Annotated in this window: 107 protein-coding genes, 5 tRNA genes and 2 riboswitches (1 of these 114 running past the window's edge); of the genes, 19 read left to right on the top strand and 93 right to left on the bottom strand. The window is 48.6% G+C overall.

Annotated elements, in window-relative coordinates:
* The 4 genes from ACN08W_RS05200 to groES all read right to left on the bottom strand — a co-directional run.
* Window positions 1-551, bottom strand: the 5' end (the start) of a protein-coding gene (locus tag ACN08W_RS05200) for an acyltransferase family protein (protein WP_419108950.1). The gene continues 1,513 nt to the left of window position 1, outside the view; only the first 551 of its 2,064 coding nucleotides appear in the window; it begins with the start codon at window positions 549-551; the stop codon falls past the left edge of the window.
* A gap of 92 nt (window positions 552-643) precedes the next feature.
* On the bottom strand, window positions 644-2,755 hold the full coding sequence (locus tag ACN08W_RS05195; protein WP_419107046.1) for an acyltransferase family protein: 2,112 nt from the start codon (window positions 2,753-2,755) through the stop codon (window positions 644-646).
* A 221-nt stretch (window positions 2,756-2,976) separates the two neighbouring features.
* On the bottom strand, window positions 2,977-4,569 hold the full coding sequence (gene groL, locus ACN08W_RS05190; RefSeq protein WP_419102895.1) for a chaperonin GroEL: 1,593 nt from the start codon (window positions 4,567-4,569) through the stop codon (window positions 2,977-2,979).
* A gap of 36 nt (window positions 4,570-4,605) precedes the next feature.
* Complete coding sequence (groES, locus tag ACN08W_RS05185; RefSeq protein ID WP_419100822.1) at window positions 4,606-4,899, bottom strand: co-chaperone GroES; 294 nt, start codon at window positions 4,897-4,899, stop codon at window positions 4,606-4,608.
* Window positions 4,900-5,132: 233 nt separating this feature from the next.
* Between groES and ACN08W_RS05180 the strand changes: the two genes are divergently transcribed.
* Together ACN08W_RS05180 and ACN08W_RS05175 are read left to right on the top strand one after the other, a co-directional pair.
* Window positions 5,133-6,425, top strand: coding sequence for a THUMP-like domain-containing protein (locus ACN08W_RS05180; protein WP_419108949.1), 1,293 nt, complete (start codon window positions 5,133-5,135; stop codon window positions 6,423-6,425).
* Window positions 6,426-6,492: 67 nt separating this feature from the next.
* Window positions 6,493-7,626 (top strand): glutamate--cysteine ligase, encoded by a 1,134-nt coding sequence (locus ACN08W_RS05175; protein WP_419102897.1) that lies wholly within the window; start codon window positions 6,493-6,495, stop codon window positions 7,624-7,626.
* A 34-nt stretch (window positions 7,627-7,660) separates the two neighbouring features.
* On the opposite strand, the gene tsaD is transcribed toward ACN08W_RS05175, so the two are convergent.
* From tsaD to alr, 5 genes are read right to left on the bottom strand one after another with little or no spacing between them, the layout of a single operon-like run.
* A complete protein-coding gene (gene tsaD, locus ACN08W_RS05170; protein WP_419107049.1) occupies window positions 7,661-8,752 on the bottom strand; it encodes a tRNA (adenosine(37)-N6)-threonylcarbamoyltransferase complex transferase subunit TsaD in 1,092 nt (363 codons plus the stop codon).
* Window positions 8,742-9,254 carry a ribosomal protein S18-alanine N-acetyltransferase gene (gene rimI / locus ACN08W_RS05165; protein WP_419107050.1) on the bottom strand — a complete coding sequence of 171 codons (513 nt, stop codon included), beginning with the start codon at window positions 9,252-9,254 and terminating at the stop codon, window positions 8,742-8,744. The genes tsaD and rimI overlap by 11 nt, the downstream gene beginning before the upstream one ends.
* Window positions 9,254-9,934: a tRNA (adenosine(37)-N6)-threonylcarbamoyltransferase complex dimerization subunit type 1 TsaB gene (tsaB, locus tag ACN08W_RS05160; RefSeq protein ID WP_419102900.1), complete on the bottom strand. Its 681-nt coding sequence runs from the start codon at window positions 9,932-9,934 to the stop codon at window positions 9,254-9,256. Before tsaB ends, rimI begins: the two co-directional genes overlap by 1 nt.
* Window positions 9,935-9,967: 33 nt before the next feature.
* Complete coding sequence (gene tsaE, locus ACN08W_RS05155; protein ID WP_419102901.1) at window positions 9,968-10,549, bottom strand: tRNA (adenosine(37)-N6)-threonylcarbamoyltransferase complex ATPase subunit type 1 TsaE; 582 nt, start codon at window positions 10,547-10,549, stop codon at window positions 9,968-9,970.
* A gap of 25 nt (window positions 10,550-10,574) precedes the next feature.
* Complete coding sequence (gene alr, locus ACN08W_RS05150) at window positions 10,575-11,771, bottom strand: alanine racemase (RefSeq protein WP_419102902.1); 1,197 nt, start codon at window positions 11,769-11,771, stop codon at window positions 10,575-10,577.
* Between the two features lie 207 nt (window positions 11,772-11,978).
* Here alr and ACN08W_RS05145 point away from each other — a divergent pair, with 207 nt between their 5' ends.
* The 3 genes from ACN08W_RS05145 to ACN08W_RS05135 all read left to right on the top strand — a co-directional run bounded on the left by ACN08W_RS05145 (window position 11,979) and on the right by ACN08W_RS05135 (window position 15,727).
* Window positions 11,979-13,175, top strand: a complete 1,197-nt coding sequence (locus tag ACN08W_RS05145; RefSeq protein WP_419108948.1) for a glycosyltransferase — start codon at window positions 11,979-11,981, stop codon at window positions 13,173-13,175.
* A gap of 31 nt (window positions 13,176-13,206) precedes the next feature.
* Window positions 13,207-14,004 (top strand): phosphatase, encoded by a 798-nt coding sequence (locus ACN08W_RS05140; protein WP_419102904.1) that lies wholly within the window; start codon window positions 13,207-13,209, stop codon window positions 14,002-14,004.
* Between the two features lie 247 nt (window positions 14,005-14,251).
* Window positions 14,252-15,727 carry a sugar transferase gene (locus ACN08W_RS05135; protein WP_419102905.1) on the top strand — a complete coding sequence of 492 codons (1,476 nt, stop codon included), beginning with the start codon at window positions 14,252-14,254 and terminating at the stop codon, window positions 15,725-15,727.
* Window positions 15,728-15,802: 75 nt separating this feature from the next.
* Here ACN08W_RS05135 and ACN08W_RS05130 read toward each other — a convergent pair whose 3' ends face one another.
* From ACN08W_RS05130 to glmS, 3 genes are all read right to left on the bottom strand, one after another.
* Window positions 15,803-16,750, bottom strand: a complete 948-nt coding sequence (locus tag ACN08W_RS05130) for an ADP-dependent NAD(P)H-hydrate dehydratase (RefSeq protein WP_419108947.1) — start codon at window positions 16,748-16,750, stop codon at window positions 15,803-15,805.
* Between the two features lie 42 nt (window positions 16,751-16,792).
* Window positions 16,793-17,200, bottom strand: a complete 408-nt coding sequence (locus ACN08W_RS05125) for a holo-ACP synthase (RefSeq protein WP_419107054.1) — start codon at window positions 17,198-17,200, stop codon at window positions 16,793-16,795.
* A gap of 130 nt (window positions 17,201-17,330) precedes the next feature.
* On the bottom strand, window positions 17,331-19,214 hold the full coding sequence (gene glmS / locus ACN08W_RS05120) for a glutamine--fructose-6-phosphate transaminase (isomerizing) (protein ID WP_419102908.1): 1,884 nt from the start codon (window positions 19,212-19,214) through the stop codon (window positions 17,331-17,333).
* Window positions 19,215-19,362: 148 nt separating this feature from the next.
* Between glmS and coaA the strand changes: the two genes are divergently transcribed.
* From coaA to mscL, 3 genes are all read left to right on the top strand, one after another.
* Window positions 19,363-20,319 (top strand): type I pantothenate kinase, encoded by a 957-nt coding sequence (coaA, locus tag ACN08W_RS05115; RefSeq protein WP_419102909.1) that lies wholly within the window; start codon window positions 19,363-19,365, stop codon window positions 20,317-20,319.
* Window positions 20,320-20,324: 5 nt separating this feature from the next.
* Window positions 20,325-21,098, top strand: a complete 774-nt coding sequence (locus ACN08W_RS05110) for a M15 family metallopeptidase (protein ID WP_419108946.1) — start codon at window positions 20,325-20,327, stop codon at window positions 21,096-21,098.
* Window positions 21,099-21,240: 142 nt separating this feature from the next.
* Window positions 21,241-21,618 (top strand): large conductance mechanosensitive channel protein MscL, encoded by a 378-nt coding sequence (gene mscL / locus ACN08W_RS05105; protein ID WP_419102911.1) that lies wholly within the window; start codon window positions 21,241-21,243, stop codon window positions 21,616-21,618.
* A gap of 173 nt (window positions 21,619-21,791) precedes the next feature.
* On the opposite strand, the gene glmM is transcribed toward mscL, so the two are convergent.
* The 64 genes from glmM to ACN08W_RS04785 form a co-directional block, all read right to left on the bottom strand.
* Window positions 21,792-23,150 (bottom strand): phosphoglucosamine mutase, encoded by a 1,359-nt coding sequence (glmM, locus tag ACN08W_RS05100; RefSeq protein WP_419102912.1) that lies wholly within the window; start codon window positions 23,148-23,150, stop codon window positions 21,792-21,794.
* Between the two features lie 25 nt (window positions 23,151-23,175).
* The gene (gene ppk2 / locus ACN08W_RS05095; RefSeq protein WP_419108945.1) at window positions 23,176-24,213 is read right to left on the bottom strand and encodes a polyphosphate kinase 2; all 1,038 of its coding nucleotides are present in this window, start codon (window positions 24,211-24,213) and stop codon (window positions 23,176-23,178) included.
* A gap of 304 nt (window positions 24,214-24,517) precedes the next feature.
* Window positions 24,518-25,015, bottom strand: coding sequence for a 30S ribosomal protein S9 (gene rpsI, locus ACN08W_RS05090; RefSeq protein WP_419102914.1), 498 nt, complete (start codon window positions 25,013-25,015; stop codon window positions 24,518-24,520).
* A gap of 32 nt (window positions 25,016-25,047) precedes the next feature.
* Window positions 25,048-25,491, bottom strand: a complete 444-nt coding sequence (gene rplM, locus ACN08W_RS05085) for a 50S ribosomal protein L13 (RefSeq protein WP_419102915.1) — start codon at window positions 25,489-25,491, stop codon at window positions 25,048-25,050.
* Window positions 25,492-25,755: 264 nt separating this feature from the next.
* Entirely contained in the window at window positions 25,756-26,673 is a 918-nt protein-coding gene (gene truA, locus ACN08W_RS05080) for a tRNA pseudouridine(38-40) synthase TruA (protein WP_419107056.1), read from the bottom strand.
* A gap of 92 nt (window positions 26,674-26,765) precedes the next feature.
* Entirely contained in the window at window positions 26,766-27,458 is a 693-nt protein-coding gene (gene rplQ, locus ACN08W_RS05075) for a 50S ribosomal protein L17 (RefSeq protein WP_419102917.1), read from the bottom strand.
* A gap of 108 nt (window positions 27,459-27,566) precedes the next feature.
* Complete coding sequence (locus tag ACN08W_RS05070) at window positions 27,567-28,559, bottom strand: DNA-directed RNA polymerase subunit alpha (protein WP_419100845.1); 993 nt, start codon at window positions 28,557-28,559, stop codon at window positions 27,567-27,569.
* Between the two features lie 171 nt (window positions 28,560-28,730).
* Complete coding sequence (rpsK, locus tag ACN08W_RS05065) at window positions 28,731-29,135, bottom strand: 30S ribosomal protein S11 (RefSeq protein WP_419100846.1); 405 nt, start codon at window positions 29,133-29,135, stop codon at window positions 28,731-28,733.
* A 72-nt stretch (window positions 29,136-29,207) separates the two neighbouring features.
* Window positions 29,208-29,576, bottom strand: coding sequence for a 30S ribosomal protein S13 (gene rpsM / locus ACN08W_RS05060; RefSeq protein ID WP_419100847.1), 369 nt, complete (start codon window positions 29,574-29,576; stop codon window positions 29,208-29,210).
* 181 nt (window positions 29,577-29,757) lie between these two features.
* Window positions 29,758-29,871: a 50S ribosomal protein L36 gene (rpmJ, locus tag ACN08W_RS05055; RefSeq protein ID WP_419100848.1), complete on the bottom strand. Its 114-nt coding sequence runs from the start codon at window positions 29,869-29,871 to the stop codon at window positions 29,758-29,760.
* A gap of 136 nt (window positions 29,872-30,007) precedes the next feature.
* Entirely contained in the window at window positions 30,008-30,229 is a 222-nt protein-coding gene (gene infA, locus ACN08W_RS05050; protein WP_419100849.1) for a translation initiation factor IF-1, read from the bottom strand.
* 194 nt (window positions 30,230-30,423) lie between these two features.
* Window positions 30,424-31,605, bottom strand: coding sequence for a 23S rRNA (adenine(2503)-C(2))-methyltransferase RlmN (gene rlmN / locus ACN08W_RS05045; protein ID WP_419102918.1), 1,182 nt, complete (start codon window positions 31,603-31,605; stop codon window positions 30,424-30,426).
* A gap of 73 nt (window positions 31,606-31,678) precedes the next feature.
* Window positions 31,679-32,512, bottom strand: coding sequence for a type I methionyl aminopeptidase (gene map / locus ACN08W_RS05040; protein WP_419102919.1), 834 nt, complete (start codon window positions 32,510-32,512; stop codon window positions 31,679-31,681).
* A 110-nt stretch (window positions 32,513-32,622) separates the two neighbouring features.
* On the bottom strand, window positions 32,623-33,189 hold the full coding sequence (locus tag ACN08W_RS05035) for an adenylate kinase (protein ID WP_419108944.1): 567 nt from the start codon (window positions 33,187-33,189) through the stop codon (window positions 32,623-32,625).
* Window positions 33,186-34,496: a preprotein translocase subunit SecY gene (secY, locus tag ACN08W_RS05030; RefSeq protein WP_419102921.1), complete on the bottom strand. Its 1,311-nt coding sequence runs from the start codon at window positions 34,494-34,496 to the stop codon at window positions 33,186-33,188. Before secY ends, ACN08W_RS05035 begins: the two co-directional genes overlap by 4 nt.
* 260 nt (window positions 34,497-34,756) lie before the next feature.
* Window positions 34,757-35,206, bottom strand: a complete 450-nt coding sequence (rplO, locus tag ACN08W_RS05025; protein WP_419100854.1) for a 50S ribosomal protein L15 — start codon at window positions 35,204-35,206, stop codon at window positions 34,757-34,759.
* 2 nt (window positions 35,207-35,208) lie between these two features.
* On the bottom strand, window positions 35,209-35,418 hold the full coding sequence (gene rpmD / locus ACN08W_RS05020) for a 50S ribosomal protein L30 (protein ID WP_419100855.1): 210 nt from the start codon (window positions 35,416-35,418) through the stop codon (window positions 35,209-35,211).
* Entirely contained in the window at window positions 35,418-36,107 is a 690-nt protein-coding gene (gene rpsE / locus ACN08W_RS05015; protein WP_419102922.1) for a 30S ribosomal protein S5, read from the bottom strand. The genes rpmD and rpsE overlap by 1 nt, the downstream gene beginning before the upstream one ends.
* On the bottom strand, window positions 36,107-36,466 hold the full coding sequence (gene rplR / locus ACN08W_RS05010) for a 50S ribosomal protein L18 (RefSeq protein WP_419100857.1): 360 nt from the start codon (window positions 36,464-36,466) through the stop codon (window positions 36,107-36,109). Before rplR ends, rpsE begins: the two co-directional genes overlap by 1 nt.
* Before the next feature lie 2 nt (window positions 36,467-36,468).
* Entirely contained in the window at window positions 36,469-37,005 is a 537-nt protein-coding gene (rplF, locus tag ACN08W_RS05005; protein ID WP_419102923.1) for a 50S ribosomal protein L6, read from the bottom strand.
* Between the two features lie 25 nt (window positions 37,006-37,030).
* The gene (gene rpsH / locus ACN08W_RS05000; RefSeq protein WP_419102924.1) at window positions 37,031-37,429 is read right to left on the bottom strand and encodes a 30S ribosomal protein S8; all 399 of its coding nucleotides are present in this window, start codon (window positions 37,427-37,429) and stop codon (window positions 37,031-37,033) included.
* Window positions 37,430-37,509: 80 nt separating this feature from the next.
* A complete protein-coding gene (rplE, locus tag ACN08W_RS04995) occupies window positions 37,510-38,070 on the bottom strand; it encodes a 50S ribosomal protein L5 (protein ID WP_419102925.1) in 561 nt (186 codons plus the stop codon).
* The gene (gene rplX / locus ACN08W_RS04990) at window positions 38,070-38,405 is read right to left on the bottom strand and encodes a 50S ribosomal protein L24 (protein ID WP_419100861.1); all 336 of its coding nucleotides are present in this window, start codon (window positions 38,403-38,405) and stop codon (window positions 38,070-38,072) included. Before rplX ends, rplE begins: the two co-directional genes overlap by 1 nt.
* A gap of 3 nt (window positions 38,406-38,408) precedes the next feature.
* Entirely contained in the window at window positions 38,409-38,780 is a 372-nt protein-coding gene (gene rplN / locus ACN08W_RS04985; RefSeq protein ID WP_419100862.1) for a 50S ribosomal protein L14, read from the bottom strand.
* A 439-nt stretch (window positions 38,781-39,219) separates the two neighbouring features.
* Window positions 39,220-41,547: an S-layer homology domain-containing protein gene (locus ACN08W_RS04980; protein ID WP_419102926.1), complete on the bottom strand. Its 2,328-nt coding sequence runs from the start codon at window positions 41,545-41,547 to the stop codon at window positions 39,220-39,222.
* Window positions 41,548-41,898: 351 nt separating this feature from the next.
* The gene (locus ACN08W_RS04975) at window positions 41,899-45,993 is read right to left on the bottom strand and encodes an amino acid adenylation domain-containing protein (RefSeq protein WP_419108943.1); all 4,095 of its coding nucleotides are present in this window, start codon (window positions 45,991-45,993) and stop codon (window positions 41,899-41,901) included.
* 84 nt (window positions 45,994-46,077) lie between these two features.
* Window positions 46,078-46,299, bottom strand: coding sequence for a phosphopantetheine-binding protein (locus tag ACN08W_RS04970; protein WP_419100865.1), 222 nt, complete (start codon window positions 46,297-46,299; stop codon window positions 46,078-46,080).
* Between the two features lie 23 nt (window positions 46,300-46,322).
* The gene (locus ACN08W_RS04965; protein WP_419108942.1) at window positions 46,323-48,023 is read right to left on the bottom strand and encodes a (2,3-dihydroxybenzoyl)adenylate synthase; all 1,701 of its coding nucleotides are present in this window, start codon (window positions 48,021-48,023) and stop codon (window positions 46,323-46,325) included.
* Window positions 48,013-49,341 (bottom strand): alpha/beta hydrolase-fold protein, encoded by a 1,329-nt coding sequence (locus ACN08W_RS04960; protein ID WP_419108941.1) that lies wholly within the window; start codon window positions 49,339-49,341, stop codon window positions 48,013-48,015. Before ACN08W_RS04960 ends, ACN08W_RS04965 begins: the two co-directional genes overlap by 11 nt.
* A gap of 14 nt (window positions 49,342-49,355) precedes the next feature.
* Window positions 49,356-50,162: an ABC transporter ATP-binding protein gene (locus ACN08W_RS04955; protein ID WP_419108940.1), complete on the bottom strand. Its 807-nt coding sequence runs from the start codon at window positions 50,160-50,162 to the stop codon at window positions 49,356-49,358.
* 6 nt (window positions 50,163-50,168) lie between these two features.
* Window positions 50,169-51,230, bottom strand: coding sequence for a FecCD family ABC transporter permease (locus ACN08W_RS04950; RefSeq protein WP_419108939.1), 1,062 nt, complete (start codon window positions 51,228-51,230; stop codon window positions 50,169-50,171).
* Window positions 51,227-52,240 (bottom strand): FecCD family ABC transporter permease, encoded by a 1,014-nt coding sequence (locus ACN08W_RS04945; RefSeq protein WP_419108938.1) that lies wholly within the window; start codon window positions 52,238-52,240, stop codon window positions 51,227-51,229. Before ACN08W_RS04945 ends, ACN08W_RS04950 begins: the two co-directional genes overlap by 4 nt.
* A gap of 26 nt (window positions 52,241-52,266) precedes the next feature.
* Complete coding sequence (locus ACN08W_RS04940) at window positions 52,267-53,304, bottom strand: plasmid partitioning protein (protein WP_419108937.1); 1,038 nt, start codon at window positions 53,302-53,304, stop codon at window positions 52,267-52,269.
* A 37-nt stretch (window positions 53,305-53,341) separates the two neighbouring features.
* The gene (locus ACN08W_RS04935) at window positions 53,342-55,672 is read right to left on the bottom strand and encodes a hypothetical protein (RefSeq protein ID WP_419108936.1); all 2,331 of its coding nucleotides are present in this window, start codon (window positions 55,670-55,672) and stop codon (window positions 53,342-53,344) included.
* A 63-nt stretch (window positions 55,673-55,735) separates the two neighbouring features.
* Complete coding sequence (locus ACN08W_RS04930) at window positions 55,736-56,743, bottom strand: ABC transporter substrate-binding protein (protein ID WP_419108935.1); 1,008 nt, start codon at window positions 56,741-56,743, stop codon at window positions 55,736-55,738.
* Between the two features lie 292 nt (window positions 56,744-57,035).
* Entirely contained in the window at window positions 57,036-57,296 is a 261-nt protein-coding gene (gene rpsQ, locus ACN08W_RS04925) for a 30S ribosomal protein S17 (RefSeq protein ID WP_419108986.1), read from the bottom strand.
* An 8-nt stretch (window positions 57,297-57,304) separates the two neighbouring features.
* The gene (gene rpmC, locus ACN08W_RS04920; RefSeq protein ID WP_419100875.1) at window positions 57,305-57,547 is read right to left on the bottom strand and encodes a 50S ribosomal protein L29; all 243 of its coding nucleotides are present in this window, start codon (window positions 57,545-57,547) and stop codon (window positions 57,305-57,307) included.
* 5 nt (window positions 57,548-57,552) lie between these two features.
* Window positions 57,553-57,969 carry a 50S ribosomal protein L16 gene (rplP, locus tag ACN08W_RS04915; protein WP_204877182.1) on the bottom strand — a complete coding sequence of 139 codons (417 nt, stop codon included), beginning with the start codon at window positions 57,967-57,969 and terminating at the stop codon, window positions 57,553-57,555.
* A complete protein-coding gene (gene rpsC / locus ACN08W_RS04910) occupies window positions 57,970-58,770 on the bottom strand; it encodes a 30S ribosomal protein S3 (RefSeq protein WP_419102936.1) in 801 nt (266 codons plus the stop codon).
* Window positions 58,771-59,136: a 50S ribosomal protein L22 gene (gene rplV / locus ACN08W_RS04905; RefSeq protein ID WP_419100877.1), complete on the bottom strand. Its 366-nt coding sequence runs from the start codon at window positions 59,134-59,136 to the stop codon at window positions 58,771-58,773.
* Between the two features lie 61 nt (window positions 59,137-59,197).
* Window positions 59,198-59,479 carry a 30S ribosomal protein S19 gene (gene rpsS, locus ACN08W_RS04900; protein WP_419100878.1) on the bottom strand — a complete coding sequence of 94 codons (282 nt, stop codon included), beginning with the start codon at window positions 59,477-59,479 and terminating at the stop codon, window positions 59,198-59,200.
* Between the two features lie 12 nt (window positions 59,480-59,491).
* Window positions 59,492-60,328 (bottom strand): 50S ribosomal protein L2, encoded by an 837-nt coding sequence (gene rplB, locus ACN08W_RS04895; RefSeq protein ID WP_419100879.1) that lies wholly within the window; start codon window positions 60,326-60,328, stop codon window positions 59,492-59,494.
* A 39-nt stretch (window positions 60,329-60,367) separates the two neighbouring features.
* Complete coding sequence (rplW, locus tag ACN08W_RS04890; protein WP_419108934.1) at window positions 60,368-60,673, bottom strand: 50S ribosomal protein L23; 306 nt, start codon at window positions 60,671-60,673, stop codon at window positions 60,368-60,370.
* The gene (gene rplD, locus ACN08W_RS04885; RefSeq protein WP_419100881.1) at window positions 60,673-61,296 is read right to left on the bottom strand and encodes a 50S ribosomal protein L4; all 624 of its coding nucleotides are present in this window, start codon (window positions 61,294-61,296) and stop codon (window positions 60,673-60,675) included. The genes rplW and rplD overlap by 1 nt, the downstream gene beginning before the upstream one ends.
* A gap of 5 nt (window positions 61,297-61,301) precedes the next feature.
* Window positions 61,302-61,958, bottom strand: a complete 657-nt coding sequence (gene rplC, locus ACN08W_RS04880; protein WP_419100882.1) for a 50S ribosomal protein L3 — start codon at window positions 61,956-61,958, stop codon at window positions 61,302-61,304.
* A 16-nt stretch (window positions 61,959-61,974) separates the two neighbouring features.
* Window positions 61,975-62,283, bottom strand: a complete 309-nt coding sequence (rpsJ, locus tag ACN08W_RS04875) for a 30S ribosomal protein S10 (RefSeq protein ID WP_068169589.1) — start codon at window positions 62,281-62,283, stop codon at window positions 61,975-61,977.
* Between the two features lie 511 nt (window positions 62,284-62,794).
* Complete coding sequence (gene tuf / locus ACN08W_RS04870; RefSeq protein ID WP_419100883.1) at window positions 62,795-63,985, bottom strand: elongation factor Tu; 1,191 nt, start codon at window positions 63,983-63,985, stop codon at window positions 62,795-62,797.
* A gap of 189 nt (window positions 63,986-64,174) precedes the next feature.
* Window positions 64,175-66,289 (bottom strand): elongation factor G, encoded by a 2,115-nt coding sequence (fusA, locus tag ACN08W_RS04865; RefSeq protein WP_419100884.1) that lies wholly within the window; start codon window positions 66,287-66,289, stop codon window positions 64,175-64,177.
* A 75-nt stretch (window positions 66,290-66,364) separates the two neighbouring features.
* On the bottom strand, window positions 66,365-66,835 hold the full coding sequence (gene rpsG / locus ACN08W_RS04860; protein ID WP_419100885.1) for a 30S ribosomal protein S7: 471 nt from the start codon (window positions 66,833-66,835) through the stop codon (window positions 66,365-66,367).
* Complete coding sequence (rpsL, locus tag ACN08W_RS04855; protein ID WP_004005292.1) at window positions 66,835-67,209, bottom strand: 30S ribosomal protein S12; 375 nt, start codon at window positions 67,207-67,209, stop codon at window positions 66,835-66,837. The genes rpsG and rpsL overlap by 1 nt, the downstream gene beginning before the upstream one ends.
* A 525-nt stretch (window positions 67,210-67,734) precedes the next feature.
* Complete coding sequence (locus ACN08W_RS04850) at window positions 67,735-69,816, bottom strand: neutral/alkaline non-lysosomal ceramidase N-terminal domain-containing protein (protein WP_419102937.1); 2,082 nt, start codon at window positions 69,814-69,816, stop codon at window positions 67,735-67,737.
* Between the two features lie 290 nt (window positions 69,817-70,106).
* Window positions 70,107-73,988: a DNA-directed RNA polymerase subunit beta' gene (locus tag ACN08W_RS04845; protein WP_419102938.1), complete on the bottom strand. Its 3,882-nt coding sequence runs from the start codon at window positions 73,986-73,988 to the stop codon at window positions 70,107-70,109.
* An 81-nt stretch (window positions 73,989-74,069) separates the two neighbouring features.
* Window positions 74,070-77,591 carry a DNA-directed RNA polymerase subunit beta gene (gene rpoB, locus ACN08W_RS04840; protein WP_419108985.1) on the bottom strand — a complete coding sequence of 1,174 codons (3,522 nt, stop codon included), beginning with the start codon at window positions 77,589-77,591 and terminating at the stop codon, window positions 74,070-74,072.
* Window positions 77,592-77,869: 278 nt separating this feature from the next.
* A complete protein-coding gene (locus ACN08W_RS04835) occupies window positions 77,870-79,351 on the bottom strand; it encodes an L-serine ammonia-lyase (RefSeq protein ID WP_419102939.1) in 1,482 nt (493 codons plus the stop codon).
* A 214-nt stretch (window positions 79,352-79,565) separates the two neighbouring features.
* A complete protein-coding gene (gene gcvT, locus ACN08W_RS04830; RefSeq protein WP_419108933.1) occupies window positions 79,566-80,672 on the bottom strand; it encodes a glycine cleavage system aminomethyltransferase GcvT in 1,107 nt (368 codons plus the stop codon).
* Window positions 80,673-80,767: 95 nt separating this feature from the next.
* Complete coding sequence (gene gcvP, locus ACN08W_RS04825; RefSeq protein WP_419108932.1) at window positions 80,768-83,617, bottom strand: aminomethyl-transferring glycine dehydrogenase; 2,850 nt, start codon at window positions 83,615-83,617, stop codon at window positions 80,768-80,770.
* 50 nt (window positions 83,618-83,667) lie between these two features.
* Window positions 83,668-83,781, bottom strand: a riboswitch (glycine riboswitch).
* A riboswitch (glycine riboswitch) is annotated at window positions 83,782-83,883 on the bottom strand.
* A 128-nt stretch (window positions 83,884-84,011) separates the two neighbouring features.
* Window positions 84,012-84,659 carry an N-acetyltransferase family protein gene (locus ACN08W_RS04820; RefSeq protein ID WP_419108931.1) on the bottom strand — a complete coding sequence of 216 codons (648 nt, stop codon included), beginning with the start codon at window positions 84,657-84,659 and terminating at the stop codon, window positions 84,012-84,014.
* Between the two features lie 172 nt (window positions 84,660-84,831).
* Window positions 84,832-85,206 (bottom strand): 50S ribosomal protein L7/L12, encoded by a 375-nt coding sequence (rplL, locus tag ACN08W_RS04815; RefSeq protein WP_419100893.1) that lies wholly within the window; start codon window positions 85,204-85,206, stop codon window positions 84,832-84,834.
* A 120-nt stretch (window positions 85,207-85,326) separates the two neighbouring features.
* Window positions 85,327-85,827: a 50S ribosomal protein L10 gene (rplJ, locus tag ACN08W_RS04810; protein WP_419100894.1), complete on the bottom strand. Its 501-nt coding sequence runs from the start codon at window positions 85,825-85,827 to the stop codon at window positions 85,327-85,329.
* 398 nt (window positions 85,828-86,225) lie between these two features.
* Window positions 86,226-86,921: a 50S ribosomal protein L1 gene (gene rplA / locus ACN08W_RS04805; protein WP_419100895.1), complete on the bottom strand. Its 696-nt coding sequence runs from the start codon at window positions 86,919-86,921 to the stop codon at window positions 86,226-86,228.
* A gap of 121 nt (window positions 86,922-87,042) precedes the next feature.
* A complete protein-coding gene (gene rplK, locus ACN08W_RS04800; RefSeq protein WP_419100896.1) occupies window positions 87,043-87,471 on the bottom strand; it encodes a 50S ribosomal protein L11 in 429 nt (142 codons plus the stop codon).
* 298 nt (window positions 87,472-87,769) lie between these two features.
* Window positions 87,770-88,552, bottom strand: coding sequence for a transcription termination/antitermination protein NusG (gene nusG, locus ACN08W_RS04795; protein ID WP_419108930.1), 783 nt, complete (start codon window positions 88,550-88,552; stop codon window positions 87,770-87,772).
* A gap of 58 nt (window positions 88,553-88,610) precedes the next feature.
* Window positions 88,611-88,877, bottom strand: coding sequence for a preprotein translocase subunit SecE (gene secE, locus ACN08W_RS04790; RefSeq protein WP_419100898.1), 267 nt, complete (start codon window positions 88,875-88,877; stop codon window positions 88,611-88,613).
* A gap of 85 nt (window positions 88,878-88,962) precedes the next feature.
* A tRNA-Trp gene (locus ACN08W_RS04785) sits at window positions 88,963-89,035 on the bottom strand.
* Between the two features lie 326 nt (window positions 89,036-89,361).
* Between ACN08W_RS04785 and ACN08W_RS04780 the strand changes: the two genes are divergently transcribed.
* Both ACN08W_RS04780 and ACN08W_RS04775 read left to right on the top strand, forming a co-directional pair.
* Window positions 89,362-90,567, top strand: a complete 1,206-nt coding sequence (locus ACN08W_RS04780) for a pyridoxal phosphate-dependent aminotransferase (protein WP_419102944.1) — start codon at window positions 89,362-89,364, stop codon at window positions 90,565-90,567.
* Window positions 90,568-90,795: 228 nt separating this feature from the next.
* Complete coding sequence (locus tag ACN08W_RS04775) at window positions 90,796-91,827, top strand: 6-phosphofructokinase (protein WP_419102945.1); 1,032 nt, start codon at window positions 90,796-90,798, stop codon at window positions 91,825-91,827.
* An 87-nt stretch (window positions 91,828-91,914) separates the two neighbouring features.
* Here the strand turns inward: ACN08W_RS04775 and ACN08W_RS04770 are convergent, their stop codons facing one another.
* The 3 genes from ACN08W_RS04770 to ACN08W_RS04760 all read right to left on the bottom strand — a co-directional run bounded on the left by ACN08W_RS04770 (window position 91,915) and on the right by ACN08W_RS04760 (window position 94,762).
* Window positions 91,915-93,051: a YgfZ/GcvT domain-containing protein gene (locus ACN08W_RS04770; protein ID WP_419108929.1), complete on the bottom strand. Its 1,137-nt coding sequence runs from the start codon at window positions 93,049-93,051 to the stop codon at window positions 91,915-91,917.
* Between the two features lie 3 nt (window positions 93,052-93,054).
* Window positions 93,055-93,738 carry an FABP family protein gene (locus tag ACN08W_RS04765; protein WP_419102947.1) on the bottom strand — a complete coding sequence of 228 codons (684 nt, stop codon included), beginning with the start codon at window positions 93,736-93,738 and terminating at the stop codon, window positions 93,055-93,057.
* A 274-nt stretch (window positions 93,739-94,012) separates the two neighbouring features.
* Complete coding sequence (locus ACN08W_RS04760; protein WP_419102948.1) at window positions 94,013-94,762, bottom strand: hypothetical protein; 750 nt, start codon at window positions 94,760-94,762, stop codon at window positions 94,013-94,015.
* A gap of 217 nt (window positions 94,763-94,979) precedes the next feature.
* On the opposite strand from ACN08W_RS04760, the gene ACN08W_RS04755 reads away from it, so the two are divergent.
* The 7 genes from ACN08W_RS04755 (at window position 94,980) to asd (ending at window position 103,171) form a co-directional block, all read left to right on the top strand.
* Complete coding sequence (locus ACN08W_RS04755) at window positions 94,980-95,654, top strand: winged helix-turn-helix transcriptional regulator (RefSeq protein WP_419100904.1); 675 nt, start codon at window positions 94,980-94,982, stop codon at window positions 95,652-95,654.
* A 132-nt stretch (window positions 95,655-95,786) separates the two neighbouring features.
* A complete protein-coding gene (gene mshD, locus ACN08W_RS04750) occupies window positions 95,787-96,869 on the top strand; it encodes a mycothiol synthase (RefSeq protein ID WP_419102949.1) in 1,083 nt (360 codons plus the stop codon).
* Window positions 96,870-96,932: 63 nt separating this feature from the next.
* Window positions 96,933-99,173, top strand: a complete 2,241-nt coding sequence (locus ACN08W_RS04745; protein WP_419108928.1) for an RNA degradosome polyphosphate kinase — start codon at window positions 96,933-96,935, stop codon at window positions 99,171-99,173.
* A 125-nt stretch (window positions 99,174-99,298) separates the two neighbouring features.
* Complete coding sequence (locus tag ACN08W_RS04740; RefSeq protein ID WP_419102951.1) at window positions 99,299-100,294, top strand: NUDIX hydrolase; 996 nt, start codon at window positions 99,299-99,301, stop codon at window positions 100,292-100,294.
* 175 nt (window positions 100,295-100,469) lie between these two features.
* Window positions 100,470-101,294: a thymidylate synthase gene (locus tag ACN08W_RS04735; RefSeq protein ID WP_419102952.1), complete on the top strand. Its 825-nt coding sequence runs from the start codon at window positions 100,470-100,472 to the stop codon at window positions 101,292-101,294.
* A gap of 33 nt (window positions 101,295-101,327) precedes the next feature.
* Window positions 101,328-101,960: a dihydrofolate reductase gene (locus ACN08W_RS04730; protein WP_419102953.1), complete on the top strand. Its 633-nt coding sequence runs from the start codon at window positions 101,328-101,330 to the stop codon at window positions 101,958-101,960.
* A 71-nt stretch (window positions 101,961-102,031) separates the two neighbouring features.
* Entirely contained in the window at window positions 102,032-103,171 is a 1,140-nt protein-coding gene (asd, locus tag ACN08W_RS04725; RefSeq protein ID WP_419102954.1) for an aspartate-semialdehyde dehydrogenase, read from the top strand.
* 123 nt (window positions 103,172-103,294) lie between these two features.
* Here asd and ACN08W_RS04720 read toward each other — a convergent pair whose 3' ends face one another.
* The 5 genes from ACN08W_RS04720 to ACN08W_RS04700 all read right to left on the bottom strand — a co-directional run bounded on the left by ACN08W_RS04720 (window position 103,295) and on the right by ACN08W_RS04700 (window position 107,084).
* On the bottom strand, window positions 103,295-103,630 hold the full coding sequence (locus ACN08W_RS04720; RefSeq protein ID WP_419102955.1) for a TIGR02611 family protein: 336 nt from the start codon (window positions 103,628-103,630) through the stop codon (window positions 103,295-103,297).
* A gap of 101 nt (window positions 103,631-103,731) precedes the next feature.
* Window positions 103,732-104,829, bottom strand: coding sequence for a UDP-N-acetylmuramate dehydrogenase (locus ACN08W_RS04715; RefSeq protein ID WP_419102956.1), 1,098 nt, complete (start codon window positions 104,827-104,829; stop codon window positions 103,732-103,734).
* A 5-nt stretch (window positions 104,830-104,834) separates the two neighbouring features.
* Window positions 104,835-106,127 carry an MFS transporter gene (locus ACN08W_RS04710; protein WP_419102957.1) on the bottom strand — a complete coding sequence of 431 codons (1,293 nt, stop codon included), beginning with the start codon at window positions 106,125-106,127 and terminating at the stop codon, window positions 104,835-104,837.
* A gap of 40 nt (window positions 106,128-106,167) precedes the next feature.
* Window positions 106,168-106,626, bottom strand: coding sequence for a MaoC family dehydratase (locus ACN08W_RS04705; RefSeq protein WP_419102958.1), 459 nt, complete (start codon window positions 106,624-106,626; stop codon window positions 106,168-106,170).
* A 2-nt stretch (window positions 106,627-106,628) separates the two neighbouring features.
* Window positions 106,629-107,084 (bottom strand): FAS1-like dehydratase domain-containing protein, encoded by a 456-nt coding sequence (locus tag ACN08W_RS04700; protein WP_419100915.1) that lies wholly within the window; start codon window positions 107,082-107,084, stop codon window positions 106,629-106,631.
* Between the two features lie 164 nt (window positions 107,085-107,248).
* On the opposite strand from ACN08W_RS04700, the gene ACN08W_RS04695 reads away from it, so the two are divergent.
* On the top strand, window positions 107,249-107,368 hold the full coding sequence (locus tag ACN08W_RS04695; RefSeq protein ID WP_419108927.1) for an FtsX-like permease family protein: 120 nt from the start codon (window positions 107,249-107,251) through the stop codon (window positions 107,366-107,368).
* A gap of 115 nt (window positions 107,369-107,483) precedes the next feature.
* Here the strand turns inward: ACN08W_RS04695 and brnQ are convergent, their stop codons facing one another.
* From brnQ to ACN08W_RS04650, 9 genes are all read right to left on the bottom strand, one after another.
* On the bottom strand, window positions 107,484-108,830 hold the full coding sequence (gene brnQ, locus ACN08W_RS04690) for a branched-chain amino acid transport system II carrier protein (protein ID WP_419108926.1): 1,347 nt from the start codon (window positions 108,828-108,830) through the stop codon (window positions 107,484-107,486).
* Window positions 108,831-108,963: 133 nt separating this feature from the next.
* Window positions 108,964-109,035 (bottom strand) — tRNA-Thr (locus tag ACN08W_RS04685).
* A 4-nt stretch (window positions 109,036-109,039) separates the two neighbouring features.
* Window positions 109,040-109,113, bottom strand: a tRNA-Met gene (locus ACN08W_RS04680).
* 31 nt (window positions 109,114-109,144) lie between these two features.
* A tRNA-Thr gene (locus ACN08W_RS04675) sits at window positions 109,145-109,216 on the bottom strand.
* Between the two features lie 80 nt (window positions 109,217-109,296).
* Window positions 109,297-111,228: a DEAD/DEAH box helicase gene (locus ACN08W_RS04670; RefSeq protein ID WP_419104053.1), complete on the bottom strand. Its 1,932-nt coding sequence runs from the start codon at window positions 111,226-111,228 to the stop codon at window positions 109,297-109,299.
* Window positions 111,229-111,665: 437 nt separating this feature from the next.
* Window positions 111,666-113,303, bottom strand: a complete 1,638-nt coding sequence (locus ACN08W_RS04665; RefSeq protein ID WP_419108925.1) for a DUF2079 domain-containing protein — start codon at window positions 113,301-113,303, stop codon at window positions 111,666-111,668.
* A gap of 222 nt (window positions 113,304-113,525) precedes the next feature.
* On the bottom strand, window positions 113,526-113,903 hold the full coding sequence (gene trxA / locus ACN08W_RS04660; RefSeq protein WP_419100922.1) for a thioredoxin: 378 nt from the start codon (window positions 113,901-113,903) through the stop codon (window positions 113,526-113,528).
* A gap of 176 nt (window positions 113,904-114,079) precedes the next feature.
* Window positions 114,080-114,161 (bottom strand) — tRNA-Tyr (locus ACN08W_RS04655).
* 133 nt (window positions 114,162-114,294) lie between these two features.
* Complete coding sequence (locus ACN08W_RS04650; protein WP_419107079.1) at window positions 114,295-114,636, bottom strand: hypothetical protein; 342 nt, start codon at window positions 114,634-114,636, stop codon at window positions 114,295-114,297.
* A gap of 194 nt (window positions 114,637-114,830) precedes the next feature.
* Between ACN08W_RS04650 and ACN08W_RS04645 the strand changes: the two genes are divergently transcribed.
* Complete coding sequence (locus ACN08W_RS04645; RefSeq protein ID WP_419100924.1) at window positions 114,831-115,322, top strand: YajQ family cyclic di-GMP-binding protein; 492 nt, start codon at window positions 114,831-114,833, stop codon at window positions 115,320-115,322.
* Window positions 115,323-115,343 lie beyond the last annotated feature (21 nt).

Raw genomic sequence — 115,343 nt, 5'->3', positions numbered from 1 at the left:
GCACCAAAAAGAGTTGCTAGAATACCGCGAGCGAACCGTCGCCCTATCATACGGTAAATGACCCAGCTCAGAGCAAAGAGTAAGGGCCATAGAAGAAATATTTGCCCTTGAACCGATAGCGACCAGAAGTGGCGTAACGGTGAGGCCTGTGAAGAATCAGCAGCATAATAATCCACCAAGTTGTTGATGGACCACCAGTTTTCATAATAGAAAACGACTGAAACGGCTTCATCAATAATCCCTTGCCACCGTGGCGCAGGCAGAAAAAACCATGTCCCCATCAGCACTAGTAGAACAGTTGCCGTAGCCAAAGGCATAATACGTTTAAAAGTACGTGCCCAGTAGTCTTTCAGGGCTTTAAAACCGATTGGCTGACCTGTTTCTAGTTTCCGAGTGAATGAAAGCGTCATCAAAAAAGCGGAGATGAGGAGGAAAACGTCCACCCCTCCCGAAACTCGCCCGAGCCAAAAATGGTAGGCAACGACCAAGGTCACAGCAAAAGCGCGTAACCCTTGAATCTCTGGTCTAAATCGACGTTCTTTTGATGCCACAGGTAGGTATTTTTCTCTTCGTGATAACAGACAACATGGTAGGGGTATAAGACGCCCCCATTATGAATATTTAATGTGGTAAAAGGAGTAGTTTAGGTACGTCCGAGGCTAAACCCTTGTTCTTGTAGCTGTCGGTTGAGTTCTTGATCCAAAGTAGAACCGTACGCACGAGAGATATGGTTATCGTCCATGTACACATAGACGTTGCCAAAAATAGGAGAACAAAAACCATCGGGACAATATTGTTCCGAAAAATCAAGACCATAAACCAAGGGATTGCGGTCTATCAAATCTTGAGCAGGATTAATATCTGCAAGTTTTTGTTCCCGCTTTTCTCCACAAAACGTAGGATCTTCTGGATGAGTCTGAGCACAGTCATAAATATTATCAGCCCATCGAGGATTATCACGTAACGCAAGAACAGGTATCCCTGCTCGAGTGTACGCTTCAATTTCTTCTTCGATACCGGGCACAAGAATCTCCGAATGATGCGCGTCTGTCTGTGTTACGAGCAAGGCGACTGCCTCAGGGTGAACATCAAGTACGAGCTGACGAATATTAGCGTTGTATTCTTCGCATTCTTCGTTAGGGTTCGGTTCTGCCTCCAACGGGTAACGACACGCGCCAAGATGTAAATCCATAAGGTTTGTTTGGTGCTCTTGAGCCCACGGTCTATAGAAGGCAATAGATTGCCCAGCATGCGAAGAGCCAATAACCATCATTAAAGGACTATCTGCCTTAGATGAGTTCTGTTCAAGTCCGCAGAGTGAATTGATGACTCCCCCGTCTACTCCGATAAGACCGCCACAGCCGTTCGGGTCGATACCATCGTATTGTTTTTCGGGGTCGGTAGTAGGAATAGGCGGATACTTGTAATGAGTAGAAACCTCGTTGTAGGCGTACGCCCCAGGAAAGTCAGGGCTTCCGGCAGCTTCGGCAAGAGCTTCGAGCTGATTGTTACGATGGTGGACCCACGCTTTAGCGCCCACGAGAGGAACACCAACAAGCATCAGGCAGCTCAGAATAATAGCTATTGGGCGAGCAGTAGCACCGGAGAGAAGTTTTTTCATTCCACGATGAGGTTTCGGTACCGCATGTTTTTTAACGGTGGGAGTACGTCGTAGAGGTTCTTCAATTCCATAGTGAATGATGGTGGCAATGACTATCGAGCTAATGATGAGCAACGAACCGACCAAAAAATCAGGGTGGTCCACGCGAGCGCGCGTTGAGTAGATGATGTAAACCGGCCAGTGTACGAGGTAGAGGGCGTAGGAGATTTCGCCGAGCTTTAGTAGTGGGGTGGAGCTGAGGATTCGGTCAACGCCCCATGGGGAGTTTGTTTGTCCTGCAAGAATAACGAGAGCGCCGCAGGTTACTGGCCACAGTGCAAGGTATCCGGGGAAGGCTTCTTGTACTGGCAGTATGAGCCCGCAGAGGATGAGTCCGGCAACGCCAACCCATCCCATGGGGATGCGAAGCCATCGTGGAGGTTTCCAGTAAAAGGTCACTATGGCAAGGAGTGTTCCGGTAGCGAATTCCCATGCTCTAGTGCGTGTATCAAAATATGCGAAGCCTTGGTTGGTAGCGGTTTCGTAGATGGAAAAGGCGAGTGAGATTCCCCAGACGGTACCGAATACGAGTAAGGCTGTTCCGATGAGGTTAAGGCGGAAGCGGCGGACGAGTAATGCGACGCAGAGGAAGAGGATGGGCCAGAGGATGAAAATCTGTCCTTGCATGGACAGTGACCAGAAGTGTTGTAGGGGTGTTTTTGTGGCTGCGTCTTGTGCGTAATAGTCTACTGAGTTATATGCTAAACGCCAGTTGAGGAAGTATAAGAGTGCTGCTATGCCGTCGTGGATGATTCCCATGATGCGTGATGGGGAGAGAAAATACCATGAGGCGATGACGGTTCCGGCAATGACGGTGGCAGCAGCTGGTAGTAGGCGTTGAAAGACGTGTAGCCAGTATTTGATGAGGGCAAGCGGTTTTCCCTCATTGATTTTACGTAAGGTTGATAGTGAGAGGAGGAAGGCGGAGATGAAGAGGAATACGTCAACGCCTCCAGAGACTTTGCCGAACCAGATGTGGTAGGTGACGACGAGAAAGAGAGCTAATGCGCGTAGGCCTTGAATTTCGGGGCGAAAACCTTGGGTTTTAAGCCACCGCCTATTCAACGGGTATTTGGTGTGTGTTTGCGCAACCATGAAAGAGTTCTCTTTCTGTGTGTATATATCTGATTGACGAGAGTGCTGACCTTTGAACGTTACCGGAACTGGAGTCGATTGTCTGCCTAAATAGTATTTTTTCTGAGTCTACTGTGAGCAAACACAAGTTCTTTTTGAGGTGAGAAAAGCCTGTTTTAGTCGCTGTGGGAGCGGCTAAAACAGGCTTTTCTCTGTTCTAGAGGGTTCTAGAAGAAGATGTTTTATTTATCTTCTTCGTCCTCTGTTTCGGGTTTCTCAACCACGAGGGTTTCGGTTGTCAGTACCAATGCGGCAATGGATGAAGCGTTCTCTAGCGCTGAGCGTGTTACTTTGACGGGGTCAATAACGCCAGCAGCGATGAGGTCTTCGTAGTCGCCGGTACGTGCGTTGAATCCAGAGCCAACGGGTAGTTGAGCTACTTTGCTGGTGACGACGTATCCGTCTTCGCCAGCATTTTGAGCAATCCAGCGCAGAGGTTGGACGAGTGCTTTCTTGACGATTTCAACACCGGTTTGAGCGTCTTTTGACTCAAGTGTCATACCTTCAAGTGCTGCTAACGCATGCACGAGTGCGGTTCCGCCACCTGCAACGATGCCTTCTTCAAGTGCTGCACGGGTAGAGGATACTGCATCTTCAATACGGTGTTTACGTTCTTTCGCTTCGACCTCGGTTGCTGCACCAACTTTGATAACTCCAACACCACCGGCAAGTTTTGCCAGACGTTCTTTGAGCTTTTCGCGGTCCCATTCGGAGTCGACTCGCTCAATTTCTGCGCGGAGTTGGTTGACTCGTTCAGCGACGTCTGCAGAGCTACCGGCACCTTCAACGATGGTGGTGTTGTTTTTGGTGACGGTAACACGGCGTGCTGAGCCGAGCTGGTCGATAGTGACTGAGTCAAGGGAGATTCCAAGTTCTCCGGTGATAACGGTTCCGCCGGTAAGAATTGCAAGGTCTTGCATAATTGCTTTGCGGCGGTCGCCGAAGCCAGGAGCCTTAACGGCAACGACGTTGAGGTTTCCTCGAAGCTTATTGACGACGAGGGTGCTAAGAGCTTCTCCGTCTACGTCTTCTGCGATGATGGTCAGCGGTTTTTTCGCCTGAACGATTTTTTCTAGCAGTGGCATAATCTCAGCAACAGTTGAGATTTTGCCTTGGTAGAGCAGGATGAGGCTATCTTCGAGGACTGCTTCTGCACGATCAGAGTCGGTAACGAATGATGGTGAGAGGTAGCCTTTGTCGAATTGCATACCTTCGGTAATTTCCAGTTCAATTTCTGTGGTTGAACCGTCTTCGATGGTGATGACGCCGTCTTGTCCGACTTTGTCGAAAGCTTGGGCAAGCAGTTCACCAATTTCTGGGGACTGTGCTGAGATAGCCGCTACGTGTGCAACTTCTTCGCCTTGAACGTCTCTGGCGTTTTCAAGGAGTCGTTGGGAGACAGCGCGAACAGCTGTTTCGATGCCTCGTTTGACTTCTCCTGGTGCGGCACCAGAGGTGACGTTACGCAGACCTTCAGAAACAAGCGCTTGAGCGAGTACGGTTGCAGTAGTTGTACCGTCACCTGCTACATCGTTTGTTTTGGTGGCGACTTCTTTGGCGAGCTGAGCGCCAAGGTTTTCGTATGGGTCTTCTAGTTCAATTTCACGAGCGATAGATACACCGTCATTAGTAATGATAGGTGCGCCCCACTGCTTATCAAGAACTACATTGCGCCCGCGAGGGCCCAACGTCACTTTGACAGCATTTGCGAGTTTATCCACACCAGCTTGCAGGCTCTTGCGAGCTGCGTCATTGAATTCAAGCTGTTTTGCCATGAATTCTTAGCTCCTTTGTATTGTGTGCGGAAAAGATTATTTGTTGACGATAGCCAATACGTCACGTGCGGAGAGGATGAGGTAGTCTGCTCCGCCGAAGGATACTTCGGTTCCGCCGTATTTGGAGAAGATGACGATGTCGCCTTCTGCTACGTCAACGGGGATGCGGTTGCCTTTTTCGTCGGTGCGTCCAGGGCCAACTGCGATAACTTTTGCTTCCTGTGGCTTCTCTTTAGCGGTATCAGGGATAACAAGTCCAGATGCGGTGGTCTGTTCTGCTTCGAGAATCTGGACAACTACGCGGTCTTCGAGTGGTTTGATGGAGGACATTTTTGCTCCTTGATGTTCTTTTAACATTTCTGATGTTTGAGCTAAGTAGTGCTTTGAGGGAGTTTCGTCGTCGCGGTGCCGATACTTCTTCAAGAATTATTAGCACTGTCAGCTCTTAAGTGCTAACACAAACTTTAGAGCCGTACCCTAGAGAAGGTCAAGAAAACCCGCCAGTTTCGCACACAGCGCATCTATAATATGAGCTCTAACCAAACATAAGGACACTGACGACTATGAGCACCTCTGTACATCCGGCACCAGCAGTTGAAGAAACTCAAGAAGAGTTAGAAGCAATTGCTTTGTTCGTCCCCTATAACGATAGTCATGCGCTTAATCATGCGACGCAATTACGAGCACAAGGCTTTAGCGCAGATAGTGTCCATAAGATTTTGACTCAAGCAAAGAACAGAACAAAAGCTCTTGAAAAATTTGGGCAACAAGCTCACCAAATGCTTTTAACCGAAGCTGGTTATGAACAGTCCACTCGTCAAGCTGTTGCGATGGTACATGCACAGCGCTTTGCACAAGCACAGATTGATTCTGTCGCAGATTTAGGGTGTGGTATTGGTGCTGACTCACTCAGTTTTGCGCAGGCGGGGTTAGCCGTTACTGCTGTAGAGATTGATCAGAGAACAGCTAGCTATGCCCAATATAATCTTATGGGTTTTCCGTCGGCACAGGTTTTTTGTGCTGATATAGAACAGCTTGATTTAGCAGCGATTCACCAAACTTTTGGGCGCCAAATTGACGGGTTATGGCTTGATCCTGCACGGCGAACTGTCCAGCATGGTAAAACGCAGTCACGCACTTTCGATGCAGAAGATTTTTCTCCGCCTTTATCGTTCATTCGAAAATTAGCACAAACAGGAATTGCCATGGGCGTCAAAATGGGGCCAGCTATCCCCCACGATCAGATACCTGAAGAATGTGAAGCTCAGTGGATTAGCCATCAGGGATCTGTCGTTGAAGTGGTGTTATGGTTTAACGCGTTAGCACGACCTCACGTTAAAAGAAGCGCGCTCGTTCTTGATAGTGACCCTTTTGAACCATCGGTTATCACTGAGGTTTCTAGCCCTTACCATGAATCTCACAGCCAGCAACAAGCATCTGAACCTCTGTATGAGGTCAAAGAATATATTTATGAGCCAGATGGTGCTTTAATTCGTGCGCATCTTCTCGGCGAAATTATTCGTACCACCGATGCAGAACTTATTGACGAACATATTGCGTATCTCACCAGTTCTTCTCCCCTGCAGGTTCTCGGGCTCAAAGGGTATCGTGTAGAGCAGGTGCTTCCTATTAACGATAAACACCTCAAACGGTGGGTACGCGAGAATAACATCACCACTCTCACTATCAAAAAACGAGGGGTAGATATTTCTCCCGAACAACTACGTATCAAGCTCCTAGGACATCACAAAAATACTAAAAAATCAGTGACAGGACGTAGCGGAACACTCATTTTAACGCGGATTGGAGAGGGTAAAACCTCTCGACGGTTAGCGTTGGCTGTCTCACCTTTATGACGTCATAAGTTCGTAATTCTTCTTTTCTGTCCTACCATGGAAAAACACCATCACAGGTAGGAGAACAATGATTCCCTTCGCACCGTCTGCACCATCCACATTGGGTATAGAGTGGGAGCTTGCCCTTGTCGACGCCAAAACACAGGAGCTATGCTCTCGGGCTCAAGAAGTACTAGCACGAGTACAGCAGAAGAACCCCGAATTATTGGATGCTACTGAGGGTGCTCATCTCACCGGAGAGTTTCTCGATAATACCCTAGAACTTGTCACCGGGGTCTGCACAACTGTCGCAGAAGCCATAGAACAGTTACGTCACAGTGCATTAACTCTCAAACAGTCCACCGATGCACTAGGAATAGAGTTCTTCTCCGCCGGAACTCACCCCTTCTCGCGGAGTCTTGACCAGCCGGTAGCTTCTAAAGAACGTTATCTCAAGATGCTTGAGCGTACCCAGTATTGGGGGCGACAGATGGTCATTTACGGTGTTCACGTACATGTCGGTGTCGATTCTCGAGACAAGGCATTACCCATTATCGATGGACTCACCACCTACTACCCCCACCTACTTGCTCTCTCGGCATCCTCCCCTTTTTGGGAAGGTGTAGACACCGGTTACGTTAGCCAAAGAGCGTTAATGTTCCAGCAGCTTCCAACAGCCGGACTTCCCTTTCACTTTGATAGTTGGGAAGAATATGAAGCATATCTACAAGATATGCTTCATACAGGAGTTATCGACGACCCTAGTGAAAACCGTTGGGATATTCGTCCAGTACCCCATTATGGCACCGTAGAAATGCGTATTTGTGATGGGCTGTCATCGCTCAAAGATATTGCAGCTATCGCAGCTTTAACCCAATGTCTGGTCGAATCTTTCTCACGAAAACTCGATAGAGGAGAAAAGCTAGAGGCCCTCAAACCATGGCATGTTCAAGAGAACAAATGGCGGGCAGCACGTTATGGTTTGGACGCTATCATTATTCAAAATAATCGTAACGATGAACGCCCTGTACAAGAAGACTTACAAGAACTCGTCAGCGAGCTTTCCCCCATTGCGCAAGATCTAGGGTGCGTTGAAGAACTAAAGCACATTAAGACGATGATGGGCTCTGGAGGAAATAGCACCAGACAACGTCTGGTTGCCCAATCGGCCGGAGGCAATTTACGTGCGGTCGTTAAAGACTTAGTAGCTCAATGCCTCTAAACCCACATCTTTGACAATTGTGGATATCCAGTTCTTATATTGAGATGAGATGCACAGGTAACGATGAGTCCGTCTCGAACTCTAAAGGAGAAGGTTTTGTCCCTTCAGCAACCAGGCGTGCCCCTAATGCTGCAACCATCGCACCGTTATCAGTGCACAAAGACAGCTCAGGAACGATCAGTTCTACCGAATGTTCAGCACAACGTTGAGCAAGCAGCTCTCTGAGCCGTGAGTTTGCAGCGACGCCACCTCCTAAGAGCAATGTTTCTAGCCCTTGTTCAGTACATGCTAATAACGCTTTATGGGTGATGATGTCTACTACCGATTCTTGGAAAGAAGCAGCAATATCTGCAACAGGTACAGTTTCTTCTCGTGCTTGATATCCTTCGATGACTCGGGCGACAGCTGTTTTGAGACCGGAGAAAGAAAAATCATAGCGATGAGGTCCGGGGGCTTCAGCTGTTCCCATAAATTTTCGGGCAGAAAGTCCGCGGGGGAATCGGAAAGCCTGAGAATCTCCAGAACGACTAGCTTGGTCGATGGCAGGTCCCCCAGGGTAGTTGAGCCCGAGAAGTCGAGCTACTTTATCGTAGGCTTCCCCCGCCGCGTCATCGAGGGTAGCGCCAAGAAGACGAACATCTGATGTGATGTTATGAACGGCAAGAATCTCGGTGTGCCCGCCAGAAACTAATAGTGCGCCGAGCCCTCGTTCGCAGAGTTGTTCGAGGTGGAGAGTGCGAGTCGGTTGATCAAGTAGACCGACACCAACATGAGCAACAAGATGGTTAATACCGTATAGAGGTTTTCCGGTAGCAACGGCTAACGCCTTAGCTGCGGAGACACCCACGATGAGCGCGCCGGCAAGGCCCGGTCCTGCAGTAACAGCAATAGCGTCTATTTCGTCTAAATCCACTTGAGCTTCTTCAAGTGCCTGCTCTATCGCGGGAATCATCGCTTCAAGGTGTGCCCGAGAAGCAATTTCTGGTATGACTCCGCCAAAACGTACGTGTTCTTCCATGGATGAAGAAACCGTATTGCTCAGGAGTGTGGTTCCTCGTACGATGCCGATTCCTGTTTCGTCACAGGATGATTCAATTCCTAGTACAAGGGGTTCTCTATTGGTCATGGTGTTTTTCTTCTTGGAGAGATTCAACGTTTTCGAGGTTTTTCATCATTATCAGAGCGTCTACGCCATCGTTATAGTATCGTTCACGACGGTGCACCGGCGTATAGCCTTGAGCTAAATATAGATTCTGAGCAATAGGATTATCCGCTCTTACTTCTAGCATGATACGTTCCGCGCCACGGGCAAGGGCTTGTTTATGCAAGGTTTCGAGGAGCCATCTTCCGTAGCCTCGCCCCCTCGCAGAGGAGCAGACGGCTAGAGTCTGGACATCTGCGGTGTCTGCGACTGTCATAACACCGGCGTACCCAATAATTTGATGTTCTTGTTCTAGCACAATGTAATGACGAGTTGGGTGCTGTACCTCTGCTAAAAACATCTCTATCGGCCAAGCATCAACCGGAAAGAGTTCGCATTCTAGACGATGAATTTGTTCAAGATCGACCAGTTCTAATGTTCTCAACACTACCGTTGAGCCGTCTGCGGTTGTCCTAGTTTTTTCCATTAGGCAGTTCCTGCTGTCACCATAGACTGAGGAACTTTTGCGTCAGATTCCCGTAAATATAGTGCACTTGTTTCGGTCTTTAGGTTTTTCTGTCCTAACCGCCATGCGGCGTGGAGAAGGCCATAGGCCTCTGGTTGAACGTGAGTAAAATCAGCCGCAGCGTTCAGAACGTTAGAGTATAGTCCGGCACCTGCACCGTACACTGGTAAGTCTTTAAGATTGGAGGCAGAGCCTACCGCTGGTTCAGTACAGAGTTGATATCCGTGCTCTGTGAGTTCAAATTCTGCTGAATATACTTCTCTACGGCGGGCGTCAGTAGCCACGAGAAAACGCTGGTTTTGGTGTTCTTGAGCATGTTCATATGCAGATTCTGCGATGGCATATAAGCTCATAAGCCCGTAACACGGAATGTGATGAGCGAAGCTGAGCACTCGTGCCGTCATAATGCCGGCACGTAGCCCTGTGAAAGGTCCAGGTCCTCTACCGACAAGCACAGCATCTAGGTCTTTAGCGGTGAGCTGAGCCTGTTCTAAGGTTTGTTGCACATAAGGAGCCATGACTTCAGCATGTGAACGGGTATCTGAGGTTTTGCATTGGCCTAATAGTCTGACTCCATCGGCAGTCCATTGACCGAGGGCGACAGATGCAGTGGCGGATGAGTCTAAAGCAAGTACAAGCACGCTCTCTAGTCTAGCGGTTTCCTTGTCAAAAGATTATTGTTCAGCGTTCAATACAGCCGAGAGCCTGTCCACTAATTCATTCCATGTTTCAGTATTCCACCGAGGCCCGCATCCGCGAATCATCATCGTGCGTGGTTCTGAGCTGTATTCATCCGTTTCGTCTTCATCGTTTATCCCTTGAAATGGTATGTTTCCGTTTCCTCCGGTTGCTCGAATGATGTCGATTTCTAGGCGTGAATCGCTAAGGTGTTCAACTTTGTTTTCTCCCCATTCAACGATGGTCACAGAGCGTTCTAAAGAATATTCGAGGTCAAGGTCATCAATTTCTTCAGCGCTGCTTAGACGGTAGGCATCTACGTGCACAAGGTCAGGTCCACCAGGGCGGATACCATCTGCAAGGTTAGGGTGCACTCGAGAAAGTACAAAGGTTGGAGAGATAATTCCTTCACGTACCCCTAGCGCATGTCCAAGGCAACGCGTGAAAGTCGTCTTTCCTGCTCCTAATTCGCCGTTGAGCATGATGAGGTCTGCAGGACGTAGCAGTGGCGCTAATGCTTGTGCAAGGTGTTGGGTGTCTTCTTTTGAGGAAAGTTCAAAGGTTACGGTCTTATTCATCACGGGTATTATCGTTCTTCGTCGTTTAGGGGTGGTAGACGCGTGGGACTCGAGCAGAAATGCGGGTGACAATCTCATAGTTGATGGTTTGAGCGGCCTCTGCCCAAGCTTCTACTGGAGGATTCTCCCCTGCCCCAAAGAGTACAACGCGAGCGCCTAAGTATCCGTGTTTGCTCTCTGATAGTCCAGCTTCGCCGAGGTCTATCACCATTTGGTCCATGGCTATTCTGCCGACGACTGTATGGTTTTGTGCGGGGTATCCTTCTCTGTAGATACGTACTGGTGCGTTCTGGGCGATGCGAGGTATCCCGTCCGCGTACCCCATGGGGATGAGCGCTAATGTTGTGGGTTTTGTGGTGCGGTAGTTGAGCCCGTATGAGACTCCTTGTCCAGCGGGTACTTCTTTGACTGCGCTAATGTATGTTTGCACTGTCATAGCTGGTTCTAAACCTAGTTCTTGTGAGGTTTTACCCTCGATGGGGCTTAACCCGTAAAGTCCGATGCCGACGCGTACTGTATTGCAAAGTAGCTCTTGTCCGTAAAGCCCTTCTCCCGTTCCTAGGGTGGCGGGAGTATTTGCTAGGTGAATATATTTTGGGTTCAGGCCTATTGTTTGGGCTTGTTGTACGGCCTGAGAAAAATGCGTTAGCTGTTGTTGTGTTTCAAGGCGTTGAGGTTCGTCTGCGACAGCTAGATGAGAGAAAATACCACAGACGTTGATAAGGCCTTGGTCTTGATATTTTTTGGCTTGGGCGAAGAAAGTCTCCCATTGTTCTGGTACACATCCGTTACGCCCTAGACCGGTATCTATTTTGAGGTGGACGTGGGCGGTTTTGTTGAGTTGTTGTGCTGCACGCGCAATATGTTCGAGATCCCAACCGGAGCTGCCTAGCTGGATGTTATGTTCTATGGCTGTAGCGAATGGGGTGCGGGGGGTGTGTAGCCATGCGATGAGTGGAGCTTCGATTCCTGCTTCTCGAAGTGTTATAGCTTCACTCACGTGTACGACGCCAAGGATGTCTGCGCCAGCTTCTAGTACGGTTTTCGCTACGGGTATTGCACCGTGCCCGTAGGCGTCTGCTTTGATAATGGCGATAAGTGTTCGGTTGCCGATATTTTTTCGGATGGTTTGAACGTTGTGGGTGATAGCTTGTGTGTCAATGATAGCTAGACGTTCTAGGCCGTCTTCGTGTAGCTGTTTTTTGCGGGGTGTTTTGTGCATAGCTAGACTCCTACTGTTCGTGGTTTTTAGTATCTCATGTTCTGCTCTTTTCTGTGTAGTGCATCGTGTTCGTGACGTTATCGAGGATAAATAGGTGCGTCCTTGTTCGTTGTGCAATACAGTAAAGAGGTGCAGCACGATACTACAAAGTTTTTTTCTCAGTTCAGTTCTTCTGATTCGCCTAAGATGCATCTTCATATTCTGTCGATGCATACGTCGCCTTTAGATCAGCCAGGTACTGCGGATGCTGGTGGAATGAATGTGTATATTCTTCGTTCTCTTCAGGCGTTGTTGAAGCTGTATCCGAACCTATCAGTAGAGGTATTTACGTTAGATACTTCTGGTTCTTCTTCACCGTCCGCACAGGTATCGGAGGTGTTACCGCGGACGGTCGTGCATAGTCTTCAAGTTGATGCTGCGGCAGGTGCGTCAAAGGATCAGTTGCCAGCGTTGGTTGATGATTTTGCAAAGGCAGTAGCTGATGCGGCGTTAGAGAATCCTGATATCGTTCATTCTCATTATTGGCTTTCTGGCATGAGTGTTCTTTCTTTGTTAGAGGGGGCGTGGAAGGATTATTCTGTGCCGTGGGTACACACCATGCACACAACTGCCGCTGCTAAGGATGCTCGTTCTGCTCACGGTGAGGGGAAAGAGCCGCAGATTCGTTATGAGGGTGAGCAGAAGATTTGTCAGCAGGTGACCTCTTTGGTGGTTAATACTGTTGATGAGGCTCAGCAAATGGTGCGTTGGTATGGTGCTCAGGAGGAGAAAATGGTTGTTATTCCGCCGGGGGTTGATTCTCAGGTTTTTCACGATGTAGTGCCTTCTCGTCGGATGAATGAGGGTTCTTCTTCTGAATGTTTTCTGGTATTTGCTGGACGGCCTCAACCGTTAAAGGGGTTGCACATTTTGGTGGAGGCTCTTGCTCTTCTGCCTCAGGACATTTCTGTAAGGTGCGCTTTTATTGGGCAGGGCAGCCCTGAGTATCACCAGCAGCTTGTCTCTCGTGCTGAGGAGTTAGGAGTGGATGAGTGTATTGATTTTTATCCTTCGTATCCACCAGAAGAGTTGGCAGAGTTTTTCCGTAGGGCAGATATTGTGGCTGTTCCGTCGTCTTCTGAGACTTTTGGTTTAGTTGCGTTAGAGGCTCAGGCTTGTGGTGCTGCGGTTTTAGCGAGTGATGTTGATGGGCTAAAAAGTGCTGTTGCTGACGGTGTCAGTGGGGTGTTGGTTTCTCCGCGTACTCCTGAGGCGTGGGCTATTGCTGTAGAACAGATGGTTCGTTCGCCACAGAGTAGGCGTTTATTAGGTCAAAATGGTGCTCACCGTGCCCGTGAGAAAACATGGGAGTATAGTGCGGAAGATATGCTTAGGTTATATAGAACTCTTATGAGTTTGGCGTAGAAAAGTTTCTGTTTTGTCGAAGGAGCGCAATATGTATCCTCAGGGAGTTGGCGTTAAACGTTTTACGATGTCTGATGATGAGTTTATGGCGTATTTAGATGCGTCTAAAATTACGGGTGAGGTTGCGACTGCTCGTGAGAATAATCTAAGCCATATTCAAGGTTTCATTGATGGCAACGAGCATTTAGAGTTTGGTGTGAAGTGGACTCGACCATGGACGTATGAGGATGTTTTTGAGGTGATGACGCGTCGGGTTGGTATTGTTTCTGACCCAGAGTTTCGTATGGGTCAGGATACTATTAGTGCCCGTTTGTGTGTTGATGCTTTACGTCGTTATGCTCGTATCTTTGGTGCTGCGGTCCGTGAGAAGAAGTCACTTCTTTTTGCGACAGGGCATCCCGCTGGATTATTTCCTATCTATGCGCAGATGGCACATATTGCGCGTTCTCATGGGGCGCAGGTACTGAGTATTCGTGAGGGTGAACGATTTTTAGATGGGGATCTTCGCCAAATTTTTGATGTCATTGTTTTTGAACAGTATGGCGGTCTTCAACATACTCATTTTCCTGGTCCCATGGATATTGCGTTATCTCAGTTATCTGAGCGTGGTATTGTTCCTGATTTGGTGATTGCAGATCATGGTTTGGCGGGGTTTGCGGCTTCTGTTGGTGTGGATACTATTGGCATTGCGGATTGTAATGATCCAGGGCTTTTTGTATCTGCTGAGCAGGGTCATATTTTGGAGGTTGTTCCGATGGATGACAATGTTACTCCACATTTATATGCCCCTGTTATAGAGTTTATTCTCACAGAAGCGGAACTCATCTAAGCGTCAATCCTTGACACTTATGTCTATTTACCTCAGCAAAGTTCATTCTTTAAGGAAATTTTGTCCACATTTATCCGTTTTCTTGAGGTGATATGCCTATTTGCTGAGTTCATAGGATTATCATGGGGGAAGCGCAATAACATTAGATAGCGTATCATTCACGTACTGATGTTCTACTAGGAGATACAAATTTTTAGGGGTGTCTCCTAGCTCTTTATCTTAGGGAAATATTCGGGGGAATCTTCAGGTGGCTAGCAATACCATCATTAAACAACGTTGGTCAGAGAACCGCGGTCTTAAAACCTGGCAACCTAAAGTTGTTGCAGCGTTGTATCTCTGCGATGCTCTGGTGATTACGTTCACCATCATTTTTTCACATCTTGTGAGTTTTGGTTTCAATAACGCTGAAGTACTCGGTCGTTTTGACGCATCGTGGAATTACGCTGCTACGGGTTTTGTCCTTGCCATTTTATGGTTTATCACTCTTGATATCTCTAATTCTCGCAATATCCGGTATCTCGGACAAGGAAGCGATGAGTATCGTCTAGTTTTCAAAGCCACTAGCTATTTTTTCTGTGGACTAGCTATTTTCTCGTACATGACGAAGGTAGATTTTGCCCGCACCTATATTTTTATAGCCTATCCTCTAGGTCTCATATTACTCTTAGCTGCTCGATGGAGTCTACGACGTTACCTCGTACATTGGCGTCAACGCGGACGTGCTCTCACCCGTGTTTTGGTGATTTCAGATACCGAGTCGGGTAAACACCTCTACGATATTTTGAGGGAAGCGAAGCTTTCTGGGTTGAATCCGGTGGCTTTCTATTTGCCGGGGTATTCCGAAGGAAAAGTCATCTCCGAGGTTGAAGCTCCCATTCTTGGTTATAGCACGGATTCCCAAGAAATTCTGAGAGTATGCGTCGAGAATAATATCCAAGCCGTTGCAGTATCTTCAGGGCATCGACTGACACCAAAACAGTTGCGGACTTTGGGTTGGGATCTCGCAGCCTCTCATATCAAGCTCATTCTCGCCCCAGCCATGACTGATATCGCTGGACCACGTATCCATACCCAGCCGCTTAACGGTGTTCCTCTCATTCACGTATCGACCCCTCGTATGGAAGGATTCTCTGCCTTAATCAAACGGACTATTGATATCGTCTGTTCTACGTTAGGGCTTATTGTGCTAGCTCCTTTACTTATTGCTGTTGGTATTATTATCAAGCTAGATGGTGGACCAATCTTCTTCTTCCAAGAGCGAGTAGGGTACCGTGGTGAAACGTTCAAAATGGTGAAGTTCCGTTCGATGGTGACCAATGCTGAAGAGCTTAAAAAAGATTTGCAAGATCGGAATGAGGGCAATGGCGTTCTGTTCAAAATGGCAAATGACCCTCGTATTACCAAGGTTGGAAAGTTTATCCGTAAATATTCCATCGACGAACTTCCTCAGTTATGGAATGTATTTGTTGGTGATATGTCCCTCGTGGGGCCTCGCCCACCGTTGGAAACTGAGGTCAATCAGTATGAGGAGGAAGCCTACCGCCGTCTACTGGTCAAACCCGGTATTACTGGTCTATGGCAGGTTTCTGGACGTTCTGACCTCTCATGGGAAGAATCTATTCGCTTAGACCTATACTATGTTGAGAACTGGTCAATTACTGGTGACTTTGTTATTCTCTTCCGTACCGTACGCGCAGTCTTCGCTAAGCAAGGCGCATACTAGCACAGTCCATCTTTTTAAAAAATTGGTGGGTGCCCAACTTTGGGCACCCACCAATTTTTTATGAACAGTAAAACACTATTCTGAGAATATTTCTGAGATAGCTTGTGCGATATATTCTGTCACGACACTCGGTGGTGTTGGGCCCCCGCATTCGTTACGATGAACGTTCTGCGTTGCCTGATGATGGATAGCTACAGCGCTTGCGGCTACTCTCAAAAAATCTATGGTAGATAATGAATGGTTCTGTGTTCTGGCTTGGGCATGGTGTGTGGCAAGGAAAGATCCCATAATCCCACTCAGGGTATCTCCACTTCCTGCTGTTGCTAGCCAACTATGAGGTGCTTGGAGTTTGTACCCTTCCTCGTTTTCGGGGCTAGCGATATAGCTCGTGTGCCCTTTGAGAAGTACTGTTGCCCCTGTTAGTCGAGCTGTATGTTGAGCCCAATAGCTAGGGTTTTTGAGAATATCGTGTTGTTCTGGTACATCATGGGCATGATGTTCATTCCATAAAGTGGGGTTCAAGGAAGCAATCCATGTGAGCATCTGGTGTAGTTCTCCGGCATGAGGAGTCACGATACGATGACTTTTAGCTGGGCCGTTTAATGCAATAGATTGAGCAAAATACGGTAGTGCTTGGGCATCTAATACTGCTGGAACCGGTTCATCAAGAATCCGTTCTAGAAGTTCTTGACGTTCTTCACCCGTTGCGCCAGAGCCTGCGCACCATGCATCAGGTGTAGGCATCTTTTCGCGGTTAGTAGTGCATACCGCTTCTGGAACATGCAGGTGTATCAGAAGGTTAAGGGCGTCAGTACCAAGAAACCGCACCATTCCCACACCACTATGGACCGCGGCTTTTGTGGCGAGTAGTCCGGCACCAGGGTATTCTGGGCTACCTGCAACGACGCCTAATACACCACGAGTGTATTTATGGTCAGTAGGCGTGGGCAGTAGGATGTCATTTTTAAGATCTTCAATAGTGTAAGTGGTATAGCATTGGTCGATAGCTTTTAGCGGATCCATGTCTACGTTGTATCCTTAGGGGTACGTTGGCAGTGTTAGAAATTATCCATTCTTTTTGGTGTTCTCGATGTTTTTAAGAAGTTCTAGTTCTTCACTGTTAAGGTGTTCTGCTATCACCATAGCAGTGGCTATTGGTTCATCGTGGCTTAGCGTTATATGCCAGTGGTTGATACGTAATTTTTCAGCATATGATTTGACTGTTCCGGACAGAAGAAGTTGAGGTTTCCCATTCACACTATTGGTGATGGAACAGTCTTTCCATGACAGCCCTGATGGTGCCCCTAGAGCTTTTGCAACAGCTTCTTTAACAGCAAAACGTGCTGCCAGTGAGCGTATCGGTTTTTGCTGTTCTTCTTCGCTGAAGAGTCGCTGGCGTAATGCTGGTGTTTTATGGATTATTTTTTCAAACCGGTCGATATTTACCACGTCAATACCTGTCCCAATAATCATCTACTACTCCCCCCCCCCAATATGAACCATAACGATTCAGGGGGTAGTGAACCATAATTCATGGTTCACCACCCCCTGAAGAAGTCATCTCAACAGCACAAGGTCTTGTCCCGTTGATAGTTTGTGGTTTTTATTCCACTGTCACAGATTTTGCCAAGTTACGTGGCTGGTCAACGTCCAAGCCTTTAGCTCCAGCGAGTGCACATGCAAAAATTTGCAATGGTACGGTTGCTAGCAGAGGTTGAAGAAGAGCTGGGCACTGTGGGTAGGTGATGACGTGGTCAGAGTATGGGAGAACTGCGTCATCGCCTTCCTCTGCAATCACCAAGGTTACTGCGCCGCGTGCTCGTACTTCTTGGATGTTAGAGACAACTTTAGAGTGCAAGGAGTCTCGTCCACGAGGTGAAGGAACAACAACGAAGATGGGTTGTCCTTCTTCAACAAGAGCAATAGGTCCGTGCTTCAGCTCGCCTGCGGCGAAACCTTCTGCATGGATGTATGCAATCTCTTTGAGTTTCAATGCGCCTTCGAGTGCTACGGGGAATCCGACGTGGCGGCCAAGGAACAACACGGACTTAGCATCTTTCATGGAGATACCAAGATCTTTGATTTGTTGTTCTTTGGTGAGAAGCTCTTGAATCTTCTCCGGCATCGCTTGTAGCTCGCTCAAGACCTGCTGAATTTCGTCCTTGTACATGTTGCCACGAAGCTGAGCAAGGTAAAGACCGAGTAGATATGCTGCTGCAATTTGTGACAAGAAGGCTTTCGTTGAAGCTACAGCAATTTCTGGTCCGGCGTGAGTGTATAGTGCTGCGTCTGATTCACGTGGCAAGGTTGAACCGGTGGTGTTGCAAATAGAGACAACTTTTGCGCCTTGTTCTTGTGCGTGTCGTACTGCCATCAGAGTGTCCATGGTTTCACCTGATTGTGAGAGTGAAACCACGAGGGTTTTCTCGTTAACGATGGGGTCACGATAGCGGAACTCGTGTGCAAGCTCAACTTCGGTGGGGATACGGCACCAGTGTTCAATTGCGTAACGTGCAACCTGTCCAGCGTATGCTGCGGTACCGCATGCGACAACAATAATTTTATCGATGGAGCGGAGAATACTGTCATCAATTTTTAGCTCGTCAAGGGTGAGGTTTCCGTTCTCATCGAAACGTCCCATGAGAGTGTCACGTACGGCAGCTGGCTGTTCATGGATTTCTTTTTCCATGAAGGACTCATATCCGCCTTTTTCTGCTGCGGCAGCATCCCATTCGATATCGAAAGGTTTACCTTCTGCGGGGTTTCCTTCGAAGTCGATGATGGAGTAATCGGTTCCGGTAATGGTCACGATTTGGTCTTGTCCCATTTCGACAGCACTCTTGGTGTAGTCGATGAAGCCGGAGACGTCAGAGCCAAGGAAGTTTTCGTTTTCGCCAAGACCGATAACAAGTGGTGAGTTACGACGTGTTGCTACCACGCGGTCAGGGAAGTCTGCGTGAATAGCCAAGATGGTGAAAGCACCTTCAAGTCTATTAGACGCTTGACGGATAGCTTCGGTGAGGTCTTTTTCTTCGAGGTTGTTATAGATATCAGCGATGAGGTTTGCTGCGATTTCGGTGTCTGTTTCAGAAAGGAACTGAACACCTTTGGCGCTGAGCTCACTGCGGAGTTCTGCAAAGTTTTCGATAATGCCGTTGTGTACGATCGCTAGGCGGTTATTATCAACGACGTGGGGGTGGGCGTTGGCGTCGTTGGGTCCACCGTGGGTTGCCCAGCGGGTGTGTCCAATGCCAATGTGAGAATCCGCGATGGGGTTCTCTTCTACCTCTTGAACGAGGTTAACTAGTTTTCCTGCTTTTTTACGGAACTCGATGCCTGCATCGCCAACAACAGCAACACCGGCGGAGTCGTATCCGCGGTATTCTTGGCGACGGAGCCCTTCAAGGACAACATCATATGAGTTGTGATCAAATTTTTTACCGTCTGGGTTAGAACCCAGACCAACATATCCTACAATTCCACACATACAGCTAATACTACCTGAGAACCGTGAAAATTTTAGGTGTGTGCCACGCGCGGTGTGGGATACTCGTCGTTGTTTTATCTTCTGACACGTTCTGAGCAAACTGCTCATATTGAGGTTTTTCTAGGTGAAGAGAACTAAAATGTGTTCAATGAGCTCAGCCCCTTTATTATCGCGACACTCACCTTTTCTGGAACTAGATCGTGCCACGTGGTCACGTTTATCTTCGGAGATTGAGGTTCCTCTTAGCGAGTCTGAAATTGAACAATTGCGCGGGTTGGGAGAGACTCTCGACGTAGAAGAAGTGCGTAATGTGTATCTTCCGTTGTCTCGCTTATTGAATTTATATGCAAACTCTACTGCCTCTATTAATCGTATGACTAATGATTTTTTAGGGTTATCGCAGCGTCGTGTTCCTTTTATTATTGGAGTTGCGGGTTCTGTAGCAGCAGGTAAATCAACAACGGCACGCCTGCTTCAAGCGTTGCTCAGCCGTTGGCCTTCTACCCCAGATGTTCAGCTCATTACAACAGACGGTTTCTTATATCCCAATGCGGAGCTTGAACGCCGTGGGATCATGGCTCGTAAGGGTTTTCCCGAGTCTTATGATCGTCGTGCGCTATTGCGTTTTATTGCTGATGTAAAGTCTGGTGTGCCACGGGTGAGTGCACCAAAGTATTCGCATTTGTTCTACGACATCATTCCTGACGAAAAAATTGAAGTAACATCGCCTGATGTCTTAATTGTTGAAGGACTTAACGTATTAGCACCGCCTAAATTGCGGGGGCAGAGCCAAGCAGCCTTGTCTTTGAGCGATTTTTTTGATTTCTCTATCTACGTCGATGCCCGAACGAGTGATATCGAGCGTTGGTATATTGATCGTTTCTTGTCTTTACGCGATCATGCTTTTCAGAATCCGGATTCGTACTTTAATCGTTATGCGAATCTTTCAGATGAGGAAGCTGTAGAGATAGCAACTTCAATTTGGCGCACTATTAATGAGCCCAATCTTTTAGAGAATGTTCGCCCCACAAGGGCACGTGCACAACTAATTCTTTCTAAGGGGTCAGACCATAGTATTTCTCGTGTGCTTTTGAGGAAGAATTAGTAGTGATGGCTAAGTCTCGTTCTTTTGGTCGTCGTTGGTTTTTATCTGCTGCGGCGACTCTTTCTTTGTGTTCTTGTAACTCTCGTGCTGAGCAACCTCAAAGTCGCACAGAAGCATCATTGCCTGAGGCTCGAGGGGGAAAGTTAGCACAGGAGTCTCCCATCACGTCGGATTCAACCGAGTCACCGCAGGCGGAGCCTTCAGCGCATCATTTTCGTGCCGATTCTTTATCTGTTCTCGTTAATAAGCAGCACCCTCTTGACCCGATTCACTACCATCCACATGATTTGGTACCTTTTGGGTCGGTATTACTTCGTGAAGAGGCAGCTCAGAACGCTCATGCTTTGTTTGCGGCAGCTACGCGTGAAGGTTTATCTCCTACGACGTTGAGTGGTTATCGTTCGTATGATGATCAGATTAACACCTACGAACATTGGGTGAACACATATGGCAAGGAACAAGCTGACACTGCTTCTGCTCGTCCGGGGTATTCAGAACATCAAACGGGTTTAGCTCTTGATATTGGTTCAGCCGCAGGCAATTGTAATCTTGCAGTATGTTTCTCTCAAACCCCTGAAGCGCAATGGTTTGCTCGTTATGCTCACCGTTTTGGTTTTATTCTGCGTTTTCCATATTGGAAGCATGAGCTTACTGGTTATTTTTATGAGTCATGGCATTTTCGATATATCGGGGTGAGTGAAGCCGAACGATACTATCAATCTCACGCTGAATGTTTGGAAACATTTTGGGGTTTTGGTCCGGCACCAGCATACCTCTAAATGAAAAAATCTGATATTTTTTTCAAAAAGTAGGATAGGTCAATATCCCATGTCACACCATGTGACTAAATACACTATTTTCGAGAGAAAATATCTTTTCTAAACATTCAAATTAGTTCAGGACAAAGATACTCTTATATACATGCTTAATGGATTTAAAGATTTTATTACCCGTGGCAACGTCGTCGACCTCGCAGTAGGTCTTATCATCGGCACCGCCTTCACCGCAGTTATCACCGCATTGGTTGAAGCTGTTATCATGCCTGCAATCGCAATGCTTGTTGGCTCCCCCAGCTTCGACGATTTCCTCGTATTCGGAGAAATCAAGATTGGTGTATTCCTCACCGCAGTTGTGAACTTCCTTCTCATCGCAGCAGCTGTTTACTTCGCGATCGTTACCCCCATCAACAAGATGAACGAACGTCGTGCAGCTAAAATTGCAGCTGGCGAAGAAGATGAAGAAGAAGTTGATCCTCAGATCGTTCTTCTCAAAGAGATTCGCGACGCTCTTTCCAAGTAATCTTTATTGAACTAACACAATAAAATACTTAAAAAGTTACTCCCCATATCTTGTACAAGATATGGGGAGTAACTTTTTCCCTTTTTCCTTTTTCACAGCAGAAACATCAACACTGCTCCTGCTATATAGGGGATTCTTATCTATGATGTGTTAGATAAGAATCCCCGTACCACTTACAAACCTAGTTCTCGTTTGACGATATCAGCTAGATAGGCTGCATAGCGATCAGCAGTCTCCTGGTCCGAGGCTTCTACCATGACACGAACCAAAGGCTCAGTTCCTGATGCGCGAAGTAAGACACGGCCAGTTTCACCGAGTTCTTCTTCAACCTCTGCAATAGCTTGTTGAAGCTTCTCACAGGTTGCAACACCATCACGATCGACTCCCCGAACATTAATCAGGCACTGAGGAGTTGCCTTCATACGACTAGCCAGTTCTGAGAGCGGAAGACCCGTACGAACAATTTCTGCAGCAAGTTGCAGTCCAGTGAGTACGCCGTCACCAGTCGTCGCATAATCGCTCATAATGACGTGGCCAGATTGCTCACCACCCAAGTTATAACCTTGAGCGTTCATCGATTCAAGAACATATCGGTCGCCTACAGAAGTACGCTCCAATTTGATACCTTGTTCTCGAAGATATAGTTCAAGTCCCAAAGAACTCATCACTGTTGCAACGAGGGTGTTATCTTTGAGCCTTCCAGCTTCATTCATCGCTACCGCAATAATCGACATGATTTTATCGCCGTCAACAAGGTTGCCCTGTTCGTCTACAGCAATGCAACGATCGGCGTCTCCGTCATGGGCAATGCCAAGGTCAGCGCCATGGGCAACGACCATTTCTTGAAGCTTTTCTGGGTGGGTGGAGCCCACTCCATCGTTGATGTTGATTCCATCAGGAGCAGCAGCAACAACTTCGATATCGGCCCCTAGCATGCGGAATGCATCCGGAGAGACACCCGAGGCTGCACCATTTGCGCAGTCAAGGACGACTTTCAGACCGTTAAGGCGTCGATGGCCAGGAATGGTCGAAAGCAAGTGCGTCACGTACCGGTCTTCTCCATCGGTGAGAGGACGTATACGCCCCACTTCCCCACCGGTGGGATATCTGAACTCTTTGGAGCGATACAACGCTTCAATCTCATCTTCGATGGCGTCATCGAGCTTCTTACCGCCTCGAGCAAGGAACTTAATTCCGTTGTCCTCAGCAGGGTTATGTGAAGCTGAAATCATCACACCGAAGTCTGAACCTGTAGCCCCAACCAAATATGCTGCTGCTGGCGTGGGAACTAAACCAGCATCCCACACATCAACACCAGAAGCAGCAAAACCAGCCATCATCGCAGATCCGATGAACTCACCGCTAATACGGGAATCATGGGCGATAAGCGCCTTGGGTCGGGTACCTTTTTCTACCGTATTGAACCCTAATACGATGGAGGCAGCCTGCGCGAGCTCTAAAGCCATACTTGGCGTAATGAGCTCATTCGCTAGACCGCGTACACCGTCGGTTCCAAATAATCTTTTCGACATCACTGGCTATTCTACGCCTTTTAGTCTAATTATCCTCGTCTTTGAGAATTGGAAATCCTTCTGGATTTTCAGGGTCTTCATCATCAAAGACTGCAGAAGCTGGACCGATAATGAGCGAATCAACATTGCCAACAACATCTTTATCTTTATTGGGGTAATCGAATTGGCTCAAAACATGACGCATTGCCTCAAGTCGGGCACGCTTTTTATCGTTAGATTTAATAACGGTCCATGGAGCATCACCGGTGTCTGTATAGAAGAACATTGCTTCTTTTGCCTCAGTATAAGCATCCCACTTATCCAAAGAGGCTAGGTCTGTAGGAGAAAGTTTCCACTGACGTACGGGGTCTGTTCTACGAGAGTTGAAACGAGCTAGCTGTTCTGCTCGTGTCACGGAGAACCAGAACTTGATGAGTTTAATACCAGAGTTCACAAGCATACGCTCCAAATCTGGTACTTCACGCATGAATTCGTAGTATTGCTGTGAGCTGCAATAGCCCATGACTCGTTCGACTCCTGCACGGTTGTACCAAGAGCGGTCCATCATGACGATTTCTCCGCCGGCAGGAAGGTGCGCAATATAGCGTTGGAAATACCATTGGGTTTGTTCTATTTCGGTGGGTTTCTCAAGCGCAACCACACGTGACCCACGAGGGTTTAGGTGCTCAGTAAAACGTTTAATAGAACCACCTTTACCAGCGGCATCTCGGCCTTCAAAGATGATAAGGATTTTCTGTCCGGTTTCTTTAACCCACAATTGTAATTTCAAAAGCTCAATTTGCAGAGCTCTCTTCTCACGTTCGTATTCTTTACGTGAAAGTTTTTTATCGTAGGGATAACCCTTTTTCCAAGCGTCAGAGTCGCTGGTTTCACCTGAAAGTTTCTTCGTCAATGAAGCAATTTCATCTAACTCAGCTGAATAATCTTCAACGACGGAGACTCGACGTACCTCTTTTTTCAAAGCAGCTTTAATAGCTTCTTTCTGGTGAGTATCGGCTCCAGAAGCAGAGTTTTTTTCAACCTTAGCTTCGGTGTTCTCGTTATTTCCATTGGTAGCTACCATAGCTGCCCTCTCCGTTGAGTTTCTTTTGGTTGGTTCCATTCATATTCTAAAGAGCTTTAGAACTGAGACACAGTGTTACTGGCAGATAGACCCTAATAATCAGGTGTATCGAACGGACCAGCACACTCTTCTTATCCTACTCTTCTCAGGTTGAGGGTAGAGATTTTTTGTTCATAGAATGAGAGTGCTGCTACACCAGAGCCCTTTTCGAAAAATATATTCCTGAGATACGCCAAAGGCAGAGCCTCCTCTTTGGGAGACTCTGCCTTTGAACAGTGTAGAGCCAAATGCTCTCGTTGCGTGATTAACGCTTGGAGAACTGTGAAGCCTTACGTGCCTTCTTGAGACCTGCCTTCTTACGTTCGATAACGCGTGCGTCACGGGTAAGGAAGCCAGCCTTCTTCAAGGTAGGACGGTTGTTCTCAACGTCGATTTCGTTCAATGCGCGTGAGATACCTAGGCGCAAAGCACCTGCCTGACCGGAAGGTCCACCGCCGTGAATACGTGCGATGACGTCATATGCACCTTCAAGTTCAAGAATTTTGAAAGGTTCGTTAACCTCTTGCTGGTGCAATTTGTTAGGGAAGTAGTTCTCGAGTGCGCGACCGTTGATGGTCCACTGGCCGGTGCCAGGTACAACGCGAACACGAGCAACTGCTGCCTTACGACGACCAACTGCTGCACCTGCAACAGTAAGTGCGGGGCGGGGTGCTTTTGCGTCTTCTGCTACGGGAGCGGAAGATTCAGAAGTGTAGCTGGTTAGCTCTTCTTCTACTACGATCTGCTCTTCATTCTGAGCCACGATTTCTCCTAATGTTCTTTCGTTGGCCCGAATTACTGGGCGACCTGAGTGATTTCGAAGGTCTTAGGCTGCTGTGCAGCATGCGGGTGCTCTGCACCTGCATAAACCTTAAGATTTTTCAGCTGCTGTGCTGCAAGCTTGTTTTTAGGAAGCATGCCTTTAACAGCTTTCTCTACGGCACGAACTGGGTTTGATTCCAAAAGTTCTGCGTAAGAAACTGACTTCAGTCCACCCGGGTAACCGGAGTGACGGTAAGCACGCTTTTGTTCTAGTTTTGCACCGGTTAGTGCAACTTTGCTTGCGTTAACGATAATGACGGAATCGCCAGTATCAACGTGAGGAGCAAAAGTCGGCTTGTGCTTTCCGCGCAGCAGTGTTGCGGTCTGGCTGGCAAGACGACCCAGGATTACGTCAGTAGCGTCAATGACGTGCCACTGGCGTTCTACTTCACCGGGTTTCGGAGTGTAAGTGCGCAAAATTTCGCCTTTGTCTCGTTTGAACAGTTGGCGCTTAGTTGGGTATCGCGCCTAATTACTAATATGCGTCAAACAGGGTTTGGGTGAGGACCAAACGCATCTGTTGTTCTTATATCCTGTACACTTCATAAATATTTGCTCTGCAACTGAGCTATTTCTGAAGGTATTTCAACCAGGACAGAACACGCACAATATATAAGACTATACATGAGGATTACTAGTTAATCCACAGGATTCTCTTTTAATTTCGAGTTCCCCATCACATCAGAGCTCTCTACGAGACCGAGCTTGCCGAGCTTGCATTTCAAAAGCTGATTCTTCGGGGTATGTAATCTCAGATAACGCCAGGCCCCATGGCGGCGCAAGACGTATTTGAGAATCTCGTAACGGGTTTTTAATCCTATCCCCCAACCATTCACTATTATGAGTGCCAGATCCCACCGAAACTGCTGCAGCAATCAACGAACGCACCATGTGATGACAAAAAGCATCAGCACGAATATCAGCACGGATAAGCCCCTGCTCTGTACGATAAAAACTCAACTCACGTAATTGGCGAATAGTTGTCGCCCCTTCACGAGGCTTGCAGAACGACAAAAAATCGTGAAGCCCTAATAACACCTCACAGGCATCATTCATCAGCTCAAGATCTAGTGGCTGGTCTACCTGCCACGCTAGGCGTCTGTAAAGGGCAGATTCTCCAGAATAATTACTGCCATCATCAATTAAATAACGATAAGAACGGCCAGTAGCAGAGAAACGAGCGTCAAACGTGTGGCAGGTTGCAGAAACTGCAAGAATACGGATACTCCCATTTAAGAAACCATTAAATCTGGATGGCAGCCCCAGTTCTCGTTCAGCATGAGTGAGTACTCTTCCAAGCACTCCCCTCAACCGACGTTTGAGGGCATCAGCTGGCAAGCTATCGCTCCGCCCGGGAAGGGCATCCCAACGGCTGCGTTCAATATCGCAGTGCACGACCTGATGAGTCGCATGAACACCGGCATCCGTTCTACCACCGACTACTAAACGAACAGGAGCACGAAGAACCATCTCAAGGGCTTGTTCGAGGCAGCCTTCAACGGTTACAAGCCCAGGCTGTTTGGCCCACCCCGCAAAAGGAGTGCCGTCGTATGCTAAATCGATACGCACCCGTTGATTGTGATGTTCTACAGTATCCACATAAGTCATGGTTCTCCCGAATATATAAAAACTCTGCCGTCCATAGTCTAACTACGGACGGCAGAGTTTAGCTAAAAGCCATATGAGGTGAATTATTCAGAAACCTTCTGAGCGGCTTCGCCACCTGCAGGTGCGTATCCTGCAGCTTTAGCGGACTCAGGGGAATCGAACCAGATTTCAGCCTTGGTGCTGGTGTACCAGCGAGATCCAGGAACGTGATACTTCATAGAATCAGCGTTGCCTTTGATTTCGAAGCCTTCAGGAGCTTCGCCGTTTTCCAAAGGAGCGTGTGCACCAGCAGGAAGAGCACCGTTATCGGTTGCTGCAGGAGCAGCAGCTTCGGTTTCAACCTGTGCAGGAGCTTCTTCAGCTACAGCAGAGTTCTTTGCAACGGTGGTTGCTTCAGCAACAGCAGAAGCAGTTGCTACAGGCTCCATCACCAATTCGATAACAGCCATAGGAGCGTTATCGCCCTTACGGTTACCGATTTTGGTGATACGAGTGTATCCACCAGGACGCTCTGCCATTGCAGGAGCAATCACGGTGAAGAGCTCGTGAACTACGGATTTGTCGCTGAGGGAACGTAGAACGCGACGGCGTGCAGCCAAGTCGCCTTTCTTAGCGAAAGTAATCAAACGTTCTGCAACAGGACGCATACGCTTTGCTTTAGTAACAGTGGTGGTAATGCGCTTGTGCTCAAAAAGCTGTTGAGACAGGTTGTTGAGCATAAGGCGCTCGTGTGTAGGGCTTCCGCCGAGGCGAGGACCCTTAGTGGGAGTAGGCATAATTATTTCTCCATGGAATTACTGTTCCATCGCTCCTTTGCGAAGAGTGTGGAACCAAGTTTGTGACCTGAGGTTCGTCTCACCGTAGTGAGGGTATCCGAACCGGGATTAGAAATCGCCGTAAGCGTCGTCGTCGTGCAAACGTGAAGCAAGCTCGAAACCGGGAGGTGAGTCTTTCAACGCAAGACCAAGCTCGGTGAGCTTTGCCTTAACTTCGTCAATAGACTTTGCACCGAAGTTACGAATGTCCATAAGGTCAGCTTCACTGCGAGCAACAAGTTCACCCACAGTGTGGATGCCCTCACGCTTGAGGCAGTTATATGAACGAACAGACATTTCCAAATCTTCAATGGGAAGAGCCAAATCAGCTGCCATTGATTCGTCTGCGGGAGACGGACCAACCTCAATACCTTCTGCAGCAGTATTAAGTTCGCGGGCTAGGCCGAAGAGCTCTACCAAAGTGCTACCTGCCGATGCCACAGCATCACGAGGAACGATAGCTTCCTTGGTTTCGACGTCCAAAATCAAGGAGTCGAAGTCAGTACGCTGCTCAACACGAGTTGCGTTAACGCGGAAAGTAACCTTCAGCACAGGTGAGTAGATGGAGTCGACTGGAATACGACCAATCTCGCCATCACCGGTTTTGTTCTGAGCCGCAGAAACGTAGCCACGGCCACGTTCAATAATGAGCTCAGCATCAAAGTTTGCGCTGGAGTTCAAGGTTGCGATGTGCAACTGTGGGTTATGAATTTCCACGCCGGCTGGAACCTCAATATCACCTGCTGTGAGTTCGCCTTCACCTTGCTTACGCAAGTAAGCGACGACAGGCTCGTCATTCTCAGAAGAGATTGAAAGCTTTTTGATGTTGAGGATAATCTCGGTGACATCTTCGGTAACACCTGGAACGGTGCTGAATTCATGCAAAACACCATCGATGCGGATGCTGGTTACAGCTGCACCGGGGATTGATGAAAGCAACGTCCGGCGAAGGGAGTTACCAAGGGTGTATCCGAAACCCGGTTCAAGGGGTTCGATGGTGAAGCGTGAGCGATTTTCCGCTACGACCTCTTCACTCAGAGTGGGGCGCTGTGCAATGAGCACGATGTTTCCTTTCAGTGAGCATCCGCTATATGAGCTCACAGGTTGGGGAAAACAGGGAATAAGGAAGCAGACGAAGCAGTCTGTCCGGTGATCGGTTTATAGCTCCTTATAGAAGAGCTAAGAACCGACCGCCCGAGTCATAGGACTCGGGAGAACCGCATCTTCTAAAAATTAGACGCGACGACGCTTCGGCGGACGGCAGCCGTTGTGAGCAACAGGGGTAACGTCCTGAATCGAACCAACTTCGAGGCCAGTTGCCTGAAGTGAACGAATTGCAGTTTCGCGACCGGATCCTGGACCCTTAACGAAAACGTCTACCTTACGAACGCCATGCTCTTGAGCTCGCTTTGCAGCAGTCTCAGCAGCCATCTGAGCTGCGTATGGGGTGGACTTACGTGAGCCCTTGAATCCCATTTCACCAGCAGATGACCATGAAATGACTGCACCAGAGGGATCAGTAATAGAAACAATGGTGTTGTTAAAAGTGGATTTGATATGTGCCTGACCGGCAACAATATTCTTGCTTACCTTGCGGCGGCTAGTTTTGCGTGCCGCTGCACGAGTCTTGGGAGGCATTTTTGATTCTCCTACAAAGGTTTGGTGAATACGTTGGTCCAACAAGAAGTGATGGACTGAAACAACGCGTTATTACTTCTTCTTACCAGCAACGGTACGCTTTGGACCCTTACGGGTACGAGCGTTAGTTTTGGTGCGCTGACCGTGTACGGGCAGACCGCGGCGGTGACGCAGACCCTGGTAGCTACCAATCTCAACCTTGCGGCGAATATCTGCAGCAACCTCACGGCGGAGGTCACCTTCAACCTTGTAGTTACCTTCGATGAAGTCACGAAGCGAAACGAGCTGAGCATCGCTCAGGTCCTTAACGCGCACGTCAGGGCTAATTCCAGTAGCCTCGAGTGTTTCGTGTGCACGGGTTTTACCCACGCCGTAGATGTATGTAAGAGCTACTTCCACGCGCTTTTCGCGGGGAAGATCGACTCCAGCGAGACGTGCCATATTGGCTGTTCTCCTTATTGATATCAGAGGTCTATGGCATCACTGCCTGGAGGTTATCTCCAGTCCCCGGCCTCTGTGTCCGGAGGTATTCTAAAATACCTATACGTAGTTTTTAGAAGCGGTGCCTATTTCATGAACCCGTTCTTGAAACGGATGAGCATTGTTCAGAACTATTAAGTTATTAGCCCTGACGCTGCTTGTGGCGCGGATTTTCGCAGATCACCATGACTTTGCCATTACGGCGAATCACTTTGCACTTATCGCAGATCGGCTTAACGCTCGGCTTGACCTTCATCGCATTCCTTTGCGTTGATTGCAATTATTTGCAGTTACAGTTGGGCGGGATAAGAGGTTTCCCTACATACGTAGAGAACGTTATCCCCTATTTAACGCACGTTAAACGCCGCGTTAAGCGACGTTTATTATGCTGTTTATTTATAGCGGTAGACAATACGACCGCGTGAGAGGTCGTAAGGGGACAATTCCACAATAACTCGATCCTCAGGCAGGATTCGAATGTAGTGCTGACGCATCTTGCCTGAGATGTGAGCTAGTACTTTGTGTCCGTTGTCCAACTCAACACGAAACATCGCGTTGGGTAGAGCTTCGACCACAGAACCTTCAATCTCAATGACGCCGTCTTTCTTGGCCATATCCTCCGCTAACGTCGGTGCCTAATGAATCCACATCAGACATTGAACTTATCTTGTGAGCTATCCCTACACAGAACACGAGGAACGGTAGAGACAACCAACAATCTAGTGTACGGGATATCTGCTCAAAAGTTAACCCATTTGAGTAATCATCACGTGATATTGCACTCATTGAGCATGTTGCGTGGCACGAATTATTCCTGAGCAGCTAGCTGTCCACAGGCTCCGTCAATATCCGACCCACGAGTATCACGAATAGTGGTTGGAATACCATGAGCGCGTAAACGCTCCACAAAGTTCTGCTCCACACCTTTACGAGAAGCCGTCCACTTTGAACCGGGAGTCGGGTTTAACGGAATGGGATTCACATGAACCCACCCGCGTCCTCGCTGTGCCAACTTCTTCCCTAAAAGATCGGCACGCCATCCTTGATCATTAATATCTCGAATCAACGCATACTCAATGGAAATACGGCGCCCAGTAGTCCGATAATAGCTATACGCGGCGTCCAGCGCCTCATCAACTTTCCAATGAGTGTTAATAGGAATTAACTCATCGCGTAGTTCATCGTCAGGGGCGTGCAAAGATAGGGCAAGGGTAATCGGAAGTTTTTCCATCTCGAATTTACGCATACCTGGCACAAGCCCCACGGTAGACATCGTAATACCGCGAGCAGATATACCAAGGCCTTCCGGAGATGGGTCAATCAAACGGTGCACCGCACCCATCGTACGTTTATAGTTTGCAAGAGCTTCGCCCATACCCATAAACACGATATTCGACACTCGTAAGGGGCGAGTATCCTCAGCGCCATCGCCAGCTTGTTCAAGGCCTTTCATCTCTTTAAGATAACGAGCTCCCGCAACAACCTGTTCAACAATTTCGGCAGTTGACAGATTACGTGTTAGCCCCTGCTGCCCCGTAGCGCAAAACGGACAGTTCATACCGCAACCAGCTTGCGAAGAAATACACATCGTCACACGATTCTCATATCGCATGATGACGGATTCAACCATCGCGCCGTCGAAAAGACGGTGAACAACCTTCAACGTATTACCTTGATCTGCTTCAAGAGTACGTACCGGAGTCAGGAGTTGTGGCATAGCCTCGGATACCATTTTTTCGCGGTCAGCAGCAGGTAAATCCGTCATAAGGGCAGGATCGCTCACCAAACGTTCAAAATAATGTTTTGATAACTGTGCTGCACGGAATGGTTGATAACCAAGTTCCTCCAAAAAAGCACGGCGACCTTTCATATCAAAATCAGCAATATGACGAGGAGGCTGTTCACGACGTGGAGCACGTAGCGCAATAGTTCCAGGGGCAGGGCGGACATTAGAAATCTCCACCGAAGTTTTTGTGTGAGTTGTGCTCATAATATCTTTCTTCATGTCTCACCAAATGTGGGAGATGAGACTCAGTGTGTGCTGCGTTCTTCTTTCAACCAGACTAAGCAGGAATAGGTTTGACGGTAACACCAAGCTTAGAGAGTTCCTCCGCGCCGCCATCTTCTGCGGTCAATACCCAAATGCCCTCAGAGTGAAGAGCTACACTATGCTCCCATTGGCACGCGTCGCCACCATCAGCAGTAACGATGGTCCATTCATCAGCAAGAGTTCGGGTATCAATGCCGCCGGTAACCAACATCGGTTCAATAGCCAAGGCCATCCCCTTCTTCAAACGAGGGCCTAGATCTCGTGCCGCATAGTTCAGTACCTCTGGAGCCATATGCATTTGCGTACCGATACCGTGACCTACAAAATCTTCGATAATTCCATATTTATCGCCAGTCTCGGAACGGACGAAGTTCTCAATCGCTAAACCAATTTCTCCAACTTTGCGTGCTGTCGCCATAGCAGCAATACCATGCCACATTGCAGCACGAGTTATTTCAGAAAGTTCTCGACGTTCTTGGCTCACCTCTCCGATGAGCTTAGTTCGTGCAGAATCACCATTCCATTTTTTACCTTGCGGATCAACGACAATGGCTCCTCCATCAATAGAAATCATATCGCCAACGGCTAGAACTCTATCCCCGGGAATACCGTGAACGACCTCATCATTGACCGAAGTGCAAATAGTTGCAGGATAATCGTAATACCCCAAAAAGTTTGACGTAGCGTTATGTTCTTTCAGCACATTCCGGAAAACGACGTCGAGTTCGTTAGTGCTTATCCCAGCTTCTGCAGCGTGCACGGCAGCATCCAGCGCACGAGAAGTAATGACTCCTGCTTGAGCCATCCAACGTAATTGTTGATCTGTTTTATATTCGATGCGTCCCATCAGAACGTCCTTTCTCAGCACTATGTTGAAGACACAATGCAGGTGATTTTTATTCTTTTAAGCTGTTGTGCCCCCGCAACTTGTCGGGGGCACAACAACCTATCAGAATATTATTTCTTCAAGGCCTCAAGGATACGAGTCGTTACATCGTCAATTTCTCCAAGACCATCTACTTCTTGAATCAAGGCACGTTCACGGTATACAGAGAGCAAAGGTGCAGTCTGTTCTTCGTAGACCTTCAGACGGTGACGAATCACTTCTTCCGTATCGTCGGTGCGTCCTTGTTCAGCAGCGCGCCCAAGAAGACGTTCTACGAGTTCATCGTTATCAGCAATGAGCAAAAGTACCTGGTCAATTTCTTGCCCAAGTTCTTTGAGAATCTCATCAAGTTCAGCCACCTGAGCAGTATTGCGAGGGTATCCATCAAGAAGGAAACCATCTCGAGCATCTTCTTCAGCTAAACGAGCACGCACCATGTTGTTGGTGACCGAGTCTGGTACGAGGTTTCCAGCGTCGATATAGCTTTTTGCTTCTTTTCCAAGGGGAGTTTCTTCCTTAATATTTTTACGGAAGATGTCACCTGTTGAAATAGCAGGAATATTGAGCTTGTCTGCAATACGAGCAGCTTGGGTTCCTTTACCTGCACCGGGAGGTCCAATGATGAGCAAACGATTCATCGTAGCAATCCTTTGTAATTGTGTTGTTGTAGCTGAGCGTCAATCTGTTTCACAGTATCCAAACCAACGCCAATAACAATGAGCAATGAGGTACCGCCAAATGGGAAGTTCTGGTTTGCGTTAAACAGTACCAACGCAATAAGCGGAATCATCGCGATAATTGCCAAGTACAAGGAACCTGGCAAAGTAATACGGTTCAGAACATACGAGAGATATTCTTGGGTGTCTCGTCCTGCACGAACTCCGGGAATGAAGCCACCGTATTTCTTCATGTTTCCGGCAACCTCTTCGGTATTAAAGGTGATAGAAACATAGAAATATGCAAATCCTAGAATCATGAAGAAGTAAAGCAACATATACAGAGGGTGGTCTCCACGAACAAGATAGGTGTTAATCCAGTTGACCCATTCTGGAGGAGCAGTACCATCACGAGGAGTATTGAAGTTTGCAATCAAACCTGGAACAAGAAGCATGGATGAAGCGAAAATCAACGGAATAACACCGGCCATATTCACTTTCAAGGGGATATACGTTGAACGAGTCTGTACGGTACGACGCCCCACCATACGCTTTGCGTATTGAACGGGGATACGACGCTGTGATTGCTCAACGAAGACAACGGCGATAATGACGACAAATCCTATAGCACAGATGGCGGCAAAGACCCCCCACCCTTGAGATCTAGCGATACTACCCAAGGAAGTCGGAAATTGCGCTGCAATAGAGGTGAAAATCAGCAAGGACATGCCGTTACCGACGCCCTTTTCGGTGATTTGCTCACCCAACCACATGATGACGCCTGTTCCTGCAGTAAGAACAACAATAATCAGAAGGATATGGGCCAAGCTCTCATCGGGAATAATAGGAAGTGGGCACTCCCCTAGCAAAGTTCCGGTACGAGCTAGCGTAACAATTGTTGTTGCATTCAAGAGGGCAAGACCAATTGTCAGATAGCGGGTGTACTGCGTGAGTTTGGTTTGTCCCTGCGGGCCTTCTTGATGAAGCTGTTCAAAGCGTGGGATGACAACTCTCAACAACTGCACAATAATAGAAGCAGTAATATAAGGCATCACACCAAGAGCAAAAATTGACAGCTGTAGCAATGCGCCACCGCTAAAGAGGTTCACCACATCGTAGACGCCTCCGGTAGTGTTACCGAGCGCTAGACATTGCTGAACGTTGCCGTAAGAGATACCCGGTGCTGGAATAAAAACACCAAATCGGTACACTACGATAATGCCCAGGGTGAACAGCAGCTTACGCCGCAAATCGCGGGTTTTAAAAGCCCGACCGAACGCGCTAAGCACATGTCCTCCTGTAAATATAAGTTGGGTCAATGCATCGTCTTCAGATTGAGTTTTAACTCATCATGGCACGATGCTGTACACAGTCTCATTTAGTCTAGCTTGTTTAGAGGGTGAACGACATAATCTCAAGACTTAACTTCCCCTAATATCAGCGAAAACAAGCGAAAATGTGGCAAAGAATAACTTTAGAGAGCGAAAGGCCTCGTATGGATAGCACAAGCTATACCATACGAGGCCTTCGCGTTTTGAGCTAAGCGATATTACTTAACGGTAACGGTGCCGCCAGCTGCTTCAATCTTTTCGATAGCAGACTTGGAAGCTTTATCAACGGTGATGTTGATTTTAACGTTAAGTTCGCCGTCGCCGAGAACCTTAACCAATTCGTTTTTACGAACTGCGCCCTTTGCTACGAGTGCGTCAACGGTAACGTCGCCGCCCTCAGGGAAGAGCTCCGCAAGGCGATCCAAGTTAACAACCTGGTATTCGGTGCGGAAAGGGTTCTTGAAGCCACGAAGCTTTGGAAGGCGCATATGCAATGGAAGCTGTCCACCTTCAAAGCCAGGACGAACCTGGTAACGCGCCTTGGTACCTTTGGTACCTCGACCTGCAGTTTTACCCTTTGAGCCTTCACCGCGACCTACGCGGGTTTTAGCTTTGTGGGCACCCGGTGCGGGGCGCAGATCGTGAATTTTGATAGCGTCTTGTGCCATCTTTACTTGACCTCCTGAACCTTCACCAAGTGAGCAACGGTGTTAACCATGCCACAGGTGACGGGGTCTGCAGTGCGAACAACTTTGTTGCCTGGGCGCTTAAGACCTAGGGAACGAAGGGTGTCGCGCATGTTCTGCTTCTGTCCGACGTAAGACTTGATCTGAGTAATCTCAAGTTTAGCGTCGCTGGGCTGAATTCGCTTACCGGCCATTACGCACCTGCCTTATCAGACTTGGACTTGAGCAAGAAGTTAGGAATAACTTCATCCTGAGCAAGACCACGGCGTGCAGCAACAGCTACAGGCTCTTCAAGCTGCTTGAGCGCTGCAACAGTTGCGTGAACAATGTTGATCTGGTTTGAGGAGCCCAAAGACTTGGAAAGTACGTCGTGAACGCCAGCTGCTTCAAGAACGTGGCGTACAGGACCACCAGCGATAAGACCGGTACCTGCGGTTGCAGGGCGGAGCATAACAACGCCAGCTGCTGCCTCACCCTGAACGCGGTGAGGGATAGTGCGACCATCAACACGAGGAACGCGGAAGAAATTCTTCTTTGCTTCCTCAACTGCTTTAATAATCGCTGCAGGAACTTCTTTAGCCTTACCGTAGCCGATACCGACCATGCCGTTACCGTCACCGACGACCATCAAAGCGGTGAAGCTAAAGCGACGACCACCCTTGACGACCTTAGAAACACGGTTAAGGGTTACGAGGCGCTCGATGTATCTCTCGCGTTCCTCTTCACGACCACGGTTTCCGCGGCGCTCGCCACGGTTACCACGACGCTCGCCACGGTTTCCGCGGCGCTCTTCACGTGCAGAGGAGTTCTCGGTGGTTTCAACTGCTTCAGCGGTTGTTTCAGTCACCTGAGTTTCCTTTTCATTTACTGTCTGTTCGCTCATTAGAGTGCCAGACCTCCTTCGCGTGCGCCTTCAGCCACTGCTGCTACACGACCGTGGTATTTGTTACCACCGCGGTCGAAGACAACGGCTTCGATGCCAGCTGCTTTTGCACGTTCGGCAACGAGTTCACCGACGCGCTTAGCTTTTGCAGTTTTATCCATTTCAGCGTTACGCAATTCAGTTTCCATGGTGGAAGCTGATGCAAGAGTGTGACCCTTAACATCGTCAATGATCTGAACGAACATGTGACGGGTGGAACGGGTTACGCTCAGACGAGGACGTACAGCGGTGCCAGATACGTACTTGCGAACGCGTACGTGACGACGCTTGCGCGCAGCTGCCTTTGACTTGATAGCCATTATTACTTACCAGCCTTTCCGACCTTGCGGCGGATCTGCTCGCCTTCGTAGCGAACACCTTTGCCTTTGTAAGGATCAGGCTTACGGAGACCGCGGATGTTAGCGGCAACCTGACCAACCTGCTGCTTGTTAATACCAGAAACGGTCAGCTTGTTCGCGCCCTCAACGGTGAAAGTAATTCCTTCAGGAGCTTTCACAGAAATTGGGTGGGAGTATCCCAAAGCGAACTCTAAGTCGGAGCCCTTTGCCATTACGCGGTAACCGGTACCAACGATTTCGAGCTTCTTTGCATAGCCTTCAGTTACACCAATAATCATGTTGTTGATTAGGGTGCGGGAAAGACCATGGAGAGCGCGAGAAGTGCGCTCGTCATTCGGACGGGAAACAGTGATAACACCGTCTTCCAAAGCAACAGTGATAGGTGCAGAGATCTCGCGGGACAATTCGCCCTTAGAGCCCTTTACGGTAACCAAGTTGCCATCAATCTTTACCTCAACGCCGGCAGGAACCGAGATGGGGAGACGTCCAATACGTGACATTCTTCTTCCTTTCTCTTCTTACCGACTACCAGATGTAAGCGACGACTTCGCCGCCAACACCCTTCTTCGCTGCCTGCTTGTCAGTAAGCAGACCTGAAGAGGTGGACAGGATTGCGATACCGAGTCCACCGTGAACCTGAGGGAGGTTGGTGGATTTTGCGTATACACGCAAGCCCGGCTTGGAAATACGGCGAACGCCTACGATGGAACGTTCACGCGAGGGGCCGAATTTGAGGCTGAGTGTGAGGGTCTTACCGACCTTTGCGTCCTCTACCTGGAATTCAGCGATGTAGCCTTCAGCTTTAAGGATTTCCGCAATGCGGCCCTTGAGCTTGGAGTAAGGCATAGATACGGTGTCGTGGTATGCCGAGTTTGCGTTGCGCAAACGGGTCAGCATATCTGCGACAGGATCTGTCATAGTCATGGTGGGCTCTTGCCCTTCCTCGTTATGGTTTCCTCTCCCCTACATGTTTGTAGTTTTAGGAGGGACCTACAACGTAGTCGTTACTTGGTCTTAAAAGGGAAGCCAAGCGCTTTAAGCAATGCGCGGCCTTCGTCGTCAGTCTTTGCGGAGGTCACAATGGTGATATCCATACCGCGAACGCGATCGATGCTGTCCTGATCGATTTCGTGGAACATTGACTGTTCGGTCAAACCGAACGTGTAGTTACCGTTACCATCGAACTGCTGATCGGATAGACCGCGGAAGTCGCGGATACGAGGCAGTGCGAGGGTGATCAAACGATCGAGGAATTCCCACATGCGGTCGCCACGTAGAGTGACGTGAGCACCGATAGGCTGACCTTCACGCAGTTTGAACTGTGCGATGGACTTCTTCGCGCGGGTTACGAGAGGTTTCTGACCGGTAATTGCGGTGAGGTCGCGGATAGCGCCATCCATGAGTTTTGCGTCGCGAGCAGCTTCGCCAACACCCATGTTTACAACAACCTTAAGAACCTTGGGAGCCTGCATCACGTTGGAGTAGTTGAACTGCTCCTGCAAAGCTGGGGTAACCTCTTCGTTGAACTTAGTCTTGAAGCGAGGGGTAATCTTGGTTTCGGTCATTAGATGTCCTTACCTGAGCTCTTGGCGTAACGTACGCGAACGGTACGAGTTTTGCCATTACGCTCTTCAGTCTCGAGGCGGAAACCAACGCGAGTCGGCTTTTTGGTCTCGGGATCAACGATTGCTACGTTAGATACGTGAATCGGTGCCTCAACCTTTTCGATTCCACCGGCTGCACCGGTCATCGGGTTTGCCTTGTTGTGCTTGGTGACGATTTTTACGCCCTCAACGAGCACACGGTTGGTCTTCGGGAAGACGCGCAGAACTTTACCCTGCTTACCGCGATCTGCACCTGAGATGACCTGTACGAGGTCACCGGACTTGATCTTAGCCATGAGTTAGAGCACCTCCGGAGCAAGCGAGATAATTTTCATGAACTTCTTATCGCGCAACTCACGCCCAACTGGCCCGAAGATACGGGTACCGCGGGGGTCGCCATCAGTGTTTTTGATGATGACTGCGGAGTTCTCATCGAATTTAATGTAGGAGCCGTCTGGGCGACGGGTTTCCTTCTTGGTACGGACGACAACTGCTTTAACAACGTCGCCCTTCTTGACGGTACCGCCAGGAATTGCATCCTTGACGGTTGCGACGATGATGTCGCCAATGCCTGCGTAACGACGGGAAGAACCACCGAGAACACGGATGGTCAGGATTTCCTTCGCACCAGTGTTGTCAGCGACCTTCAGTCGTGACTCCTGCTGAATCATATTTCTCCTGTCGTCTCGCCGGTTCCAGCCGCACGGTATGTTGTGGACTAGCCTTGCGGAACATTTTTACGGGATGTTTGACGCACCGGTCCCTCATCATTTTGATGCGGGTTAGCGGATACGCCTGGGACTAATCCATGCCAGGAACATCTGGACCCGCTAGTAAAGCGGGCGAACCCCGCCAGTAGAGCGGCATTATGCTTTGGCACGAAAAAATCCGTGGTTAAACGTTTGGGCACAAAAACCCATACAAACGAATACTCTAGCATAGTTTTTCACTGCTAAGACAGCCCCCAACCAGAAGATATTCCTGTAATTAACGACACTTAGGATGAACGTTAAAAAGAAGTAGGGCACTCAAAATATTTTGAGTGCCCTACCCCTTCAGGATTAGAGTCTTAGCAACCGCCAGACTCCTCGTTTCTCAACGAAACACTATTTACTTCTTTGCGCTAGCTTCAAAAGTAACGTTCTGTGCAAAACGGTAAACGAATGCCGCCATAGCGTCACGCTTGTTGTTTTCATAAGGACGGTAAGTGTTATCTTCCCAGCCCTTGCTGATGCCGTTTTCCTTCATCCATGCGATTTCCTTGTGGAAGATGTCTGCGTTAGAAACATCTTTGAAGGAGTGAGCAGGCTCAGTGAACTCAGGAGAGCCAGCTGCACGGTAGAAGAAGGCCGCCATAGCGTCACGCTTGATAGGTTCAGATGGGCGGTAAGTGCCATCTGCCCAACCGGTAGTGATACCAGCCTGCTGCAACCATGCAATTTCCTTATAGAACACGTGATCGGTAGGAACGTCCTTGAAAGGAGATTCTTCAGGAGCGCGGTAGCGAGGTGAACCAGCTAGACGATACATGTACGCAGCCATTGCACCACGATCAATGTTTTCGAAAGGACGGTAAGTTCCGTCATCCCAGCCCTTAGCCACGCTATGTTCACCGAGCCACTGAATTTCATTGTGGAAGATAACGCTGTCATTGTTGTCCTTGAAGGAAACAACAGTGAAATCTTTATCGGTAGTCTTTGTGAGCTCAGGGTATCCCTGGAAATCGACCTTTGCAGGAGTAACAACCTTAACTTCGGGATCTGCAGCTACTGCAGGTGCGCCAACTTTGAAATCAAAAGTTACTGCACGGCCGTTATCATTCTGAGTCAGAGAACCACTCAAGAAGGTTACAGAGTGTTCAGTTCCAGCAGCCCAGTCCTCGGCAGTAGCAGTGGAGTTTTCGGGGGTGGGGAATGGCAAGGTTGCAGTCCAAGAACCATCAGCACCAGCCTGAACAACACCGTAGACGGTCTTATTTGGAATAGCTTTTCCGTTGACAGGGTTGGTTACGGGTTCAAGAACACTCACGCCGCCCATGTCAAACTTTGCAGCAAGCACAGAACCTTCACCATCTTTAGTGGTCCATCCGGTACCGCTGAAGACGAGATCTTTACCGTTCTCAGCAACCTTAACACCGGTAACGGTAGCACCGTCTGTATTAGTGACGGTGTCCTGTTCAGCTGAAGAATTATCAGCAGCCTGTGCAGGTGCTGTCTCTACGGCAAAGCGGATAAAGGAGTTAGCTTCAATGCTGGTTTCTTTACCCAAAATGTTGGTGCTAGTACCAGGTACGCGCTGACCGGTGACGTAGTCCAAGGCAAAGGGAACGTAAACGTCTTCTGCATAGGTTGCTTTATCGACAGCAAAGACAGAACCGTCGTTTGCCAACGCCAAGTCGTTAGCGCCACGTTCACCAGTGTCTACGTCTGCAACTAGTTTGCCAGCAGCAGCGTCGATAACACCAACAGAACCGCTACCGAAGTCAGCTACGTAGACGAGGTCACGCTCTTCATCGTTGACGATAGAAAGTGAACGAGTACCGAAGGGGATGCTCTTCTTATATGCATGAGTATCCAAGTCGTAAACGGTCACGCCAGAGTTAACACCCTCGGTACCCTGCGAAGAAATGTAGATTTCACGGAGGGAATGATCGATAGCTACCGCAGAAGGAAGAATGGGAGTACCTGCAGTATCTGCGTGTACAGGGAATTCCTTAGCAACAGTAAAGGTGTTCAAATCGATAATCTGAACAGTATCGCTAGAACGTTCTGGTACATACAGTAGACCAGCGTTCTCATCAATAGTGGGGTTCATGGTAAGAACACGTGCATCGCTCTCAGGCTTGATAGCAAGGTTCTTAATCTCATGGCTGGTAAGATCTACCGACCAAACGTTGTAGCGTCCGGTGACGTAAGCCTTGTTATGGGTATTGTCGATGATGACAGAGCGAGGGTGCTCAATGACGGGGATGCTCTCCATAACATTGTAGTTTGTCCAGATGAGCTCCATCGTGTCTTGGTCAAAGACAGAAACAGCGTTGCTACGGGTATTGGTAACCCAGACGGTGTTGTTCACATCGTCAACAGCAATACCGTATGCGCCCATATAGGTGAGGCCAGCTTGAACACCAGTGCCGAAACGACCAACAGGTAGTTCAGCAGCTGCTTCAATCTTCATTGTCTCAGGATTAACGCGAGCAATGGTTGAAACAGTGTTTGCACGCAAGAATGCGCCAGCAACCCACATTTTGTTGTTGGTCTTGGAGTATGCGGTCTGGAACTGACCTGGCAGCCCCTGAGTCTGCTGTGCATCAACGCTGATGGAGCGTGCCGGCTCATCCGCCTGAGCTGGAACTACAAAAGAAGATCCGAGCAAAGAGAGCGCGCTCATGCCCACCAGGGCAGAAGTAGTGAAACGATTGCGCTTATTGAGAGTCATAATATTCCCATCGGAGGAACAGGTCTGAAATACAACCTGAAAGTGTATGTTTAGCATGTTCTTTCCCCATACAACTTCCCCTCGAGGAAGGTCAGAAAGAACCGTAATTAAGGATGTCCTATTTAACCGTTGAGTGCAAGCTAATTTAATAAATAGGTGATATTTTTTATTCCTAATTGACCATCACTTCAAAAGTCCGTAAACTCAACAATCTTCATGGACTTCACCTCTTATTCTCAACACCACAACTGATAACTTTTCAAAAAAGCGCTCTCACTACATAATCTGAGAATATCCTCAATATTCAGCAATAAATACATGACGTTTTATGAACAAGAACCTATTAAATAGTTAAGAAACATCACTCTTGCATAATGTCAGAATCTCTTGAACCCGAGACGGCTGAACCAATGACGGATGAACACCCTTAATATGATGAACTCGCACATGAGGAGCCTGCTTCGCCCATGCAGAAGCATCCAAGAAAGGCTGATCATCATGAGCAACAGCAATCACAACGGTATCGCCGTTAAAAACACGTTGAGTAGAAGAACGCATCAACCGAGTGTGATACCCCATCGTACGAATACACGTCTGAAGGTCTCGCTCCCCCAAATGCCCTAGTGCAGATCCTGAACCTTTTAAAAGCTCAACAGCCCGTCCCAAAGACAACGGAGACTCTTCCGTGTCAATACCTCCCATACGCAGTAACGCACGGTACGTGTCTTCTTCACTCGGCTCAGCTACAGAAGCCCACTGCTGAGCAGGATAACCATCAAGAATGACACATTGTTTAACCTTCATCCCGCGAGCGCTCGCCAAAGATGCCACATCAACAGAGACTGTTCCGCCAACAGACCAGCCCACCAGATAAAAGGTCGCTAGCTCCAAGCTCTCAAGCAACCCAACATAGTATAGGGCTAATTCTTCGATGCTCTGAGGTTCAGGATATTCGGGGTCCTCATAATGTGGAGTCTGTAAAAGAATAACTGAGGCGTCTTCTGGTAAATGCGCCATGTACGAAGAATAGCTCCACCCTAACCCGCCAGCAGGCGCTAAAAAGACCCACGGTATTTGCTCGCGAGAACCTTCCCTGAGTATCAACACGTGAGAGAATTCTCGACGTTCATCATGGCCCATAGCAGCTGAAAGCTCTCGTGGCGTAGGTGCAGCAAATATCGTTCCTAAGGTACAGCGAATACCTAGACGACGTTCTAATAAAGCAACTAGTTCTAAAGCCTTAAGAGAGTTTCCACCAGATAGAAGGAAGTTTTCTTGAGCACCATAATGTTCCACGCCAAGAACTTCTGCATATAAAGCGCAGAGTTGCTCTTCTTGAAGAGTCTCGGGAGTATCTACAGTTGTCTGAGATGCTCCGTAATCGATATTCGTCAAAGACTTTCGATCAATCTTTCCGCTTGTACCAACGGGTAGTTCAGGAAGTACCGCCCACAGGGTCGGGACCATGTAGGGGGCAAGATGTTCAGCACAATACTGACGTACCTGGGAGATAGAGTCCTCGACTAGGTGCTCAGAGTAGGGTTCTGCCATCTCGTAGATTGCAGCTAAAACGGGTTCAGAACCACGATATTCGATGCGAGCAATAGCAGAACGAATCAGAGGAGAAGCGTTTAATACGCTTTCTACTTCGCCTAGTTCAAGACGTTGCCCAGCAATTTTGACTTGAGCATCGTTACGTCCACGATAGGTGATGGTTCCGTCATCATTCCATTGGGCGATATCTCCCGTGCGGTAACAGCGTTCACCGGTATCTGCCATAGTAAAGAAGCTACGTTCGTTAGCGTCAGGGTTCCCACAATATCCTTGAGAAAGTTGAACGCCTGCAAGCACCAATTCTCCGGTCACACCAGCAGGTACCACAGCTCCGGTGGGGTCAACAATATAGCAGTGAGTGTTCCATACAGGTTTGCCAATAGGAATAGGGTGACGTTGAGGTTCTTCTGCCGTATCAAAATAGGTCACGTCAACAGCAGCTTCAGTTGGACCATAAAGGTTAAGCGGATAAACCCCTAATAATTGGTGGGTTCTTGTCACGTGTTCTGTTAATAAGGCTTCACCGCTGCATACAACATACCGTAAGTTTTTGGGAGGACGCTCTTGAAGAATACGCGAAGCGGTAGGTGAGTTGAGGAAAAGAGTCAGCATTGCTGGCACAAAATGCACACAGGTTACGTTCTGTTCACAGATAACTCGTGCAAGGTATGTGGGATCTTTATGCCCTTCTGGTGCAGCAATTAGCACTGTTGCGCCTTCTTGTAACGGCCAGTACAGCTCCCACACATGAACGTCAAAAGAAATAGGGGTCTTATGTAAAACGACATCGCCGTCTGATATCGGAATCTGATGTTGTTGCCAACGAAGTCGATTATCAATAGCACGGTGGGAAATAGCAGCACCCTTAGGTCGTCCGGTAGACCCAGAGGTAAAGAGAATATAGGCGGCGTCATCTAAAGATATCTTTTCGCCTAGATACTTCTCTGATGCTATGTTGTGCTCTGATTTTAGCTCCAACTGGTCCCAATGAATTTCGGGGATGGTCGGTGCAGAAGAACCATCTTGTGGAGGTGTTTCAGGACCATGAATAATGAGCCTGATATTAGCATCTTGCACCATAGAACTGACTCGTTCTGCAGGTAGCTCAGGTAGAAGAGGAACATATACGGCACCAGCATAGAGCAAACCATACACCGCAATATATTGTTCAATACCGCGATGGAAGCGAAGGCCCACCGCATCATGAGCTGATACTCCATGATGTTTGAGTGCACCAGCAAAAACTCGCGCTTGAGCATCTAATTCCGCGTAGGTGAGTTCTCTATCGCATATCAAAGCATTTGGTGCATCACAATGTATTGCCGCGCTTGCTCTCACAGCAATAGCATCGGGGGTTTTCTTCACTTGATGTTGAAAACGCTCTAAAAGGCTGCGATAGGTTACGGGATGAGCCGTACTATTAAACTTTTCTAGCTCCTGTAGCTCTTCTGAGGTGCAAATGCTCAGCGTTTCTGCACCATCTTCAGTAAGAAGATCCTGAGCCCAACCGTTAAGCCACGACACCAGACGGGTAAGATGTCGTTGTGTCTCATCAAAAGTATAAAGAGCTGAGTTTGCGTCAATTTCACAGCTGATGCCTTGCCCCCGCCCAGGCATACCACGAAGACAGAACGTCATATCATCAACAGGACCAGCATTAAGGTTATGTACGATAACACGTCCTTCTGGAACCCGATAAGAAGAGTCAAAAGGAACAACATTAATCTGTGCACCAAAAAGGCGCCCCTGATGACGGTGAGCCAGACGCTCAAGCTCTTCTTGACGAACCAGCGCATATCGTTGATTACGCTGTTGTTGCTGATGGACCTGATGTATCTGTTCTTCCCCAGAGAGCCTAGCTGACACAAGTACCGGTAAGACGTTGACTGCAGTACAACCAATTTGTGCACAGGCAGTAGCAAAAGGTTGCTGTTGTGCAGGAAGCATCCGGTTCATTTGCGGGATGCCTACTGACACATGCTGGTTATAACTAGCCCGTGTCAAATACGCACCAATGCCAGCGATAACAACAGTTGGCCACGCAACTTTATATTTTTGGCTGAGCTCTAATAAAAGCTTTTCAGTGTTTTGGTCAAGCTCAGTACATGCCCTCCACGGGTACGATGAAGCCGGTTCACGGTAACCTGCAATCGTTGTGTCAGGCTGGCTAAGAACACCCAATAGCGGTTCGGCGCTGTCGACCTGCAACTCTTGGGAGTTCCACATCGGGTTTGATTCCCAGAAATTTTGTTGCTCCTGCTCGATAGCGTGAGACTGTGCGTCAGCCTCGAGGAGAGAACGCAATGAGCCTCGCTTCACCTCGGGTATCGGTTGCCCCTGTTTCAACGCCCGATAGATACTCAAGACACGACCTAAAGCATTAAAAACAGCAAAACCATCGGCAACGCTATGGTGAAAAATATGTACTAGCCATAAACGTCCCTGCCATAGAATTCCTTGGCTACGAACCGTCTGCCCAGAGCCAAGGTCTAAGGGGCGACGCATCAGCTCAAGCGCCCACCGAGCAACAGGAGATGGTAAAGACGAATGTCCTTGAATATACTCTTCGCTGAGGTTTTGGTCGTGTTCTTGAGAAAGCTCAACGATGGGGAACAATGGGTTGATATCAACGAAGTCTTCAAGAGAGATTAAACGTTGTTGAGGTTTTCCGTCAAAGGCTCTTAACTGCACACGAAAACTTTCATTTTCTTGGTACACCTGTTGCAGTCCTTGACGTAGCAACTGTATATCCATCTCTTCTGGGCACTCCAAAACCTCGGCAGTGTTATAGCAGGGGTTTTCGGGATCTAATTCTTGGGCGAAGAAAATACCACGAGCAGAAGAAAGCAGAGGTAACCACTGTTCTTGTGGGGAGGAAGATACACAATCCATCGTTGAAGTGTCTTTTCTCTAAATCCTAATTTTTATGGTGAGCGTTCAGCTGGCTGCTGAGAAAGCTATAGAAAAATATGGAAATTAACGGGAACTTAAAAAGGCTGTTGTGGGGTCTGCAACCAATTCGGTAAATTCCACATGAATACCAGCTTGAGCAAGGTCATCTAAGAGAGCAAAAGCACCCATCGAGTCCAACCCTAAAGTAAATAAATCTGTTTGGGGTTCATCAAAAGCACGTGCTAGAGAGTCAGCATCGTGAAGGTATTTCTGAAGAATAGAACGTAATGTGTTCTCAGAAGTCATGAGACATTCCTTTCAAAGTTTTTTTATGAGTATGACAATGTTTCGAGTAGCTGAACTCGCACATCTTTTCGAGAAATTTTTCCAACTTTTGTTGTCGGTAAAGAGCGCATCACCTCTACACGTTCAGGAATCTTATATGAGGCAAGTCCCTGCTCTGTGAAAAAGTGTTGAAGCTCTTCACATGCATTCGCCTCAAAATGTTCTCCGGGATAAGGAACAACTACCAAACAGACGCGTTCGCCAACAGTCTTATCCGGGATTCCTAACGCAATAGCGTCATAGATTTTAGGGTGAGATAACGCCAAATCTTCGATCTCATCAACCGCAATTTTTTCGCCATTACGGTTAATTTGATCTTTGGCACGTCCTGTCACTTCTAGGCTTCCATCGGGATGTAATTTCACAATATCCCCAGAACGGTAAAACCCATCTTCAGTGAAACTTTTCTCGTTAATGGCAGGCTCATCATAATAACCACGAATCGTATAAGGTCCTCGAGTCAGTAAATGTCCAGAGACACCCACCGGAACAGGGTTGTCGTGGTCGTCCACGATTAGTATTTCATCAAAGGCGCTGATGGGCTTACCTTGAGTGTTATATCGTAGTTCATCGCTATCCTCTGCACGTGTGTAGTTAACAAGGCCTTCAGCCATACCGAAAACTTGTTGTAAGGTTGCCCCCAGCACAGGTTTAATATTTTGAGCAACAGACCGTGATAGCTTGGCTCCACCCACTTGAAGAAGCTCTAAAGAACTCAAATCGGGGGTACGTCGTTGTGCAGAAGCAATCCACGCTTGTACTAGCGGAGGGACTAAAGCCGCAACTTTAACATTCTCTCGAGCAATAAGAGTAAACGCAGTCTGCGGGCTCGGATCTGCAGCAAAGACGATGGTTGCGCCAACATACATTGCCCCAAGGATTCCCGCAGAACTCATCGTAAAATTATGTGAAGCAGGAAGCACCACCAAAAAAGTACTATCACTTCGTAGCTGACAAATCTTTGCAGATTCTCGTACCGAATATAAATAATCAGCATGAGTGCGCGGAATCAGTTTAGAAACACCAGTGGTTCCTCCAGACAGTTGTAAGAACGCTACTTGTTCGCTCTTCTTCTGCGCAGGAGTGTTCACCACAGTTGTTAACTCTTGCAGATGTTCTTGCTCTTTAAGCTCCCACGGATGACAAACATCATATCCAAGTGGGGGAATTTTCCCCTCATCACGAAGCATCTGAGAGTAAGAAGAATAGACTGCTGATAGGTCCATTCCAGGTACACGAGAAGAAAAGATATGCGCTGCGGCATCAGTCTTACGAGCAAAATGAGATAGCTCTCGCTCCCGATGTGAAGGCATACAAAAGACAGGTAAAGCCCCCGCGTAAAAGATACCGAGCAACGCACTCATATATTCAGCGATATTCGGTAATTGCAAAAGCACCCTATCTCCGGGACGAACACCTCCAGCACGCAAACGAGAGGCAATATCCCACCCGTGCTGAGAAAGTTCGGCATACGTCCATCGAATAGTCGGAGGAGTTTTCTCTTCCCATAAAGTATGTGAGTGCCCAACTACAGCAAGAGATTCAGCATGACGTTGGCATTGCTCCACGAAAAATTCGGGGAGTGTCTGATCAATCCACAGGCCTTCTTCTCGATAACGCTGAGCGTACTGCTCTGGTATAGCTGGAGGAGGAATTAAAGCAGAACGAAAAATATTATGAGTCATGATGGTCTTTCCTTCGTGCCATATATTTTTGAGCTCGATTTATTGCCGGAATGAGGTCTCCACGCCAACACGCGTAGTCATGTCCACCATTGAAAACAGTGAAATTTACGGTGGCAGGAGTTTGCCGAAGTTGACGAACAAAAATTTGATGAGGAGGCTCTAACACCCATTCTTGAGCACCCACCTGAATATCAAAATATAGGTGAGATAGACGTTCCTGCTCATTCTCAGAGACAATACGTTGTAATGATTCAGCAACAACTGGTTGCCATAAAGAGGCAGACTGGGAAATCACAGCACCAACTTCTTGAGGATAATCTAGGGCAAGTAACAAGGAAGAAAGCCCTCCTAAAGACTGTCCCATCACCATCAAAGAACCACGAGATATGCCGATACCATATTGTTCTTCAAGCCACGGAATTAAAGACGATATTAGATACTGCCCCATAGGTGCTGTACCGTCTAACTCAGCCCAACGTCGTTCTCTACCTCCCGAATGCACAAACACTACGTGCATAGGGTCTAATGCGCCTTCAGCAAAAGCACTTTCAAGCATCAGTTGAAGACCCATCGACAGCCATACCTCACCGTCAAAGACAAGAGCTATCGGTGAATCTTTTGTCGCGTGAGGTAAAGAGTGTACGAGTATCTGGCGGTCTTCGGGAGCCTGCACCCACTTGGGTTTATCTAAAGAACGGAGCTGTTCCATCTCCGGTAAATACCGTTGTTCGGGGGCTTCAGATAAAGATACGACGCTTAGTTCTTTACCTGCGCGGTTGAGACACCGATGCTGATTGTATACATCAGCATAACCAGAGTCTAAGGCTGCACGTAAACGAACCTGCTGGCCTTGTGTAACCCAAACCGGAGTCTGACCTGCATAAGCGGGAATATAACAATAGGAAGCCCGCCAGTTGGTCTTCATCAAGAAGCTTTTACTAAACCAACCGGTCTTTCCAATAGGTTTCATTAAAGAATCGTCAATATTTTTCTCATCCGTTAGACGATTCACAAAAATCAGCACCTGTTCAGCTTGCCGATCATGGTAGAGGAAGGTCACGATACGCTCATCGTCAGACGAAGCTGATTCTATGAGAGGACTCCCCTGCTGAGCAATAGCTAAAAGTCTCTCTGCTGCTTCATCAGTTGTTATTTTTGCGTGGTGAAGATTCTTATGTATCGTATCGATAACAGCAGAAGAAACTTGCACTAGAGGTGTTGGGCGCGCAATTTTAGGGGGCATTCGGCGAGCGCTTGCTAAGGCTTGCTCTGATGTATCTACAGCACTGTTTTGGGTAGTCTTCGAGATATTCTTCACGAGTATTTTTGCTTCTATACGTGGTCTTCTTGTTCTGCGGCAGGAACAACCATGGGTGTACCGGTGTAGGGGTCTTGCATAATCATGCAATCTAGGTCAAAGACTTTGCGGATGAGCTCTGAAGTAACAATCTTTTGTGGTTGCCCTTGAGCAATAATTGCTCCGTCTTTCATGAGCACAACATGCGTTGCATAGCGGAAGGCGAGGTTCAAATCATGGAGGACAACAGCGATAGTTCGTCCGCTCCGGTGTAGGCGTTGGGTAAGGTTAAGAACCTCGATTTGATGAGTAATATCTAAGTATGTGGTTGGTTCGTCGAGTAGGATGAGCGGTGTTTGCTGAGCTAAAGTCATCGCAATCCAGACGCGTTGTCGTTGTCCTCCTGAAAGTGCTTCGATAGGGCGATCAGCAAGTTCAAGAACATTTGCAGCTTTCATCGCATCAATGACGATTTGTTCGTCTTCTTCGCTCCATGAGCTGAGCAGACTCTGGTGGGGGTATCGTCCTCGAGAAACGACGTCAAAAACATTCACCCCAGAAGGTGCTTGAGGTGTTTGAGGAAGCATGGCAAGAATCTGTGCAATGTTCTTTGATTTCAGACCCGACATCTTTTGTCCGTCAAGATATACTTCACCTTTCTGGTGAGGAATAACCCGCGCAAGAGTTTTGAGGAGCGTGGACTTTCCACAGGCGTTAGGGCCAAGAATAACGGTGAGTTCACCTTCTAAAACTTTGAAATCTACTCCCTCAATGACGCGATGTTCACCGTAACCGACGGATACATCATGGGCTTCAAGACGTGATGCTACGTGCTGTTCCATAGATTCTTATTTCTTCCGTTCCGTTGCAATGAGGTAGATAAGGTAGAGTCCGCCAAGAGCTCCTGTCACAATGCCCACTTGTAGCGTCATATTGAAGGCGTATTGTCCGATAAGGTCAGAGCCAAGAACTAGAGTAGAACCGGTCAGCCCTGCCGCGAAAAGTGTTCGCTTCTTAGCAATTTTTTGTGCAATATGCGGTGCGCTTAGAGCCACAAAAGCTAGTGGACCGGTCACAGACGTAGCTAAGGATACGAGAATCACTCCGACAAAAAGGGCAAGAACTCGAATGGTAGAAACATTCACCCCTAATCCGGATGCCACGTTATCGCCGTAGTTCAAAATGTCTAAAGGGCGAGCAAGTAGGAGCAAGAATGGTACGAGTACGGTAAAGAACACTGCAAGAAAAATGATTTTATTCCAGTTCATAGTGTTCAATGATCCGGCAAGCCATGATGCTGCAGTTTGAGCTTGAGTGAGAGAGGCTCGTACTACCAGCAAAGAATTCACCGCCGAAAGAGTTGCCCCAAGACCCAAGCCGATAAGTACAAGGCGGAACCCTCTTAAACCCGTATGGCGTGTTAAGAACCAGACAGCCAGTGATGTTCCGAAACCTCCTAAAACAGCGCCCACCGCAATTTCTAGTGGTGTGGCGTTACCTAGGATAATGGTGATAAGGGCACCCGTAGCTGCCCCGTTGGTGAAACCGATGATGTCTGGAGAGCCGAGAGAATTTCCTGATATGCCTTGAAAAATTGCTCCAGAAATTCCTAGTGCAGCGCCGACGATGAGGGCAGCGATAATACGTGGAGCACGTACTTCAGTCACAAAATATATGCCGAGTCTGTTACCTTCACCGTAAAAAGCTTGAAGAACTTGTAACGGGCTCAGATGATAATCTCCTTGAAGCATGGCCCAAAAGCTCATGGCAATGATCAGTAATGACAGTGTTAGACAGTAGACCAATACGCGACAGGTTATTTGCCAAGAAACTAAGCCAGCAGAAAGACTGAGAACTTTTTGACCAGCAAGGTTGTCGTGAATTCGCAAGGGTTTTGACACATTTTTCATAGTGCATCGACCTTCCTGCGTGACATCAACACAATAAATAGTGGTGCGCCCACAAGTGTGGCGATAATTCCTACTTGGGTTTCTTGAGGAGCAATGATAATGCGTGCAATAACATCTGCTAGTAAGATCCAGAGTGGGCCAACAAGAGCTGAACCGCTAGTCACCCATCGGACGTCATTACCTAACACATAACGAACAATAAAAGGTACTGCTAGTCCGACAAAAGAAATCGGCCCGATAGCGGCTGTTGCAGATCCAGCCAGTAAGGTTACCGCCAGAAGCGATAAAAACTGTGTTCTTCTCACATGAACGCCCAATGCTATAGCAGCTTCTTCTCCAAGTGATAGAGCATGTATGGCAGGAGTAACGACGAAGGCAAGTATGAGGCCTACCCCAATAACGGGAGCAACAGCATACACAATAGACATATCTCTAGCTTCTAAAGATCCGGCTACCCAGAAACGAAACTCGTTAAATGCGTCTTGATTGCTAAGAATAAGTGCTTGGTTTAAGGCGCTTAATGCAGCAGAGATAGCAACACCGGCTAAAGCTAAACGCACAATAGAATGGCTTGTCCCTTGGCCTAGAAAATACACTGCTACAGCTGCGATGCTAGCACCGATGAAAGAGGCGATGAGGTAGTGACCGATGCTGAGCACTCCCCAAAAAATCACCGATAATACAACGGTTACCGACGCACCAGCGTTGATTCCCAATAGGCCAGGCTCGGCAAGGGGGTTACGGGTGAGAGATTGCATGAGTGACCCAGAGACCGCTAAAGCTGCGCCACAAAGAATTGCTAGAAGAGTGCGAGGGATACGCTGTTCCCAAATAATTTTTTCTTCAATGCCAGAAGAGTGGCCGGTCAAGGCTGACCAGATATCGTGCAAGGTGAGTGAATGCGAGCCGAAGAGAATAGAGAGCACTATTCCAATACAGCTTAATACTACGAATAGTATAATCCAACGGATACGTTGCGTATACCGTACGGTCTGGGCAGGAGAACTCACCGGCCACCCTTTCAGCAAGAGATATTTTATGCTTCGTTACGACGTTTGAAGACAATAACTCCAGCAGCAATCAAAGCTGCAAGGAATGCTCCAATACCAATCCAAGGGACACTATTTCCAGATTCTTCAGTTACTTTAGAAGAGTTCTCTTGTGCTACTGCATCAGTAGTTGCAGAAGGTGTTGCCGAAGATGCTGAGGGCTTTGCTGAAGAAGAAGCAGATGAACTAGCAGAAGGACTAGATGAGGCAGGTTTTTTGTCCTTGTTTTCAGAAGCAGCCATGAGTTTGTCATATTCTTCGCGAGAAATAACGTTTCCGTCTGCATCAGTGTAGACAATTTCTTCTTCAACATTTTCGTTGCTATCAGAGGAAGCATTATTGTGCTGATGGCCAGAATGTTCTCCAGAAGAATTCTTCTCGTCAGAATGGTGCTCGGAACTTCCGTTATTGGATGAGCCAGAAGTATTGTTACCAGAGTTTTTCTGTTGAGTATTCTGGTCAGTCTGGTTCTGTGTGGAGTGATCTGCAGAGCTGTTGTTCTGGTGATCACGCTGGTTTACTTGGTCAGGAGTCAAGCTGATGACGGTGCCTCCTGCAGAGTTTTCATTCACTCCAACAACGGTGAAGATGGGAGACTGATTAGAGTATCCTTTGGTTCCTTGCTGTTCTCCTGAGGCATTACGAATTACTTCGGTTGCCAAGAAACGTAAGGTGTGTTCTCCTTCTTCGAGGTCACGAGGAAGTAAGAAGGAACCACGAACATTTCCGTTTCCGTCGCTCTTTTGCTGATGAACAACACACGCACCTTGAGCGGCGTCACGAGGGCACGCAGCACCGTCATCAACTTTTACACGTACTTGTTCATTGGCGGGGAATCCGCTCACGGTAAAAGATACGGTATCGCCGGCTCGTACCGTTGTCGGAGATACGGTGGAGCTTGTTCCCGGTGTGTTTGGTGACGCTCCCCCTGGAGGGAGCGCATAGGCGGTGCTCATCCCTGTGATGAGGGCGAGAACGCTTAGCAGTGCTAGGAAGAATGTTTTTAGTGGGGAGAAAAGTTTCATAATTAGATGCCATCTACTTTCACAGTATTATGCGGAGTTAGCGTAAGGGCTTTTTACGAGGAATAGCGACTGCGCCAAGAAGCACAATGCCAGCACCAATTAGGAGCAAGTTATTGACAGAAGCAGTGTTATCCCAGAAGGATTTTTCTACCACAGTGGCTTCAGTTGAGGCGATAGCAGGTGACGAGTGAGGAGCTGGCGAGGCCGGAGCAGATGCTTTTTTCGTGGGTGAGGGAGCTGCCACGGTCTTCTTGCGAGCATCTTCCCGCTGATTTTTTTGCGCTTGTGCAGTTTTTTCCGTTTGTGCAGCTTGTGCCAGTGAAGCGGCGCGAACAATACGCGTCACTTTCTTCGGTGGTGCCACAGCAATTGTTTCGTAGGAATTTGGTACGGGAGAATAAACAGGCGCTGATGCGTTATTGTACGTAGCTCGAGATAAAGAGGACGTTGCGGCACCAGTATGATGCTGGGTGGAAGAACCTTCGGTAGCTGGTACAGTACCGTTTTTAGTGTTCTCGCCACCAGTAGCAGAATCATGATGTTCTGGGTTCATCGGCATGTGTGGGTGTTCTGTGGCAGGTGTTTGAGCAGAATTCTTTTGCTCGTTTGTGGTGTACTCCAGTCCTGCCCAGCCAAGAAGCTGGCCGAAGGTAGCTTGTTCACCGTCTTGAACCACCATTTTGTAGTGTCCGGCAGGTAGGCCTTCTTCTAAGGTGTATTCCATGGTTCGGTTGTCGTCTAATTGAACCCATCCACTAGACCATGTTGCGCGAGAAGAACCGTCAATATAGGGAGTAACATGAACCCACTGTCGTGGTTGTGCATGAGGAACATGAACGGTCACTTTTCTTTGAGATTCTTTGACGGTAACCTCGTTCTGCGTTTGAGCGGTTAGCTCACTATCAGAGAGGACATCTGGCATGGTCGTTGGTGAATATGCACCGACAATGAAGTCAAGGACACCAGGACCACCGTAGGAAACATTGATGTCTCCTGCTTTAAGAGAACCTGACAGTAGACGCAATGAGTGTGCACCTTCAGTAAGTGCCGGTGAGCTATCTGAACCGTCTGCTTTTGGAAGTTGAATATGTGCGTCAATTTCTCCGGTTGTGGGGTTTGCGTCCACGATCGTCCAAATAGTTTTGTTGGAATGTACGGAGGTATCTAGACGTGAGATAGCGGCATCATCAATTTTGATAGCTAGTCGTGCTGCTCCTGCACCGTTTTCGTTACACCATCCTTTTCCTAGGAGGTGTAATGTTCCTCCTGGTGCGACAGTGTCCTTTTCAAAATGTGCGCTTGGTTTAGTTTCGGAAGAAACACATTTTTCGGTGGGTTCTTCTTTTTGGGGTGGTTGTGCAGCTACACCGTTGACAGGAATTGGTTGAGATTTTGCTGAACGACGAGTATCGCCAGGGGCAAAACGACCTGAGAGCGCTTGAACGGCGAGGTATTGACCGGTAGAACCATTTTTTAAGGCTTCAGGTACGTCAAAGGTAATGTCGAAAGAGCCGTCTGGTTTGACAAGAGAGATACCTTTTTCTTCGTTGACCTGTTGTGCATCTGGCATTACTAGCATCCATGCGGTGTGGTCATTACCGAGGTCAAATAGTCCTAAGGATCCTAAGTATTGTGCTTGTGCAGAGTTATCGGGGCGTTCGTAGAAGGTTCCATCGCTGCTGGACTCCAATTTTAGAACTACGACAGATCCTTCAGCTCCATTTTCTTTAAGCCAGCCTGTTCCTGTAATGCGCATTTTTTCGCCAGTTGTATAGGGACGAATATTAAGTTGAGCGTCCCCGACCTGAAGGTGTGTCCATGAGGACTGGTCTTCGGTGTCTTGAGGCGCATAAGCAACAGTGAAATCTACCATCGCGTTGCCGGGGACGTCTTGTGCTCCGAGAGAGCCTACGAGTGCGGTGAGGTTATGTGTCGTTCCTTCTGCCCAATCGGCTTCATCTACCGTGCTATTTGCCGGTGAAGGTAGGGGAACTTTTGCTTCAAAGCTGCCGTCTTCTTCAGCTACTACGACAAAGTTAACTGTTTTGTTAGGGATTTTTTGGCCGGTGAGAGGGTGTACAACAGGTTCTAAATTATTGACACCTCCAGCATCGAATTTTAGGGCAACAACAGCACCGCGGCCTTCTGCTGCTGAGATGAACCCACTACCAATAACGGTAATTTTGCCCTCAGAGTCTGCCGTAGAGCTCACAGAGAGTGTCTTTGTTGCTGGTGTTTCTTGGGCGATAGCGGTATTTCCGGAGAGGGAGTAGGTTGGGGCAATCGCCGGAGCGCCAACTAACGCAGCGGCCAAGGCGGCTACTGCTGTATAACGAGTGACCTTAGTCAATGAAGAGTTAGTTTGCATGAGGTACGTCCATCAAAGGTAGTGGGTTTGAAAATTGTTGATAGAGGATAGTGTTATGGGGTTTTATAAGAGAGATTTTTTGACGTCTTCGACGATGCCTCGCATCAGTAGCGGGCCTCCAGTAGATGTCCATTGGGAGCCGTCCACGAGGATAATGTTGTTCTCGCGGTACGCGCGAAGGTCGGTAAACCCTGAGGTCTGTTCTGCCCGTTTGAGAGCTTCCTTCGCTCCTTCAAGATCTGCGGTGGAGTCTGAGTGTGGGTTCTCTTGACTAGCCCCACCGAGAGTTCCAAGGAACATATAGTCAGCATCGATGCGTGCCATGTTCTCTAGGGAGACTGGTTCTGAGTGCCCGCGTCCTAGCATGTCTTGGTCGTGAGGGCGTTTGAGTCCTAAAGATTCTAGGGCTTGTCCTGCCGGAAGTTCTTTGAGGATGAGGGAGGGTCCACTCCCCTGCCATCGGACGATAGAGAAAGTTTTATCAGCGTAACGGTCTTTAAGTTCTGCGGCAGTCTGCGCTACGTAAGTATCGTAGTCTTCGATATATTTCTTTCCTTCGGGAACTTTGTTGACAGCGTTGCAGACATTTTCAAAGTTAGTTTTCCAGGGGCCTCCGGCATAGCCGCAGAAGACTACCGGCGCGATTTGTCGCAAAATCTCGAGAATGTCTGGCCTGTTGTTAATGCTGGTTCCGTCGGCAAGGATGAGGTCGGGTGATGCGTTGCCGATAGCCTCGTAGTTGAGCTCGGAGACTGAACCTAGTAGCTCAATGTCGGAGGCTTTTTCGTAGAGGTAATGGGGGACGGTGGATTGTCCGCGGCCTGCGACGGTTCCGATAGGTTTTAGTCCAAGCGCTAAGATGGCATCTAGTGTAGGTTCAGAGAGGGTGATAATGCCTTGTGGATTGAGAGGGACCTCAACTTCGAGCCCTTCAACGTCGGTGACAGTGCGTGTTTCTGAGGAGTTTTGGGTTGTGCTGGGGTCTTCTTTAGAAGAAGATCCACAGGCACTCAACAATAGTGCTGAGACTCCTGCTGTTCCTAAGAAAAAACGCCGGTTGATTGAAGTCATTGTTCCGCCCCATAGTTGGCCATAACCAATATATAAACAAAGCCTAACCTTATCTTTAAATAAGGCTAAGACACAAAGGTTTTTAGCCTATTTCGTAATATTTTTCTGACCTTATTGGGTAACTCTGCGGGTACGGGCTATTATTCTCAGCGTTCCTTATATATACGTTCAGATATATCTCAGCTCAACGTGGTTTAGAGCTTTTTACAGGTGGTTAAACGAAAGAGTCCTCTCTTCCAGTTTCCTGGAAGAGAGGACTCTTCGTATGTTCACAGAGAACTATCTGAAAAAACTATTTAGCCTTTTCGATAATCTCGACAACGCGCCAACGCTTGGTAGCGGAGAGCGGACGAGTCTCTGCCAAAAGAACGAGGTCACCAATACCAGCAGAGTTCTGCTCGTCGTGTGCCTTGATCTTTGAGTTACGGCTCATAACTTTGCCATATAGCGCGTGCTTTACGCGATCTTGGACCTCTACAACTACGGTCTTGTCCATTTTGTCGGACACTACGTAGCCGCGGCGGGTCTTGCGGTAGCCGCGCTCTTCGTTCATTATTTCACTCACTTGGCTTCACCTTCGGTTGCGGGACGAATACCGAGTTCACGCTCACGCAACACGGTGTAAATACGTGCAATATCGCGCTTTACGGAACGGATACGACCGGGATTTTCAAGCTGACCGGTGGCTGCCTGGAAACGGAGGTTGAACAGTTCCTCCTTCGACTTGCGCAGCTCTTCTACGAGAGCCTCATCTGAGAGCTCAACGAGCTTGTCGATGCTGAGATCTTTTGATCCAACTGCCATTTCGCTTACTCACCACCTTCACGACGCACGACACGTGCCTTCATCGGGAGCTTGTGGATTGCGAGGCGCATAGCTTCGCGAGCCACTTCTTCGGACACACCGGAGAGTTCAAACATGACTCGACCGGGTTTTACGTTTGCGACCCACCACTCGGGTGAACCTTTACCGGAACCCATACGGGTTTCAGCAGGTTTCTTGGTCAAGGGACGGTCAGGATAGATGTTAATCCATACTTTACCGCCACGCTTGATGTGACGAGTCATTGCGATACGTGCAGCTTCAATCTGACGGTTGGTTACGTATGCAGGAGTTAGTGCCTGAATACCCCACTCACCAAAAGTAACTTCGGTACCGCCTTTGGCCATACCAGTACGCTTGGGATGGTGCTGCTTACGATATTTTACTCGACGGGGAATAAGCATTTATGCCTCACCGTTTTCTGCAGTCTTGGCTTCGGTGTTCACCGAAGCGTTGTCGTTGCGACGTTCGCGACGAGGTCCGCGGTTGCCACCACGACGACGGTCGTTACCACGACGGTCGCCACGGCCACGCTGTGCGGAAGCCTGCTGAGCAGCAAGTTCCTTGTCGGTAAGATCGCCCTTGTAGATCCAAACCTTCACGCCGATACGGCCGAAAGTGGTCTTTGCTTCGAAGAAACCGTAGTCGATGTTCGCACGAAGGGTGTGCAATGGCACACGACCTTCACGGTAGAACTCGGAACGGGACATTTCAGCACCGCCAAGACGGCCGGAGCACTGGATACGGATACCCTTTGCGCCTGCACGCTGTGCGGACTGAATTGCTTTCTTCATTGCACGGCGGAATGCCACGCGAGAGGTGAGCTGTTCTGCGATGCTCTGAGAAACAAGCTGAGCAGAAAGTTCAGGCTGAGCAACCTCAAGGATGTTGAGCTGAATCTGCTTGTTCGTTAGTTTCTCAAGCTCACCGCGAATGCGATCAGCTTCTGCACCACGGCGACCAATCAAGATACCTGGACGTGCAGTGTGGATGTCCACACGAACACGATCACGGGTGCGCTCGATTTCTACCTTTGCGATACCTGCGCGCTCCAAATCTTTAGCGAGGAGCTCGCGAATTTTGACGTCTTCACGGACGAAGTCCTTGTAGCGTTCGCCTTCCTTGTTGGAGTCTGCGAACCACTTGGAGACGTGTCCGGTGGTGATGCCAAGTCGGAAACCGTTGGGGTTAATTTTCTGACCCATTTATCGGTCCTCCTCCTTCTCCGGGGTTGCTACAACCACGGTGATGTGGCTGGTGCGCTTGTTGATGCGGAATGCACGGCCCTGTGCTCGCGGCTGGAACCGCTTCATCGTAGGACCTTCGTCAACAAATGCTTCGCTGATGAAAAGCTCTTCTTCCTTGAAAGGAAGTCCCGCAGCAGTTGCTTTGGAACGAGCATTTGCCATAGCAGATGCAACAATCTTGTAAACCGGTTCTGAAGCGCCCTGAGGAGCGAACTTCAGAATTGCCAGAGCCTCTTCCGCTTGCTTACCACGGATCAGGTTGACGACTCGGCGTGCCTTCATAGGCGTGACGCGTACATAGCGCGCTGATGCCTTAGATTCCATTGCCTATCTTTCTTTCGTCTATTGCCGAAAGGAAAACGTATCTAATATCGGATATCCGATATTAGCGACGCTTACCCTTACGGTCGTCCTTCACGTGGCCACGGAAAGTGCGGGTCGGTGCAAACTCGCCGAGTTTGTGTCCGACCATTGACTCAGTGATGAACACGGGTACGTGCTTGCGTCCGTCGTGCACTGCGATGGTATGTCCGAGCATGTCGGGAATAATCATCGAGCGGCGGGACCAAGTCTTAATAATATTCTTGGTGCCCTTCTCGTTCTGAGCTGCAACCTTTACATAAAGGTGCTGATCAACGAAAGGGCCCTTCTTCAAACTACGAGGCATGTGTCAGGCTCCTTAGCGCTTCTTGCCAGTACGACGGCGACGAACAATGAGCTTGTCGCTTTCCTTGTTAGGTCGACGGGTACGACCTTCGGGTTTACCGTTCGGGTTAACCGGGTGACGACCACCTGAGGTTTTACCTTCACCACCACCATGTGGGTGATCAACAGGGTTCATAACAACACCACGAACGGTTGGGCGGATGCCCTTCCAACGGTTGCGGCCTGCTTTACCCCAGTTGATGTTGGACTGTTCAGCGTTGCCGACAGAACCAACAGTTGCACGGCAGCGAACGTCTACGTTGCGAATTTCGCCAGAAGGAAGACGCAACTGAGCGTAGCGACCTTCTTTAGCAACGAGCTGGATGGAAGCGCCAGCAGAGCGACCCATCTTTGCTCCGCCGCCGGGGCGAAGTTCAACAGCGTGAATAACGGTACCCACAGGAATGTTGCGTAGTGGCAAGTTGTTACCGGGCTTGATGTCCGCAGACGGACCGGATTCAACGATGTCGCCCTGCTGCAAACGGTTAGGAGCAACGATGTAACGCTTTGTACCATCAACATAGTGAAGCAATGCGATGCGTGCGGTACGGTTTGGATCGTACTCGATGTGTGCAACGCGTGCGTTAACACCATCTTTGTCGTGACGACGGAAGTCGATCAAACGGTACTGACGCTTGTGTCCACCGCCCTTGTGGCGAGTGGTGATACGACCGGTGTTGTTACGGCCGCCTTTTTTAGGAAGCGGACGAACCAGGGATTTTTCCGGGGTTGAGCGGGTGATTTCGGAGAAATCGGAAACGCTCGAGCCACGGCGACCAGGTGTCGTCGGCTTGTGTTTACGAATACCCATTTAGTATTTCTTTCCTTCGCTAAAGTGGTCTCCGCAGGACTATGCCTGCGGACCGCCGAAGAGGTCGATTGAGCCTTCTTTGAGGGTTACAACCGCACGCTTGGTGTTCTTACGAGTACCCCAGCCAAAGCGAGTGCGCTTGCGCTTGCCTTGACGGTTAGCGGTGTTTACGGAAGCAACCTTGACACCGAAGATTTCTTCGATAGCCTGCTTGATTTCCAGTTTGTTGGAGCTAGGAGCAACAACGAAGGTGTATTTACCTTCATCGAGCTGGCCGTAGCTTTTTTCCGACACGACGGGAGCGATAATCACGTCGCGAGGATCTTTGAAAGTAGAGACGCTCATTATTTAGCGGCCTCCTTCTTAGCCTTAGAAGCAACTGCGACGAAAATGTCGAACGCATCCTTGGTGAAAACTACGTCATCAGAGATGAGAACATCGTAGGTGTTCAGCTGGTCTGCATAGAGGACGTGAGTGTTCTGAAGGTTACGTGCTGACAGTGCTACAAGATCTTCTTTGCGGTCAATCACCAAAAGAACGTTCTTACGGCTGGTGATGCTTGCAAGAGATGCCTTGATTGCCTGAGTTGAAGGCTTGGTGCCTTCAACGAGGTTCTCTACAACGTGTACGCGGTCGTGACGAGCGCGATCGGAGAGAGCACCGCGCAAAGCAGCTGCAATCATTTTCTTGGGGGTACGCTGCGCATAGTTGCGAGGGGTTGGGCCGTGTACGACGCCACCACCGGTCATATGCGGTGCACGGATGGAGCCCTGACGTGCTCGGCCGGTACCTTTTTGTTTGAAAGGTTTACGACCTGCGCCGGAAACTTCGCCGCGGTTCTTAGTTTTGTGAGTACCTTGGCGTGCTGCAGCAAGCTGAGCTACAACGACCTGGTGAAGCAGAGGAACAGATGCCTGTGCGTCGAAGAGGTCTGCCGGTAGGTCTACCTTGACAGTTTTGACAGCCATTGTAATTAGGCTCCCTTCACAGCGGTGCGAACCAAAACAACGCCACCCTTAGGACCAGGGATTGCACCCTTAATCAAAAGTACGTTGTTTTCGACGTCTACACCCTGGATAGTCAGGTTCAAAGTGGTGTGGCGTGCTGCGCCCATACGGCCAGCCATGCGCATACCTTTGAACACGCGTGCGGGGTATGATGCACCACCGATAGAACCGGGCTTACGGTGGTTCTTGTGCTGACCGTGAGACGCGCCAACACCCTTGAAGCCGTGACGCTTCATAACACCTGCGAAGCCCTTGCCCTTGGTCTTGCCAACGACATCGACTTTCTGACCTTCTGCGAAGAGGTCCACGGTCAATTCCTGACCTAGGGAGTACTCTGCAGCATCAGAAGTGCGGATTTCAACTAGGTGGCGGCGAGGGGTTACGCCTGCTTTCTCAAAGTGACCAGCTAGAGGCTTGGTAACTTTACGAGAATCAATTGCACCGAAACCAATCTGAATAGCCTGGTAGCCATCAGTTTCTTGATTACGTAACTGGGTGACAACGTTGGAGTCAGCCTTAACTACGGTAACAGGCACAAATTTGCCGTTTTCGTCCCAGATCTGAGTCATGCCGAGTTTGGTACCCAGCAAGCCTTTCACCTGGCGCTCGAATGTGTTAGTCATGATTAGATGCGATCCTCTACAGCTTGATTTCGATGTTCACGTCTGCCGGAAGGTCAAGACGCATGAGGGCATCAACAGCCTTAGGGGTCGGATCAACAACGTCGATCAGACGCTTGTGCGTGCGCATTTCGAAATGCTCGCGGCTGTCCTTATACTTGTGAGGCGAACGAATAACGCAGTAAACGTTCTTTTCGGTCGGAAGTGGTACTGGACCTACTACCGTCGCGCCTGCACGCGTAACTGTCTCAACGATTTTCCGTGCTGAAGAATCAATGACCTCGTGGTCGTAAGACTTCAGACGGATGCGGATTTTCTGTCCCGCCATCTGTCGGACTCTCTTTCTTGAAGTACTTCCCTGTAACGGGGCGGTCGCCCCTTTTTCTGGCACTTGAGGTAAAGAAAAATATTTTTCTTTCGTGCCGCCTGAATCGAGCTGAATCCTAAAGGGTGTTAGGGTTCCTCAACTCGACCAAGCACCGACCCCCGAACTCGGGCGTGTCGCCTAAATGAGGACAGACAACGACCTAAGCCTTCGGAACCGGGTCATATTTGGTCTTATCTTCGTTTACTCCTCCGCAAAATAACCACCCTATTAAGGCATATTTTGCAAAGAAACGACAGATAAGCACTTGAACAACGTTTACTATTCTCGCAGAGAATAAAAGCATAAGCAACCCCAATGCCTAAAAGTGCCGAGTTTCACATGCAAGTTCTCTGGGTAGAATAAAGAGGCATAAAACAGGGCCCCTCAGTAAAACCACTGAGGGGCCCTGCCGAGCCATCATCGACAGCTCAAAGTTGAAGTTCTAAAACTTCTGATTGACGCTCAAAGATTATTACTTGAGAATCTTGGTAACACGACCGGAACCAACGGTACGTCCACCTTCACGGATAGCGAAGCCGAGGCCTTCTTCCATCGCGATTTCCTGGATGAGCTCAACGGTCATCTCGGTGTTGTCGCCAGGCATAACCATTTCGGTGCCCTCAGGAAGAGTGATAACGCCGGTTACGTCAGTGGTACGGAAGTAGAACTGAGGACGGTAGTTGGAGTAGAACGGGTTGTGACGTCCACCCTCATCCTTGGAAAGGATGTAGACGTTTGCCTCGAACTGAGTGTGAGGGGTGATGGAGCCGGGAGCTACAACAACCTGACCACGCTCTACGTCGTCGCGCTTGAGACCGCGAAGAAGTAGACCACAGTTCTCGCCTGCCCATGCTTCGTCGAGCTGCTTGTGGAACATCTCGATACCGGTAACGGTGGTCTTCTGGATGGGGCGGATACCAACGATCTCAACCTCAGAGTTGATGTTGAGGGTACCACGCTCTGCACGACCGGTTACAACGGTACCGCGACCGGTAATGGTGAAGACGTCCTCAATAGGCATGAGGAAGGGCTTGTCGGTTTCACGAACGGGGTCCGGAATGTAGTTGTCAACTGCATCCATGAGTTCTTCGATCTTCGCAACCCATTCAGCGTCGCCTTCAAGAGCCTTGAGAGCAGAAACGCGGATAACAGGAGCGTCGTCGCCGTCGAATTCCTGGGAAGAAAGCAAATCGCGAACTTCCATTTCGACGAGGTCAAGAAGCTCTTCGTCTTCAACCATGTCGGACTTGTTCAAAGCAACAAGAAGGGTAGGTACGCCAACCTGGCGAGCAAGAAGAACGTGCTCGCGGGTCTGAGCCATAGGACCATCGGTAGCAGCAACCACGAGGATTGCGCCGTCCATCTGAGCAGCACCGGTGATCATGTTCTTGACATAGTCAGCGTGGCCGGGAGCGTCAACGTGTGCGTAGTGACGCTTCTCGGTCTGGTACTCGATGTGAGCAATGTTAATGGTAATACCGCGCTGACGCTCTTCAGGAGCGGAGTCGATCATACCGAAGTCGCGCTGCTCGTTAATGTCCGGGTACTTGTCTGCAAGAACCTTGGAGATAGCAGCGGTAAGAGTGGTCTTACCGTGGTCAACGTGACCAATGGTACCAACGTTTACGTGAGGCTTGGAGCGCTCGAACTTAGCCTTAGCCAAGGGTGTTCCTCCTAGAACGATTTTGAAAACATGCACTCGGATATCTCACCGGCGCAATCCGTTAAGAAACGGTCTAGCGTCTACATTAGCGGATTACACCGGTCAGATGAAACCCAGAAGCTGTTTTCAGGGGTATTTTTAGTGAATTTTTCGACTCAATAGTTTAAAGAGCCGGAACTGAGGCAAAAATTATTCGCCGCGGCTCTTCTGAATGATTTCGTCGGCAACAGCCTTCGGAACCTCAGAATAGCTATCGAATGCCATCGAGAACACAGCGCGTCCCTGAGTCTTGGAACGTAGGTCGCCGATGTAACCAAACATTTCGGATAGCGGAACCAATGCATTGACGAGTTTAACGCCAGCTGCATCTTCCATGGACTGAATCTGTCCACGGCGAGAGTTCAAGTCGCCGATAACATCGCCCATGTATTCCTCTGGGGTACGAACTTCAACTGCCATAAGCGGTTCAAGAAGAACAGGGTTAGCGCGCTTAGCGCCTTCCTTGAACACCATAGAACCGGCAATCTTGAAGGCCATTTCAGAGGAGTCAACATCGTGGTATGCACCGTCGATGAGGGTTGCTTTAACACCAACAACAGGGTAACCAGCAAGGATACCAAGCTGCATAGCGTCCTGGATACCAGCGTCAACAGATGGAATGTATTCGCGAGGAACACGACCACCGGTGACGACGTTATCAAACTCGTAAAGCTCTTCAGCGTCAAGAGGAATAGGTTCGAAGGAAACCTGAACCTTAGCGAACTGACCAGAACCACCAGTCTGCTTCTTGTGGGTGTAGTCGACCTTCTCCACAGCTTTCTTGATGGTTTCGCGGTAAGCAACCTGAGGCTTACCGATGTTTGCCTCAACCTTGAATTCACGCTTCATGCGGTCAACCAAGATGTCGAGGTGCAATTCGCCCATACCGCCGATTTCAGTCTGACCGGTTTCATCGTTGAGATTAACGCTGAAGGTGGGGTCTTCTGCTGAAAGCTTCTGAATAGCGGTGGAGAGTTTCTCCTGGTCGCCCTTAGTCTTTGGCTCAATAGCAACAAAGATCACAGGATCAGGGAAGCTCATTGATTCAAGAACGATGGGGTTAGCAGCATCGCAAAGGGTGTCACCGGTGGTGGTGTCCTTCAAACCGATAGCAGCGTAAATGTGTCCTGCCTGAATCTGCTCAACAGGGTTTTCCTTGTTGGAGTGCATCTGGAAGAGCTTACCGATACGCTCTTTACGGCCCTTAGTGGAGTTAAGAACCTGTTCACCCTGAGATGCAGTACCGGAGTACACACGAATGTAGGTGAGCTGACCGTAGAACGGGTGTGCTGCAACCTTGAACGCCAATGCAGAGAAAGGCTCAGAAGAAGATGCTTCACGAGTCATCTCAACTTCTTCATCGTTGAGTTTGTGACCGCGAACAGCAGGCACGTCAAGCGGTGAAGGCAAGTAGTCGATTACAGCGTCAAGCATAGGCTGAACGCCACGGTTCTTGAATGCAGAACCACAAAGAACAGGGTATGCTTCGTTATTCACGGTGAGCTGACGGATACCAGCTTTGAGTTCTTCAAGGGAAAGTTCGCCTTCTTCAAGGTACTTTTCCATTAGTTCTTCGCTGGACTCGGCAACAGCTTCGATGAGCTCTGCACGGTACTGCTCAGCCTTTTCTTGCAAGTCTGCAGGAATTTCCTGAGTTTCGTAAGAAGCGCCCATAGTCACATCGCCCTTAGCGTCACCAGGCCAGACATATGCCTTCATGGTGAGCAGGTCGATAACACCGAGGAAGTCGTTCTCAGCACCGATAGGTAGCTGAAGAACCAAAGGACGAGCACCCAAACGCTTGATAATGGTATCTACGGTGAAGTAGAAGTCAGCGCCGAGCTTATCCATCTTGTTCACGAAGCAAATACGGGGAACTTCGTATTTGTCAGCCTGACGCCAAACGGTTTCAGACTGAGGCTCAACACCCTCTTTACCGTCGAACACTGCAACTGCGCCGTCAAGGACGCGCAATGAACGCTCAACCTCAACGGTGAAGTCAACGTGGCCGGGGGTATCGATGATGTTTACCTGGTTGTTCTTCCAGAAGCAGGTAGTAGCTGCGGAAGTAATGGTAATACCACGTTCTTGTTCCTGAGCCATCCAGTCCATGGTGGATGCGCCATCGTGGGTTTCACCAATCTTGTGGTTAATACCGGTGTAGAACAAGATACGTTCGGTTGTGGTGGTCTTACCGGCGTCAATATGCGCCATAATACCAATATTGCGGACCTTCTTGAGGTCTGTAAGCACGTCTAGTGCCACTTGAGTCTCCTCTTATGAGATACTCCGAAAGCCTGCCGGAATACACGAAGTATTCTCGACAGGCATTTCAAAGAATTACCAGCGGTAGTGTGCGAAGGCCTTGTTGGATTCGGCCATCTTGTGAGTGTCTTCGCGACGCTTCACAGCGGCACCGAGACCGTTGGATGCGTCCAAGATCTCATTCATTAGACGCTCAGTCATAGTCTTTTCGCGGCGTAGCTTGGAGAAGCCAACCAACCAGCGAAGAGCAAGAGCAGTTGCGCGTCCGGAGCGAACCTCAACAGGAACCTGGTAGGTTGCGCCACCAACACGGCGGGAGCGAACTTCCAAGGAGGGCTTGACGTTATCCATAGCCTTTTTCAAGGTTGCTACGGGGTCTGCGCCGGTCTTCTGACCTACGCCTTCGAGTGCACCGTAAACAATGCGCTCTGCAACAGACTTTTTGCCGTCCTGAAGAACTTTGTTAATAAGCTGAGTAACCAGCGGGGAACCGTAAACAGGATCGTTTACGAGGGGACGCTTTGGAGCGGGACCCTTACGAGGCATTACTTCTTCTCCTTCTTAGCGCCGTAGCGGGAGCGAGCCTGGCCGCGACCCTTAACACCCTGAGTATCCAGAGCACCACGAACGATCTTGTAACGAACACCGGGGAGGTCCTTCACACGACCACCGCGCACGAGTACGATGGAGTGTTCCTGAAGGTTGTGACCTTCACCGGGAATGTAAGCGGTAACTTCAATACCACCGTTGAGCTTCACACGAGCTACCTTACGGAGTGCAGAGTTAGGCTTCTTCGGGGTGGTGGTGTACACACGGGTGCACACGCCACGCTTCATAGGGTTGCCCTTCAGTGCGGGCGCCTTGGTCTTTACGACCTTGGGAGTCCGGCCCTTACGGACCAGCTGCTGAATTGTAGGCACAATATCTCCTGATTATCGGGTTGGTCTTTCACAACCCTTTCGTCTTTTCACCTCAGTGCAGAGTTCTGCATGATGCATGAGTTATTGAAGCAAATGTACTGAGTATCCTGCGATACACAATAACGGTAACTTAGTTCAGCGCGTGCAACAAAATTTTATCTGGGCATGCGTAAAAATGGCATTTAGGTATCAGATTAAAAAAACTTAAATCAATACCAAAGGACTGTATCCATACTGCCATTAATTCGAAGCCCACATTAGCTCTGCCGTTCAACGCTGGAATGCGCCGATATAAATGCTCCAAACAAGCATTAGAGGCACTGAGGCTAAGTACTTCGTATCAAACTATATCGGCTCTAGAGCCCTTAATCTACCTAGATTCTCGGTAATTCCCTATTGTTTACCCCAAACCTCAGAGATTTACCTCACTTAACCCCGTTAATCCTTAAAACTCAAGGGCCTTGCCAGAAATAAACCAGCAAGGCCCCCACCATATAATGCGATACCCCTCGGATACCTTAGGTCTTAATAGACCCTAAACTCAGAGCTTGTTCCCGTAAACGCAGAAACCTGCCCCCAACCGTTCTTGGAATGTCCATAGTACAAAATACGGTATGTACCAGAAACAGCAGTCGAAGGAACATCCCAGCTAATCGTCACACGAGACTGAGATGCCCAATGACGTTTCCACTGGAAACGAGTATTCGGATCGTTATCGCTTGCAACATATTCCCAAGCACGTCCATTCCAGCGCTGAATCTCAAGATAACTGCCCTGTTTACGTACGCTGTTATTCGGGTGAGCACCAACGAACTCAGCAGAGACACTACCACCACGCCACGTGCTCTGAGGAGCACGCAGTTGCTGCCCGTAGCGCTTACCAGCACCAGGCGTATCGTACAGTACCTTGCCCTTAGAGCTCTTTGCCGCATAAGGAGTCTGAGGCTTATCCCCCAAATCTAAAGACTCCCCACGATGCAAGGCAGAACCTACCTCATGCAGACTCTGACGGAAAGCTGGCGCTTCATAACGACCAAAAATCGTAGAACCGCCCTCATACTGCTGTAAATCATATTCTTCAGGGGTTGTCACATAATGGTTATAAGCATTGGTGTAACCTTGCAAAATAATATGAGACTCATCAACACCAAAAAGCTTTGCCATATCCTGACGATACTGCACGCCAACAGCACCCGTGTATTCTCCTGGCAACCCCAGAACATAGTAGTCACCAAAACGCATCACCTGAACAGGAAGTTTCTCCTGAACGGCGTTAGCTAGACCCACTGCAAGCAAATGGTCCTTAGGGTACTGGCATGCTTTCAAATCAGCAGAGACGTTATAAGCAGCACGGCTCATTGCATAAAAGAATTTATTAGTACCAACGCCCTCACCAAAAATAGGGAGGCCACCGCCGCCGTCTTCCTCAGAACCAGACCCAAAGGACTCCCCTAAAGAAGCACGGCAGGTACGCTCGGCTTTACCGGTTCCAGTATATTGAGCGTCCACCGTCATATTACTAAAGTCAAAGTACTTCACCGCAGAGCCAAGTCCCTGCCCAACAGGTTCTCCTTGGCTCCGAAGCTGATCACGAACAGCATCAGCCTGTTTAGTACCCTGAATCTTCATGTTCTGGAAAGGATTATCAGTTGGTCCCTTACCAGGGCGAAGCCACGTATTGGGCGAGACATCTCCAGCATTGCTATTGGCAAAAGCTGCAATAAAGCCATCACCTGCACCAGAATAATGGTCAACACCATGATCTTGATTCTCTAAAAGCCACTGGGCATACCCTTTATTGTCAGAAGAGATAAGAGTATTAGTGGTCGGCAACGACGTAGGGTGAATAGCAAACCAGTTAATCAGTGCGCGAGTTTTTCCATCACGTTCTAAACGCAACGTAACCGTCGTAGGATCTACCCCATCAATAAGTTTGTCCTGTAATTGCTGGGGGTTGTTACGTAAGGCAACCATAGAACGGTTAACACCAACACCGGTCAGCTGAGAATGAGAAACGGTAAGATTCCCTGGCGCTAAGTCACGGTGTGCCGCGTCAATGGCGTCCATAATGCCTTCAACAGTCGCGTTGAAGGTATCCTCGTGCCACCCGCTCGTCGTGACGTTGTACAAACCATATTTGGTAATACCACCAGGAGTCGCGTGAGTATGATTTGCCGTAATCATAATATTTGACTCACCATAAGCGTCACCATATTGGCGTTGCACACGACGAATCACCTCATCACGCACGCTCTGGAACGCTGAGAGCTGATCTAACACCACCATCAGGTTGCGCTCACCAGTATTACGATCTTGAATCTCAAACGCACGAGCATACGAACGGCTCATCACACCAGAACCAAGCTGATGACCATCACCATAGCCCATGAAACCAACCTCAGCTGGTTCACCCGTAACGTCGCCAACACCAGCACCAATAAGATACGGGCTAGCCGAAAAATTTTGAGACTGATAGTACGGAGAATACCAGTAGCCAGGATGCGCCTGAGCTGGTTCTACTACAGATAAGGACGCACAAGCCAAAGCCGTACCTACAGCCAATGAACACGTGCGACGAAGCCGAGAAACGGCGCGCGAAGATAACATGATAACCCCTAAAAGAAAATTAACGTTAGCGATGTGAGTGAATACTGGCCTACACCTAAGGTCAGCAAGCAATAGTTTAGAGCATCCCCTATGAAAACACTCTGCACAATCTTCAAAAAATTAATACGCCCTCAGCCTTCACAACATATCAACGCATATCAACCCCATAAACACCCTACTTATGATTTATCTCTCGAAGATCTATTTTAAAACACCGGAGGGGTTTCTCCTCGTCAATACGAGAAGAAACCCCTCTGGCTTCATTAGGCTAATAAGCCTCCTTGAGAAGATTATTTACCGAAGTCGTAATCATCCAAAGGAATAGCCTGGAACTCTGCAGAAATAGAACCTTCGTTCTCAGCTGCATAGCTGAAATCGTTGAAACCGCTTGCAGAGACTTGGAAAAGCTGTTCACGTGCTTCGTCAGTAGGCTCAACTTCAATATCGTTGTAGCGAGCCAAACCTGTACCAGCAGGGATGAGCTTACCAATGATGACGTTCTCTTTAAGACCGACCAATGGATCTTCTTTACGTTCCATAGCAGCCTGAGTAAGAACTCGAGTCGTCTCCTGGAAGGACGCAGCAGAAAGCCACGACTCAGTCGCCAAGGACGCCTTCGTAATACCCATCATTTCAGGACGAGCAGAAGCAGGACGCTTACCCTCAGCTACGGCCTTACGGTTCGCCGCCTGGAAGGCAAGGTTCTCTACGAGCTCACCGGGGAGAAGATCAGTTTCACCAGAGTCAATAACGGTCACACGACGAAGCATCTGGCGAACAATCACCTCAACGTGCTTATCGTGAATACCTACACCCTGAGAACGGTATACGTCCTGAACCTCGTCAACAAGATGCTTACGAGCATGACGAGGACCACGAATACGTAGTACTTCCTTAGGATCGATGGCACCTACAACCAGCTGATCACCAATCTCAACGTGTTCACCCTCAGCCACGAGCAGACGAGAACGACGAAGAACGGGATAAGCTACAGGTTCGTCACCGTTATCAGGAGTAATCACAACCTTCAAAGCCTTATCGGTATCTTCCATAGAGACACGACCGCTAACCTCAGAAATAGGTGCAACGCCCTTAGGAGTACGTGCTTCGAAGAGCTCCTGAATACGAGGTAGACCCTGAGTAATATCGCCTGCGGTTGCGACACCACCGGTGTGGAAGGTACGCATGGTCAGCTGAGTACCAGGTTCACCAATAGACTGTGCCGCAATAATACCAACAGCTTCGCCGATGTCTACCAAGTTACCAGAAGCCATAGAACGGCCGTAGCACAAGGCACAGACACCAACAGCAGATTGGCAGGTCAATACGGAACGAACCTTGACCTGTTCAATTCCAGCTTTGAAAAGCTTGTTGATGACGATATCAGATACGTCAGCACCAGCAGCGGCAAGAACCTCTCCAGATTCGTCCTTGACATCTACTGCCAAAGAACGTCCATGGATAGCAGTCTCGACCTGTTGGTGCAAGGAACCGTCTTTAGTATCGATCAGGGGAAGGTCTAGACCTTGGCGTGTACCACAGTCATCTTCACGAACAATAACGTCCTGAGAGACGTCCACCAAACGACGAGTCAGGTAACCGGAGTTTGCCGTACGCAACGCAGTATCAGCAAGACCCTTACGAGCACCGTGAGTCGCGATGAAGTATTCGAGAACGGACAGGCCCTCACGATATGAAGACTTAATGGGGCGAGGCATAATCTCACCCTTCGGGTTCGACACGAGACCACGGATACCCGCAATCTGGCGAACCTGCATCCAGTTACCACGAGCACCAGAGGTCACCATACGGTTAATGGTGGTGTTCAGGTTTGCAAGGTTCTGTTTCATGGCTTCAGAAACTTCATCTGTTGCCTGAGTCCAGATCTTAATCAGCTCGGTACGACGCTCGTTATCGCCGGTAAGACCCAGGTCGAAGTCCTGCTGAATCTTTTCAGCTTTCTTCTCATAGCCTTCCATAATGGCAGGCTTATCTTTAGGCGCCGCAATATCTGAGATAGCAACGGTCACGCCAGAGCGAGAAGCGTAGTAGAAACCAGTGTTCTTGAGCTGATCAAGAGTCTGGGCTACGACATTCATTGGGTATTTCTCAGCGAGGTCATTAATCAAAGAACCAAGGTGCTTCTTATCTGCAATTTCCCCATACCAAGGGTAGTCAGCAGGAAGAGTCTGGTTGAAGATTACTTGACCGACGGTGCATTCAAGAAGAATGCTTCCACCTTGTTCAAAGCCTTCAGGAGTTTCAAAACCTTCTGGAGCGATGAAGGAGTCAAAGTGGATTTTGACCTTAGCGTTAATAGCAATCTGACCTAAGTCCATCGCCATAATAGCTTCTGCCAAGGAAGAGAAGATACGACCTTCGCCGGTTGCGTCTTCTTGAGGTGTGGTCAAGTGGAATAGACCAATCACCATATCCTGGTCAGGAACAGCTACCGGACGACCGTCTGAAGGCTTCAAAATGTTGTTGGATGAAAGCATCAAAATACGTGCTTCAGCCTGAGCTTCAGGAGATAGAGGCAAGTGAACTGCCATCTGGTCGCCGTCGAAGTCAGCGTTAAACGCGGAGCATACAAGAGGGTGAAGCTGAATAGCTTTACCTTCAACAAGCTGAGGTTCGAACGCCTGAATACCCAGACGGTGCAGAGTAGGTGCACGGTTCAAGAGCACAGGATGCTCAGCAATCACTTCTTCAAGAACATCCCAGACCTGAGAACGAGAACGCTCTACCATGCGCTTAGCAGACTTGATGTTCTGCGCATGGTTGAGGTCTACCAGACGCTTCATCACGAAGGGCTTGAACAGCTCCAATGCCATCTGCTTTGGAAGACCACACTGATGCATTGAAAGCTGAGGGCCACCGACGATAACAGAACGACCAGAGTAATCAACACGCTTACCCAAGAGGTTCTGACGGAAACGACCCTGCTTACCCTTGAGCATGTCAGAAAGGGACTTCAACGGACGGTTACCAGGACCAGTAACAGGGCGACCACGACGACCGTTATCGAAGAGCGAATCAACTGCTTCTTGAAGCATACGCTTTTCGTTATTAACGATGATTTCGGGTGCACCCAACTCAAGTAGACGCTTGAGACGGTTGTTACGGTTAATCACACGACGGTAGAGGTCGTTGAGGTCGGAGGTTGCAAAGCGTCCACCGTCGAGCTGCACCATAGGACGCAATTCTGGAGGAATCACAGGAACAACTTCAAGAACCATACCCAAAGGTGAGTTAGTGGTGCTCAAGAAGGAGTTAACAACTTTTAGACGCTTCAATGCACGAGTCTTACGCTGACCCTTACCAGTCTGAATAATCTCTTTGAGAGCTTCAGCTTCTGCTTCGAGGTCGAAAGATTCTAGGCGGGAACGAATAGCCTCAGCGCCCATGGAACCTTCAAAGTACATACCGTACTTATCAACCATGGCACGGTAGAGCGCTTCATCACCTTCAAGGTCAGCAACCTTCAAAGACTTGAAACGATCCCAAACTTTTTGCTCAAACTCGATTTCACGATCAGCATTTTTACGAACAGATGCCATCTGACGTTCTGCTTGGTCGCGAAGTTTACGCTTCTCTGCTGCTTTTCCACCTTCAGCTTCAATGCGCGCAAGTTCTTCTTCAGTCTCACGAGCGATGAGATTAATATCTGCATCACGTTGAGCTTCCAAAGCTTTCTTATCACGTTCGAACGCTGCCTCAAGGTTTGGAAGATCGTCGTGACGTCCTTCCTCATCCACAGAGGTAATCATGTACGCGGCAAAGTAGATAATCTTTTCAAGATCTTTAGGAGCAAGATCAAGCAGGTAACCAAGGCGTGAAGGAACACCCTTGAAGTACCAGATGTGAGTCACCGGAGCAGCAAGCTGAATGTGACCCATACGTTCACGGCGAACCTTTGCGCGGGTTACCTCAACGCCACAGCGTTCACAGATAATGCCCTTAAAGCGTACGCGCTTGTATTTGCCACAGTAGCATTCCCAGTCCCTGGTAGGACCGAAAATACGCTCGTCGAAAAGACCCTCTTTTTCGGGCTTTAGGGTTCGGTAGTTAATGGTTTCGGGCTTCTTGACCTCACCATAAGACCAGCTGCGGATATCATCAGCGGTGGCCAGGCCAATACGCATCAAACCGAGTGAAGATTCGTTGGACATTTGGTCCTTATCTCTTTTCAGTAGTTGTGAAGACTAATTTTCGTAGAAATGATGAACAGGTATATCTACCTCGTGAAGGGGCTAGACCTCTTCCACAGAGTTAGGCTCTGCGTGAGATAGGTCGATACCTAAATCATCTGCTGCACGGAAGCCTTCGTCTTCAGCATCGCGCATTTCAATGGTCTTACCGTCAGTTGAAAGGACTTCAACGTTCAGGCAGAGGGACTGCATTTCTTTAATGAGCACCTTGAAGGATTCAGGAACACCAGGTTCTGGAATGTTCTCGCCCTTGACGATTGCCTCATAGACCTTCACACGACCGTGAACGTCGTCAGACTTAATGGTCAAGATTTCCTGAAGGGTGTATGCGGCGCCGTATGCTTCAAGCGCCCACACTTCCATCTCACCAAAACGCTGACCACCGAACTGTGCTTTACCACCGAGCGGCTGCTGAGTAATCATGGAGTACGGACCAGTTGAACGTGCGTGAATCTTATCGTCCACCAAGTGGTGAAGTTTCAAGATGTACTGGTAGCCCACCGAAACGGGTTCGGGGAAGCGTTCACCAGAACGACCGTCATAGAGGTTTGCTTTACCACTACGGTTGATCAGACGTTCACCGTCACGGTTCGGGTTGGAGTGATCCAACAAGTCAAAGAGCTCAACTTCGTCTGCACCGTCGAACACGGGGGTGGAGACCTTAGTGGGGCCACTTTCCTTCGGGAAGTTTGGAAGGTTCTTCAACCATGATGGGTTGCCTTCAATCTTCCAACCTTGTTTCGCCAACCAACCGGTGTGAACCTCAAGAACCTGACCGATGTTCATACGACCAGGAACACCCAAGGGGTTCAAGATAACGTCGATAGGGGTACCGTCTTCCATGAAGGGCATATCTTCAACGGGAAGAATCTTTGTAATAACACCCTTGTTACCGTGACGACCTGCGAGCTTATCACCCACAGTAATCTTGCGCTTTTGAGCGACGTAAACACGTACCAGCTGATTAACACCTGAAGGTAGTGCGTCGTCGTCATCAGTGCTGCTGTCTCGGTCAAAGGTACGAACAGCGATAACGGTACCTGATTCACCGTGAGGAACCTTCAAAGAGGTGTCACGAACTTCACGAGATTTCTCACCGAAGATTGCACGGAGAAGTCGCTCTTCGGGGGTTAGTTCAGTTTCGCCCTTAGGGGTCACTTTACCAACGAGAATATCGCCAGATTCAACCTCAGCACCGATGTGAATAATACCGCGCTCGTCAAGTGCGGAAAGAACTTCCTCAGAGACGTTGGGGATGTCGCGAGTAATTTCTTCTGCACCGAGCTTGGTGTCACGTGCGTCAATTTCGTGTTCTTCAATGTGAATTGAGGTCAGCACGTCATCAGAGATCATACGCTGGGACAGGATGATACCGTCCTCAAAGTTGAAGCCTTCCCAAGACATGTATGCCACGAGGAGGTTCTTACCCAACGCCAATTCGCCGTTATCGGTAGAAGGACCGTCAGCGATAAGTCCCTGAGCTTCAACACGGTCTCCGGCACGAACAATAACACGGTGGTTATAGCAGTTACCGGGGTTTGAACGCTTGAACTTAGAGATGGGGTATGAGGATGTTGTACCGTCGTCGTTGCGAACAATGACAAGGTCTGCAGAAACCTCAGATACGACACCGGCTTTACGTGCTAGGACAGAATCTCCAGAGTCGATTGCTGCGTAGCGTTCCATGCCGGTACCAACGACAGGCGCTTCGGAGACGAGCAACGGAACAGCCTGACGCTGCATGTTTGCACCCATCAACGCACGGTTTGCGTCGTCGTGTTCGAGATAAGGAATCAAAGCGGTTGCAACAGAAACCATCTGACGTGGTGAAACGTCCATGTATTCAACGTCTGTTGCATCTACGAGCACAGCTTCACCAGAACCATCGCCAGCACGGCATAGAACGGTAGGTTCAGCGAAGCGCAAGTCTTCGGTCAAAGGCGCATTTGCCTGAGCGATGGTGGTGCCTTTTTCATCATCTGCAGTGAGGTATTCAACCTCATTGGTAACCTGACCCTTGATAACGCGGCGGTAAGGAGTTTCGATGAAACCGAAGGGGTTAATACGTCCGTATGTTGCCAAAGAACCGATTAGACCAATGTTGGGGCCTTCAGGGGTTTCGATGGGGCACATACGTCCGTAGTGTGAGGGGTGGACGTCTCGAACTTCCATACCTGCACGGTCACGTGAAAGACCGCCAGGGCCTAGCGCAGAAAGACGACGCTTGTGTGTCAAACCTGCTAGAGGGTTGTTCTGGTCCATGAACTGTGACAGCTGAGAGGTTCCGAAGAACTCTTTAATGGAAGCTACCACGGGACGGATGTTAATCAGGGTCTGAGGAGTAATCGCCTCAACGTCCTGAGTTGTCATGCGTTCGCGAACAACTCGTTCCATACGGGAAAGACCGGTACGAATCTGGTTTTCAATCAATTCGCCAACAGCGCGGATACGACGGTTACCAAAGTGGTCGATGTCGTCAGTATCAACACGGATTTCTACGGGCTTTCCGTCACGTACACCAGAAATGGTCTTACCGCCAGCGTGCAAGGTGACGAGATAGCGAATCATCGCTGCAATGTCATCTTGGCTGAGCACCATAGCTGATGGGTCAGTAAGAGGAGTTTCAACACCGAGTTTGCGGTTTACCTTGTAACGGCCAACCTTTGCAAGGTCGTAGCGTTTTGGTGTGAAGTACATGTTGTCCAGAAGGTTCTGGGCAGCATCAACCGTTGGAGGTTCACCTGGGCGAAGTTTACGGTAAATATCGAGTAGAGCTTCGTCACGAGTCTGTACGGTGTCTTTTTCTAGGGTTGCGCGAATAGCGTCAAATTCACCAAATTCTTCAAGAATTTTTGCTTCGCTCCAGCCAAGAGCTTTGAGGAGCACAGTAACAGACTGCTTGCGCTTACGGTCAAGACGTACGCCGACCTGGTCACGCTTATCGATTTCAAGCTCAAACCATGCACCACGGGAAGGGATGATTTTTGCTGTGTAGATATCTTTATCGGAAGTACGGTCTACGGACTTCTCAAAGTATGCGCCAGGAGAGCGAACCAGCTGAGATACAACGACACGCTCAGTACCGTTGATGACGAACGTACCAGAATCGGTCATGAGCGGGAAATCACCCATGAACACGGTCTGCTGTTTAATCTCGCCGGTGTTGTTGTTCATGAATTCTGCTTTAACGTACAACGGAGCAGAGTAGGTCGCGTCGCGATCCTTGCACTGTTCCATGCTGTACTTTGGTTCAGCAAATTCAGGTTCGGAGAACGATAGAGACATCGTTCCTTGGAAATCTTCAATCGGAGAAATTTCGTCAAAGATTTCAGCAAGCCCAGAGACGGGTTGTACTGAGGTATCGCCCGTTTCTGCTGCTTCTGCTACGCGTTGCGCCCAGCGTTCGTTACCGATGAGGGCATCAAAGCTGTTAGTTTGCAGAGCAAGCAAGTCAGGAACCTGCAGGGGCTCAGAAATCTTTGCGAATGAAATTCGGCTTGGTGTACCTAAACGGTTCACTGTGCCGTTAGCGGCTTCGTTATTAGAGGTGCTCGAGGCGACCAAGTTGGATCCTTCCACAGACCTGTCTGTTTCATATTCGCTGTCCCAGAAAACATAGTAAAACCGTGGAAAAGAACCGCAACGCACGACGTGCATAAGGCTTCGGGTGTTGGGAACTTTTGGGAACGAAATACTTGTTTTTGCTCTGTTTCACCCATGCCCACCGCTATATGAAGGCAGAAAGGTTATGGATAGCGTAAGTATTCACAATACAGCAAGAAAAAACTAAAGTCCATACAACCATCACGGAAAATATGCAACTTTTCTTTTTTATGGTGTACCTAACACTCTACAACGTTAACAGCTAAACCACCCATCGACGTCTCTTTATACCGGTGACTCATATCTTCACCAGTCTGACGCATTGTTTCAATAACTTGATCCAAAGACACCCGATGTTCGCCGTCTCCACGAAGCGCCATACGTGCAGCATTAATAGCCTTCGCCGCCGCCATCGCATTACGCTCAATACACGGTATCTGCACCAACCCACCTACAGGGTCACATGTCAGACCAAGATTATGTTCCATGGCAATCTCTGCAGCGTTCTCAATCTGTTCATTACTACCGCCCATCACCTGAGCTAACCCCGCAGCAGCCATAGAAGAAGCCGTACCAACCTCTCCCTGGCACCCCACCTCAGCCCCAGAGATAGAAGCCCGTTTTTTATACAAAGCACCAATAGCAGAAGCACATAAGAAGAAGTCAACAATAAGCTGTTCACGTTTAGCGACACCGCATGTACGAACCCCCGGAAGATAGTTCAACGCATAGTGCAAAACAGCCGGAATAATACCCGAAGCGCCATTCGTCGGAGCAGTCACTACCCTGCCACCAAATGCGTTCTCTTCGTTCACCGCCAAGGCCATCAAATTCACCCAATCAATAGCAAACTCAGGGCTCTTTTGAGGGTCTTCTGCTAACAAATCACGGTGCCACGCTGCTGCACGACAACGTACTTTAAGCTCCCCCGGCAAATACCCCATACGAGATAATGAAGAACCAATACACTCTTTCATCACCCGATGGATAGCGAGAATCCCCTGACGAATCTCCTGTTCAGAACGAGCTGAAAGCTCATTACGCATCTTCAACTGAGCAATAGATAGCCCTGCCTTATTTGCCAAAGACACAAGTTCTTCACCTGAACCAAAAGGATAGGGTGCTTCGTTAAGTCCTGAAGAATCATCTAAAGTTTCGTTCTCCTCGACAATGAATCCTCCACCAATAGAAAAATAGGTGCGTTCAAGGAGAAGACCGGAAGTATCATAAGCTGCAATTTTGACGCCGTTTGTATGCCTCGCTAAAACAGTCAACGGACGCAGCGTCATATCAGATTCACGATAGTTCACAACCGGACCAACACATAATGCCTCACCGGCATCAGGTGCACCATCTTGATAAGAACTAGAGGGAAAACCTGCTAACGGCAAAATACCATCACGTTGGTTATCTGCCATCACTCGTTCAGCTTGGGCAATGTTAATGGTCTCCGGAACAAAACCTGCACAACCTTTAATGATGGCGCTCATCGTACCGTGTCCGGCTCCAGTTGCTGCTAACGAACCATAAAGATCCACGTGTATGCGTGACACGTTCTGAAGTTTTCTCGTATCAATGAGCTCTGCAATAAAACGGTTTGCTGCTCTCATCGGACCTACCGTGTGGGAAGAGGAAGGCCCGATACCAATCGAAAATAATTCAAAGACAGAGATATCGTAGTTTAATGATTCAGCTTGTATCTGTTCATCACTAATGTTCATCCTGTGTGCTTTCCTTTTTCTATGCATTTTTAGCGTTTAACTGCGCTAAAACATCAACCTCTTACGGGGGATAATAAGAGGAAACTGTAAAAGCTTGATGAACGTTCCATCACACAGGATGGAGTGGGAATACGCAAATCAAGCCTCTACAGTTCTACAAGATAAGAGTCTCTACCAAGAAACTTTTATCCGCTTATGAAGGTGAACCCACATATTATCGGCGATAAAACGGAACAGCAACCACATCAAATGGTGCTCGTTTACCACGAATATCAACATCAATAGTGTTTCCTTCCGCGGCATACGAGCTCTCCACTAGAGCCATCGCAATCGGGTATCCCAACGTAGGTGAAGGAATACCTGAGGTAACATATCCGATGTTCTTCTCGCCATCCATCAGTTGAGAATCGGCACGGGCAGGGCGCTTTTGCTGTGCTTTAAGCCCAACGAGAGAACGCTGAGGCACGGTTTGAGATAGCACACTCAACGACTGACGCCCTACAAAGTCACTGCTCTTTTTCTCTAGCGCAATATCAACTAGACGCCCTAGACCAGACTCGTACGGAGTGATATCTAGACCCAGCTCATGACCATACAAAGGCATACCAGCTTCTAAGCGCAAAGAGTCGCGTGCTGCCAAACCAGCAGGAATCATGTCAAAGTCCTTGCCAGCGTTCATAGCAGCCGACCATAGATCACCGGCTTGATGTGCCGGTATGTAGATTTCAAAGCCGTCTTCTCCGGTGTATCCGGTACGAGCTAAGAGTACTGAGAGGCCAGAAAGATTCAGCGGTGTTGCAGCATAATATTTCAGATCACGTACCGTTTGAGGGGCACTCGGCTCCATGGCCAAAATAATATCTTCAGCTCGTGGGCCTTGAACAGCAATTAAAGCAGTATCTTCAGATTCGTTGACTAGTTTTACGTCAAACTCTGCCGTACGCTCTTGCAACGTCTGATAATCAATCTCTACGTTAGAAGCGTTAGGTACTACAAGAAATTCGTCCTCAGCTAGACGATAGGTAATCAGGTCGTCAATTACCCCGCCATCTTCGTTGACCAGAATCGAATATTTGGCTTTACCAACTTTGAGAATACTCATATTCGAGACGAGGGCATAGTCTAAAAATGCGGCAGCATCCGGACCGCTCACACGAAACTCACCCATATGAGAGAGGTCAAAGAGACCAGCACGTTGACGTACAGCATGGTGCTCCTGAACGTCATTGGTGTATTTTACGGGCATATCCCAACCACCAAAATCGGTGAAGGTGGCGCCTAATGCGAGGTGTTCTTCGTGCAGTGGGGTTTTCTTACTCATGTCTTACACATACTTTCTTAACAGATGGGGTTCGGAGGTGGGGCAAACATCATTATTTACCCCACCTCAGACATATTTTGAGCCGATTAACTCAGTTAGTGTGTTTCAGAAGCAGATGATTCCATCTCAAAAGCTTCCATAGGTGGGCACTGGCAGATAAGATTACGGTCGCCACCGGCACCATCAATACGCCCAACCGAGGGGAAGTATTTTTGATGGCGCAAAGAAGACACCGGATAAGCAGCTTCAGAACGAGAGTACGCCCGATCCCAGGTATCTGCAGTAACGACATCAACCGTATGTGGAGCATTGCGCAAAAGTGATTCTTCGACACTCACTTTTCCGCTGATGACATGCTGAATCTCATCGTAGATACAGCTCATGGCGTCGATAAAACGATCAAGTTCTTGAAGGTCTTCAGATTCCGTTGGTTCAACCATCAATGTACCAGGTACGGGGAACGCCAAAGTTGGTGCATGGAATCCGTAATCCATCAGGCGTTTACAGATATCTTCGGCAGTGACGCCACTAGCCGCGGTTAGCTCACGCACGTCAAGAATGCATTCATGTGCGACCAAACCATGGTCTCCGGTGTACAGTACCGGATACTTATCCCCCAGTTTTTTAGCAATATAGTTTGCGTTAACGATGGCAGTTTCAGAGCTGGAACGAAGCCCTTGAGCACCACTCATGGCAATATACATCCACGAGATGGGAAGTACCCCCGCAGAACCGTACATCGCTTGAGAAATCGGTAGGGGCGAAGACTCTTTATCGTTGTGGTAGGCGTTTGTGGGCAAGTAGGGTGCGAGGTGTTCTCTCACACCGATAGGGCCGACACCGGGACCTCCTCCTCCGTGAGGAATAGCGAAAGTTTTGTGAAGGTTCAGATGTGATACGTCTCCCCCGAATCGTCCGGGTTGGGATAGGCCCATCTGCGCGTTAAGGTTTGCACCGTCCACGTACACTTGTCCGCCGGCTTCGTGAACAAGCTGGCAGACTTCAACAACTTGTTCTTCAAATACACCATGAGTTGACGGGTAGGTAATCATCATTGCGGCGATAGTGTCACCGTATTTTTCAATTTTGGCGCGGAGGTCCGCCACATCGATAGAGCCATCTTCTGCCGTAGCTACACCAGCAACAGAAAGTCCAGCCAGAGCAGCAGAAGCAGCGTTAGTGCCATGGGCAGATAACGGGATCAGGACGACGTTGCGTTGTTCTTCTCCACGCGCTTGGTGGTAAGAACGAATGGCGCGTAGCCCTGCGTATTCTCCAGATGCACCAGAGTTTGGTTGCATGGACAGAGCATCGTATCCGGTAATTTCGACGAGCCATGCAGAGAGCTCCTCGATGAGCTCTAACCAGCCTTGAGCTTGTTCAGCTGGTACAAGTGGGTGAATACCAGCAAATTCTGGCCAAGAGATAGGCTCCATCTCAGCAGCAGAGTTAAGTTTCATGGTGCAAGAGCCCAGAGGAATCATGGTGCGGTCCAGAGCAAGATCTTTGTCAGAAAGCTTACGAAGATAACGCATCATGGCAGTTTCTGAACGGTAACTATGGAACACCGGATGCTGCATGTAATCGTCATCGCGTAGCAATTCAGCAGGCATGGGGTATTGTTCTTCTGCGCTCTCTTCTACGAGAGTTCCGCCGAGTGCTTCCACAAGGCTCCGTAGAGTGTCTTCATCATGAGATTCACCGATGGAGATGCTGATACGGTCACTGTTGATTTTACGAATGTTGATGCCGGCTTCAAGTGCAGCAGCAACAAGTTCGTCAGCACGTGATGGTGCGTCGAAGGCGACAGTATCGAAGAAGTCTTGATGCACGAGTTTGAGTCCAGTTGCGCTCAGGCTCTGGGCAACACGTGAAGCGTTGCGGTGCAGACGACGAGCAATCTCGCGGAGTCCCTCTGGCCCGTGATAGAGAGCGTAAGCTCCAGCGACAATGGCGAGTAGAGCCTGTGCAGTACAAATGTTACTGGTGGCTTTTTCACGGCGGATGTGCTGTTCACGAGTTTGTAGCGCAAGACGATAGGCGGGTTTTCCGGCGGTATCTTGTGATACTCCGACCAGACGCCCCGGTAAAGTTCGTTCCATGCCTTTACGGGTTGCCATGAAAGCTGCATGGGGTCCACCAAAGAAGAATGGTAAGCCAAAGCGTTGGCTGTTACCGACGCAGATATCTGCACCAAGTTCACCGGGTGAACGTAAGAGTGTTAGAGCTAGTAGATCTGCTGTTACGGTGACGAGCGCTTGTCGTTGGTGGGCTTGGTCGATGAGTTCTTTAATGTCTCGGGTGTGTCCATCATGGCTGGGGTATGCGAGAACGATACCGTAAAGGTCGCCTTCTGGAAGCCCGTCGGAGAAGTCAGTTACGACCATGGGAATATCGAGAGCTTCGACACGTCCACGAACGACGGAAAGAGTTTGAGGTAGGCATCGGGAGTCGATGGCGAAGAAACCGTTTTTAACTTTGCGGTTTGCGCGGTGCATCATCACGACGGCTTCTGCTGTAGCAGTTGCTTCGTCCAAGAGTGAGGCGTTGGCAATGTCTAGTCCCGTCAGTTCCATGACCGTATTTTGGAAGTTAAGTAGTGCTTCTAAACGGCCTTGAGAGATTTCAGGTTGGTAGGGGGTGTAGCTGGTGTACCAGCCGGGGTTTTCGAGGATATTTCGACGTAGTACGGCAGGGGTGACGCTATCGTAATAACCGGCACCAATCATCTGAGTTTTGAGAATGTTGTGAGATGCGTATTCTCGAAGTTTTTTGTGGGCTTGTTCTTCGCTGAGGGGTTCGGGGAGGTTGAGTTCTTGCTCCATCCGAATATTTGCTGGTACGACGTCTGCAATAAGTGCTGAGAGTGAGTCGTAGCCGATGGTGCTCAGCATGGCGCGGAGGTCTTCAGCTCGTGGCCCTAGGTGACGGTCAATAAATAGCATGGGATATTCTCCTGGTCTGATAGCACCTCAAAGGTGAGAGTGCGCTAAGACCTCCCCGCTCTGTTTCTGACCTGAGAGTTTTAGTCTGCACTGATGACGGTTGGGTTCATCAGCATAGATTTGCCCCTTCGGTGGAGAATCGTGTTTTCTCCTCTTCAGAGTTGCCTGGCTCAGCGGTACTTTGTGCCTGAGAGTTTCCTGGGGAGGATTTGCTCCTTCGGCGCCACCGTATTGGGTATTTTGGTGGTCTCTCCCGCTGCGCATAACAGCATATATATTTGTTAAAAGTCTGCCACATCACATCCAAAAAATATATGTTTTTCTGGCCGTGTTCTTGTATTAGGCACCTTATGTCATGGCGAGGGGAACGCTTCTTCTCATCTGTCAAGAATGACTATTTAGTTGATGAAGTGGGAAGATGTTCGTCGATGAGGCTCACCGGCGCTGGGTGCCACATGCCAACAGCCGGTTTACCACCTTTAAAAGCGCCGAGTTCGGTGAAGCCATGACGACGGTAGAGAGAAGCGCTACGGTAGGTTGAAGCTTCAAGATAAGACCCGCACCTGCCAGTGCGCGCTAGCCGATAGTCAAGCAGTGCACTACCTGCCCCGCAAGAACGAGCAGATTCGTGAACACCGATAGTGTAAAGATACCAGTGGTCAAAAGCTGGTCGAGCACGTAAAAGTTTGATTTCGGTGATGACGGCACTAAAGAGTGAACGCCCTAAGAGTTTCGCATATTGAGGTAGGGCACGCAGGTCTGCCAGCAGGTTACCTTTTTGCCCTTCAGGGCTGAGCCAGAGTGCTGCCCCAAGGATTGTGTCATTTTCATCGACGGCGATGTCTATTTTGCCTTTAGAAGCGTAGGTGTTACGAATCTGGAATTCAAAGAGCTCACGTATTTTGGCTCCTTGATGAGTTCCACCCATGGCGTGACTCATGACGGGGTCATGTTCAAAAGCGTTTGTCAGTGCTTCGATAGCGCCTGCATAGTCAGCTTCTGTTGCTTCGCGGACAGTAAAATGGCGGTTTTTTTCTGACATATCCGGTTTTCCCCTCATGTATCTTTACCGACATTCTATATACCAAAAGGGATGAGTTGCTCGTAGAATAGCCGTCTTTAGTTCGTGTTGTGACAGGTATCTTAAAACGCCACTGGGCAGTACCGCCAAAGCGATACTGCCCAGTATTACAAAGACTCTTGTCAAGAACCGATTACTTAAGGGTAACGGTTGCGCCTGCGCCTTCGAGCTGTTCCTTAGCCTTTTCAGCGTCTTCCTTGGAAGCGCCTTCGAGAACAGCCTTAGGAGCGGAATCAACGAGGTCCTTAGCTTCCTTCAAACCGAGGGAGGTAAGGGCACGAACTTCCTTAATAACTGCGATCTTCTTGTCGCCAGCGGATTCGAGAACTACGTCGAATTCGTCTTTTTCGTCAGCTGCAGCTTCGCCGCCAGCTACACCAGCTACTGCAACAGGAGCTGCTGCGGTAACGTCGAATTCTTCCTCGAATGCCTTAACGAATTCGGAAACCTCTACGAGGGAGAGTTCCTTGAAAGCTTCAATGAGTTCTTCAATGGAAAGCTTAGCCATGATTTTGGCTCCTTCTTATGATCAGGTGTAGAGCTTTTGTCTACATATGAAATCTGTGGGGTTGCTCATCGCTAGATGAGCGAACTAGTTGAACGGATGCTAAAACATAATCGTTGAAGATTATGCTTCTGCTCCTTCTTGCTCTTCTAGCTTGATGCGTAGTGCGTCTACAGTGCGTGCAATCTTTGCGAGAGCACCCTTTGCGCCACCTGCAACCTTTGCAAGGAGAACCTCGCGAGATTCAAGGCTTGCGAATTTGTCAACACCAGCAGCGTCGAGAGCTTCACCTTCGTAGTAGCCGCTCTTGACCACAAGCTGGGGGTTTTCTTTGGCGAAGTCACGCAGTGCCTTTGCAGCGTCAATGATTTCACCGTCGATGAAAGCAATTGCGCTAGGACCTGCAAGCTGGCCTTCGAATGCGTCGATTCCAGCTTCCTTAGCTGCAATAGCAGCAAGGGTATTCTTCACCACAGCATATTCAGTCTCAGCACCGAGTGCACGACGAAGCTGCTTGAGCTGTGCAACGGTGAGACCGCGGTACTCAGTGAGGATGACTGCGTTTGAGCGTTCGAAGCGTGCCTTCAGCTCGGAAACAGCAGAAACCTTTTCCTGTGTCGCCATGGTATTCCTTCCGATTCTTGGTCACCGGTAAAGCGTCTAAGATGCCTTGAGGCAAAAAAATAACCTCGACGCGTAAGCGACGAGGTATACCTAAAGTTTTGACATACTCATATTCTATGAGCATATGAGAACTATAGATAATATTCGTTCACCTACGCTGGCGGTTCTTAGAGAACTCTTATCATTTTGACGAGCCTTAAGCGTGTCAAAAATCAGACCGGCGGTCTTTGGTTCTTCTATCAAACCACATCTGCCACACTCTGCGCAACCTCTACTACTCACATGGGATAGGAGTCACTTAAATGAGTGGATTTCTCTTAAACGACGTTGGCTCGCACCGATATTGGTACGAGCCAACGAAGAATACTTTCTTGTTATAGAAAATATTTATGAAGTCCTTAGATAGCAACCACGGAAGGGTCAATCTGTACACCAGGGCCCCATGTAGGAGCAACAGTTACCTTGGAGATGTAACGGCCCTTTGCAGAGGAAGGCTTCAAACGGTGAATTTCTTCAAGAGCTGCCTCAAAGTTCTGGGTGAGCTGTTCAGCAGTGAAAGAAGCTTTACCGATAATGAAGTGCAAGTTTGCGTTACGGTCAACGCGGAAGTCAATCTTTCCGCCCTTGATGTCGTTAACAGCCTTTGCAACATCCATGGTTACGGTGCCGGTCTTGGGGTTAGGCATGAGGTTGCGAGGGCCAAGAATCTTACCCAAGCGACCAACTTTGCCCATCATGTCAGGGGTAGCAACTGCTGCGTCGAAGTCAGTCCATCCGCCAGCAATTTTTGCGATGAGTTCGTCAGAACCAACGAAGTCTGCTCCTGCTGCTTCTGCAGCTGCTGCTTTATCGCCAGCGGCGATAACAACAACGCGAGCGGTCTTACCGGTGCCGTTTGGCAAGTTGACGGTACCGCGTACCATCTGGTCTGCCTTACGGGGATCTACGGAAAGACGCATTGCAACCTCAACGGTTGAATGTGCTTTTTCAGAAGAGATGTCTTTAACAAGCTCAATTGCCTCAGCGGCGGTGTAAAGCTTGCCCTCTTCAATTTTGGCTACAGCTGCCTGATACGCTTTGCTGCGCTTTGCCATCTGCTTTTCTCCTTATGCAGTTGTGGTCTTTTTGAGTCGCGCTCGACTCTGCCACATACCCTTACGGGTGATAAATACTTTCAAAAACCAAAAATTATTTTGGGTTATTTAGGCGGTGAAGTTACTTAACTTCAATACCCATGGAGCGTGCAGTGCCCGCGATAATCTTTGCTGCTGCATCGATATCATTTGCGTTGAGGTCAACCATCTTGGTTTCCGCAATTTCGCGAACCTGAGCTTCGGTAATGGAACCAACTTTGTTGGTGTGAGGAACACCGGAGCCTTTAGCAACGCCAGCAGCTTTCTTAATCAAACCAGAAGCTGGAGGGGTTTTGGTCACGAAGGTGAATGAACGGTCTTCGTATACGGTGATTTCTACAGGAACGATGTTTCCACGCATGGATTCGGTTGCAGCATTGTATGCCTTGCAGAATTCCATGATGTTAACACCGTGCTGACCCAATGCAGGGCCAACGGGAGGAGCCGGGTTAGCGGCACCAGCCTGAATTTGCAGCTTAATGAGGCCTGCGACCTTCTTCTTGGGAGCCAATGTTAGGTCCTTTTCTTAGCTGTTGAACCAACGCACAGGAGCGTGACGCTGGCGGGTGACAGTCGTGGCGCGACCGTCGATATGCGTAGGCGCAAGCGTAAACGCGCGCATACAAACCACAATTCTAACGGGTTATGAGATATTTACCAAGAAAAAGGCTCAAAATATAGTGTCTCATTCAACACAAAGAATAAAGCCTATTTCTTACACCCAAAGCTTTTATTAAAAAGATGGGGTGTTCCATACACACGTACAGAACACCCCATCGTGAGAGCTTTATCAAAAACTCAAAATGGTTTTAGACTTTCTCAACCTGCGAGAAAGATACCGTTACAGGAGTCTCACGTTCGAAGACAGAGATGAGAAGAACCAATGAAGAAGATTCTGGCTTAATCTCAGAAATGGTTGCTGGGTACCCCACGAATGGGCCGTCTTTAACATTGACGGTTTCTCCGACTTCGTAATCAACCTCAATTTGAGGCTGAGGAGGTTCAATGTTGCCAGCCTTCGCCTGTTCTTCAACAAATACCGGAGCCAACATATCGATGACTTCGTTCAAACGTAGTGGAACAGGGTTGTAGGCGTCAGAGCCGACAAATCCGGTAACACCGGGAGTATGGCGAACAAGACCCCATGACTCGTCGGTTAGTTCCATGCGCACAAGAACGTAACCGGGAATACGAACACGGCGAACAATTTTTTCGACAGTGTTTTTATATTCTTTGACTTCTTCCATAGGAACTTGTACTTCAAAGATGTAATCTTCCATGTTCAAAGTCTGCGCACGAGATTCGAGGTTGCCTTTAACCTTGTTCTCAAAACCAGCATAAGTATGAACGACAAACCAGTCGCCTTCTTGACGACGCAATTGAGATTTAAAAGCCTCTAGAGGGTCAACCGCTGGCTCAGAGTCAACAGCAGATTCTTCCTCAGAAGTTTCTTCTGAGCTTTCGAGGGTTTCTTCTTCTGAGGCGTTAACGTCTAGAGCGTCTTCTGCCTCGACCTGCGCGTCATCAGCGGTAGCCTGCTCAGAAACCTCAACAGCTTCCTGCGCTTCGTGTGCAAGTTCCTGCTCGGACACGGTTCTCCTACTTTCTCTTGAACTTATCTGGCTCTATTAGTTGCAGATTCTTAAAAGTTTACTTAATTGTTCCGTTTCCGAAAATCCAGAACGCAGCCTGACCAAATAGATAATCAAGACCGAAGATGAGAAGAATCATGAAAGTAACGAAGCCCAAAACAATAATGACGTAGTTGACGAGCTCTTTACGAGTGGGAGTCGTAACTTTTTTAAGTTCGCTAATTACTTCACGAATAAATTGGAAGATACGCGCGAAGATTCCGCGACGTTTTGTTACGCCGTCCTCTTGAGTGGCGGCGGTTCCGTTAGTGGCAGTTTCAGCCATGGCAGGCCCGCCCCTTTCTGCTTAGGTCCATCTCAAAAAACGTCTAGATTAACGCCTTTTTATTGAATTCTTTACGGAGCTATTGCAGGGCGGACAGGACTCGAACCTGCAACCTGCGGTTTTGGAGACCGCTGCTCTACCAATTGAGCCACCACCCTTTGAACTTTCGTTCATGCACTGCGTTGAAAGTCATAGACATTTCAGACAGCACGGTATTGTTCGGTTGCGAACAACAAAGACTACTGTAAGGGATTATTTTGTCTTTGGCAATTCCAGCAACACTTTTTATTGCATATTTCACGTTCAAATAAGTGCTTTTAGCGTCCAGAAAACCATTATTGCACTGTAAAACATCTGTTTTTCTTAGAGTTTATCTCGATAGGCTCTCGTCACGGCACCCGAAGATTGTTTAGCATGGTGATACGAGCATATTTTTCAAGCAAAGTGCCGTTAAGAATTGCGGTACAGAAAGCGGGTCTCGACCATGACTACCCAACGTATTTCCCCCCGTATTGGAGCTATTGCCCCTTCTGCAACTTTGGCTGTTGATTCCAAAGCAAAAGCTCTTATCGCACAGGGTAGACCAGTCATTGGATTTGCTGCAGGAGAACCAGACTTTCCCACCCCCGATTACATCGTTGAGGCAGCAGCGCAAGCACTCAAAAATCCACAGAATTTTCGGTATAGCCCAACGCCCGGCCTGCCAGCACTCAAAGAAGCAATCGTCAAAAAAACACGACGTGATTCAGGCGTTGATATTGAGGCTTCTCAAGTTGTTGTCACCAACGGCGGAAAACAAGCAGTCTACGAGGCTTTTGCAACCGTTATCGGAGACGGGGATGACATCCTCTTACCAGCCCCCTATTGGACAACGTATCCAGAAGCTATTCGTCTTGCTGGAGGAAATCCCATCGAAGTTTTTGCTGACTCGCATCAAGACTACAAAGTCAATGTAGAGATGCTCGAAGCAGCTTATACTCCTGCCACGAAAGCCCTTATCTTTGTTTCTCCGTCAAACCCTACCGGCTCGGTATACACCCCTGAAGAGACAAAAGCCATTGGAGAATGGGCACTGTCAAAAAAGATTTTTGTTATCTCTGACGAAATTTATGAGCACCTCACCTATGACGGCGTTCAAGCAACTTCTATCCTCAAAGCTGTTCCAGAGCTGGCCGACTACGCCATTATTCTCAATGGTGTTGCAAAAACCTATGCGATGACGGGTTGGCGTGTTGGTTGGCTTTACGGCCCTGCCGACGTTGTTAAAGCGGCAACGAACCTACAATCTCACTTGAGCTCTAACGTCAATAACATTGCACAACAGGCTGCACTTTGCGCTGTTTCGGGCCCTCTTGATGCAGTGCATTCTATGCACGAAGCCTTTGACCGTAGACGAAAGGTCATGGTTGCAGGTCTTAATGCTATTGATGGTGTTTTCTGCCCAACTCCTCAAGGTGCCTTTTACGCTTATGCAGATGTTCGCGGGCTCTTCGGCAAGAGTATCGGAGGGGTCAGTATTGACAGCTCAGCAACTCTTGCAGAAGTAATTTTAGATCAGGCAGAAGTAGCTGTTGTACCGGGTGAAGCCTTTGGTCCTTCCGGTTATCTACGCTTATCGTACGCGCTAGGAGATGATGATTTAGCCGAAGGTTTGGGCCGTATTCAAAAGCTTTTAGCTACTGCGGTGTAGGTATTTGTGGTTGATGGGGTATATCACCTGATTCAGACACACCAACAACTCCCACAACTACCCACATAACACCAAATTCATTACAATAGATTGAAGGATAGGTTTCCGTAGAAACTCTTGATTTTTCAGGTTTTACTTTAGGTAAAACACACACAAATTCAAGGTGACGCAGAAGCAAAAAACATAAAAACCCAACTTTACGTTGTGGGACTTTAGGAGACGCACGTTATGAAAATTGGTCTACTCACCTCCGGTGGCGACTGCCCAGGACTCAACGCCGTCATTCGCGGCGCTGTACTTAACGGAATCAAAACATACGGACACGAGTTCGTTGGATTCCGCGACGGCTGGCGTGGCGTTGTCGAAGGAGATTATATGGATCTCCCCCGTACCAAGGTACGCGGTCTAGCACGCCAAGGCGGAACAATTCTCGGAACCTCCCGCACCAACCCGTTTGACGGACCACACGGCGGACCCGAAAACATCGAAATCATGATGGAACGCAACCACATCGACGCTATCGTCGCCATCGGCGGTGAAGGAACCCTCGCCGGCGCTAAACGCCTAGCAGATGCAGGACTACCTGTTGTTGGTGTTCCCAAAACAATTGATAATGACCTCCAAGCAACGGACTACACCTTCGGATTCGACACCGCAGTATCTATCGCAACCGATGCAATGGACCGTCTACGCACCACCGGCGAATCTCACCACCGTTGCATGGTTGCAGAGGTGATGGGGCGTCACGTTGGATGGATTGCGCTACATTCTGGTATGTCTGCAGGCGCTCACGCCGTCCTGATCCCAGAACAAAAAGTTTCGATGGAACAAGTTGCAAAGTGGGTCAGCGAAGTTCACGAACGCGGACGCTCCCCCTTGGTTGTTGTCGCAGAGGGCTTCATCCCTGAAGGGTTCGATGAAGTACTGCACAATAAAGGCCTTGAAAAAGACGGTCGCCCACGTCTTGGCGGTATCGGAGAATACGTCACCCAAGAACTCGAACGTATCACCGGAATTGAAACGCGCAACACCATTCTTGGTCACATCCAGCGAGGTGGAGCACCTACCGGTTTTGACCGCGTTCTGGCAACTCGTCTTGGTATGGCAGTTATTGATATGGTTCATGACAAAGACTGGGGCAAAATGGTAGCTCTCCAAGGCACCGACATTAATCGCGTAGACCTCTCAGTAGCACTTGACGGACTAAAAACTGTTCCGCAAGAACGCTGGGATGAAGCTAAAGTTCTCTTTGGACGCTAAAGAATAAAGCCACCTCATAAAAGCTGAGGGCTTTGGGTGTATTACCACAAGTAATACACCCAAAGCCCTCAGTCGTATCACCAAAGTTTATTCTTCACGACGTAAGAATTGGCGACGTTCTTGGCGCCCAACAGCTTGCCCTGCATCAGCAGAGACGATGACAGTCTGAGCCGCTGCATAATGAACTTCGCCAGCACCCTCCAGCTCATCAACAATACGCAACGGAGCTTGAGGATCCACAGAGCGTTTAATAACGGCTAGCGCAATAGGCCCCGCTTCCCAATGCTGAGCGACAGAAGTGATAACCCCTACTTTCCGAGTGTTGAAATACACGCCAGCGCCAACAGTTGGCAGAGTATGTTCAGAACCATCTAAGTCAAGAAAAACCAAACGTCGAGGAGGGTGCCCGAGGTTATGTACACGAGCAACCGTTTCTTGACCTTTGTAACAGCCTTTAGAAAGATGCACTGCACTTCGCAGATAATCTAGCTCATGAGGAAGGCTCTTATAATCGACTTCTGTTGCGTATCGAGGTCTCCACGCTTCAATACGTAACGCTTCAGCAGCCCACATGCCTACAAGCTCGCAAGCACTAGCAATATCTAGGAGTTCTTCACGAGGGATAATAGACATGAAACGTTGGTAGTCGCAGGCAGGATGTTCTTGTGCGTCTATTTCGGTGTAACTGACTCCCCCAGCACAAACACTATGCCAAGGGTCTTCCCAACACGGAGCTTTCGAGAGAGCCTCCGGCACCTGAGTATTCGTACGAGGGTCATCCCAAGAACACAGCACCGCATAGTCTTCGCTGACATCAGAAACCGTCACATCAAGCATAAATTTCATAGAGTTGAGGTACTCGCTCAATGGCTGATTCTGTTGTGGTTCGCATATTAGCCAGAGTTTCTCCCCATCTTCAAGAACATACGGGGCATACTCAATACGCCCTTGTGGGCTAAGTAATAGCAACTCGGTACTATGGTGAGCAGATAGCCCCGAAAGTTCTTGTGAAGAGAGAGAACTAAGCCAACGATGCCGGTCAGACCCACCAACGGTAACTACCCCAAGATGAGAATAATCAGCAATGACATGGTGTTCAGCGCCTAAGCTGATACGTCGTTGCTCTCTAATGGGGTCACCATAATGTGCCGCTACGGGTGCGTCTACGCCAGAACCAGCAAATACGCCGTATGCCTGATGAAGAGGGCTAAGGTACTCTGACATCTTCTAGTTCTCGGTATCTTTCGAAGAGTCTTCGGAAGTTTCAGCTTCGGTGTTAAAGACATGTCCGCCAAGGTCCAGACCGCTCATGGAACCTGTTTTGCGTAGTTCTGCTGAAGCATGTTTATGGAGTTTTCCCTCTTGATCAGCAATTTCCCAATCCCACATGAGGTTTCCATTGACCAGACCCCAAAGACGCACTGACCCAGCGTATTCTTTAGAGATTTCATCGCGCATGAGGTTTCCGGTTTGCATACGAATAACAGGGCCTTTAATGAGCCCTACATAGTTTTCGCTAATACCGCCGGGGTGAGTGATAGCAGCAAGAATGTTAAACCCGTCATCACCGTTACGTAGTTTTTCAACTGATTCGGCGTCAGGGTACGCAGGTACGATGTCAGCAGGTTTGAGTCCTGGGCCAACATCTGCATCGCATTGGGTTCTGTCAATCTGCCAGAAACCAGTCTCTACTGTGAGCGGGCGCAGTTTATTTCCGTCATCGTCAAGGAGGAAGGACTCTGCACGGTATTCAACGAAGGGTAAACCATCTTGTGTAAATGTCATGATTTGTCCAAATGGTGTTCCGTTTTCTTCGTCGTACCATAAGGTTCCGGTACCTTCCCACGTGCCAAGAAGCCATGAGAGTGGAACAAGTTCGGGGGTTAAATTACTGGGAATTTCAATAGGCATGGTTCTAGTCTATAAGCCATCATAATTTTGCGCGATACTACAGCTACATCAACAAAAAACTTATATTTTCTGGTGTTCAGAAGAACGCAATAAAAAAGAGGTGTCAACGCTCTACAGTGAGCGTCAACACCTCTCATAGAGTCGACGATTGGAAAATATTATTTTTGCCCTTTAAAAAGCCCTCGAACAACAGCAAACATGCTTCCGAAGATGCATGCCCCCGATAAAGCTAATAGGCAAAGAAAGAAAATTTCTAGTGCAACGTTCATGGGCTTCACCCTATCATAGATGTGAGCATAATCGCGATAACATAGCTGATGACTCCCACAAAGGCTACCGGTGTAACACCCAATGTTACGGCCCCTCGTCGAGGCCCTTCTTGAGGCCCAGCAGAGACAAGACGCGCACCAACTAACGCTGTTAATACGCAGACGATAGTCCCCGCCACCATCATCGGCAACGGAGAATGAGTGCTCTGATACACATTAGCCAGCCCTACCCATCCGGCAACGGAAACAGAAGCGAGAACGCCGGTAGAGCACGCTATCACCGACTCTAATCTGCCGCGAGCGCCTTCGCCTCGAGAAAGCTCAATTAGGAAGCTTGCAACGACGCCTAACGCTGCAATGGCAGGTAGGAGGTAGAGTCGCTGTTGTTGCGTGTGGATGGTGAGAGTCATAGTGACCGCGCATAACCCGCTGAGCAGAATAATTACGGAATGAGAGTAGATTCTTCTGACTCGACGTAGTTCAGCCACGCCGGTTGCCGCAGGCCATCCTCCCGCAATAAGAGCCACTACCAAAAAACCGAATCCAGCAGTCAAGGTGGGGCTAAAAAAAGAAGTGACAATAAAGCATAGAAGAGAGAAAAATGCGCAGAGAGCTACAAGCCGATACCGTGAAGATGTTGTTCTTCCGATAGCGCCGATGCGCCCTGAATACATCACCTGATCACGGTGTTTTCTAAGTTGTGGGATGAAGTTTCGGTAGATGTAACCGTTTGTACGGTGGGGTGTTTTAGCCATATATGCCTATTTTCTCGCTGACCGTCGATATCTTCTCAAGTGCTTTCTGCAATGTCTTCTTAGGAACTACTCTACCTAGTGTTTTTCTTAAGAGGTGTATCCATATTCGGTTCACGTCGTGTTCAGTTCAATATAAGTTTTATATGATGGTCTACATATTGTTTTTGTAGAGTACGAACTCAACACCGTCCGATGTATCAAGGAGAGATAACGAAAGATGCTTCATATTCTTTTACTTTCGGATCTCTCTCCTTCTCCTGTTCAGGTGTTACCAGCTTTAGATTTGTTGAGTCACCGATGTGAACAGGCACCGTTAAATCTTTCTGTAGCGCAGATTGATACCGAAAATACTGATGTGGTGTTTATTGATGCCAGAGAGGCGCTTGTAACAGCTCGCAATACGGCTCAGCTTCTCAAGGCTGCCGGTTTAAGTGTTCCTGTTGTCATGGTGCTAACCGAAGGCGGTATGGCGGCAGTGTCTAACACGTGGATGGTCGATGATATTATTCTTGATTCTGCAGGGCCTGCAGAGTTAGAAGCACGTTTGCGTCTTGTCACCGCTCATATAGAGCAAGAAGTTGAAGACTCAACCGTGATACGAAGCGGTTCTGTCACTATCGATGAGGCATCGTATACTGCCCGTTTGCACGGGACTCCTTTGAACCTTACCTATAAAGAGTTTGAGCTGCTCAAGTTCTTGGCACAACATACGGGAAGAGTTTTTACTCGTAGTCAGTTGCTATCAGAAGTGTGGGGATACGATTATTTTGGTGGCACTCGTACAGTAGATGTGCATATCCGTCGTTTACGCTCAAAATTAGGGATTGAGCATGAGCACCTTATTTCGACGGTGCGCAATGTTGGATATAGTTTTAACGCTCCACGTTCCTAAACCGTTGAGAATCGTAGGTTATGCCCTGTTCACTGGTTGTTTAACGAGATTTTAGGGGATCTTCTCATCTCATTATGGCGTCTTGTTCGCTTCATAAACCATCACTCGCGGTAGAGTTAAGAGGATAGTTATTTGTCCTCTATATCTATACGTAAAGAATCCGGTGACGTTGTCATGTCTTATCGCGAAGTGCAAGAGTTTAACACCTGCACTGTTGCTCTCTCACGGTCAATACACGATTTTGCCCAATCTTTACTCAGCGTAGAAGGGACGTGCCCGTTCTCAGAGCAGTCTCTTCTTCTGGTCGATAGAATCTGCCATAGCTCAGGGCAAGAACCATCACCCATGGTGGGGGTCAGCATGTATGAGGGCACGACCCTCATAGGGGTGTTTCTTGCATTAAACATTGAAGGGACACAACTTCTTATAGAGGGGGGTGTGCACCCACAATATCGAGGGCAAGGTCTTGGTTCGGCGCTCACACAAAAGCTCTTTGAGCGTATCGACACAGATTACCCGCACTATACTCGCGTAGCGTGGGCGCATCAGGTTCGTGCAGAACAGGGCCAACAGCTCATTGAACGTTCTACGCATTTAGCGCAACGTCATGGCCTCGAGCCGGTACGACGTCTACACCAGCTTGAATTTGAGCTCACACCAAGCTCTCGTCAGCAACTATCAGAATTAGTTCAACACAACCCTATTTCAGCAGAATACACGGTGCGTCCGTTTATTCCAGGTACTGATAACCAGCAGTGGCTAGAGCTTAACGCTCAGGCCTTCGCACAACACCCAGAGCAAGGATCACTTACCGCAGAAGACTTAGCTCAAAGGCTCCACGCTGATTGGTTTAACGCTGAGGGTTTCTTACTTCTTGAAACCATACAGCCCCTAGAAGATGGCCAAAAACAGACACCACAGCTTGCAGGTTTTCATTGGACCAAAATACCGGCAGGACAAGAACATCAAAAGCTTCGAGAAGGCGAAGTCTATGTTCTTGCGATATCCCCTGAACATCAAGGAAAAAATCTTGGTAAGGCACTCTTATTTGAGGGGATGAACTATCTGGCACAAGTACGACTCAAAGACGGCTCGTCTTTGAACCGAATTATTTTATATGTCGATGAAGAAAACCATGCCGCGTGGAATCTTTACCGTCAGATAGGTTTTGAGTCTCTTTCTACCGACATTATGTATGCCATAACAGCACACTAAACACCTGAGCTCATTTTTATAAAACTTACATATACCCGTTGTTCTACCGTTGAAAGGAACATCATGGCCGAAAAAGTTCAGCGTCAGCGCCCGATAGATGTTGAGGAGAATTCTCAGCATATCGTCACAGATATTAGCAAAATCGAACGTGCAAAAACTCAAGGAGACCGCATTGAGGCGGTAGAGAAACTTGTGCTTCCAGATATTCAAGGAAACTTCGGCCCAGAACGTTTCTTAGATCGAGAAACAAGCTGGCTAGATTTTAATACTCGTGTTTTAGAGCTGGCAGAAGACCCCGATTTATATTTGCTTGAGCGTCTCAACTTCTTATCCATCGTTGGGTCAAACCTCGATGAATTCTTTATGGTGCGCGTAGCAGGCTTACGTCGACGTATTGCAACAGGTATTGCTGTTCCCACCCCTGCTGGCCTATCGGCAGACGCGCAAATGGAACAGATTGCAGACTCTGCCCATCAGCTGATGGAACGTCAGCACCGTTGTTTCCATCAAGAAATTCTCCCTGCGCTGGCACAAGAGAATATTTATCTTGTTCGCTGGTCAGACATCACCAAAGAAGAGCAAAAACGCCTCACCCAATACTTCTTATCTGAGGTATTTCCTATTCTTACTCCGTTGGCTGTAGACCCAGCACACCCCTTCCCCTATATTTCGGGGCTATCGTTGAATCTTGCGGTGGTTATACGTAGTCCGCAAAGCGGTAAATCCCTCTTTGCGCGCCTGAAAGTTCCCGATCAAATTGATCGTATGATCTCTTTAGATGGGTCTCGTGCGCTGAACTCTCCTTCACGTGAAGCACGTTTTATCTCCCTTGAAGAAGTTATCTCTCATAACTTGGATTATCTCTTCCCTGGTATGGAAATTGTTGAACAGCATGCGTTCCGTGTAACCCGTAACGAAGATTTAGAGGTTGAAGAAGATGATGCAGAAAACCTGCTCAAAGCTCTCGAAAAAGAGTTGCTCCGTCGTCGTTTCGGCCCTCCGGTACGTTTAGAGGTTGAAGACACTATCACCCCCTATACGCTATCTTTGCTCATCTCTGAGCTACGCATCGAAGAATCTGAAGTGTATAAGCTACCAGCGCCTTTAGATTTGCGTGGTATGAGCCCCATTGTTAAAGCTAATCGTCCAGCCTTGCATTACCCTAAGCATGTTGCTCACACTTCACGATGGCTCAATGAGAACGAAACCTCAAAAGCTGCAAAAGTTTTTGCGGCAACACGTTCACATGATGTGCTGCTCCACCATCCTTATGATTCTTTTGCAACGAGTGTTCAAGCATTTTTGGAACAGGCAGCTGCAGACCCGAATGTTATGGCCATTAAGCAGACGTTGTACCGCACTTCTGGAGATTCTCCGATTGTGGATGCGCTGATTGAAGCTGCTGAAGCCGGTAAACAGGTACTTGCTCTTGTCGAAATTAAGGCACGTTTTGATGAAGAAGCCAATATTAAATGGGCTCGTAAGCTAGAACGTGCTGGTGTCCATGTGGTGTATGGCATTGTGGGTCTTAAGACGCACTGTAAACTTTCGCTGGTTGTTCGTAAAGAAGGCGACAAGCTCCGTCGTTACTGCCATATCGGTACGGGTAATTATCATCCCTCTACTGCACGGTTCTATGAGGATTTGGGTCTGCTTACCTGTGATGAACAAATTACAGAAGATGTCTCACGTCTATTCAATCAGCTCTCAGGATATGCTCCCAAAACGAGTTATACGTCGTTGCTTGTGGCGCCACATTCTATTCGTTCTGGGCTGATTGAGCATATTAACCGTGAGATTGAACATCAGCTTGCTGGTCGAGAAGCAAAGATTCAGATTAAATGTAATTCCATGGTGGATGAAGCAATTATTGACTCTCTCTATCGCGCCTCTCAAGCCGGTGTTAAGGTCAATGTTGTTGTCCGTGGCATTTGTTCTTTACGTCCTGGAGTTCTGGGCTTATCAGAGAACATTCAGGTGCGTTCCATTTTGGGACGTTTCTTAGAACATTCTCGTGTGTTTACCTTTGCTAATGGTTCAGAACCGAAAATTTTTATCGGTTCTGCAGATATGATGCACCGCAACCTTGACCGTCGTGTAGAAGCGTTAGTCCCTATCAAGAATGAGGCCCACCAACAATATCTATTGGATATGTTTGACCTCTATGTTTCAGATAGCACCTCAAGCTGGCACCTTGATAGCCAAGGTACGTGGAAACGTCATTATCTGGATCAGGATGGCAATCCGCTAACAGATGTTCAATCCTATTATTTGGAATCTCGAGAGCGTCGACAGAGAAAATAATAACTTTTTAGAGTTTGAGTCGTAAGCGGATTATCATTTGTGCGCTTCGATTCTTTAGAATGTCTTGTGGAAGGTTTTCTTCCACAAGACATTCTTTGTTCACACACAGGTAAGGCCCCTCCGCTATGGCAAAAGAGTCGGTGTATTCTGCTCATCGTTGTGATGACGATTATTCGGTGACACGTGTTAGCGATAACGAAGTACCTGTTACGGCAGCAGGATGTATCGTCTGGCGTTATAAGCATGAGCGTTTAGAGACTCTCATCATCCACCGCCCTCGCTATGATGATTGGTCGTGGCCTAAAGGCAAACAAGATAGTGGCGAAACAATTGCTGAAACTGCTATCCGTGAAGTCCGTGAAGAGGTGGGGTTAGACGTTACGCTTGGGGTGCCTCTGGCCCGCACCGAATATCCTGTTAAACGTAAAACAAAACATGTTTACTATTGGGCGGCGGAAGTATCTGCTGCCACAAAACCTCACGCCGATATGGGTGAGGTAGATGAATTGCGCTGGGTCACGCCAGAACAGGCGTTTACTATGCTAACCAACGAAACAGATCAAGAACCTCTTGAAGCGTTAGTTCGTCTTTGGGAGCAAAAAGATCTTGCAACTCGTTCTCTTGTGGTGATTCGTCATGCAAAAGCTAAGCCACGTTCAACGTGGACTGCTGCCGAGGGGGAACGCCCGTTAGCGGCAACTGGTAAACGTCAAGCATTATCGGTATGCCGACTTTTACAAGCTTGGGCTCCTCAAAAAATTTATTCTTCACCGTGGAAACGCTGTATGCAAACAGTGGCTGCATACACTAAAAATACGGGTATCACTATTAAAGAGAAGTCTTCTTTGACGGAGGATTCTCATCATCGTCACCCTAAACGTGTTGTGCGTTTTGTGGAATCTCTTTTTGATAAAGAATATCCGGTGGCTTTGTGTACTCATCGTCCTGTTTTGCCGACGGTTGTTGAGGTTTTTGCGAAGAGTGTTCCTCAGTCTATAGCCAAAAATTTTCCTTCTCGTGACCCACGTTTAGAGTTAGGTGAGTTGTTGGTGCTTCATATCAGTAAGTTACGTCCTACGCGTATTGTATCGTGGGAGCGTATTCGTTCTTTTGACGACTAATCAGCTCACCATATTAGGTGTGTTGTTAACCTCTCTCTTTTTCTAGGAGAGAGGTTATTCTTATTTTGCGTAGGCTAAGATAACTGGTATCTAGTTTTATTGTTGTCTACCAGATTTTCCTATGTTCTCTTCTGCTCCAGCGTCTAACTCATCCATTCCTACATCCTGTGAAGATATGTCATCTGCACAGCCTGTTCCTACCCCTTATGAAGATTTATTAGCCGAGATTATGGAGCAGGGACAAGATAAAGCAGACCGTACCGGTACGGGTACACGCTCAGTTTTTGGTCGGCAGATGCGTTTTGATTTGAGGGAGTCTTTTCCCCTCATCACCACAAAACGTGTTCATTTTAAGTCGATTGTTTTAGAGCTTCTATGGTTTTTGCGCGGAGATTCTAACGTACGTTGGTTACAAGAGCGCGGTGTCACCATCTGGGATGAATGGGCAGATGAGAACGGTGATTTAGGCCCCGTGTATGGTGTGCAATGGCGTAGCTGGCCAACTCCTGACGGGCATAGTGTCGATCAGATTGCGCAAGTTATTGAGTCGTTAAAGAATTTTCCGGATTCTCGCCGTCATATTGTTTCGGCGTGGAACCCTGCAGAAGTAGACCAGATGGCGTTGCCTCCTTGTCACGCTCTCTTTCAGTTTTATGTTACTCACCGTCCAGATGGTGTTGATGAGTTAAGCTGCCAGTTGTATCAGCGTTCTGCTGATATGTTCCTTGGTGTGCCGTTCAATATTGCCTCCTATGCACTTTTGACGCATATTATTGCTAAAGAAGTGGGAATGGTTCCTGGTGAGTTTATTTGGAGTGGTGGAGATTGCCATATTTATTCCAACCACTTTGAACAGGTGAGAGAGCAACTTTCGCGAGAGGCTCGCCCCTACCCCACTTTAGAGATTCGTGATGCTACGTTAGAAACCTACGAGTACGAAGATTTTGAGCTTGTAGGTTATGACCCGCATCCAACCATTAAAGCGCCTATCGCCGTTTAGGCGTCAGGTTATTCTGGCTAAGGAATACCCGTTATGAGTAGTTTTGTTCTTCACGCTATTTGGGCTCAGGCAGCAAACCGGGCGATGGGACGTGAGGGCACTATGCCGTGGCATGTGTCCGAAGATTTGCGTTTCTTCCGGCAATGTACAACAGGGTCAGCTGTGGTGATGGGTCGTAAGACGTGGGAGTCTTTCCCCGAGGCGTTCCGTCCGCTGCCGAACCGTTTTAATATTGTTGTTTCTCGTTCTATTAGTGCTCCGGTTGAGCGTGATGGTGCGTTGTGGGTGGGTTCTTTAGAGCAGGCTCTTGAAGGTGCTGCTACTCCAGAAAAGTTTGACGTCGGTGTCCCCTGTCAGGCTATTTCAGAAGACGATGATACAGCGCAGAATATTTGGCTTATCGGCGGTGCACAATTATTTGAGCAGGCGCTTCACCGTACCGATTTACCGGTAGTACGTTCTGGTGCTGTTGAGCAGATTCTTCGCACCACCTTTGATGTTGCGGTAGAAGACGCTGATGTGTTCGCTCCCATCATTGATGAACAATCTTTTGCTTCGGTTGAGAGGGTCACTTCTTTCGTCAGTGAGCAGGGGTGGATTAGCCCGCGCGCCGGTGAGAAGAACAGCCCTGTTCGTTGTGTCATTGAGCGTCTTATTCGTTCATAATGCGGGGTGTTCTGACCAATATATGAACCGTAGGTTCGGTTCTGTTCCTTCAGGCGCGGTAGACTGTCCCTATGAATTTTACGACCGGTGACTCAGTAGCTTTTGTTGGATATCGTGGCATGGTTGGGTCTGTGCTGATGAAACGTATGGAAGAAGAAGACGATTTTTCAGGTATTACTCCCGTCTTCTATTCCACCTCTCAGGCAGGTCAACCAGCTCCTTCGTTTAAAGGGGCAGAATCCAACGATGTTCTTCATGATGCGTATGATATTGAGGATTTAGCGCGTCATCGTGTCATTCTCACCACTCAAGGTGGCGACTATACGTCACGAGTACATCCCCAGTTGCGCGAACGCGGGTGGGACGGTATCTGGATTGATGCAGCGTCCACTTTACGTATGAACGATGATTCAGTGATTGTTCTTGATCCGGTGAACCGTCATGTGATTGACCGTGCCCTTGAATCGGGTGTTAAAGATTTTGTGGGCGGTAACTGTACTGTTTCCTGTTTGTTGATGGGTCTTGGCGGTTTGTTCAAGAACGGTCTTGTTCAGTGGGCTAGTTCGATGACTTATCAGGCAGCTTCTGGTGGCGGTGCCCGCCATATGCGTGAGGTTCTCAAACAGTTCCGTGATGTGTCTGCTGAGGTCAGTGCGGATCTTGACGACCCTGCCGCAGCCATTTTGGATATTGACCGTCAGGTTCTTGCAAAGCAGCGTTCTGGTCAGCTAGATACTGAACAATTTGGTGTGCCGTTGGCAGGTTCGTTGATTCCGTGGATTGATAGCGATTTGGGTCAGGGGCAGTCTCGTGAAGAGTGGAAAGCTGAAGTTGAGACGCAGAAGATTCTGGGGCTTTCCGATGATGAGCGTGTTTTGATGGATGGTTTGTGTGTGCGTATTGCGACGATGCGTTCTCATTCTCAGGCTTTGACGCTCAAACTTACGGAGGATATCCCGTTGGCTGAGATTGAGCGTTTGATTGATGAGGATAATCCGTGGTCTAAGGTTGTTCCGAATACTCGTGAGGATTCTATGCGTGAGTTGACTCCGGTTGCTGCTTCTGGTTCTTTGGAGATTCCGGTTGGACGTTTGCGGAAGATGTCGATGGGGCCAGAGTATTTGAGTGCTTTTACGGTAGGTGACCAATTATTGTGGGGTGCTGCTGAGCCGGTACGTCGTATGCTCAATATTGTGACGGGAAAGCTATAAGAGGGTTTTTGTTCGCCTTGCTCATGTTGTTGTGGCGGGTGTTGCTTCTTGATAAAAATACGCGGTATTTGACTGTTCTGAGAGAGTTCGTCACATACCGCGTATTTTTATGGTGTGTAGGTTTTATATTTGGTTTTTTCGTTGGCGACGTTCTTCAGCTCGCGCTTTAAAACGGCGCCAGATGCCGAGAACTTTTGCTTTAGCCCAGAGGTTGAGTCGGTGTGCCCACGCAAATTCGGTGCCCCATAACCCCATGCCGAGGAAGATGAAGAGCCATCCTGGGCCGGGCGTTACGAGCATGACGATTCCGGCGAGAATGCAGAGGAGCCCTACCGTGATAACGATGAAACGGTGTATGACCAAAAGTAGCGGGTGTTTGCTCATAAAGTTTCGTAGCTTCGCTAGTTTTTGGTGGATTTTGCTATCTTGACTCTCATTAATTTCTTGGTCTAAAGACATTGTTTTTAGGCCTTCCCACTTTTATCAAACGCTCATCGTTAGGAGTGTAAAAACTATTTATATCCTAAAAAGCTGGTGAGTTTCCGATAAATGCTGGTGAGTTAGTCTAGCGTTACGCCGACCATGACGGGTTCTGGTACTAAATGGACACCAAATTTTTGGGTTACGCCCTCACGTACGGTACGAGCAATGGCTAGGATGTCTTGGCATTGCGCGTTTCCGCGGTTAGTGATGGCCAGAGTGTGTTTTGTTGACAGTGATGCTCTAGCACCGCAGATATCGTGTTGTTCGGCATCTAGCCCAAAACCTTTGGAGAATCCGGCGTGTTCAATCAACCATGCCGCGCTGAGTTTGGTTTTGCCGTCGATGAGGTTTCCTTGTGCATCGTAGACGGGGTATTGGGGTGCGTCTTGTGGAAGATGTTCAAGCTGGGTGTTGTCGATAATGGGGTTGGTAAAGAAGGAGCCGGTGGAATAGGTGTCTCGGTCTTGTGGGTTCAGCACCATTCCTTTTGATGCGCGTAGCATCAGCACTTTTTCTCGTACGTCTTGTAGTTCTGCTCGGTCTCCTGCATTAACTCCGAGTTGTCGGGCTAGTTCTGCGTATCGGATGGGGGCAGATTCTGCTCGTTTTTCGAGGGTGAAGACGACGCTGAGCACAACATAGCGGGAGAGCCCGTTAGACATGTGTTGTTTCAGGAGTGAGTCTCGGTAGGAGAAGCAAAGTTCTTCGTTGCTGAAAGTGATGATTTCGTTGGTGTTTCTATCCCATACGCGTACCTGTGTGATGGTGTGCGCTACTTCAGAGCCGTAGGCGCCAACGTTTTGTACGGGGGTTGCGCCAACGGTTCCGGGGATACCAGAGAGCGCTTCTACCCCAGACCAGCCTTCGTTCACTGCGTGTTCTACGAATCCGTCCCAAGAGTGTCCAGCTTGTACACGGACGGTGACGGCTGTTTCGTTGCTATCAGCGTCAAGGATTTCTATGCCTTCGGAGACGATATGGAGTACTGTTCCGTTGAATCCTTCGTCTGAGACGAGGATATTTGAGCCTCCACCGATAATTAGAAGAGCATCTGAGCGTTGCTGTACATCTTTGAGCGCGTTGATGATGTCTGCTTCGGAGGATGCTCGAATATAGGTTTTTGCGGGTCCGCCAACTTCTGCGGTGGTTATTTCTTTCAACAACATTTCATTCACGTTCTCTAGTCTAGCGTGCGTGGCGGTTGTTCATTCTGTTCTGAATGAACCTGTATCGAAGTTATTATGGGCAAAGATTCGGTGTATATGGGGCGGTGTTGTGTGGTTTTTTCTGGTGGTCTGAGGTGTTTGGTGAGGAACATGGAGAGGAGGATGAAGCCGAGAACGATGGAGAGTCCTTGGCGGATACCGAAGTGTTCTCCGAGTAGTCCAAGTAGTGGTGGTCCGCCGAGGAAGGCGGCGTATCCAATGGTTGATACGACTGAGACGCGCACCGCTGATTTGTGAGGGTCGTCTGAGGCGGCTGACATGCCGGTGGGGAATCCAAGTGAGACGCCGATACCCCAGATGAGTAGCCCGAAGAATCCGATGAGAATGTTGGGTGCGAGGATGAAGATGCTCAGCCCGCATAGGGCTAAGGTGCAGGTGGCGCGTATGACGGGGACTCTGCCGTAACGGTTAAGGAACCATGTTCCGCTCAGCCGTCCAAAGGTCATGGCTCCAACGAATACGGCGTAGCCGATGGAGCCGGTCGTGGCGCCTGCCCCATATTCTTGGGTGAGGGCTAGTGCTGCCCAGTCGTTGGCGGAGCCTTCGGCGAGCGCCATGCCGAGGACGAATAGTCCGATGAAGATGGTGTGTTTGTCGCGCCATGCGTCTCGTACACGGTAGGAGGAGACTTGTTGCATGGTGTGGGTGTCTTCTGCTCCGTAGTGTTCGCTGTGGCATTGGTAGATGGAGTATGCGACGATGATGGCGATGAGGCAGGCGAAGTAGATGCTGTGCCAGAGGAATGGTATGCCAAGTTGGGTGTCGAGGGCGCTCAGGAGTGCTCCGACGACGGTTCCGATGGAGAAGAAGCCGTGCATGGTGGAGGTGACGAACCGTCCTAATGCTCTTTCGACAGCGACGCCTTGAACGTTGGCTGAGACGTTTGAGACGGCGCTGCCTAGTCCTATGGTGCTAAGGCAGATGACGGCGAGGGGGATGTTGCTGTGGTGTACGGCGATGCCGACTCCTGCTAGACCGCAGGTTGAGATGAGGTAGCTGAGGCTGAGGCAGCGTCTTGCGCCAAAGCGTGAGACGAGTACTCCGGAGACGGTGACGGCGAGGAATGAGCCGAGTGTTTGGGCGAGGAGGAGTAGTCCCATGGGTCCGGCAGAGAGGTCTAGCCCGTGAGCGATATCGGGTAGGCGTGCTAGCAGCCCCGATAATGCTAGTCCGCTGGCAAAGAATATTGCCAGAATAGCTCGGTACCAGGTGTTGATGTCTTTTCTGCTCAGAGGGGTTGAAACCAACCGGATGCCCTTTCGACCAGTAGTGTGAAGTTGTTTGTTTTTAGAGTTGTACGATGGCTTGTGCTTTGAGGAGAACTTTTTGTTCTTTGCCGTTTTCGTCTGTGGTGGTGACGGTGAGGTCTACTCGTGTTTGTTGTGTGTCGGGGTAGAGTTCCGCAATTTTTCCTGAAACGTGCACGGTTGCGGTGGGTTCTTGGGGGTTTTGTTGTGCTGGTGCGTCGGGAACGATGACGGGTTTGCTGAAACGGCATTGGTAGTCGATGATGGCGCCGGGGTCGGCTGCCCATTCGCTGACGAGGTTGATGGCTAGCCCCATAGTGTACATTCCGTGGGCGATGACTCCTGGTAGTCCTACGGATTGTGCGAACCGTTCGTTCCAGTGGATGGGATTGTAGTCTCCTGATGCTCCGGCGTATTTGATGAGGTCGGCTCGGCTAATAGAAAAGCTTGTGTTGCCGATATTCTCGCCTTTTTCGAGGGTGTTGAAGGTTGGTTTCATGGTTATTCTCCTCGAATGAGTAGTGAGGTGGTGCAGGTGCTCAGTAGTTCGCCATCGGTGGTGTGTAGTTCTTCACGTGTGGTGAGCATTGCGCTAGTGCCAATCATGCGGAGGTTTTCTACGTGCACGGAGGTGATGATGTTATCTCCGGCGGTGATGGGTTGGTGGTGGGTGAATCGTTGGTCGGCGTGGACGACTCTGCTGAAGTCAATGCCTGATTCTGGGTCTTGAATGAGTAGGCTATCTGCTTGTTGTGCCAAGATGATGGCGTAGGTTGGTGGTGCAATAATGTCACGATAGCCGGCTTTTTGTGCGGTTTTGGTGTCGTGGTGTAGGGGTGATTGTGCTTGTGTTGCGTGCGCAAATTCTCGGATGTGTTCTTTTCCAACGGTGTAGGGGGTGTTGTTGGTGTATGTTTTTCCGAGGATTTCGGGGTTAATTTTTTGGGTGTTGGGCATGGTCTTAGTCTATAGCTTTGAGGTGAAGATGACCTATTCTTGCTTTGTTTTTGTGATGTGCTGTCGGTGTGAAGGTGCTGGTTATTCCCTTATTGATATTGTTTTGGAAATCTCAAGTTTTATTGAGAGTCTGCTTGTCACAGAAAAATGGATAGCTAATTGCAATGTCGTTAGTTACGCTTAGCACTGGTGCTATTGGCATGATGAATACTTTTCTTGTAGCTGTCATTGAACGCCGTAAAGAAATCGGGTTACGGCTTGCTCTTGGTACAAACCCTCTCTGAAGGGTAAAACTTCTCTCCCATCCCCCATACACGTTAAGAGGTGCTTGTGATACAGCTAGTATCACAAGCACCTCTTAATATTTTACGTAGCTAAAATGGTGAAACCGTTACTGTTTTACGCGTTATATGCCGTAGCTTTCTTCAGGGTACGAGGTGAACGGGTATCAAGAACAAAGCCAATCACTGCGGCAATGAGAGTCGGTACAGCCCAACCTAGCTCTTGAGAGAAACCAGGAGACCAGCTAATGAGTGGCGCAATTATTGCAGAGCCCCACCCTAAGGTGTTCAATGCCGATAAGCTGGCAAAAGCTACTGCTACGCCCAATGCACCACGGAACGTCCAATAAAGATTCTTACCGGTGAAGGGTTCGATAAGAGTCAAGAAAATCAAAGTGATAGCGGCAGGATACAGAACCCCAATAATCGGAGCAGCAACCATCAGTACTGCGCTCAGTCCCAAGGTTGATAGGGCAAAAGCAATCAGAGAGAAAATTACTAGCCATACACGGTAAGAAATAGCGGGTACTAATTTAGCGAAGAATTCGCTTGTTGCGCCTAAAAGACCAACAGCAGTAGTCAAACATGCCAAAAGGACGATGAGCCCAAATATGCTAGCACCCCAGCTTCCCATGGTCTGCTCTGCAGCATATGAGAGAAGTTGTGCACCGTCTTCAAAAGAACGCCCTTGAGGAATATGCGCACCAATAATCGCTAGACCAGCATAAACGATTGCGAGAAGAACACCAGCAATGATGCCAGCGATACTCACACCACGGGTGAGCGCTCGCCCTTGAGGGATGCCTTTATGTTGCAAGGACGATACCACGATGATGCCAAATGCTAAGGCAGCCAGAGAGTCCATGGTGAGATACCCAGAAATAAAGCCAATGCTCAAGGGGTGTTCACCGTATTTTTCGGTAGGAGCTGGTGCGTCGCCACTAAAGGTTGAAATACCTAAGATGACGAGTACAGCAAGCAATAGTAGAAGTAGCGGGGTTAGCACTTTACCAAGAGCATCAACGATAGTTCCAGTGTGTAAGCATAGGGCAAAGCTGACGCCAAAGAAGAGTGCGCTAAAAAGTGCTGCAGCAGGTAAAGAATCAATACCGAAGATGGGTACGACGGCAGTGGAAAAGCTGACGACTGCAGTACGTGGTAATGCGTAGAATGCGCCGATAGAAAGATATACCAGTACGGGGAAAAGAACACCGAAAATTACGCCGCCGCGGTTGGCGAGGTCATGTATATCGCGTCCGGAGATAGCGATAGCGAGGATACCTAGTACGGGTAGAGCGACTCCTGTCAGAAGAAAACCAATGAGTGCGGGAATAAAGTTTTCTCCGGCTTCGGCGCCAAGGGCTGGCGGGAAGATGAGGTTTCCTGCACCGAAGAACATAGAAAAGAGCATCAGTGCAGCGATAAAGATTGTTGATAAGTTTCGTACGGGGTGAGAGGTATGCACGGTTATAACCCATCATGATGAAATGTTGTATGGAACGATAGCAAAAAGCTCCTACGGCTAGAGCATTGTGTGCTACACCGTAGGAGCTACTAAAAAAGCTCATTCAGATGTTATCTGAATGAGCTTTTTGCTGAGCCCCGACCGGGAATCGATCCCGGGACCTCCATCTTACCAAGATGGCGCTCTACCACTGAGCTATCGGGGCGAAGTAGCGGTGGACGGGCTCGATCCGTCGACCTCACGATTATGAGTCGTGCGCTCTAACCAGCTGAGCTACACCGCCAAGTATGCGCCTCATATCAAGACTCATACAGAGCCCCGACCGGGAATCGATCCCGGGACCTCCATCTTACCAAGATGGCGCTCTACCACTGAGCTATCGGGGCAACAGGGAATACATTACCGTACTCACCAAGAAAGGCGCAAATATTTTCACACTATATTGAGGTGTTCTGCGCCACTACTCTTAATATTTTTTACCTTGACCACGGTTTTTTCTAAAACCACGGTCATCGCCAAAGCGTTTAGAACCAGAATCACGGTCACGGCGGTTGTATCCGCCACGGTCTGAACGGTTACGGTCACCATAACCACCACGGTCGCCACCGCGGTCACGGCGGTTGTATCCGCCGCCTTCACGGTTTCCTCCACCAAAGCGTCCACCGCCACTACGTGGTCCGCGGTCTTTAGAGATATTAACGTATTCACCGTTAATCTGGGTGTCTTTGAGACGGTCGAAGAAATCGCGAGGAAGGTCTTCGGGCAAGCCAACAACAGTGAAGTTCTTACGGATGTCGATAGAACCAATCTGTGAGCCTTTGATGCCACCTTCGTTGGTCAAAGCGCCAACAATCATACCGGGGTTCACACGGTTGTTATGGCCAACCTGAAGCTTATAGTCAACCATTCCAGCTTCTGGTCCGCGGGGGCGACGTTCACGGCGGTCAGAACGCTCAGAACGATCGTCGTCGAAACGGTCACGACGGCGGTTCTTCATCTCTGGGATTTCTTCCACAAAGAAGGGGCGACCTTCTTGCGCAATAACAGCTAAAGCAGCTGCAATTTCTAGAGCGTCAACGTCGTTTTCGTTCTCGTATTTCGTGATGATTTCACGGAATAGTGAGAGGTCTTCAGTTTCGATGGTGTCAGTAATTTGTTGAGCGAAACGAGTCTTACGATTCTCGTTCACGTCATCAACTGATGGCATGTGCATTTGCTCAACTTTTTGACGAGTTGCCTTTTCAATCTGGCGCAGCATGTATTTTTCACGAGGAGTCATGAACAAGATTGCTTCACCGTCACGACCGGCACGGCCAGTACGTCCAATACGGTGTACGTATGATTCAGTATCGTGAGGGATATCGAAGTTGACGACTAAGGAGATACGTTCTACGTCAAGACCACGAGCAGCAACGTCGGTTGCCACAAGAATATCAACACGCCCGTCACGCAAAGAATCAACGGTACGTTCACGTAGCTGCTGGGGAATATCACCGTTAATAGCAGCAGCTTGGTATCCGCGAGCCTTAAGTTTTTCGGCGAGTTCTTCGGTCTCTTTTTTGGTACGAACGAACACGATGACGCCGTCATAGTTGCCCACTTCAAGAACTCGGGTCATTGCTTCAAGCTTGTGCGAGTGCATAACCTGAATGAAACGCTGGCGAATATTAGAAGCAGTAGAAGTCTTGGACTTTACGCGAATTTCGGCAGGATCGTTGAGGTACTGGTCCGCAATTTTGCGGATAGTCTTCGGCATGGTTGCAGAAAATAGTGCAACTTGCTTAGAGCTAGGAGTCTGGGCAAGGATTTCTTCGACGTCTTCAGCAAATCCCATGCGGAGCATTTCGTCTGCTTCGTCCAATACGAGGTATTGAAGATCAGAGAGATCTAGTGAGCCTTTTTTCAAGTGGTCGATAACGCGACCGGGTGTGCCAACAACGACCTGTGCACCACGGCGTAGACCGTTAAGCTGAGGACCATAAGGGGAACCACCGTAGATGGGCAGAACGGTGAAATCGTCCATGTGGGTGGCGTAGGAGGTGAAAGATTCAGCAACCTGTAGAGCGAGTTCGCGGGTGGGGGCAAGAACAAGTACCTGAGTTGCTTTAGAAACACCGTTGATGTCGGCAAGTTCTGCAAGGCGGGACAACGCTGGGACAGCGAAAGCCGCAGTTTTACCGGTACCGGTCTGTGCTAGACCAACAACGTCGCGTCCTTCAAGGAGCAAAGGAATGGTTTGTTCTTGGATGGGGGAAGGCTTTTCGTAGCCAACTTTTTCTAGAGCTGCCAAGACACGTGCGTCAAGACCGAGGTCGGTAAATTTAATACCTTCGTCTTCTGCGGTGTTTTTCTCGGTAGTTTCTTCAACGAGGTTTTCGGTGGTGTGTGCGGGCTCGATGAACTCTAGTTCTGCTTTAACAGCAGAGTTATTTTCTGTCAATTTTTCCTACTTCAAAGTGGGGTCGGTTGCACCCAATTTTTAGGGTGCAGGTAACCGGGACTCCCTGCTCGCGTAGTTGGGTGCGCCATCTACTATTCGGCGCTACCTTATATCCTCCGCGGTGAAAAATAATTCCAGCGGAAACGTGAACTCCATGAAAACTCATCATGAGATAACGTACGGAGTGTTTTAAAAGGTTTGCGCGTATAAAAGCGAGCTGTTTCTCTCAGGCTGACAACATGTTGGTTGTTAGCCAGTTTCTGATTAAGCGCCTGTTTTCAGTCGGTCGGCGCGCGCATCTGTGTTTATGGGAAACCGGTAATGTACGTTGTTCACCTTACCGTATAAAACGAAGTTTTAGGGAATCGGGTGACAGAACCGACACCAAAAATACTTTATTGTTCAACTCTCTGGAGCACATAAATTGTGCCAAAACGCTGATATTCACGGTAGTCACCACCGAAATGTTCGTGGGCATAGCGTGCAGGATTTTGAGGTGCAGATTTTCCCCACCCTCCCCCAGCACGGTCGATAACGACGTATTCGGGGTGTGCGTGATGTGTTTTATCACCAATCCAAAAAACTTGGCGTTCAGGCACAAGATAGGTCAAAAGAGATAAGTCAGAAGCTACCGAACTATGGGTTGGAATAGATTCTAGTGCTTGCTGTTTATCACGTTCATCAAGGCTTAATGAAGAGGATAAGAATCCCTCGCGTGTGATATTCCATAGTGGTTGAGAGGGGAAGGAAGCAATGACGACAAGAAGTGCTAACCAGAGGAAGCTCATACGAGTCAGTTCTTGAGCACGCTGAGCAGATATCGCAAAGAGGTGTTGTGCTTTAGTGCCAAGATAGCGTAACGGTGCGAAGCGTTGGGTACATAAGAGCGCGTCGAGTAGAGCCATGAAAACAATGGGCATAAGAACTAAAGAATAATGCCAGGTGGGTGCCCAGTATCCTTCATGGGGTGAGAGAAAACGCCAGAGTATCGTGGGCAAAGCAATCAGCGCTAAGGGGGAAAGAACCCACAGAAATACCCCAGAGAAGAGCAATAGCACTAGAGTCAGAGTTTTTTGCCACGGATAGAACAAAAGACCAAAAGATTGCAAGGGATCCGAAAGTACCTCAGCCAGGTTGAGTTTATCTGAGTAGTCGAATACTCCCCCGTTGTTATGGGCAGGAAGAATAATAAGAACCGCAGATAGAGACCAGATAAGGCCCCAGAAGAGCAATAGTACGGCATGCAAAGATCCGTCTTTACTGTTGATTTCGCCTACTGCACCAAGAAGGCGCTGTGATAAGGGTTGTACCAAAGCTGCTGAGGGAAAAAGTCTCTGATGTATACAGGTTATGGTTCCGGCACGGAGTGCAATGACGAGAGCAATCATGGCGACAGTTATACCGAGGTCTTCTTTGACAAAGGCTAATGGCATCGCCCAATAACAGGCTCGTTTGAGATGGGTGACAGGTTCCACGCTCTTTCTACTCAAGACAATATGACCGAGAGAAGCGCAGAGAAATGGCAGGGCAAAGGCAACTTCGTGAAATTGCACCGATACCGCATTTTGTACGCCAAAACTTAGACCATAAGCGGTAGTTAGCATGATGGCTCCAGCGGGAGGAACAAGTTGCTGGGCGTAACGGCATACGAGATAAGCAGAATATGCAACTAACGCATTTTGTACGTATAGGAGCGTTGCTGGAGAGGGAAATAGTGCGTAGATGGGGCCAAGAATCATCAGGATTGGGTGAAAGTGGTCTCCCCAAAGGTTAAAGCCTGCACCCTTGATATCTACGGTGGGCGGAAAATGTAATTGTGAATATTCTTGCGCTAGTTGGGAGAAGATTCCTAAGTCCCATGAGGGCGTGTGATAGTGCAGATATTGAAAATAAGAGTACAGACTGTAAAACGAGAAAAGAATGAGAGCAAGGCTTATTCCAATGAGTCGAGAATTAGATTTTGGGGACAGCAAAGAATGTATGGATTGTTGTTGAGCAGGGGGTGAAGCTGAGTTCTTTGCTGTAGCTGTCATAGGGTGTTTGTTCTCTCTAGAGTGTTGTGAGCTCTTGCCTCATAGGATATAGCAAACATGTACAGAGATTGTAGGATAACTATTTTTGTAGAAGTTTTAGCATGTATAACGCCCCAATAAACACTAAAGATTAGGGGTGAGTTGTTCCACTAAAAATAGTGGAGCAACTCACCCCTATCGTGTCTTAGGTTAGACACCGCGTATCATGGGTGCGGCTTGAGCTTAGGAGTTTTCTTCTGCTTCTTGTTGTTGAGCGACTTGTTGGTGAACTTCTTCCATGTCTAGTTCACGTACAGCCTGAATAACTTGTTCAAGTTGTTTTGCGTTAAGTGCGCCAGGCTGTGAGAAGACGAGTACACCTTCACGGAATGCCATGAGCGTGGGGATGGATGAGATGCTAGCTGCTGCTGCTAGTTCTTGTTGTTCTTCGGTGTTAATCTTTCCGAAAGTAATATCTGGGTGTTTTTCGGAAGCTTCCTCAAACACCGGAGAAAATTGCTGGCAAGGACCGCACCATTCTGCCCAAAAGTCCAGAAGCATGATGTCGCTCGACTGTACTTTTTCGGTGAGGTTTTCTTGATTGATTTCTATAGTAGCCATAGTTGTCACCCTACCGGTAGATGTTTACCTAACACAATACGGTTTCACTCTCAAAGAATATCTGAGTGGTTATAGTGCAGATAATTAGGGGTACGCACAGGTTTTTATCTCATGGGCTGAGATACCGGTATATAGATACAAGAAAACCCACCTCGTACGAGGTGGGTTTTAGCTTGTGGCAGATGAGGGATTCGAACCCCCGTAGGCAGTGCCAGCTGATTTACAGTCAGCCCCCTTTGGCCGCTCGGGTAATCTGCCAGAATCATTATTTCTAATGACTGGTATTCGCATGAGCGAACGTGACTACACTACCGGATATTTGAGGAAAACAAAAACCAAAACAGCATTTTGTGACAAAAGTTACTCTAGTTTGGTGTTTTGAGCGCGAGAGTTAGACCGTCTGAGACATCAATTCCTGCTCTTGCAACAGCCTCATCTCAAAGTTCTCTAGATACGCATAGGCTTGCTCTTCAGTACACATTTGCCCACGAATCTCACGAATAAGGTTTTGTTTCACTCCCTCAAAACGCTCTACAAGATACTCGCTTTCGAGAGTTTCTCCTAAGGTCTCAAGAGACTCATAGAAACAAGGTTCTACAGCCGAAAGGCTCTTAACTGATTCATCAGATGATGGGTCGACACCATGGTGCTCTGAGATATCTGAGCTCACGTCCTTGTGAGTATTCAAAACATCACATTGAGCAAGAGTGTCACCACGACGATTTTTTGTCATAGCTCTATCATCGCTGTTCAAGGTGAACACTAGCTGACAGTTAGGTCACGTATTCATAACAATTTTTTTGGTACACCACCAGCATAAACAGAGCAAAACATGTACCGTTATCTATAACAACTGATGCACCATTACTAACTGCTTTTACGCAGAGCGTTAGAATCGCATCCCCGAATATCTAAGGAGTATCTCTTATGGCAAGCGAATCATCTTTTGACGTTGTTTCTAAAGTCGATAAGCAGGAAGTATCCAATGCTTTAAACCAAGCACAAAAAGAAGTATCACAGCGTTACGATTTCCGAGGAGTAGGCGCCGATATTAACTTCTCTGGAGAAAAAATCCTCATCAAAGCAAACTCCGAAGAGCGCGCCCTAGCTGTACTCGACGTTTTCCAGTCAAAACTTGTCAAGCGTGGCATTTCCTTGAAGTCTCTCGACGCCGGTGACCCCTATGCTTCCGGTAAAGAGTTCCGTATCGAGTGCTCTATCAAAGAAGGTATTGCCCAAGATCAAGCTAAAAAGATTTCTAAGCTCATTCGCGAAGAAGGAGCTAAAGGAGTTAAAGCAACTATTCAGGGAGATGAGCTACGTGTCTCTTCCAAGTCTCGTGACGACCTCCAAGATGTTATTGCTTTACTCAAAGGCGCAGATTTGGAAGTTGACCTTCAATTCGTTAATTACCGATAATAGATTAAAGGTTCGAACCAT

The sequence above is a fragment of the Rothia sp. CCM 9419 genome (genome assembly GCF_048512815.1).
Taxonomy (GTDB): domain Bacteria; phylum Actinomycetota; class Actinomycetes; order Actinomycetales; family Micrococcaceae; genus Rothia.
The sequence above is the reverse complement of the archived record's forward strand: the minus strand, read 5'-3'. Positions and strand labels throughout refer to the sequence as shown.

What these genes read in the sequence shown, in the direction of transcription:
- ACN08W_RS05195 (WP_419107046.1), bottom strand. Translation starts at nt 2,755, where the DNA reads ATGGTTGCGCAAACACACACCAAATACCCGTTGAATAGGCGGTGGCTT.
- groL (WP_419102895.1), bottom strand. Translation starts at nt 4,569, where the DNA reads ATGGCAAAACAGCTTGAATTCAATGACGCAGCTCGCAAGAGCCTGCAA.
- groES (WP_419100822.1), bottom strand. Translation starts at nt 4,899, where the DNA reads ATGTCCTCCATCAAACCACTCGAAGACCGCGTAGTTGTCCAGATTCTC.
- ACN08W_RS05180 (WP_419108949.1), top strand. Translation starts at nt 5,133, where the DNA reads ATGAGCACCTCTGTACATCCGGCACCAGCAGTTGAAGAAACTCAAGAA.
- ACN08W_RS05175 (WP_419102897.1), top strand. Translation starts at nt 6,493, where the DNA reads ATGATTCCCTTCGCACCGTCTGCACCATCCACATTGGGTATAGAGTGG.
- tsaD (WP_419107049.1), bottom strand. Translation starts at nt 8,752, where the DNA reads ATGACCAATAGAGAACCCCTTGTACTAGGAATTGAATCATCCTGTGAC.
- rimI (WP_419107050.1), bottom strand. Translation starts at nt 9,254, where the DNA reads ATGGAAAAAACTAGGACAACCGCAGACGGCTCAACGGTAGTGTTGAGA.
- tsaE (WP_419102901.1), bottom strand. Translation starts at nt 10,549, where the DNA reads ATGAATAAGACCGTAACCTTTGAACTTTCCTCAAAAGAAGACACCCAA.
- alr (WP_419102902.1), bottom strand. Translation starts at nt 11,771, where the DNA reads ATGCACAAAACACCCCGCAAAAAACAGCTACACGAAGACGGCCTAGAA.
- ACN08W_RS05145 (WP_419108948.1), top strand. Translation starts at nt 11,979, where the DNA reads ATGCATACGTCGCCTTTAGATCAGCCAGGTACTGCGGATGCTGGTGGA.
- ACN08W_RS05140 (WP_419102904.1), top strand. Translation starts at nt 13,207, where the DNA reads ATGTATCCTCAGGGAGTTGGCGTTAAACGTTTTACGATGTCTGATGAT.
- ACN08W_RS05130 (WP_419108947.1), bottom strand. Translation starts at nt 16,750, where the DNA reads ATGGATCCGCTAAAAGCTATCGACCAATGCTATACCACTTACACTATT.
- ACN08W_RS05125 (WP_419107054.1), bottom strand. Translation starts at nt 17,200, where the DNA reads ATGATTATTGGGACAGGTATTGACGTGGTAAATATCGACCGGTTTGAA.
- glmS (WP_419102908.1), bottom strand. Translation starts at nt 19,214, where the DNA reads ATGTGTGGAATTGTAGGATATGTTGGTCTGGGTTCTAACCCAGACGGT.
- coaA (WP_419102909.1), top strand. Translation starts at nt 19,363, where the DNA reads ATGAGCTCAGCCCCTTTATTATCGCGACACTCACCTTTTCTGGAACTA.
- ACN08W_RS05110 (WP_419108946.1), top strand. Translation starts at nt 20,325, where the DNA reads ATGGCTAAGTCTCGTTCTTTTGGTCGTCGTTGGTTTTTATCTGCTGCG.
- mscL (WP_419102911.1), top strand. Translation starts at nt 21,241, where the DNA reads ATGCTTAATGGATTTAAAGATTTTATTACCCGTGGCAACGTCGTCGAC.
- glmM (WP_419102912.1), bottom strand. Translation starts at nt 23,150, where the DNA reads ATGTCGAAAAGATTATTTGGAACCGACGGTGTACGCGGTCTAGCGAAT.
- ppk2 (WP_419108945.1), bottom strand. Translation starts at nt 24,213, where the DNA reads ATGGTAGCTACCAATGGAAATAACGAGAACACCGAAGCTAAGGTTGAA.
- rplQ (WP_419102917.1), bottom strand. Translation starts at nt 27,458, where the DNA reads ATGCCTACTCCCACTAAGGGTCCTCGCCTCGGCGGAAGCCCTACACAC.
- rpsK (WP_419100846.1), bottom strand. Translation starts at nt 29,135, where the DNA reads ATGCCTCCCAAGACTCGTGCAGCGGCACGCAAAACTAGCCGCCGCAAG.
- rpsM (WP_419100847.1), bottom strand. Translation starts at nt 29,576, where the DNA reads ATGGCACGTCTCGCTGGAGTCGATCTTCCCCGCGAAAAGCGCGTGGAA.
- rpmJ (WP_419100848.1), bottom strand. Translation starts at nt 29,871, where the DNA reads ATGAAGGTCAAGCCGAGCGTTAAGCCGATCTGCGATAAGTGCAAAGTG.
- infA (WP_419100849.1), bottom strand. Translation starts at nt 30,229, where the DNA reads ATGGCCAAGAAAGACGGCGTCATTGAGATTGAAGGTTCTGTGGTCGAA.
- rlmN (WP_419102918.1), bottom strand. Translation starts at nt 31,605, where the DNA reads ATGAGCACAACTCACACAAAAACTTCGGTGGAGATTTCTAATGTCCGC.
- map (WP_419102919.1), bottom strand. Translation starts at nt 32,512, where the DNA reads ATGGGACGCATCGAATATAAAACAGATCAACAATTACGTTGGATGGCT.
- ACN08W_RS05035 (WP_419108944.1), bottom strand. Translation starts at nt 33,189, where the DNA reads ATGAATCGTTTGCTCATCATTGGACCTCCCGGTGCAGGTAAAGGAACC.
- rplO (WP_419100854.1), bottom strand. Translation starts at nt 35,206, where the DNA reads ATGGCACAAGACGCTATCAAAATTCACGATCTGCGCCCCGCACCGGGT.
- rpmD (WP_419100855.1), bottom strand. Translation starts at nt 35,418, where the DNA reads ATGGCCGGTAAGCGAATTCAGCCCAGCGACGCTAAACTTGAGATTACT.
- rpsE (WP_419102922.1), bottom strand. Translation starts at nt 36,107, where the DNA reads ATGAGCGAACAGACAGTAAATGAAAAGGAAACTCAGGTGACTGAAACA.
- rplR (WP_419100857.1), bottom strand. Translation starts at nt 36,466, where the DNA reads ATGGCTATCAAGTCAAAGGCAGCTGCGCGCAAGCGTCGTCACGTACGC.
- rplF (WP_419102923.1), bottom strand. Translation starts at nt 37,005, where the DNA reads ATGTCACGTATTGGACGTCTCCCCATCTCGGTTCCTGCCGGCGTTGAG.
- rpsH (WP_419102924.1), bottom strand. Translation starts at nt 37,429, where the DNA reads ATGACTATGACAGATCCTGTCGCAGATATGCTGACCCGTTTGCGCAAC.
- rplE (WP_419102925.1), bottom strand. Translation starts at nt 38,070, where the DNA reads ATGACCGAAACCAAGATTACCCCTCGCTTCAAGACTAAGTTCAACGAA.
- rplX (WP_419100861.1), bottom strand. Translation starts at nt 38,405, where the DNA reads ATGGCTAAGATCAAGTCCGGTGACCTCGTACAGGTCATCTCAGGTGCA.
- rplN (WP_419100862.1), bottom strand. Translation starts at nt 38,780, where the DNA reads ATGATTCAGCAGGAGTCACGACTGAAGGTCGCTGACAACACTGGTGCG.
- ACN08W_RS04980 (WP_419102926.1), bottom strand. Translation starts at nt 41,547, where the DNA reads ATGACTCTCAATAAGCGCAATCGTTTCACTACTTCTGCCCTGGTGGGC.
- ACN08W_RS04975 (WP_419108943.1), bottom strand. Translation starts at nt 45,993, where the DNA reads ATGGATTGTGTATCTTCCTCCCCACAAGAACAGTGGTTACCTCTGCTT.
- ACN08W_RS04970 (WP_419100865.1), bottom strand. Translation starts at nt 46,299, where the DNA reads ATGACTTCTGAGAACACATTACGTTCTATTCTTCAGAAATACCTTCAC.
- ACN08W_RS04965 (WP_419108942.1), bottom strand. Translation starts at nt 48,023, where the DNA reads ATGACTCATAATATTTTTCGTTCTGCTTTAATTCCTCCTCCAGCTATA.
- ACN08W_RS04955 (WP_419108940.1), bottom strand. Translation starts at nt 50,162, where the DNA reads ATGGAACAGCACGTAGCATCACGTCTTGAAGCCCATGATGTATCCGTC.
- ACN08W_RS04950 (WP_419108939.1), bottom strand. Translation starts at nt 51,230, where the DNA reads ATGAAAAATGTGTCAAAACCCTTGCGAATTCACGACAACCTTGCTGGT.
- ACN08W_RS04940 (WP_419108937.1), bottom strand. Translation starts at nt 53,304, where the DNA reads ATGAAACTTTTCTCCCCACTAAAAACATTCTTCCTAGCACTGCTAAGC.
- ACN08W_RS04935 (WP_419108936.1), bottom strand. Translation starts at nt 55,672, where the DNA reads ATGCAAACTAACTCTTCATTGACTAAGGTCACTCGTTATACAGCAGTA.
- ACN08W_RS04930 (WP_419108935.1), bottom strand. Translation starts at nt 56,743, where the DNA reads ATGACTTCAATCAACCGGCGTTTTTTCTTAGGAACAGCAGGAGTCTCA.
- rpsQ (WP_419108986.1), bottom strand. Translation starts at nt 57,296, where the DNA reads ATGAACGAAGAGCGCGGCTACCGCAAGACCCGCCGCGGCTACGTAGTG.
- rpmC (WP_419100875.1), bottom strand. Translation starts at nt 57,547, where the DNA reads ATGGCAGTTGGATCAAAAGATCTCAGCATCGACAAGCTCGTTGAGCTC.
- rplP (WP_204877182.1), bottom strand. Translation starts at nt 57,969, where the DNA reads ATGCTTATTCCCCGTCGAGTAAAATATCGTAAGCAGCACCATCCCAAG.
- rpsC (WP_419102936.1), bottom strand. Translation starts at nt 58,770, where the DNA reads ATGGGTCAGAAAATTAACCCCAACGGTTTCCGACTTGGCATCACCACC.
- rplV (WP_419100877.1), bottom strand. Translation starts at nt 59,136, where the DNA reads ATGGAATCTAAGGCATCAGCGCGCTATGTACGCGTCACGCCTATGAAG.
- rpsS (WP_419100878.1), bottom strand. Translation starts at nt 59,479, where the DNA reads ATGCCTCGTAGTTTGAAGAAGGGCCCTTTCGTTGATCAGCACCTTTAT.
- rplB (WP_419100879.1), bottom strand. Translation starts at nt 60,328, where the DNA reads ATGGGTATTCGTAAACACAAGCCGACGACACCTGGTCGCCGTGGCTCG.
- rplW (WP_419108934.1), bottom strand. Translation starts at nt 60,673, where the DNA reads ATGAGCGTCTCTACTTTCAAAGATCCTCGCGACGTGATTATCGCTCCC.
- rplD (WP_419100881.1), bottom strand. Translation starts at nt 61,296, where the DNA reads ATGGCTGTCAAAACTGTCAAGGTAGACCTACCGGCAGACCTCTTCGAC.
- rplC (WP_419100882.1), bottom strand. Translation starts at nt 61,958, where the DNA reads ATGACTAACACATTCGAGCGCCAGGTGAAAGGCTTGCTGGGTACCAAA.
- rpsJ (WP_068169589.1), bottom strand. Translation starts at nt 62,283, where the DNA reads ATGGCGGGACAGAAAATCCGCATCCGTCTGAAGTCTTACGACCACGAG.
- rpsG (WP_419100885.1), bottom strand. Translation starts at nt 66,835, where the DNA reads ATGCCTCGTAAGGGTCCCGCTCCAAAGCGTCCCCTCGTAAACGATCCT.
- ACN08W_RS04850 (WP_419102937.1), bottom strand. Translation starts at nt 69,816, where the DNA reads ATGTTATCTTCGCGCGCCGTTTCTCGGCTTCGTCGCACGTGTTCATTG.
- ACN08W_RS04845 (WP_419102938.1), bottom strand. Translation starts at nt 73,988, where the DNA reads ATGTCCAACGAATCTTCACTCGGTTTGATGCGTATTGGCCTGGCCACC.
- ACN08W_RS04835 (WP_419102939.1), bottom strand. Translation starts at nt 79,351, where the DNA reads ATGAACATTAGTGATGAACAGATACAAGCTGAATCATTAAACTACGAT.
- gcvT (WP_419108933.1), bottom strand. Translation starts at nt 80,672, where the DNA reads ATGAGTAAGAAAACCCCACTGCACGAAGAACACCTCGCATTAGGCGCC.
- gcvP (WP_419108932.1), bottom strand. Translation starts at nt 83,617, where the DNA reads ATGCTATTTATTGACCGTCACCTAGGGCCACGAGCTGAAGACCTCCGC.
- ACN08W_RS04820 (WP_419108931.1), bottom strand. Translation starts at nt 84,659, where the DNA reads ATGTCAGAAAAAAACCGCCATTTTACTGTCCGCGAAGCAACAGAAGCT.
- rplL (WP_419100893.1), bottom strand. Translation starts at nt 85,206, where the DNA reads ATGGCTAAGCTTTCCATTGAAGAACTCATTGAAGCTTTCAAGGAACTC.
- rplJ (WP_419100894.1), bottom strand. Translation starts at nt 85,827, where the DNA reads ATGGCGACACAGGAAAAGGTTTCTGCTGTTTCCGAGCTGAAGGCACGC.
- rplA (WP_419100895.1), bottom strand. Translation starts at nt 86,921, where the DNA reads ATGGCAAAGCGCAGCAAAGCGTATCAGGCAGCTGTAGCCAAAATTGAA.
- secE (WP_419100898.1), bottom strand. Translation starts at nt 88,877, where the DNA reads ATGGCTGAAACTGCCACTAACGGAACCGCCGCCACTCAAGAGGACGGC.
- ACN08W_RS04780 (WP_419102944.1), top strand. Translation starts at nt 89,362, where the DNA reads ATGACTACCCAACGTATTTCCCCCCGTATTGGAGCTATTGCCCCTTCT.
- ACN08W_RS04775 (WP_419102945.1), top strand. Translation starts at nt 90,796, where the DNA reads ATGAAAATTGGTCTACTCACCTCCGGTGGCGACTGCCCAGGACTCAAC.
- ACN08W_RS04770 (WP_419108929.1), bottom strand. Translation starts at nt 93,051, where the DNA reads ATGTCAGAGTACCTTAGCCCTCTTCATCAGGCATACGGCGTATTTGCT.
- ACN08W_RS04765 (WP_419102947.1), bottom strand. Translation starts at nt 93,738, where the DNA reads ATGCCTATTGAAATTCCCAGTAATTTAACCCCCGAACTTGTTCCACTC.
- ACN08W_RS04760 (WP_419102948.1), bottom strand. Translation starts at nt 94,762, where the DNA reads ATGGCTAAAACACCCCACCGTACAAACGGTTACATCTACCGAAACTTC.
- ACN08W_RS04755 (WP_419100904.1), top strand. Translation starts at nt 94,980, where the DNA reads ATGCTTCATATTCTTTTACTTTCGGATCTCTCTCCTTCTCCTGTTCAG.
- ACN08W_RS04745 (WP_419108928.1), top strand. Translation starts at nt 96,933, where the DNA reads ATGGCCGAAAAAGTTCAGCGTCAGCGCCCGATAGATGTTGAGGAGAAT.
- ACN08W_RS04740 (WP_419102951.1), top strand. Translation starts at nt 99,299, where the DNA reads ATGGCAAAAGAGTCGGTGTATTCTGCTCATCGTTGTGATGACGATTAT.
- ACN08W_RS04735 (WP_419102952.1), top strand. Translation starts at nt 100,470, where the DNA reads ATGTCATCTGCACAGCCTGTTCCTACCCCTTATGAAGATTTATTAGCC.
- ACN08W_RS04730 (WP_419102953.1), top strand. Translation starts at nt 101,328, where the DNA reads ATGAGTAGTTTTGTTCTTCACGCTATTTGGGCTCAGGCAGCAAACCGG.
- asd (WP_419102954.1), top strand. Translation starts at nt 102,032, where the DNA reads ATGAATTTTACGACCGGTGACTCAGTAGCTTTTGTTGGATATCGTGGC.
- ACN08W_RS04720 (WP_419102955.1), bottom strand. Translation starts at nt 103,630, where the DNA reads ATGTCTTTAGACCAAGAAATTAATGAGAGTCAAGATAGCAAAATCCAC.
- ACN08W_RS04705 (WP_419102958.1), bottom strand. Translation starts at nt 106,626, where the DNA reads ATGAAACCAACCTTCAACACCCTCGAAAAAGGCGAGAATATCGGCAAC.
- ACN08W_RS04700 (WP_419100915.1), bottom strand. Translation starts at nt 107,084, where the DNA reads ATGCCCAACACCCAAAAAATTAACCCCGAAATCCTCGGAAAAACATAC.
- ACN08W_RS04695 (WP_419108927.1), top strand. Translation starts at nt 107,249, where the DNA reads ATGTCGTTAGTTACGCTTAGCACTGGTGCTATTGGCATGATGAATACT.
- ACN08W_RS04665 (WP_419108925.1), bottom strand. Translation starts at nt 113,303, where the DNA reads ATGACAGCTACAGCAAAGAACTCAGCTTCACCCCCTGCTCAACAACAA.
- trxA (WP_419100922.1), bottom strand. Translation starts at nt 113,903, where the DNA reads ATGGCTACTATAGAAATCAATCAAGAAAACCTCACCGAAAAAGTACAG.
- ACN08W_RS04650 (WP_419107079.1), bottom strand. Translation starts at nt 114,636, where the DNA reads ATGACAAAAAATCGTCGTGGTGACACTCTTGCTCAATGTGATGTTTTG.
- ACN08W_RS04645 (WP_419100924.1), top strand. Translation starts at nt 114,831, where the DNA reads ATGGCAAGCGAATCATCTTTTGACGTTGTTTCTAAAGTCGATAAGCAG.